The organism is Desulfosporosinus meridiei DSM 13257, from assembly GCF_000231385.2.
Lineage (GTDB): Bacteria > Bacillota > Desulfitobacteriia > Desulfitobacteriales > Desulfitobacteriaceae > Desulfosporosinus > Desulfosporosinus meridiei.
Genome location: NC_018515.1, coordinates 4,168,862 through 4,284,204 on the forward strand (window position 1 = coordinate 4,168,862; position 115,343 = coordinate 4,284,204).

A 115,343-nucleotide genomic window follows, 5' to 3' on the forward strand; every position below is an offset into this window, starting at 1 on the left:
CGTACTCTCCTTTTCTCACATCAGGGAGCCTCCTTCTGCCGGGAACTCGGGCAGCCTCTTCGTATAAGTAGACAGGAATATCCAGCTTACTCGCAATTTCTGAACCCAGCTCATTAGCTAATTGTATGCATTCCTCCATGCTGACCTCTTTGACCGGTATGAAGGGAATTACATCCGTCGCCCCAATCCGGGGATGCCCTCCTTGTTGTTGTTCCATATCAATTAATTCGCAAGCCTTGGCACAAGCATTGAAGGCTGCCAGCTTAACACTTTGGGGCTCTCCCACAAAGGTTACAACTGTACGATTATGACTGGCATCAGGCTTAACATCCAGCAGCTTTACCCCCTTGACCTGCTTGACCTCGGATACAATAGCCTCAATCACCTCTGGACGACGACCTTCACTAAAATTCGGCACACATTCAACGAGTTTTCCCATTAATTTTTTGACCCCTCTCTAATTCGGTAATTTCCTCATTATATAATAGAAAAGCTTCAGCAAGGCAACTCCAATTAAGACAAGTATAACTCCAATAATTTTACGTTTCAAATTCTATGGTTCATTGAGAACAACAATTTCATGATTATTGTAATAACCGGTCTGGGCACTTTCGAAAAAATAGGGTTCAATTGTCCAATTCAACGGTTAAATGACAAAAACCTTCTTTACAAGCTTAGTGCTTAAAAGAAGGTTTTTGTCGCATCTTTTGTTCTATCATGAGCTCAACACAATTCCTAGGATTTCCTCTTCCTCCAGAGGTCTATCTAACTGATCTATTTTATCAAGGGTCTTATTTAGCAGTTGATTCACAGTCTCTTGATCATGGGCCATTCCCCTGGATTTCAGGAGCCATACCACATTCTTAAACTTGGTCTGTTTACCAAAGGAGGTAGAATGCTTTCTGCCTACACTTTCCGGTGGAAAGGTTTGATAATTAGCAAAGTCCTTCTGGATTCCGTCAATATGAATCGATGAAGTATGGGTGAAGACGTCCGCCCCAATAATAGGTTTGGCCCGTGGAACTACACGGCCGGCGGCGGAACTAACCATTAAAGCAATTGCATTTAACCGTTTAAGATCCAGCTTCACCTCTTGCTTGAGACTGTATTTCAGGGCAACCGCCACCTCCTCCAGGGCTGAATTTCCCGCCCTCTCCCCTAAACCTCCTACTGTGACACTGACTGCTTTAAAACCTGCCTGGACTGCGGCCAGAGAATTAGCCGTGGCCATCCCTAAGTCGTTATGAGCGTGGAATTCCAAAGGAATCTTTGAGGATCTGGCTAAATCTTGAAGGTTGAAGAAAACATTCAAGGGTTCCATGACCCCCAAGGTATCTGCAAATCGAATTCGATCAACTCCTAACTTCTCAGCCTCAACAATAATTTCTTGCAAAAAATCTAAATCTGCTCGACTGGCATCTTCCAGTCCCAGCACAATATAACCGACTTCTTTTTTAGCCTCACTTACACATTGACCCATTTGCTCAAGAAGCCAACCTCTGTCCTTTCTTAACTTATGCTTAATTTGCTGTTCTGAGGTGGGAAGGGAAATCGCAACTCCCTCAACTCCCGTTCGATAACTGGCCAGGAGATCGGCTTGAACAACTCGATTCCAAGTAATTAAACGCACCGGCAAGTTCAAAGCCACCAGTTGAGAAATTTTCTTAGCTTCCACGCTGCCCATGGCTGGGACTCCAACTTCCAACTCATCGATACCGGCATCTGCCAAAGCCCGGGCAATCATTTCTTTTTCCGGCCCATTAAATGAAACTCCCGGAGCTTGCTCACCATCTCTTAAGGTTGTATCACATAATAACACCCGCTGCTCCATCTTAAATAACTCCTTTTTAGTTTTTAGACTAAGCCGATGGCATCTGCACGGCATTGTTGACAATGCATCATTTGCGGGAGAATAGAGGACAGAACGCTGCGATAATTTTTGATCAATTCAATCGGGGGGGCTGCTTTGTGAGCAAGTTTCCCTTGCGGTATCAAGGGTAGCAAATTATGGATATGGGCTCCTCTCTTTTTAACATCTAAAGCCAAACTATATAATAAATGCTCATTGATACCCGGCATAACCACCGTATTAACTTTTATAGTCATTCCGGCTTTGGCTGCCAGCTCCAGTCCAAGTAATTGATTATGGATCAGCACCCTGGCCCCACTGGGTCCAATCATAGTTTTCCCTTGCCAACGCACATGGCTGTATATCTTTGACCCCACCTGCTCATCCAGAGTATTAATCGTCACAGTAACATGAGAAACCCCAATATCCACTAATTCAGCTATTTTTTCCGGTAAGAGAAGCCCATTGGAACTCAAACAAAGAATCATATCCGGGAAATTCTCTTTCACCTTCCTCAAAGTTTTAAAGGTTTCCTCATTAGCTAAGGGTTCTCCCGGTCCGGCAATTCCTACAACCGTTAATTGCGATCCAATGGCAGAGGATTTTGCCTTAAGGACTGTTTCAATGGCTTCATCTGAATTAATAACCTTACTGGTTACTCCCGGACGGGACTCATTAGCACAATCAAATTTACGCACACAATAATTGCAGGAAATATTGCACTCCGGAGCTACTGCTAAATGTATTCGACCTGTTTTCCCGTGCCCGGAAGGTGAGAAACAAGGATGTCCTTGATTTAAATTTGGGCCGGCCATGTTTGCATGATTGCATTCTCTATGCATATTAATCTCTCCCATCGTTCATCTATTTTGTAATCCGGTTCCATGCCTCTCACTTTGATATTTATTTGTTGTCATCATGCACACCTGGCTATCTATCGGCGGCGCTTTGCAGGTCACTTTAATTACGCAGATTTTGGTTTAAAAGTATACGCTTTACGAACGCAGACTCTGCCGCAAGCTTGACAACCGATACATTGATCCTTGTTGACAATCTTAGCAACATAGCGCTCTGTCCCTTCATCATCTTCAAAGCTTTCTATCCCCAAGCATTCTTGCCCACAAAGCTTTACACATCGCCCACATCCTAAACACACAGCTTTATTAATTCCTTCGACGTATTGTGGTGTCCAGGGCATTTCCCCAAAAGTTTTGTAGATTACAATGTCACTCAAGCAACGCTCATCCCCTTTAACATAAATCTTTGGCCTTTGCTTCAACTTCCAATAATCAATTCCGAGGAATTCCAAAAATCACATCATAAACTCGGTAATCTGTTCTGCCTACAGTGCTATACAGATGTCTCTCAACTATTAACACTTCCTAATTTCTTTTGCAGCCAAGGTGGCAGTCTCTTGGATTGCAGTAATTTATTGACCTTGATTAATTCCTCTTCAATAGGAGTTCCTTCCGGCACTTTTAACGGATGAATCCCACTTTGAACCAGCCGGGCCGCTGCCGGACCACCAATCTGAGTGCAATACACGATTGAACAGCGGTTAAGCATTTTGATCCGAACGTCAACCTTATCTTCGGATTCTTCCATATCCTCAGCCTTAAGAGATGTATGGATAACTCCTTGCGGGCCGTCTGTGAATTTATACATTTCAAAGGCTGGGGATGAAGCAAAATGCGAGTTAATTGTTTTTCCGTCGCTGCTGGCAAAGGCTATTAACATACCTTGACCCTCCTCGAAAACCATATTGTCTCCTTCTACCTTCTTGATTACTGGCGTCATACCAGCAATTTGTTCTTCATTTAAATTGCTTTTCGTCCTTGTCATCCTATTTATACCTTTAACCTTAGGCCCTTTCTAACTTAATGAATTTAAAGTATCAAAGAGAAATAACTGTGTTCCCTGATATCCAATCCAGCATTTTTGTGGATAACCGGCCCGGTCAAAGACCGGCAGCCCTGCTCTAAGATGAGGAATCTTAAGGACCCCTGCAGCTTGACGACCGTTGGAATTGGCGATTATCAGATTACTCTGCCCAGCCCTTTCCTCAAGGGTTTCCAGATCCCCCACTTCAATGGGGATTGGCAGAGCCGGAGTGTTACCCGCTCCCAATGATGCCGCTAAAGCTACAGAAATTTCCGAACCCACCTCCACTAAACAGGAACCCAGACTATACAAAAGATCCATCTCTAAAGCTATGGCCACCTTTTGCCCTCCCAAGGCGTCATGATAATCTGCCAAGGTATCCAGCAAGCGGCTTCTTTGCCTGAGAAGCTTCTCCGGAATTTCCTTACCCGAGATTTCCGCCAGAGTCAGGATGAATTTATCCGTTGCTGTTAAGCCCGTTAAGGATGGGAAATTAACATGAGGAACTCCAAAGGTGTTCTTCAGAAACTCGCCGGACTTCTCCATACTTAAGCCGAAGGAAAAACAAGCCTTACATTCCGGTAAACGTTGGAACTCTTCCAGCAGCGTTCCTCCTTGAACCACAGGAGCCGCCTCCAGTTCCGCATGCCCGTCCAGAGAAATCGAAAGATCCGGAACTGTAATCGCCTTATAGCCAAAGCTGCTGACAATGTCTTTAAGTTCATCAACATCCCCGGGAGTCAGATGACAACCGGGCAAAAGTACTACTGAAGGGATTTCAGCCCCATCTGCCTTTGGGATACCCTCAAACTTACCTGGCCCATAATTGGACTGTCCCGCCAAGGTCATAAGCAAGGCTTCCACCGTTCGCTGATAACCCTCTTGCATCGAACCGATATAGTCAGGTGTTCCGGCCAAGACCACCGGCAGACTCTGTAGATCCGGTCGTTCCGTTCGCAGACTTGCCAGAGCACTTACCATGTCATCCCCATAGGTTTCAGTGAGCCCGGAACTCATAACTCCTATGATTTGGGGCCTGTATTTATCAGCAGCCACTGCAATGCCCTTTTTCAGATGCTCCCAGCCTCCAAAGATTACCGACTCTTCCAAAAGAGCTGTTGAATTAAGGGGAATGGGTTCTTTATAGTGTCTGGAAAGCTGCAAGCGAATAAAGGAAGAGCACCCTTGAGAACCATGAAGTAGCGCAAGTAGACCGTTGACGCCCAGGTAAGCCAGAGTGGCACCTAAAGCAGGACTGTTTTTTTGTGGGTTTCCATTATAATGTCTGAGCTTTGTCATCTTGCAGTTCACCCTCTCTTGGCGGAAAATCCCCTTTTAAGTGGCCCCAAACCGGACTGAGCACGGTGCGTGTTAATGCTTCCGCAAAGGTAATCATCCCCTGATATCCGGCATAAGGAAGCTTTCTGCCGTGGTTAATATCCAGAAAAGGAGTTCTTGTCTTATGGGCCAAATACTTGGTCTTCCCTCCGGCAACGATGAGATCCGGCTTCTTCTCAGCAATGATTTTGAGAAAGCCCGCCGAACTTGTGTCTTCGATAATCTGAGCCGTGGGATCCATTAATTCTTTCATCCTTTGAAAATCTTCCGGGGTTGAGTTTTGAGTCCCCCCTGCCAAAATATTAATTCCTAATTCGGCTAAGGTAGACACCATGGACCAAGTCTTAACTCCTCCTGTAAATAAAATTGCCCGTTTATTCTCAAGCAGCTTTTTGTATCCGGCAATAACGCCCCGGGTTTCCTCCTCCTTCTTTTGCACATAGACTAAGGTTCTTTCTAATAAATCCCGATCATTGAGGGCCTTGGCAATATTGATCAGAGTTTGGGAGGTATCGTGAATCCCGTAAAACGACCCTTCTATAAAAGGAATACCGTAACGAATTTCCATCTTCCGCACTAAGTTGGTCAAACTTTTGGAACAGATTAAAACATTAAGACTTGCCCTATGGGCAGACCGGATATCATCAAATTTAGCATCCCCGGTAATCGCTGTTTGCAGCTTAATTCCTAAATTCTTTAAGTCAGGCAACACCCCCCAGAGATCTCCGGCGATGTTATACTCACCAATCAGGTTAATGGAGAGGGGGATTTTCTCTTCCGACCTTTCCGCTGTACCGATAACCCGCTCAAATAAAACCTCTCCTGCAATGCGATTGCCAATATTCTTGTCTCCCAAAAAACCCGGACAATTCACCGAAATCACCGGTATGGTCAGTTCAGCTTCCACATCCCGGCATACCTTGTCGACATCATCCCCAATTAAGGAGGAGACACACGTTGCGTAAACAAAGATGGCCTTAGGATGATGCTTAGCTGCCACTTCCAGGATTGACTCTCTAAGCTTGTTCTCACCTCCGTAGATTACATCCTTTTCCATAATATCTGTGGTCAATCCCCGTCTGAACAGTTGGGAACCGGAGGAGCGGGCTCCTCGGTTATCCCAAGAGTTTCCGGCACAAGCAATCGGTCCATGAACTAGATGAGCTACATCCGTGATGGGCATGAGCACAACTCGCGCCCCGTCATAAGCGCAGCTTCTCTCTGCACCTTCGCCAGGTAGGGCCTTCATGCATAGCTTCGGGGAGCCGGCATCTGACATGCATTGCTTATCTTTGAGATCCAATTTTGTAAGATTGGTAAACATGAAGCACCCCTCCTTCAGTTGGGGACATTCCTCTGAGCCACTTATCATTACTTCTCTTTGAAGAGGTGTGTCCCCTGACCTCTTATCGCATTAATTCAAAGTAAGTGTCTGTTGAAGCCCTGTCTTTTTCCTCCAAAAAGGTATTGGCGATCATAGTTATCATATTAATGACTCCGGAATACCCTACGATGGGATAACGATGGAGATTCACTCGATCCGTAATCGGGAAGCCAATTCTGACCAGGGGGATATTCGCATCACGAGCAGCATATTTGCCGTGGGCATCACCGATTAACATGTCAACAGGTTCGGTGACCAGCAGGGAGCGAAGATGCCAGAGGTCTTTGCCGGCGTAAAGGGTGGCTTCTTTACCGTAAGGGCTCGAGGCCAGTAGTTTTTCCATGGCCTTTTTAAATAAAGGAGTAGAATTTGTACAAACGATGTGAACCGGCATTCCTCCCATTTCCAGCAGGAAGCTGACAAGTCCGATCAGGATATCAGGATCACCAAATAAGGCAAACCTTTTACCATGAATATATTGATGAGCGTCCGTCATGGCATCAATTGCCCGGCCCCGTTCATTGGTAATTTCATCAGGCACCTCTTTGCCGGTAAATTTAGCCACGGTTTCGATGAATTTGTCTGTTCCGGCAATTCCCATGGGCATCGCCAGGGTTTCCACTGGCACTCCCAGACCGGCCAGGAATTTACTCGTTGTTGGGATAGTATAAGTCTGTAGGAATAAGAAGCCTGCAGCATTTAGAGCCTCGTTCATTTCTTTAATTGGTGTCCCCCCGGGGTACAATTCATAGGTGCCTAAATTAGGAGTATCCACCACATCACTGGAATCCGGTAAAAGAGTATAAGGTGCATTCATGGTCTTCAGTATCCGTTTGTATTCGCGGAGATTGGCGGGATAAGTGTCAAAACCGGGGACAACATAGAGCCTGTCATTAATGGTTTCATCCTGTCTGGGCTTAGCCAGACATTCAATCAAACCCTTGAGCATTGTGTCATAGCCGGTTATATGGGATCCCTTAAAGCTGGGAGTATTAGCTAACGCCACCGGCAGCTCTTGAGGAATCGCTCCTTGATCCTTAGCGTTACCCAGATAAGACTTGATATCGTCTCCAATAACTTCTGCCATACAACTGGTGAAGACGGCGATGACGTTAGGTTTATAAACCGTATAAGCATTCTTTAAACCTTCGATCATGTTTCCCTGTCCGCCGAAGACCGCAGAATCCTCAGTCATCGAATCAGAGACTGCAGCGACGGGCTCTCGGAAGTGACGGGATAAGGTGCTGCGAAAATAGGCTGTGCAGCCTTGGGAACCATGGGTAAAGGGCAAGCATCCTTCAATTCCTAAGGCACAAAGCAAGGCGCCCAGGGGCTGGCAGGCTTTGGCTGGATTGATAACTAACTTTTCACGGGCAAAGTTCTTTTCTCGGTATTCTACAGAATTCAGCCAACTTTTTGTTGCCTTAGTACAAGCTTCCATTGTCTAACATCCTTTCTGCCCTGTTTTATTTAGCCCAGGGAGCTTTAATAGATTTCCAAGTAGGGCTGTTAATTGCCATATCCATATCCCGAGCAAAAATCGGGAAGCCTTCATAGCCATGATAAGGACCGGAATAATCCCAGGAATGCATTTGACGGAAAGGCAGCCCCATTTTCTCAAAAACATATTTTTCTTTAATTCCTGATCCGACCAAATCAGGCTTTAACTTCATGACAAACTCTTCAAGTTCGAATGCCGTCACATCGTCATAAATTAGAGTGCCCTCTTTTAAAGCAGGCAGGGTTTTTTCGTAATCCTCGCTATGAGCAAACTCGTAGCCCGTTCCCGTAACCTCCATCCCTAAATCTTCGTAGGCCCCCACGATATGTCGCGGGCGGAGCCCTCCTACATAAAGCATTACGCTTTTGCCTTCCAATTGGGGTCGATAGGTCTCAATGACTTTTTGCATCTGAGGTTCATATTTTGCTAAGACTTGCTGAGCTTTTTCCATAATATAATCATCAAACTGAGCGGCAATTTTTAGGATGGATTCCCGGATTTTAGTAGGACCAAAGAAGTTGAATTCCATCCAAGGAGTTCCATAGGTGTCTTCCATATGTCTGGCGATATAATTCATACTTCTGTAGCAGTGAATCAGGTTCAGCTTGACCAGATGTCCGTTTTGCAGCATTTCCAGGGTAGAATCCCCTGTCCAGATATTAACGACATTTAAGCCCATTTCTTCCAAAATCTTTTTACTGGCCCAGGCATCTCCTCCGATATTGTAGTCCCCGATAATCCCAATATCGTATTTCCCAACTTCTCGAGCAGGCCCTTTACCCAAAAGATGATCTCGAATAGCATCATTGGCAATATGATGACCCAGGGATTGACTTATCCCTCTAAATCCTTCACAACGAACAGGAACAACCGGCAATTCAAGTTTTTCACTCATGCGGCGAGCGACACTTTCAATATCGTCCCCGATTAGTCCGACAGGGCACTCAGAAAGAATTGATACTCCATTGGCATTCGGGAAAAGGTCCACAGCCTCTTGAATGATCTTCTCTAATTTTTTGTCCCCGCCATAAATGATATCGCTCTCCTGGAAGTCCGAGGTGAAGAGAAAGGGTACAAAATTATCAACCCCGATTTCCCCATCCGCTAAGTTCCGACGATTACCCCAGGAATAATAACCACACCCCACAGGTCCATGGGAGATATGCACCACATCTTTCACAGGACCCCAAACAACCCCTTTAGCTCCTGCATAGGCACACCCCCGAGCGGTCATCAGTCCCGGCACTGTTTTGGAATTGGATTTGACTGCGCAGCTAGCGCACCCTTCATCCTTAACGGCAATGTGTTGTCTTCGATTCTTTCTTGCTTTCTCCGGATAGACCTCCAGCACATCTTCCACGACTTGCTTTCTAAATTCCGTGGTCTCTTTTATGCTCATTACGCTGTCCTCCCTCGTTCTGAAATCTTTCTCCTGTTTATTAAAGAAAACCCGGGTTCGCCGAGCCTCGGCGAGAGCGAAACCGTTGGTTGCACTTATGCTTCGAAAGTATATAACGCAAGTTTATACTTTCAGATAGTACGAGACGAAAATGATTACATTTCCATGATTCCAAACTCCATCATTAAGGCCTCTAACTCATCCATTGACAGTGGGGTTGGGATGGTCATTTTAGTGTTGTTTTCAATCTTACTGGCTAAGGCTCTGTACTCATCCGCTTGTTTGTGAGTTGAGTTATATTCGATAACCGTCTGTTTACGCACTTCAGCACGTTGTACTTCATTATCCCGAGGCATGAAGTGAATCATTTGGGTGTTTAGGGATTTAGCTAATGCCTCAATCAATTCGCTTTCTCTATCCGTCTGCCGACTGTTGCAGATTAAGCCTCCCAGGCGAACTGTGCCGGTTTGAGCGTATTTCAAGATCCCTCTTGAGATATTGTTGGCTGCATACATAGCCATCATTTCACCCGAAGTTACAATGTAAATCTCCTTAGCTTTATTTTCCCGAATCGGCATTGCAAATCCGCCGCACACAACGTCTCCCAGAACATCATAGAAAACATAGTCTGTATCCGCTGTATAAGCACCGTTTTCTTCTAAAAAGTTAATAGCGGTAATAACTCCCCGGCCTGCGCAGCCTACCCCCGGTTCCGGACCGCCGGATTCCGCACACCGTACGCCCAAATATCCTTCAACCAAAACATCCTCCAACTCTAAGTCCTCTACAGTCCCTCTTTCGCGGGCTAAGTCCATAACCGTTGTTTGGGCTTTGCTATGCAAAATCAAGCGGGTAGAATCAGCTTTCGGATCACAACCCACAATCGTGACTTTTCTGCCCATTTCAGCCAATGCTACGACCGTATTTTGGGTTGTCGTTGATTTTCCAATACCGCCTTTGCCGTAAATTGCAATTTGTCTCATATCAATACATCTCCTTAAAACCTAATCAAAATTTTACGAGCAACTTTTATCTAACCTCAGCTAAATTTGCAGAATCAAACACTTCTAAACCACTGCTTCTTTACCAACCTCACCGGTTCGAACCCGGACTACCTCTTTCAGCGGACAAACGAAGATTTTACCGTCCCCCATATGTCCAGTCTGATTAGCTTTGATAATCACCTCCACAACCTCATCCACTTGATCATCCTGAACTACGATAGTTAACAGCCTTTTGGGAATCCAGTGAAATGCTGACTCATCCCTATACCCGCTGCCCATGACAGCATTTAATTCCGGATCAACCTCAGCAGCCCAACCACCTATCCCCCCCTGCTTGCCTCGACCCTCAACGCTTTGAATCGTCAAAGCCGGAAAGCCGGCATCCTCAAAAGCTTTTTTTGTCGCGGGTACTTGATGACGTCGAATCATCATCATAATTTCTTTCATCGCTTACAACCCCTTTGTTCCTTTACTTACGGTATAAGCTTCTTCCACTTCAGTAACAAAGACTTTACCATCCCCCATGGTTCCTGTTTTGGCACTCTCTAGGATGACATTGATGGCTGAGTCCAGCTTTTCATCTTCAACCACCATCAACAGCATGGTTTTAGGAAATTCATCATAAACAACATCACCGATACGAATACCTTTTGTCCTGCCTCGACCAAAGACATGCATTTTTGTCAGAGAGGGCATTCCGGCATTTGCTAAAGCCTCAGCTACAGCCTCAGTTTTATCGGGTCTCACAATGGCTCTAATCATCTTCATATAAGTTCATCCTCCTCAAATTTAAACTCTTGTCGGTTCTTGGGATTAGATAGATCGAAATTACCAATTCAGAGCATCACCTCCTTTAATAATTTTTCATTTAATTTCTCATCCTCACCGCTAAAGTTGTTCTGTGTCATTTGCGGTTCGGCGCGTACTTTAGAGCAGGCGGGAGTCTTACGGCTGGTAGTCATCGGATAAAAAGACAAAGAGAGCCCTTAATTGTAATAATTAAGGGCTCTCTTAAACACTCTTCCGCTCCAAATCCTCACCTGATTTGGTGCCCGGTTATGAAATTGTGCTACAGGTAATTTTATATCCTAGTCTGTTAAAGACTTCACTCAATCACTTAGTTTAAATCTCACTTAATCGCTAAAATCTGACCTATAATCTATAGTTTGACCAACTTTTCGCTCTCTGGGGTACTCACTAATCTCAAATAATCCAATCTCTAATGATCTCCCAAAGCTGTCTAAGCAATCAAATCTCTTTATTCTCTGAACTCTGTTCTCTGATACTTTCGCTAATCTCTGCGCCCTATTCACTACGTGTCTCTCTACTTTAAAAATACTCTGCGACCTCTAGACTTCAGTTACACTAATCGTCTAAATTTTCCACTATTTGGTTCAGGTCTTTCCCACTTATTAAATACAACTTGTGGCCTTCCCTACATTAAAGATGCATAACCCCTAATCCAACTCTGGCATGTTCCAGAAGAGGGTGCAAGGAAGAGCGGCCATAGATCGCCACCGCAATCCATTCTGTATCTGTTGTTAACCCAATCTTTAAGGCAAAGCTGGCATTACTATTGGTATGAATAAATATGCTGTTGCTGGCTTCTAAGGTGGCATGGATAAGAGCGTGAATCTTACGATCTTCTTTGGGAATAACTCCGGTGTTGAACGCTGTCGCCATCACTGAATTGGTAAGCTTTCCGGTGTGCTGGAGATTGGCAACAGTTCCTCCTAGTTCTGTCACACCACAACGCAGATTAAAGGATTCAAATAGTGACCTCTTTAGTTTCTCCTCTTCTTCCCTCGTCTGAGTCATAGCTAACAGCAAAGCCGATCGCTCTAAAGAAGGTTTAGATTTTTCTGTAGGTACTGTTGCTCTCAAGTCTCTCCCCCCTAAAAAACCAAGTTAAAACAATTTCACTAAATCAATGCGATGCTCAATACCACCGGGGAGTCTGACTTAAAATAGAAAAAGCCGTCAGATATTATTAATATCATGACGGCTTCATTGCCGAATCTCTATAAACTATATTCAATATAGTACTTGAAATAGTCCTTATTGTCACTAAGTAAAAAGAACCATTTCTGTTCTAATACTATCAAATATATTACTTTTTAATACTATATCGGGCTATTACGCCGTTTTGCAAAATAATTTATAGTCTCTTACTGCCAATCTTCCGCTGTACAAGCCCCATGACCTGCGTGAATTCACTCATTTTCAAAAGCTTTGCCATACCTGCAAATACTATCATTCCTACTGCCGTTCCACTGATTAATATTAGCAGAGAGCCAAATGTACTGACTCCCGTCAGGGGAGTAAACCATTCACTCCACCCCCAGATTACCGTAGCCATAATAAGCGAAGCCACTAATGCTTTCACACACGTTCCAAAAATTACCCAACCATCCATTTTCCCTAACCTCTTGCGCAGCAGATAAAACAACAGCAGCATATTCACGAAGGCAGCAATTGTTGTGGCAAAAGCTAAACCTCCATGGGCCAGGGGGCCAATCAATAAATACATGGCTAAAATGTTAACCGCCATAGAAATAATGCCCAGAATAACCGGAGTCCAAGTATCTTGCAGAGCATAAAAAGCCCGCGGCAAAATCTGAATGACCGCCTGAGAAGATATTCCTATGGAAAAATAAAACAGGGGAATTGCCATGGTTAATGTGTCATCTGCAGTGAACTGTCCATGCTGAAACAGAACTCGAATCAACGGAAATCGCAATACAATCATGCCTACAGAAATCGGCAGGGTAATAAAAATAACCATCCGAATTGCATTGGAAAGCGTCATCCGAAAATCATCCCATCGCTTCAACGCAGCTTGCTCTGTCATCGTCGGAAAGGTGGCCACGGCAATCGCTAAAGCAAAAATCCCCACCGGCAGCTGGAACAGTCGGTAAGAATACCAGACTGAGGTAATGCTACCGGGGAACAACATGGACCCGAAGTTGTTGTTAACCACCACCTGAATTTGGTTTAGAGAATAACTAAGAATAATCGGGACCGCTAAAGCTCCAATCAAGCGAACACCTGAATGACTCAAATCAATCACTGGATAATAGCGTACCCCAACCCGACGTAAAGCTGGGATCTGAACTGCAAAGCTAACTAAAGCCCCAACAACTACTCCTAATGCAAAACCCGAAACACTCTCTGGTTTATCCGGATTTGCCAAAACAGTCCCAAAAATTATAACACAGGCATTATAGAGCACCGTCCCCAATGCCGAAGGCCAGAAAATCTTATAAGAATTTAAAACCCCCATCGTCAAACCACTTAAAGCCATAAATAAGGGCTGTATTAACAGAATTCGAGTTAATTTAATGGCCAAAGTCATATTCTCCGGTGCAAACCCCGGAACCACCAAACGAATAAACTGAGGCGTAAAGAACAATCCCAATAGTACAAGTACTCCTAACGTAAGGAAGATTATATTGACTACCGAGCTAACTACCCGCCACCCCTCGTCCTCATTACCCTTGGCAATATACTCTGAAAAGACAGGAATAAAGGCGGCACTCAAAACTCCGCCCACTAAAAGCCAATATAATAAATCCGGAAGAACAAAAGCCGTATTATAAGCATCCGTGACCCCACTCTGACCAAAAAAACCCGCCATCAAGGATTCTCGTAAAAAACCTAAAATACGCGAAACCATTTGAGCAGCCATCAAAAACCCAGCTGCCTTCATAACCGTCCTGTTAGTCGATGACATACAAAATTAACCTCTTCTTCCCATCACTACTCGCCATCCGAATTATAGCATTTTTCTTCCTGCTAAAAAAGGTGGGGAGCAAGAATAGTCCCTTATTAAATTCAAGTAAAAAAACATCTCCACTTGCCCCAAATTACAGCAAAGCCGCAAACATTCCCACTTGATCCACGCCTTTGGATCAACGATGCAAACAGCCTCCCCACCACGTCCTCCCACCTTCTCCTCAAAACCCGAGGAAGGTTCGTATCATCCTTAAGGCAAATGTTTGTTTGTATTCAATAACGTTACGTTTATAACTACGAAACCGTTTGCAAATTAATGCAAACGGAATTTATCAATTACTACATTTCTTTAATTCAGGATAGTTCTTATTTCTAAGATTATCTCTCTAGCTTGTTTTTTAGCTATAGTGCAATCTTCATAGGTAAAAGTTCTGAAGTCATCATAGTCAGCATTAGACCGTAGTCGAAATAAATCGGATAAAGCCTTACTCGCAGATTAGTGGATATTACTCAATCTCATTCCGGGATTAAATAGAAGGAGTACTATAGTGGAATCGCGTCAATGAGCGCAGGCGATAAGGCGTGAAGAAACGCAACGGTTCACACGCAGAAAGCCCAGAGGTTTTGCGTTTCCTTATCGACAAGGGAATAGCACGATAGTGTCCAGTGGACACTATCGCCGAAGCCGCGATCCCCAAAAGATACTTAACGGCGTAGGATGCTAAGACGCTTCCTCCTCCATCCACTGTGCCAAAACCTCAGCAAAGGCCTCGGCCGCCCTATTCGATTCATCTAAAGTATTATATTGATCCCCAAATTCCAGCAACAACCCGCCCTCCGAGAGATGTTGGTTATACCTCGCTTCTGCCGCATAACTAATATTGGAAACAAAAAGCCCAGGATGTTTTTTCTCGGCAATTGCCATTAATTTCTTTGCCAAAGCCTCATTCTTTTGCCAGTGGGGATTTTTCTTTCCGATAACAACCAAAATCTTACTAGCTTCTTTCCCATTGACTTTGACCGTTGATTTTTTGAAACCCGGTGGTAAGCCATCTCGGTGAATATCTAGTAATACTTTTATTGCAGGATGATCCTTAAGTAATTTAGCAGCTGTTTTTACGGACTCACTATAGGCTTTCATAAAGTCCACCGCATCATGAATAGTCGTATCATGAACGGTACCAACTCCCTTTTTCTCAAGGGCATTTTTTAAGGTTTCGCCAACAGTGACAATATCTCCGTTTTTTCCAGGTAAGCGATCAGGACCGCCATTCCCACCATAGCTTTCACTATTATGTGTATTATAAATTCCAACAACAACTTGGGAGGAACCAGGTTTCACGGGCAAAGCAGGAGTAGGAAGTTCATTCCCATTAGGAGTAACGCTTTCTAGCGGTTCTAAGATCGGACCCTCAAACTCTGGGTCATCAGGGTTATAGGCCCAACCAAGCCAGACCGGGCCTTGGGGAGGATGAGAGAAAAATCCTAAAAAAAATGTTCGTGGATCTGAAATATTTACACCAGTTAATAAAAACATACTTACTGCCAAACCCTGCTGTCTCGCTAAATTCACTCGAGCACGTTCGGGTTGAGAATACCCCGGTGCACCTTCTAACAGAATAGCCTCAAAGGGAAAGGACTGTTGAGTGAGAAACTGAACAAATTGATAGGCCCCCCCGCTCCGGAGGGCATAGGCGAGCCCTAAAACAATCACTAAACTAACAACTCCCAAAAAGAACCCGCGCACCCATTCTTTAAAAGACCAAATCTTAAAGTTTTTTTTCTGACGGTGGTAAAAATCTTCCCGTAGCAAAGGACTTGTCCTCCTTCCTCTTATAGAAGAAGTATGAAGAACAAGTCCAATCTAGAACTAAAAACTTATTTTGTTATTTAATGGCCTTCTATGTTTTATCGAAGCGTTGTAGGAACAAAGCTGTCTACAATTCCAATAACTAAAGAAGCAAGTAACGCTCCAATAATTGATACTGAAATATAGCCTGGAACGAGAAACTGGCTGAAGTAAATAACCACAGCGGCTGTAAGGAATCCAATAGAACCCCGCCCAACTCGAGAAATTCTATCACCGAATAACTTTTCAGCAGCATAGCCAAGTATAGCAATAACTGCAGCAGCAATGAGCGCGCCCGTAAATCCATTTACGCGAAGTCCTGGAACAATCCAACTTACCAACATCAGAACCAAAGCCGATACAATAAACCTTACGATCATTCCTATCATTACAGACCCTCCTTAAATTACTAACACTTTTGTGTTGATCTGATACAAGGTTTAGTTTAAACAAAACAAACGTTTTTTATTTATGATCTATTAATTTCCTGTTTTTCCTTGATAAATTCACAACCTAATGTTAGAATATAGTTTGTGCAACAAAACGAAGAATATCATAACCAAAGGGGGTGACTATAAGTGCCAAACATTAAATCCGCAATCAAAAGAGTTGAGTTGGAAAAAGCTCGCACGATTAAAAATGCTGCTGCCAAATCTACATTACGGACAACCATTCGCCGTTTTGAAGAAGCAATCAGCACGGATTCCGAGACTGCAGCACTCGCTTTGAAAAGGGCTGCTCGTGCTTTGGATAAAGCCTCCTCTAAGGGTTTGATTCATAAAAACTTAGCTGCTCGCAAGAAGTCCCGTCTCACGAGAAGATTCAGCAAGCATTTTGCTCAAGTAGGCTAAACAAGCCCATGACTAAGAGGGTATCGCAAACTATTTTTAGAAGTAGTTTGCGATACCCTCTAGTTTGCTTTTTGCGCTTAAAAATAGACCTGCTAACAAACCCTTCCAGCCTAAGCTGAACAGTCAGGCTTCGGCAAGAGATTTTACCCCATCGAAGTAGAATAAAGAACACCTCCTTATTGAATTATACGTAACTGCAAGTTCATATTGACTTGCAGTTCTTTTTGTCACGTCAATTGTCTGATCCTCACGAAGGAACATAACTTTGAGAACTAACTGCATGTAGAAACTCAAATGATTAAATAGCTTGCAGAAAAATTGTCGTTTTAATAAGAAAATAGTAGATATTACGACAAATTAATGCAGGATAAACGATATATGTGTCGAAATAGACAAACATACCCTCTTTTCGACCTTAAAATTAGGCATTAAAAACAATGGAGGCATCACTATGAAACTTTTAGAAAAAGATACAGGTGGCAATTTGGATTTGAGTTCAATAACCATTAAAGATGTTATCGACATCGAATTTCTCCAGCGCTTTCAAGATGATTTTGCCAAGGGAGTCGGATTAGCAAGTGTTACAGTTGATCTTGACGGTACTCCAATAACGGCCCCTAGCAGCTATACTCGTTTTTGCATGGACTTCACCCACTCCACGGAAACCGGAGATAAACGTTGTGCTGAATCTCATCGTAAAGGCGGCGAAGAAGCTGCAAGGACTGGTAAACCTGTAATCTACGAATGTCATGCTGGTTTGATCGACTTTGCCGCACCGATAATGTTGGAAGGACGTCAGATTGGTACTATCTTAGGAGGACAAGTCCTCACAGATGCTCCAAACGATGTTAAGTATCGAAAGATTGCAAACGAAATCGGTGTCAACGAAGATGGCTATGTGGAATCAGTTCATGAAATTCGAACATTAACACGAGAAAGCATAGAATCTGCGGCAAATGTGCTTTATATCGTTGCTAACAATATGTCCAATACCGCTTATCAACAATTAAAACTGAAATCGGTGTCAGACATTCTCACTGATGGGTTGGCACAAATATCGGCAACTATGGAACAATTAGCAGCTTCGGCTAGCGTAGTAAGTGAAAATCAAGCAAATCTTAACAATGAGATCAAAAACGTAAATATTGTTACAGGTAAAATAGATGCAGTAATGGACTTCATCAAGGACATTGCTGACGAAACCCGATTATTGGGCTTAAATGCAGCGATTGAGGCAGCAAGAGCTGGTGAAGCCGGGCTAGGCTTTGGTGTAGTGGCCCAAGAAATCAGGAAACTATCTGCTGATTCTAAAGAAACAGTTGGCAAAATTAAAGATCTAACCACCTCGATAAAAGACTCTGTCGACAAAACCGTGGAGATGGGAAATGCAACAACTTCTACCATTGAGCAGCAAGCTGCAGCTATCGAAGAAGTGACTGCTAGCGTCATGGAGATTGCCGGTCTTACTGAACAATTGGAAAAACTCGCAACCACACTTTAAGTCCTTAGTTAAGTGGAAGGAGGGGACGTTTTGGGTATTCAACTAGTAATTTTCGAGTTAGACGGTAAAGAATATGGGATTGACGTTTCGGCAATTAACGGGATTTTAAGAGCAAGAAAATTTAACATCCAGACACTACCGGGAACTGATAAATCTTTAGAAGGAATGATAAATTTACGTGGGAACATAAGTTACATATTTAACTTGAGGACTAAATTCGAGATAAATGAAAAGGCTATCTCCGAAGAAAGTAAATTCATCATGTTAAATGCTAACAACTCCACCGTAGGTTGTATTGTCGATGAAGTTACAGATATTGTTAAGCTAAATGACGAGCAAGTTCAGGCGACTCCCGATTTCATATGCGGAAATGGTGATAACTACATTATTGGCATAGGAAAAATAGAAGATAGAATGATAATAATTCTGTCTCCTGAAAAATTATTTGCAAAGGAATTAGCAACTCTTCAAGATAGCGTTACAAATTAACCAATGTCAAATTATAAAAAAGAAACTCAAGCAAAATTGCTTTGAGTTTCTTTTTATATTTGAAAGCATAAATCTTAACGATACTCATAAACATTATGATTATCTCATGCCGCAGTAAATATAGGCGCGAAAATGTAGCCCTTCACCCGTTTTGCGAAGAGAAGATTGTATTCAAGCTAATTCTCCCTCACAAAACCTTATGATCATCATTTCCAACAACAACCCCGGATCACCGCCCCCAGTTTTCAGGGCTACATCCGTATTCAAACACTCAACTAAACTTTGGGACAACTGCTTGGTTGATAGTTTTATAGATTGCTGCCATATTTTTTGAGCTTCATAGGGTTTAATCCCTAACAAAGCAGGAACCTCGTTGACGTTCCCTCCTCGCTTACGAAGTGCGTCACAGCCAAGCAGAAGCCTGACCTGTCTAACCATTAAGGTCAGAACTTTTAATGGATGTTCTTCCCGCAACACATCCCGCAAGGTCTTAATAGCCTTTTCGGAGGATCGCGCCGCTATTGCATCCAAAAGACTGAAAATGCTCGCTTCAATCGTTCGAGTAGAGATAGCTTGCACATCTTCCATCGATATTTTGGTACGATCTCCCACGAAAACTACCAGCTTGTCTAACTCTTGACTTAAAACTCCCGTGTGATGCCCTACCCATTCAATGAATCCCGATAAAACTTGAGTATCCATTGCTTTTCCCCGGACCTTTAACTCGGACTGAACCCAGGCCATCCATTCCTGAGGACGTTTTGGCGCACAGAATTCCAAGACTTCACCAACACGATCTAAAGCTTTATAAAATTTTCTTCCTCTATGAACACTTTCAGCAATAAAAAGCAGACAGGTCGAAGGATTAGGATCTGAAAAGTACTCTAAAAACGGGTCTAAATCTGCCGTTTGTCCATCTTGAAAGTAGGTTGCCTCTTCAACCACAACTAACCGCCTGGCAAAAAAAGACATCGTATTGGCACGCTCAACAATTTCCGCCGGAGACAATGCTTTAGGGTCTAAGACTTCAATCCCGCCACCGGAAGGATCCATCGTAAAATAGAACGACTTAAGGACTTGAAACCCTTCCTGAATTAGAAACCGATCCTCACCATACCAAAGATAAATTGACGGAACCCGTCCCGTCTTTATGCTTTCCTTAATTTGTTCTATCTCACGCAATTCAACCACCTCTACTCCTATTATAAGTGGTACGTATCCAAGAGTCCAAGTCAGAATCCTCTCCAGCCATAATTGCGCGTAAGAATTTGTATACGGCGAGTTCAGATTTGGGATAGAACAAAAAAAAAGTCCTCCACGGTAGTGGAGGAGCAAAAGAAAGAGGAGGAGAAAAGAGATGTTCCTTACTATTGTTACCCTGTATTACCTTTTTATACATTAAATAGTAGTATTTAATGAATTAATTTGCGTTAGCTTCCAGATATCGGCCAGGCAGGATTTCAACTCCCCGCTCCCCTATCAATACCCGGATTGTCCCATGCTCATCTGTTCGAAATACCGGAACATGACGCTCCTCCCAATATTTCAATACGTCTTTTGCCGGATGTCCAAAAGTATTTTTGCCAACAGAAATCAAGACAGCTTCGGGATCCATACTTTCTAACCAGGGACTATATAAAGAGAAACGACTTCCATGATGGGGTACTTTAAAAATATCTGTTTCCAAATTTGCGCCTGACTGGAAAATGTCCTGCATTTCCTCTTCTTCCATATCGGCTGTCAGCATAAAGCTTTGCTCTAGGTAATGAAGCTTAAGCACCAACGAGTTATTATTAGGATCTGAATTAGTTCCCTCCAGAATTCGATGCGGGCCCAAAACATCCAGCCATGCTCCCGACCCTAAATTAATTTGATCCCCGGCTTGCAGCATGCGCAGCTTCTCCGCCTGTCGGGTTAGTCCCATGGGAAGACCTGCTTGCCATTCTTGATTTTCCAGGCGCTCACCCACAGCAGGCACCCCAACCCAACCTGTTGGAATATTAGCAAGCACTGCACGTGCTCCGCCAATATGATCTGCGTCTTCATGAGTTATTAAGAAGGCATCTAAAGATCCTATCCCTCTATGCAGTAAATAGGGAAGAACTATACGTTCACCGGCATCGAAGGTCTCACTTCGAGGTCCGGCATCTAGCAAAATGGCATGACCCTCCGGACTAAGTATTAACAGAGCATCTCCTTGCCCAACGTCAATCATGGCCACTTCCAACTCTTGTTGGGCATTCCAAGGGCTCCACATTAATAATAAGATCAAGAGAGTTACGCCCCAACTAACCATCCATCCCTTCACATTCATAGGACTAAAGGACAGATTGACCAGCCTCCGTTGCATCTCTAAGCAAAATTCCCAAGGACATCTCCGGACCAGTTTGCCTGCAATAGATCTCAACCCTCTTCTGTGGTAAACCCATCTAGCCTGGAGAGTAAAAAGCGCACGCTCTTTTCCCCACAACAGAATTCCAATCCCACCATACCAAGCAATCCAAAAAAGGGGGCCCGGGTTCAAAACCCAAACATCAGCATAAGGTAATTCTGCCAGCTTTTCTAAAATTGTATTCGTACCCTTTAACAACCATAAACTGGCCTGAAATAAAGGAGCAGATAACTCTTCAGAAAAAGATAGGATAACGCCAATCAGTCCTAATTCCAAAACACTGCCTAAGATAAAAAGAATAAAGACATTTACAATAAACCCAATTAAGGATAAGCGATGAAAAGCGGCAATCAAGAGTGGCAACGTTGCCACTTGCGCTGCTAAAGTACCGGCCAAAGCAAGTCTAACCAAAGCAGGTATCTTTGCCAAAAACTTAATCTCCAGAATACGTGGAGTTAGCACCACAATTCCCCACGCTGCAGCAAAGGATAATTGAAAACCTAAATCCTGAATAATTAGAGGATTATCTATAAATAGACCAACAGCAGCAAAAAATAACCATCTTAGGGTAGCTACTTTTCCTCGACCCAAGCGGCCAAGGATCAGAGCTATCCCCAAAATAGTTGCCCTAACAATCGGAGCGTTTCCTCCACAAAGGGCGGCATACAGCAAAAGCGCCAAAACCGCTCCAACAATCCTAAATCTCTTGGGCAAGAACCAAAACAACAGCCAAGAAAACCCCAAGACAAAAGCCACATTGGAACCAGAGGCAGCAAAAACATGAAGCACACCCGTTACTTTATACCGTTCTATGATATCATCGGGTATTTGGCTGGAATCTCCAAACAGAATCCCTTCCAAAACTCCCGTCTCTGCTGATTCCCAGGCTAAGAGCCGATCCCGAACCTGCTGACGAATCTGCCAAGTAATACTCGGCTTCCCCGCAGTAAGAAGTGTCGTATCCCCTTGAGCATACATCCTTCCACTCAGGCCTCTGACCCCATAGTAAAGGCGCTGATCAAATCCCCCAGGTGTACCGAGAGACTTGGGTCTTTCCAGGTGAGCCTTAAAGCTAACCAGATCCCCGGGCCGGATCCTTCTCCACTCGCCGGGAACCTGCCCTGAGCCATCTAAATAAACAGCTAACTGATAAGTCTCCCCCTTAACCTTCCCTTCCTCAACTCTAATTAATCCAACAGCTTTGTCCTTAGAAATATTCCAATCCTTTATAAATCCAATAATCTCCACCCGATCTAAAATAAGCGGCTCCGGCAAAGTACGCTCAGCTAAGGATCCATAGAGAAAGCCCAGCATAAGACTCACTGCCAATAAAGGAATCTCAGGACGAAACAATCGTCCAAAAAAGTCACGAGGACGCCACAATATAAAGCGTCCTCCGATCAGAATCAGAATCCCAAAAATCCAAAATCGCCCTTGAACCGGAACATAAGCTCCAAAAATCCCACCAATCAAGAGAGCGACAGCACGAATAATCCAAGGGTCCCTCATGGCCCAACCGTCACTTGAGCAGCCATCTTCTCAAAGGTTTTAGGACCGATGCCAGAAACATTCTGCAAGTCTTCGGCCCTGGCAAAGAGTCCATTCTCCGTCCGATATTGAATAATTCGTTCCGCTAAAGCCGGCCCGATACCGGACAGCTTATCCAAATCCGCCGCTCCGGCAGTGTTAATATTAATTTTGCCGTCCACCGACACAGAAGTCCCAGTAGCTGGAGCAGCAGTGGCAGTAGGCGCCGCAGCGGATGGAGAGCCAACACCTCCGGTTCCACCTGAATTCCCAGTTGCCGGATCAAGTGGAGCAACCACAGCCTTAAAGGGAACCGTAACCTTCTGCCCATCCTTAAGCTTTTCAGCCGGATTCATGTTCTCTAAATTCGCCTCCGGCAACAGTTGAACCTGCTTAAGAGCATCATCTAACCTGGCGTCAGGTGCTAAATGAACAAGACCCGGGCTTTCAACTGCCCCTGCCACATAAACCACAATCTCACGACTGGAATCCGACTTTTGAACATAGGCGTAAGTACCATGAGGAAGAAAGAGCTTCCAAATCGCTATAATAACCAAGGCAACCAGCACAAACCACCATACATAGCGAAGCTTCCGTTCCATAAACCCTTCCCCCTGACACGATTAATTGAATCCATTAGTTTGCTTCAATTCCTCTTTATTCCTTCTTTTTCCTGCCGCGAAGAATTATTAATCCTGTCGAACCCTGGAAACGTGTTGGGCGTGTTGGGGGGACGGTCCTTTTAACACACAATTGTGTGTTAAAAGGACCGTCCCCCCAACACGTTTCCTTCTAATACCCGCTATAGCAACCCTGCCGCCCGTGTCGCCAGTTCACTCCGCTCTCCACGAATCAAGCGAACTTGCCCATAAAAAGATTGTCCCGCTAGCCGAGAGGCTAGATGGGCCAATCCATTACTCTCTTTGTCTAAATAAGGATGATCAATTTGGTCAGGATCACCACAGAGAACAATCTTCGTTCCTTCACCGGCACGAGTTATAATCGTCTTCACCTCATGGGCAGAAAGATTCTGAGCTTCATCAATCACGATAAATTGATTAGGAATACTCCGCCCTCGAATATAAGTGAGAACCTCAATTTCTAACTGCCTCTTCTTAATGAGCAGATCAATCGCACTCTCAACCACGGCTTCGCCGCCCTTTTCGCGCTCCTTTTCCCGTCGAGCCCGCAGTAAGAATTCAAGATTATCATAAATCGGCTGCATATACGGCCGCACTTTCTGATCCTTTTCCCCCGGGAGAAACCCAATATCTTTACCAAAGGGAACAATTGGGCGAGCACAAAGCATTCTAATATAGGTTTCGGAATGAAGCGTTTGCTCCAGACCGCTTGCTAAAGCCAGCAACGTTTTACCGGTACCCGCCGGCCCCATTAAGTTAACCAATCTAATCTCAGGATTGTTCAGCATTTCTAAGGCCCAGGATTGTTCTAAATTTCTTGGTCTAACATCCCAGGGAGCAAAACCTTTCCCCATGTGATAGACCAACCTTTCTCCATCCGGAGTAGATACCAGAGGCAGAATACTGTCATCACTCAGAACCGCCTTTACGCAGCGGTTTGGAGATAACGGTGTCTTTAATGGAATGAACTTATTCTGATAAAGACCTGCAACCTCCTTATCATCAAGGGGCAAGCTTAAAATCTCCTCCGTAAGAGCCGGCAATACTACTTTGTCATTATGATAATCATCCGTTAAAATCCCTAAGGCATCAGCTTTAACCCGCATGGCAATATCTTTAGTAACTAAGATTACCGGGCGTGCTTCTTCGCGAGTTAAACTTAGTGACACAGCTAAGATCCGGTTATCTGCCAATCCTAAATCCGAGTTCAGAGGTAAAATATCATTGGAATAGTGATTCAACTCAATTCGCACCTTACATCCGTTAGGTAAGAGCACACCTTGAGAAAGTTGACCCTTGGCTCTCAAACTGTCTAAAAAACGGATAGCTTCCCGAGCAGAGCGACCGATATTTTCCAAGATTCGTTTCTTGCTTTCTATTTCCTCCAGAACTACATAGGGAATAATCACTTCATTGTCTTGAAATCGGACGATTGCGTTAGGGTCATGCAATAACACACTTGAATCGAGTACATATACTTTTTGCAACCTATACACCCCTTTTTGCATCCTCAACTAGCATCTCTCTGTTATTATATTCCAGTTGTTTCGAAATTCTTTACCTCCTCATTAGGAATCCAAGTCTCTCTACTACTATATTCCCAACCTTACCAAGCATTCGCAATATTCATCAAGTACTCCAATTCCAAGTGAACTCATTCAGCTAAATCTGACTATCAGGTCTCAGACAGGGATTTACCTCACTGAAGTAAAATAAGGAACACTCACTTATAGAGCTCCAATTTGATAAATTCTAACATTGATTTGTAAAGTTCAACTTACCCACCATGTTAACCAAGTGTTAAATATATTTACCCTAACTTCCCAGAGATTTTTTTTTCAATACCAAAATAAGCGGCCTCCTTCACTTCAACAGTGAAAAGAGACCGCTTACCAGTTTAAAATAAACACTTTAAAATTTTTAGAACTAAAACAAAGTCTTACATCCCGTTAAGAACCCTTTCAGCCTGCTTAATCAAACTATCAGGGACAACCACGGCTCCGCCTAAAGCACGAACCGTAGGATGGCTCCCTGACGCAGATAGTTTCTTAAGGTAGGCTTCAGCTGCGGTTGGGAGGGTTCCCAGTTTAGGGTCAATAAGCAGAATAGGATCACCGGTCTTGGCAGCTAGGGCACTTCCGGCAACTGCGTCCACATAATCAAATCCGTTTGCCAAATAAACTGTCTTTGGATTCACTGCAAACTCGTTAACCACAACACCCGTTGTATCAAAACGGTCATTTCCCGCCAGTCGTTTAATAACGGCATTGGGTACCAATTCTCTTATTTGGGCTTCTACCTCCGGAGAGATAATACCCACTCCCCCTACAATATACACTGTAGCAGGCTTATTACCAGCCAAAAATTCTTTAGTTTTAGCCGACAGAGTGCTGTAAGAAGTCAGGAGCGCCGGGTACTGGTTAGCCCCTACAAAGCTGGCAGTGCTCAGTGCATCAGGAAAACTTTCGCCTGAAACAACGACCACCGGAGTTCCCGCTTGAACATTAGCTTTATTCACTACTGCCATACCTGTATCATAGCGGTCGTATCCACTTAATCGTTCAATGTTTCCATGTCCACCCTTAATAAGTTCTGTTTCGATGGATGAACCGATTGCTGCCGTACCACCAATAATCAGTATTTTAGTAGCTGAGTTGGAATGTTTATTAATGTAGTCAAAGGCTTCAGCTGAGTCTTCAACGGTAGAGCCTGCCAATAATATTGGAGCCTCAAACTTTTTGGACAAGAGACTAGCCGATAAGGCATCTGTGAAATTATGACCGGAGACTAAAATTATGCTGCTGCATTCTCCGCTGTTATACTCTTCAGCAATTATGCGGGCGGTTTTGAAACCATCCTGACCCGCCAGGCGTGTTTCTTTAGGGATAAAGGATGTCATCAAATCCATATAGTCAAAGGAGTTACTTGGATTGACCTCCGGAATTTGAATTTCAACCGGTTTATTAATGCCTGAAGTAAGGGTACTAAAGGTCATCTTCAAACTCAACTTGCCCTTTACCTCTTCAGAAGAGGTTTCTTGAGAACTCAAAGTATTCATTAATCGGTTAATCCCAGCCAGATCAACTTTCAGATCAATGATCCCACTCTTCTTGACAACATATCCGTCGGCAATAGCGTATTGCAACTCAATCCCTTGATCACCTAAAATGGGAACCTTTTTCAATTCATCCATAACCTTATTAAATTGAGTTAGGAATTCTGGTTTATTGGCATCAAATTCCTCGAAGGCCTGATTGAACTCACGAATAGTTTTTTCGCCTTCGGGAAGCTGACTAAGTCCCAAAACAGATCCCATAAAATCCTTAACAAAAAGCATAGCCTCTTTGTCTTGAGTAAAGTTATTGACAGTATAGCGAATAAACTCCTTTAATTGGGCATCATTTAGCTTTACCTCATAAAGCTTTGCCGATATACGGCCATCGTTTGTTTGCACATATTGGCTTCCCTTAGCAACGACATTAACATCCGGATTAAAACGTTTAGAATAACTCGTTAGAAATTCTACTTGCTCGGATTGAAAATTCTTGGTAAACTCCGCAAGCTGTGTTAAGTTCATAGTTGGTTGAGCAGCCCCCATGTTATAGGGGTTAAGCACCATATATTCCTTAGCTGCAAATTGAGGAGGCAAGGAGGCGGTGGCCATTTGGGGGAGTTTAACTATCTCCAGGACTTTTGGCTGAGCGCCAGTCAGATCCGAATCTATCCAGACAGGTACAGTTATGTTCATCCCTTGTAAACTTAGGCCCATCGTAGCTTGAGACTTTCCCACAGTCTTCTCTTCATTAGTCATTGTTTTAACATCAACATCCAGCTTGGCATTATTCACAAATGCAGCAGCTGTATTAATTTGTTGTTGAACAGACGGATCAAAATCTGAGCCACTTAAATTAAAGGTCATGGTTGTCTGCTGCTGCAAGGATGTAACATTTTGCATTTTCATGGCAGCGTCAAAAAGAACCTGCTGATTCTGGCTGCACCCCGTTACAATAAGCAGCAGCGTTAGTAATGTTCCTACCCATGTGAATTTTTTCATTAACCTCATTTTCTTCCTCCTTCTCCAGAATCGATCATATACCCATAATACTTTCTACAAAAAAGCACGAATCCCTTCTCACTAACAGCAAATTAATTAGGTCAAGTTAAAGGGCAAGTTCACTCCATGTAAACTTGCCCTTTAAAAACAGTCTATTTTACAACAATATTAACCAGCTTGCCCGGAACCGTAATCACTTTAACAATGGTCTTCCCATCCGTCCATTCGGTAACCTTGGGTTGAGCAAGGACTAGCTTTTCCAATTCAGGAGCTGAAATATCCGCAGCGACTTGAATCCGCTCCCGCACCTTACCATTGACCTGAAGAATAACAGTGACTTCATCTTGAACCAAGGCTGCTTCATCTACTTCAGGCCAGGATTGCAAGTGAATGCTCTCTGTATGGCCCAGCTCCCTCCATAACTCCTCCGTAATATGGGGAGCAATGGGAGCTAAGAGAATAAGAATTCTCTCCAAGGCCTCTCGACCGACTTCAGGATTGGCCGTCGGCTGTTCCTTGTAAATATACAAAGCATTAACCCATTCCATAATAGTACTAATTGCCGTATTGAAATTATACCGCTTCCCAATGTCAGTGGTTACCCTCTGAATAGCCAAATGAGTTTGGCGGCGCATTTCTTTGCCGGCGGCATCTAAATCAGCCCATTTACCCGCTGAATCAGAGGATTCGGATCCCGCACCGGAAGTTTTCCTTAAAAGAGGTTCGTATTGAGCAACCAGCCGCCAAATTCGATTCAGGAATCGATAACAACCTTCAACCCCTTGGTCACTCCACTCCAGATCTCTTTCAGGCGGTGCAGCGAACAGGATAAATAGTCGAGCAGTGTCTGCCCCATATTTCCCGATGATCGCCCCTGGGCTAACCACATTTCCCTTGGACTTAGACATTTTAGAGCCATTCATACAGACCATGCCTTGAGTCAAGAGATTTTGGAAAGGTTCATCCGCTTCCAAATAACCAAAATCCCGTAAGCCCTTTGTAAAGAAGCGTGCATAGAGAAGATGCAGAATCGCATGTTCTACCCCGCCCACATATTGATCCACATTCATCCACTGATTAACAGCATTTTTCGAGAAGACTTCCTGATCATTACGGGGATCAGTATAACGCAGGAAATACCAGGAGGAACAGGCGAAGGTATCCATCGTATCTGTTTCACGCCGAGCAGCACCGCCACACTTAGGGCAAGTAGTCTCTATAAAGGAAGAAGAGGTAGCCAAGGGATTTTCTCCTGATTTAAAGACCACGTCCGGTGGCAGCATGACGGGCAGCTGTTCATCAGGAACCGGTACAATTCCACAAGAGTCACAATAAATCATCGGAATCGGTGCACCCCAGTAACGTTGCCGTGAAATCAGCCAATCCCGCAGCCGGAAATTAACCTTCCGTTGACCAATACCCTGACGCTCAGCTTCATCGGCAATCTTTTCCAAAGCCTCTTCGCTGCCCAGGCCATCGAAAGCATCAGAATTTACCATAACCCCTTCCCCTGAATAAACAGCTTTCGGAGGTTGATCCTTCTCGACCGGCGAACTTCCCAGTGCTGAAATAACCGTTTTAATCTCCAGCTTATACTTGGTGGCAAATTCGAAGTCCCTTTCATCATGGGCCGGTACGCCCATGACTGCACCGGTTCCGTATTCGAGAAGTACATAATTGGCAATCCAAATCGGGACTTTCTTTCCGCTTAGAGGATTTAGGCAATAGGCTCCGGTAAATAGCCCTTCCTTTTCCGCATCCGTTGAGGTTCGGGCAATCTCATTGAGACCTTTCATTTTCTCAATAAAGGCCACAGTCTCAGCTTCATACTCCGTCCCCTTCACCAACTCCAGAACCAGGGGATGTTCAGGGGCTAAGACCACATAGCTAACCCCATATATAGTATCAATGCGGGTGGTATAGACAGAGATCTTTTCCGGTCGCTCTTCTAAAGGAAATTTTAACTCTACGCCTTCAGACCGACCAATCCAATTGCGTTGCATAGTTTTAACCTTTTCAGGCCAACCAGGCAACTTATCTAGATCTTGAAGCAAAACCTCAGCATAATCCGTAATTTTGAAAAACCACTGTTCAAGACTCTTTTTAGTAACCAGACTGTCACACCGCTCACATCCTCCATCCACAACTTGTTCATTAGCAAGCACTGTGGCACAGGAAGGACACCAGTTAACATCGGCCTTTTTCTTATAGACCAAGCCATGTTTATAGAACTCTAAAAACAACCACTGAGTCCATTTATAATAGCCCGGATGGCAAGTGGCCACTTCTCGATCCCAATCGTAGGAAATCCCCATTTCTTGAAGCTGGCGCCGCATATTGGCTATGTTCTTCCAGGTCCAGTCCGCAGGAGGAGTCTGATTCTTAATGGCAGCATTTTCTGCCGGCAAACCAAAGGCATCCCAGCCGATGGGATGAAGAACATTATGCCCAGTCATTCTTTTATAGCGAGCAATTACATCTGCGATAGAATAATTGCGTACATGCCCCATGTGTAAATCTCCCGAAGGATAAGGAAACATAGCCAAAGCATAGTATTTTGGTTTTGTAGAATTTTCCTCAGTTCGATAGGCTTTGCTATCCACCCATTCTTTCTGCCACTTCGATTCAATCTCCGGAAACGAATACCTCTCTTGCATAAAACTTTCCCCCTTAGAAAAATAAGTTCCCATATATTCTCTCTTAATTATGTACTATTAAAACAACGACTCTAAAAATCAACCAAGTCTTCATGAAAACGGTAAAAAATCTCCCGTCCCTCAAGGGACGAGAGATCTACTCCCGTGGTACCACCCAATTTTAAATAGTCCTCGAAAGATTATAACGGCTCACACCGGTGTTCATTGTAACCTGAACACAGCTCCAGGGCGAGTTCCCATAGTCACCAACAACGGCTTGCACCTTCCGCCGCTTCTCTAAAGAGGATCCTAAAGTACTATTCCCTATCCCAGCAATTCTTTGTATCATTTTAACTTAATGCTCCATCGGAGTTCCCGACAAAACTTCCGCATCCTTCCAGAGACGCTCAAGCTTATAAAATTCCCTTTGATCCGGAGTCATAACGTGAATTACTAAATCCCCGCCACAATCCATTAGCACCCAATTAGCCATAGGCAATCCCTCCAGATGGATAACCGGGATTCCTATCTCTGGCAACTTTTCATCCAAATGGTCAGTGATTGCTTTAACCTGAGTAGTCGTATTCCCAGTCACAATCAAGCAATAATCGGTAACCATTGAAATTCCCTTAAGGTTTAAAAGGGTAATATCTCCACCTTTTTTATCTTCAACGATACCGACTACCTTATCAAGCATTGTTTGATCCAGTTCCAATATTTTGCCTCCTTCGTAAATCTTCATATGTTAGTTGGGTTAAGGGATGAATGGGGCGTTTGCCCTCTCTCAAATATATTAACGTGTGCTCAACACAGGCCAACGTACCCTTTTCTAAATCATCATACAAGGATTGGCGCAAAAAGTCCACTTTTGGGAAATCTCGCTCAGGTTCTGTCAAATCTGCACTGTAAATAAGCATTTCCAGCTTACCCATTCCCGGCCTGCCTAAGGTATGATTGGCAACAGCAGCCAGGATTTCCGGATCATCAAGGCCATAATGGTGCTCTAGCCAATAAGCAGCCACGGGTCCATGCAAAACATACGGGCTCTGCTCATCTTCCGGATAGTGCAAAAGGTTCCAGCGTCGGGCATACCTTAACTGATTGTTCAAAGAGACTTCTTTTGCTAAATCATGCACTAACCCTGCACAACGAGCCTTAAGCGGATCTAAGCCATGATGCTGGGCCAGTCTTTCAGCCCAATCTGCTACCCCTAAGGTGTGCTTTAAGCGTTCCTTCGAAAGAACACGGGCCGCTAGATCTCTCAGTACTTCAACCTGCAATTTCACGTACTCCCGCTCCCCTTTTATCTCTCACATTCTCTTTAATAATCTATTTTATCAAGGAAATGCCTGGGATGCAAAAAAAAAGTGAGAGACCCCCTACAAAGCATGTGAGAAGGTCTCTCTCTTGACAGTCCTAGGGGTATTACATTTGTTTTGGTTTGGCTTCGTTAACCGTTAATGGCCTGCCGCCAAAATCTTTGCCATTTAACTCTTCCGCCATACGTGCCGCGTCCATATCCTCGACTTCGATAAATCCAAAGCCTCTGGATCGGCCGGTTTCGCGATCTGTGATGATCCGACTGCTTTCAACTTGGCCATACTCACTGAAGAATTGTCCGAGTTCTTCAGCAGTAGTATTCCACGGAAGATTTCCGACATATAATGTTGTTGCCATGATAACTGTCACCTCTTGTCAAGTATTAATCACTAAGCACTGATCGTTTTTAGTATGAACAAATCTCGACAGAGTATGCGAAATAATCCCGAGGAATAATTGCTAAAATAAAATAGTTTTAATAAAGGTTCCCAAAACATCTATAACATCTGAATCTAAAAATCAGGCTTCAAGATAAAGGCCTTCTTTTTCAAGATAAAGTCGTACAGGCTCAGGTAAAAGGTAACGGATAGGTTCTCCGCGCCGAACCCTAGCCCGGATATCTGTAGAAGAAATTGCTAAGGCCGGAACTTCCAAATAATGAATCTTCCCTTGAGATTCCGGATGCTCATGTTGAACTTTAAGTAAGAAGTCTTTGGCATCGAATCCCGGACGAGCGGCACCAATAAATTCAATCATAGAAAGAATTTCCTCGGACTCTCGCCAGGAAAAAATCTCCAAAAGAGCATCTGAGCCGGTGATAAAATAAAGCTCGTGCTCCGGATAAGTACGGCGCAGAACCCGCAAAGTTTCGACGGTGTAAGACGGTCCCTCCCTCTCAATTTCCAAAGAAGAAACCGCAAAGGCCAAATTATCTTCGATGGCTAGCTTGACCATCTCGTAGCGCAACTTTGCATCGGAGATATCTCTTCGATCTTTATGCGGAGGTTTGCCAGTAGGAATAAACAATACTTCGTCCAACTTAAACTCAGCCCGGGCCATCTCAGCGGCAACCAGATGTCCATAATGAATAGGATCAAAGGTTCCGCCCATAATACCCAACCTATTTACTTTTTTGTTTGCATCACTATTCATTATTTTTCTCCAATTGAATTATACAGCCTTACACGATCTTAGTCGTCCACTCCTCAAGGTTCCAGACATCAGTTACCCAATCTTCGTAGAAATCCGGTTCATGGGATACAACAATAACTGTCCCTTTAAACTCCTTAATAGCTCTTTTCAACTCGGCCTTGGCATCCACATCTAAATGATTGGTAGGCTCGTCAAGGACCAGCCAGTTTATATCTTTGAGCATTAATTTACATAACCGAACTTTAGCGTTCTCGCCCCCGCTTAAGACCATCATCTTGCTGGAGATGTGTTCACTGGTCAAACCGCATCTGGCTAAGGCTCCCCGAACTTCAGAATTTGTCAGCCCCGGGTATTCCCCCCATACTTCCTCCAGGGCAGTCTTTGTATTCTTGCGACTGGATTCTTGCTCGAAATAACCGGGATAGAGATAGTCTCCCAACTCAACTTCACCGGACACGGGTGAAATATATCCTAACAAGGTTTTAAGCAAGGTTGATTTTCCCAAGCCATTGACCCCGCGAATGGCTATCTTCTGACCCCGCTCTAATGCTAAATCCAAAGGACGAGTTAAGGGTTCATCATAGCCCAGCACGATTCCCTTGGCTTCAAAAATCAGCTTTCCGGGAGATCGAGCTTCCTTAAACCTGAACTTGGGCTGAATCTTTTCCCTGGGACGTTCGATTAAATCCATCTTTTCCAGTTGCTTTTGCCGACTTTTAGCCCGTCCGGTGGTTGAAATCCGGGCTTTGTTACGGGCAATAAAATCCTCCAGGCGATCCACTTCTTTTTGCTGTTTATCATAAGCCTTAATCTCTTGAATCTTTTTCGTTTCCAAGAGGGCCATAAACTGCTCGTAGTTTCCCGTATAGCGGGTCAAGCTGGCATTTTCAACATGATAAATAACATTAATAACACTGTTTAAGAATGGCACATCGTGAGAAACCAGGATAAAGGCATTTTCATACTGGATAAGATAACGCTTAAGCCACTCAATGTGTTCAACATCCAAAAAGTTGGTAGGCTCGTCCAGAATCAAAATGCTGGGATTTTGTAGCAAGAGTTTTGTCAGTAATACCTTAGTTCTCTGCCCTCCACTCAAATCCGTAACATCTTTCTCCAGGCCAATTTCTCCCAGACCTAAGCCATTGGCAATTTCCTCGATTTTTGTGTCGATCATATAAAATCCGTTGTGCTCTAGAATACTCTGGATTTCGCCAACTTCTTCTAAGAGCTTATCCATCTCACTTTCGGAGACATTGCCCATCCGGTTATAGATTTCTAATGTTTCTGCTTCTAAATCATACATTCCCTGAAAGGCTTCTTTGAGAACATCTCGGATGGTCTTTCCTTTAGTTAAAACCGTATGCTGATCTAAATATCCTACCGTAACCCGATTTGACCATTCAACTTTGCCTTTATCAGGCATCAGCTTGCCTGTAATAATATCCAGAAAAGTCGATTTACCTTCCCCGTTAGCTCCCACTAAGCCGACATGCTCTCCCTTTAATAAGCGAAAGCTAACCTCTTCAAAAATCTTGCGTCCGCCAAATCCATGGCTGACATTTTCGACATTTAAAACACTCATCTTACCTTAACTTCTCTCCCTTTTTTCTGTCTGTTAACTATTTTAATTAAGCAATAACTCCAACAACATCATTTCCGGTAAAGTTCTAAGATTGGCTACTTATCGAACATCCCGCCAACTTTGCGCCTTTTAATGCCCTTGCGCTTCTCGCCGATTTTCTGGGTTGCTTTAGTTGGGCCGCCTTGTTGAGAACTCTTCAGCTTTTTTTCCTCAACTAATTTCTTCATCTTATCTATTAGATTGTCATCCATTTTTTATCCTCCAATTATCATCCCAAACTACGAGCATAGGCTGATGATCCTTAACAACGCAGGTTAAACTTATTATTTAATACCCAGATTCCCACTTCTGGTACCTGAACAAGATCACCATCTCGTGAGTCTCGATATTATCCCTTGCTCTCAGCAATTCTCTCCGCTAACTCTGTTAAATAGGTCCAGCGTTCCAGCAAATCATCAAGTTTTTGTTCAAGGGTTTGCTGAAGTGCAGCTAACTCCGTTAGCTTTCCAAAATCACTGCCTGCTTCATTCATCTCTTGACTATTTTTCTTCAGGAGCCCTTCAACCTCAGCAATTTGATCATCGATTTGAGCATACTCCTGCTGTTCTTTATAGGTCATTTTCAGCGGACGATCCTTTTTTCGCTCAGGCTTTTCCTCCAAGGCTTTTGTATCTATTTTTCGGAAGGTTTTGGCCAAAGCAGCCAATTTAACTGCTTCTTCAGCTTCCTGCTCAGTTCTGTAGACCTGCTCACGATAGTCGGAATAATTTCCCACAAAGGATTGGATTTCCCCAGCCCCTTTAAAGAGGAAAATCTTATCCGTAACCCGATCCAGAAAATAACGATCATGGGAAACAGCAATAACTGCTCCGGGAAAGTCCTCTAAATAGTTTTCCAAAATTGTCAGAGTCTGGATATCCAAATCATTTGTGGGCTCATCCAATAAGAGAACATTTGGAGCCCCCATCAAAATCCGCAGAAGGTATAACCTGCGTTTCTCTCCCCCGGAAAGCTTCCCTATTTGAGTCCATTGAACAGCCGGGGGAAACAGAAACCGCTCTAACATTTGCGAAGCCGATATTGAACCACCATCCGCAGTGGGGATCACTTCTGCTATAGACTTAATCTCATCAATGACCCGGATATTGGGATCCAATTCCGTGTTTTCTTGCGAAAAGTAACCTATATTAACTGTGGAACCAAGTTCTATACTCCCACTATCCGGCATCAAATTCCCGGTAATCAGATTCAATAAAGTCGATTTACCACTGCCATTAGGCCCGATAATCCCAATCCGGTCATCTCGCAGAAGAACGTAATTAAAATTTTTAATTAATAACCCTCGCTCAGGAAATCCTTTCCGAACTTCCTTGCATTCGAGAATTTTCTTGCCCAGACGGGAAGACCCAGTGGGCATTTCAATTCGCTCAACAGAATCCAGCGGCTTATCTTCCTTCAGCTTTTCAAAGCGCTCAATCCTGGCTTTCTGTTTTGTGGTGCGGGCTTTAGCCCCTCTGCGCATCCAAGCCAGTTCATTGCGATAGAGATTTTGGCGTTTCCGCTCTGTGGCTTCAGCCTGCTCTTCTCGTTCTGCTTTTAATTCCAGGAAGCGACTGTAATTACCGGGATAAGGATAGAGACTGCCTCTGTCTAATTCAAAGATTCGGCCAACCACTCGATCCAGAAAATAGCGATCGTGGGTAATCATCACTAAAGCACCCTTGCGTTTATTCAGGTATTGCTCCAGCCAATCCACTGTATCATTATCAATGTGATTGGTTGGCTCATCAAGCAGCAGAATATCCGTAGGATTAATCAGAGCACTGGCTAAAGCCACTCTTTTTCGCTGCCCGCCTGAAAGGGTTCCTACTATTGTGTCAAACTTAGAAATTCCCAGCTTATTCAAGATGGTCTTAGCCTCATTTTCCAGCTGCCAAGCATCCAGTTCATCCATCTGCTGACCTAAGCCAATTAAAGCTTGCTGAAGCATTGAGTCCTCGGGCTTCTCCGCCAGCTTTTCCAAGACCAATTCATACTCCCGCAAAAGCTTCATAACAGGGGAATTACCTTTGAAAACCTGTTGTAAAACTGTCGCAGTTTCTTCAAAGTCTGGATTCTGAGGCAGATATTCTAAGCGGATACTATTACCCTTCGTAACCTTACCCTGTTCCGGCCATTCTAAACCGGCTAATATTTTAAGCAATGTAGACTTACCCGTCCCATTAACTCCAATAATTCCGATCTTTTCACCTTCGTCAATACCAAAGGAAATTTCCTTAAAAAGAATCTTTTCCCCATAGCCCTTAGTTAAATTCTCAGCAGTTAAGACATTCATAACGATCCTCTTCTCCTTAGCAAAAGCTGTAGAACGCCTTATTATATCACAGTCCGGCCTACAATGCCCAGAGAGTCTGGTTTCGCTGGGGCAAGAATGTAGGTTCCGGCTTCTTAAAAGGGCTAAATAAAAAACCCCTTAACTTTACTTATCTGCGAAGTTAGGGGACTTCTGTTCCGAAAGAAGGGGACGTTCTTTCTTGTCTGGCTTTGGGGCGGAGCGCTATTTATCACGCGTCTGCGAGTTCCGCCGCTGGCTCGTTGGACGGTTCGCGAGCGCGTCCGAACCTCTGGGCATTCTGCATGCGAACCAGCGGCGCGCTACGGGGACGCGAACCGTCAGCACTCGCTTTGACGCGGCTACACTGACGCATCCGCTTTGCTAAAAAGCGCTCCCTCCGGCCAGTTTTTTGGGAGTGTAAGCAAAACTTTTGGGTGCTCAGGTCAGTCTTCGCAGAAATCTTTAGCGTGTTAGGGAGACAGTCCTTTAGTTTTTCCTCCTTAGTAGCTGCATGAATGGCTACTCTGAAAAAACCCAAAAACGTTCTTACAATAATAGACCCACAAGACAGGGCGGCTTCAATTCACAGGAGTTAAACCATTCCAAGGAGAGGCGGTAAAGCCCACAAGTTGACCTGGGGAAGCGTAGCCACGGGTTCACCTCAGGTATTCCCGGTCGGTTTGCCACGAAAGTGTCCGGTACGATAGTCTCCAGCGGAGAGTATCGCCGAAGCCGTGATCCCTTAAGGAATTCCTACCGGCGTAGGATACATTTTCGCTGAAGCGGATATCTCTAAAGAATACTTATCCGCTGAAGATCGCTCCCAGGTCAGCGCGTGGGCCAGCCTCGGAATGCTGAGTTACCGAAGACACTGCTGCAAGAAGGTTTAACCCGTGCGAAGACAGTGTCTTCGTCGCACGAATTAGCTGGTCTTGCAGGATGTGGGAAAAGCTGCCCGCCCCAGCGACCCAAACGACCAATTTAACCAACCTTCTTTTGCACCATGATATCCAGAATAACTCTATCCACCGCCGTACTCCCCTGGTTGGCAAGACGTCCTAAGTTTTCGAGGGTTTGTTCTGCACTTTCCTCAATAATCCCATTTGTCGACTGGATGGTTTTACCCTGAACAGCCATGATTGCCGATTGAACTGCGGCACTGGTACAGGTTGACAACTTCATTGCACACCCGGCCTTAGCCCCATCACAGAACATTCCGGTGGTATTCCCCTGCATATTCTGAATAGCCGACATTACTTCAGCTTTTCCACCTCCCAGCAGATAAGCAATACCACAGCTGGCCCCGGTGGCAGACGCTGTAGCTCCGCATAAGGCGGATAATCGTCCGATCTTTGTCTTAATATAGATGGCAATAAGATTACTTAAGGTTACTGCTCGAATGATCTGCTCCCTTGAAGCCTGAGATTTTTCTCCTACGGCCACTACCGGTAAAGTCGCCGAGATTCCTTGATTGCCGCTTCCCGAGTTGCTCATAACCGGCATAGTACACCCTGACATCCTGGCATCTGAGGCACCTGCTGTAAGAGCCATAGCGTTAGTTATCAAATCATCGGAAAGCATTCCTTGGCTTATACCTTCTTTGATGGTCTTCCCTACTTCTAATCCATAAGCCTTAGATAACCCCTCTAACCCTACACTGGTATTCAGTTCGATAGTCTTATCAATTATTGAAAGGTCGCTGACCTTAACTCGCTCAACAAATTCCCATATACTATCAATTGTCATGAAGGAGTCTGCGCTATTTCCGATTTCCTCAGTTCCATCCGAACCACTTTCATTCTCTAAAGCATCTACTAATACTTTCCCATCCACCTCAATAAAAACAATCTTAGTATGTTCATCGGCAACAATAACCTTGGCAGTGGATTGAGGAGTATGGACAATGACTTCAATGTATAACTTTTTATCAGTCTTTGCTACTTCTACCTTGACCTTTTTCTGATCAATCATTCGTTTAGCATTTTCTACATCCCGAGAAGTTAATCCGCTCAAAACTTCCAGACCTTTAGTAAAATCTCCCGCCAGTACACCTAAAGCAGCCGCTAGATCAACTCCGCTGCCCTGAGCACCCGGAATATTTACCGCCATGGCGTTTTTAAGAACATTAGTGCTGGCCAGAACTCTTAATGAGGTTATCAGTTCTCCTTTTACGTGCTTCTTGGCTAAGGCAGCCGCAAAGGCAATAGCCATTGGTTCGGTACATCCTAACGTTACAACAAGCTCTTTCTCTAAACGTTCTAAAAACTTTTCATAGCTTATTTTATCCATTTCCCCCTGGTTCAAATAATCCGCTAAAAAAGGCAGTACCTGGCGTTCCCTTTTGATTATTGATTATAACCTATTTTAGTTCTTATGGCTCCAATATACAACTCACGTCTCAGGACAAAAAAGGCCACCCTCGGGCATCCATAGTTGGAGCCGAGAACAGCCTGGTCAGTATGTACAAAATTGAGCAGATTGATTGACACATTGAAGATATAAATTAAGATGTTTTGTATTCCGAGTTTGCCTTTAATCTGTCTCTCAAATAAAATTCATTAATTAAAAGATCTAATTTACAGCTTATACTGACAACCCTCTGGTCAGTAAGCTTTTTGTCTGAGGCAACTTCGTGCATTTGTAATCTTAATTCTTCAATTTGTTTATCAATCATATCATTCACTTGCCAATCCTCATTTCAACAAATAATGGAATCCTGGAACATTCTAATATATTTTACTGTTAACATCAACAATATATAAGCTAATCTTTTGTCGTAATATGGTAAATACTTGCAAGCGAACAAAAAATCTCCTTCAAAAGCGTTTCCACGTTGCTAAGGGACGAATTCTACATTGTTAATGTAATATATTTCCAATCAAAGACACGATTCTCCCCGAAATTTTGGTTAATGGGTGACTAACCCCAGACAACCTTTCCCTTTTTAATAACAGTCTCCACTGGGTTATTTCCAAAATGATAGGGCAAATAGTTAAGATTAGGAATATCCAGAATAAGCACATCCCCTTGTTTTCCAATCTCTAAGCTACCTACCTGCTTTGCTCTGCCGATTGCATGGGCAGCATTGATGGTAGCTCCGGCTAAGACCTCTTCCGGAGTAAGTCTCAGGTAAAGACAGGCAATAGTTAATACAAGCGGCATAGATTCAGTCGGAGATGATCCGGGATTTGAATCTGTTGCCAGAGCAACGGGAACTCGGGCACGAATCATATCTCTGGCTCTGGCATAGGAGTTCTTCGCAAGATTAAAGGAAGTTGCCGGCAGCAACACAGCAATCACTCCCTGTTCGGCCAAAGCTTCGATTCCCTGATCTGACGCTTGCAGTAAATGGTCTGCGCTGACAACTCCCAGTCTGGCAGCTAACTCTGCTCCCCCTGCAGAGGCTAATTCATCAGCATGCATTTTTAATTTAAGATTTAATTGTCGTGCTTTCAGTAAAATCCGTTCGCTGGACTCGAGACTGAACACCCCTGGCTCACAAAAAACATCGCAGAATTCCGCCAGATTTTCTGCAGCAATAACCGGCAACATTTCATCAACAACGTAATTTGTAAACTTTCCTTCGCTATACCCGGGCGGTACCGCATGAGCTCCCATGAAAGTTGGTACTAAATCAACAACCTGACTTTCGTCTAATTCCCGAATAAGACGCAAAGCCCTCAACTCATCCTCGACCATTAATCCATAGCCACTCTTCACTTCGGCAGTGGTTGTTCCCAAGCTAAGCATGGTCTGTAGTCGCCGACTGGTTTGAGCCTTTATCTCTTCATCTGAGGCTTCCTTCGTTGAGCGAACGGTTGAAAGAATTCCTCCACCTTGTTTAAGAATCTCTAAATAGGGTACCCCTTTTAATTTCAAAGAAAGTTCATTCTCCCGAGAACCTGCATAAAGAACGTGGGTATGTGGATCGACAAATCCCGGAGTTACAACCTTGCCCTGGGCACTGATTTCCTGGGTGTCAGGTCCTGACCATCCGGCAGCTCGAATTTCTGCCGTTGTCCCCACAGCGACAATCATTCCCCCTCGGATGGCAACAGCGCCATCTTCTACTATACCCACCTCAGACATCTCTTCCCCACAAGCAGGACTGTCAGAAAATCCTTTCATTGTCACCATCATTTGAGCAGAGTGGATCAAAAGATCCGCATAATGCATAGGATCATCTCCCTAAAAATCAATTGGGAAGCACCAGAAGCTTAACTAAGGTTCTAGCGCTTCCCTGTTCTTTTAATAAGATACGCCATAACTCCAGGCACCCTTTTGTTTAACCATCACCCTTAGTTTTCCCTGGGTTCTTTAGACTTGCCAAATTTCAAGCGGCTATGAGCACAGTTTTGTTGTTCCACACACATCTCACAAGTAATAGCGCAGGACAGGTTTGGTTTCTTAAGCTTTTCTCCCACCGGGATAACAAGAGTGTGAGATTTTACCGGAGACATTAATAAGGTTTCGCTTAAGCTTATGCCCAGTTCCCCTCCATCTAAAAGGGTAAATAAAACTTTCTGAGCCTCTAAGGGAATCTGATAACCACCGGGGCATAAGTTATGACCGGTCTGTAACCCTCGATCCGTGACTTCCTTAACCACCATGCCTCTTAATAATTCCAAAGCTTCATCCAGAGCTACAGTTCCACAACCGTCTAAAACCATCCCCTCGAGCATCTCTCCCTGTTCAAATAAACGGGCTGATTCTTCTTCCAGGCGAGGCCCAATAGTTTGAATTGCCAACAACACCTGATGAGCTCCCTCAAAAAATGAAGTAGCAGCTTTAACGGCGTATTTATTGGCCAGTAAAATTTCCTCCGAACCTGAAACCTCCACAGGTACATAAGCATAAATACACCGGGCATCAACAAGACCTAAGGCTTTAAGCCGCATCTCCTCAATGGTCGGTTTAAAATTCCGACTCCGCTTCGAATAGGCATCGGGCATACCAATCCGCCGATAAATTTCTGAAGTATCTAGCTGCAAATTATCCCACTTGATAAAATCCATCTCTATTCCTCCCAAATCGTGCTGCGTAGCTCGTGTGAGATTCTAATCTAAAAAGGCTTTCCCCAAAAAATCTAAAGACCCAAAAGACAGGGCGGCTTCGATCCACAGGAGTGAACCCATTGCATGAAGAGGCGGTAAAGTCTACAAAGCTTGGGCGGGGAAGCGGAGCTAGTGGTCCCCTCTCGCCGTCCTGCAAGAAGAATAATTCGTGCGACGAAGACACTGCTGCAAGAAGGTTTAACCCGTGCGAAGACAGTGTCTTCGTCGCACGAATTACCTGGTCTTACACGGATGTGGACGAAGCCGCCCTACCCCAGCGACCCAATTTCACCTAATCCCATCCACTAACCGATCAATCAACTCATCCTTGGGAATAAACGGCATAGTCATATGCCCCTTTCCTTTATACCGCTCATTAAACTCAATGCCGGTTTCAATTGAATTCTGATTTCGCGCCCAAGCTCGTCTCGCCACTCCACCGACCACATCCCATAACAGGGCAGATTTTATGACGTTATCCACTCGTTCACTTCCGTCAAGCACTAAACCAAACCCGCCATTGATAGCCTTCCCGATGCCTACGCCCCCTCCATTATGAAGAGAGACCATGCTCATCCCCCGGGCGGCATCTCCGGCAAAACTTTGTACAGCCATATCCGCCATAACATTACTTCCATCTTTAATATTCGCTGTCTCTCTAAAAGGAGAATCCGTCCCGCTAACATCATGGTGATCTCTGCCCAGCATAACCGGCCCAATCTCTCCCTGGCGAATCATCTCATTGAATTTTAGCGCAATTCTGATCCGACCTTCCGCATCCTGATAGAGAATTCTGGCTTGTGTCCCCACAACCAGCTTGTTCTTCTCCGCATCCTTAATCCAAATATAGTTGTCCCGATCTTGTCCCCTGCGATTTGGATCAATACAAGCCATGGCCGCTTCATCCGTCTTTCGCAAATCTTCCTTTTTCCCACTTAGACACACCCATCTAAAGGGCCCATACCCATAATCAAACAGCTCCGGCCCCATAATATCCTCTACATAGGACGGGAAAATAAAGCCATCCTTCTCATCTATACCATTTTTAGAAATCTCAGTAGCTCCCGCATCATAAACCGCCTTCATAAAAGAATTACCATAATCAAAGAAATAAGTACCTCGGGCAACCAAGGTTTTAATCAATTCAAATTGCCGCACCAAGCTCTGATCGACAAGCTTTTTGAACTCTGTCCGGTTGGTAGCCAGTAATCTCGTCCGCTCCTCAAAGCTGATCCCTTGGGGGCAATACCCACCCTCATAAGCCACATGACAAGAGGTTTGATCACTGAGCAAATCCACCTTAATCTGGTGATTAACCGCGTACTCTAATAAATCCACCACATTACCCTGATAAGCAATGGACATAGGTTCTTTCTTCTCCACATACTCTGCAGCGATCTTAAAGACTTCCTCTAAATCTGCAGACACTCTGCTGACCCAGCCCTGCTCATATCGAGTCTTAATTCTCGATTCATCCACCTCGGCTATAATCCCCACACCACGGGCAATCTCCACAGATTTTCCTTGAGCCCCGCTCATTCCCCCCAGACCAGAGGTGAGGAACAAACTCCCTCTGAGATCTCCATCATGGGGAATCCCTAACTTCATCCGTCCGGCATTAAGTAACGTATTAAAGGTTCCATGAACAATCCCCTGGGGCCCGATATACATCCAGCCACCCGCCGTCATCTGACCATAATTAGCGACGCCCATCTGTTCCGCAATTTCCCAATCCTTTTGATTGTCAAACATCCCTACCATCAAGGCGTTGGTAATAATCACTCGCGGTGCCTCCGGTCGAGAAGGGAATAATCCCACGGGGTGGCCGGATTCCATGACCAGGGTTTGCTGATCCGTCATGACTTCGAGATATTTTTTGATCAAACGGTATTGCAGCCAATTTTGACAGACACTTCCAGTTTCACCATAAGTAACCAATTCATAAGGATAAAGAGCAACCTCAAAATCCAAGTTATTATCAATCATTACTTGAAAAGCCTTACCCTCAATACAGTTTCCCTTATACTCATCAATCGGTTTTCCCGAGAGCTTTCCGGCTGGACGATAGCGATAGGCATAGACTCTGCCCCTTGTCCGCAGCTCCTCTAAAAACTCAGGTGCCAACTCTTCATGCAATTCTTCCGGAACATAACGCAAGGCATTCTTGAGAGCAATTTTTGTCTGACTGGGATTTAAGCTAAAACCTCGATCGGGAGCCCTTCTTATTCCTTCCACAAATTCCTGCTTTGCCGGTAATTCAGTATCTAATTTAATAGTCATAGCTTGAGAGATATCATAGTTACTAATCATCCAGATCACTCCTCACTAAAATTTAAACACTTGATCCAACAATATTAGGTTACCACGCTGAAAAGTCTACATGGCTCATATTTCAGAAATAGGTACAGTTGTCCCTGAGGACCGCTGTACCTTATCTCAATAACTATTTTGTCTACTCTACCTGAAAAAAGCTCTAAAACATTCCTAAGAATAATAGACCCTTAAGACAGGCGGCTTCGATCCACAGGAGTGAACCCATTGCGTGGAGAGGCGGTAAAGCCTACAAAGCTTGGGTGGGAAGCCTATTCTAAGCAATCAAATTCCGGCACAGTTCAGTCGCTGTTCCGGCATCTGAAGCGTAGCCGTCAGCACCGATCTCGTCTGCGAAGCTTTGGGAAATAGGGGCTCCACCAATAATAACCTTCACCTTATCCCGGAGTCCCTCTTCCTTTAGGGCTTCAATGGTATCTTTCATGGATAACATGGTTGTAGTTAAAAGTGCGGATAAACCTATAACTTGAGGCGAATGCTCCTTAACAGCATTTACAAAAGCATCCGGATCTATGTCTACACCTAAATCAACAACATCAAACCCAGCACTTTCTAACATCATGACTACAAGTTTTTTACCGATATCATGAAGATCACCTTTTACGGTTCCAATCACAACTTTGCCGGCAGAAGGCATATCACTATCAGCAATCAAAGGCTTTAAAAGCTCAATCCCGGTGCTCATAGCTTTAGCGGACATCATTACCTCTGGGACATACATATCCCCGGCTTTGAAACGAACTCCAACCACATCCATACCAGCCATTAAACCCTGATTGATAATTTCCAGAGGATCAGCTCCACTATCAATCAATTTTTGGGTAAGATCCTTCGCACCGTTATAATTCCCGTTAATCACCAGTTCAGCCAAGCTGCTAAAATCACTCATGCTACGACTCCTCCTTAAATTATGAAAAATTATTACGTCTAAACTATTATAGCCTTTAAAGCATTATTTTTCCTGTTTATTTACCACAAAAGTCTTTTTTTCTTTGAAACATTAAACAAGAATAATTCTCCAGTTTATTACACCGAAATATCGCCTAAAACCCACCCACTTAAAGAAGTTGAGTCCTCAGAACTAAATTAAAACTTCCCGCCAAATTTCTCCTGAGCTTTGCTCAGAATTTCTTCGATTTGAGCTTTTACCTCTTCGGAGACAGGCTTAGGCTGATGAGTTTCTAAGATAAGTTTAATTCGATCTCTGGCACGATCAATCATTGTCTTGCTGCCATCCGCCGTCCAATTTTCATAGTTATTAAAATCAGAAAGATCCGTAAACCAATTATCTCTAAAATGCTTGGCAGTATGTTCATCCCCCAAGAAGTTGCCTCCCGGGCCTACCCGCTTGATGGCTTCTACACCTAAGGACTCTTTATCCGTATTGATCCCCTTCAGTAAACGCCGAGTCCGCCCAATCACCTCATTAGAAATAACCAGCAGTTCTAAGGAACCGGTAATTCCAAATTCCATGTAAAAAACATCATGCATAATATTGCACCCTTGAAGAGCTCCCATCAAGGTAAACATTGTCGACTCTGCAATAGCCTGTTCATCGCAGACTTTGGAATTGCTGCATCCGGCATAACCCCAAGATGGAAGTTGATAGTAATGAGCCAGATCCACAGCTCCTCCTTGAAAGAGCACAGCTTCCGGAGTCCCGTAAACCGCCTGCATTGAACGCATATCCAACGGAGAATTTCCATACCCGTAAACAAAGGGTGCCCCCGGAGCCTTCAACTGGTGTATCACTAAACCGCTCAAAGCTTCCGCATTAGCCTGGACTAACGCCCCGGCAACCGTAGTCGGCACAGAGGCCCCGGCTACACCTCCGCAGGCAAAATTCGAAGGCACTCCATTTTCTGCAGCAATCAATAGCTTTTCAATAGACTCCTTCGGATGTTGAAGGGGCGAGGTGGGTTCAGTATAGATCATAAACAAGGGCTTGTGCCGCAATTGCTCTTTGCCACCCACTGCGCAGGCGGCCATCTCAATAATATCTTGCAGAGTTGCTCCATCTTCAGCAATAACCACTTGAGGTTTCTCAGTGTTTTGAACCATAATGGCATATTGCTCTCGATTAATCATCCGGGGGTCAGCATCGGACAGCAGGCCCATGGACATGACAAAATCTATATTTGGCAATTTATCGCAAATTCTAATAGCATTAGCCACATCTGCCTTTGTCCAGTTTCTCCTCTCAAAAGTGAAGGGATCCAGATAATTGAGGGTATCTGATCCTGTACCGAAGTAGACATTGGACCCTTCTAAATGCAGAGCTGCTTCTCCCTGACGATTATATAAGGTCACTCGGGAAGGGGCCGTCTGCAATGCTTTTTTCACTAGGGAGCTGGGAAAATAAACCCTATTCCCTTTTTCCACATGTGCTCCGGCCTGCCTAAGTAATTCCACAGCCTCTTCATGGTGAATCACCATACCAGTATCTTCGAGAATCTGACAACTTGCCAGATGAATCTCTTCAGCTTGTTTTTCAGTAAGTGTCCTGAAGAACAGTCCGTTCCCATGTGAGCTTCCAACTCCCATAACCTGCAACCCCTTTCATTTTGCCGTAAAATGAGTTCTCCTCTTTATCTTTCGTAAGTTAAGCGTTTTTATTTTTTCGTCTTGTAGACGCTTTTTTTTGATCAGTATCAGCAATGATTTCATTTAAGCCTTGACGAATGGTGTCATCTAAGAGTTCGGCATCATGTGTTGCCACAATATGCTTAGTTAATTCCTCAGCCCGAGCTTCCATTGATTTAGACCCCTGCTCTTCCCAGACCTCCCAGAAAGAGGTGTTAAACTGCTTTGATGTCCAAATTTCTTGTCGGAAATTTTTAAAAGTATGTTCATGGCTGACATAATTTCCACCGGGGCCTACTTCATCAATCACATCAACCGCCATTGTTTCTTCATCAATACGAGTGCCTCTTCCCATATAACGGGCATTATCAATATAATCATTGCACATGGTAAGGAAGGTTAAGGAACCGGTTTTGCCGCCTTCTAAATAACCTACATCATGAACTAAATTCGCACCCATTAATTGAGCCATCAAAATCCCATTTCCTGCTTCCATCCCTGCTTGAGCATCCGGGATAGGAGCATTGACACAACCTGCCTCTGTAAAGTTAGGAATTCCATAAAACTGGGATAATTGAGTCATGATAGCGTAATTCATCATTGTTTCCGGGGATCCGTACAAAGTCGCCGTGGTCTTCATATCCATCGGGGTAGCTCCGCCGCCAATAATAATCGGAGCTCCTTTTTGTTTTAATTGAGCCATGACCACACCCGCCAAAGCCTCGGCATTCATTAGAACAATAGTACCTGCTTTAGTAACCGGGGTGGTAGCCCCAGATAAGACCCCCGGAGTATAAACTACCGGCACACCATACTCGAAGCAAGCAAACATCTTGCCAACTCCATCATTAGTATGGGTCAATGGGGAAATCGGCTCAGAGTAAAGAATCATAAAGGGATTTTTGCGAAGTTCCTCTCTCCCGCCGGCTACTAAGGCCGCCATTTCTAATTGGGCGCGCATATTAATCTCATCATGAGCAGTGACAATCATGGGCTTGACAGTGTTGGTAACCATAGCCTCTAATTGATGGAGATCGCTGACTTTAGAACTGGTATCCGAAGCGATAGCATAACTCATTACGAAATCATAATTAGGTAAGTAATCCATAACTCTGCAGGCAAGTTCCACATCCCGCTTAGTTGAGCGTCTCCGCTTGCCGGTTTCTAAATCTACAGTAAAAGGCAGGTCTGAACCGGTTCCAAAATATGTTCGATTCTTTTCCAAAGGCATAACTCGCTGGCCTTTGCGATTGGCAACGACAATTTTGCGCGGTGCTAAACGCAGGCATTCCTCTACTAACCAACTGGGAATCCGAACCCGATGATCATTGACAATACAGCCTGCATCTTTTAATAACTGCAAGGCTTCCGGATGGTCTACAACAACTCCGGTTCGTTCGAGTACTTCCAAAGTTGCAAAATGGATTTCCTCAATTTGGCCTTCACTTACCCAACGCAGAAATGGGGTTGTTTGTTCTATACTATTGGAACGAATCTTTCTCATTTAGGTTACCCGGTTAATAAAACTTGGACAAAACCTAACCTTATCCTTTCGTAATTCTTGATGTATACCTGCCTTACCTCTCCAAGTTTTGAGCACAATTTGTCAATCTTAATGTATCTAGAGAGTTATCTCCAATACCAAATAAAATTATTGCAAGATTTATGCCATCCTTCATACCAGGATGGATCTCTCTTTCAAGCAAGACTTGCCATTAATATATCAGTACACTAAAGGGTTTTCCTAGTTCTTAGAATAAAGGGTTCAGCCCCTCTGTAAAGGGCAAAAATCAAAACGCTAAAATATTTTGCGCTTCAATCTTCTGCTTACTCCCCCTTGACTTACACTCATGCAAACGCATAAAAATTCAGCGGTGCCAATTTTTATTGCAGGTTTTATAGTGATTTAACATTTTATTTTCCACTTATTTTAACTTTATTGGGTCCAAGTTACTGCTTTAGCTTTTCTTTATCGTGCCTGTAATCATATTTCTCATTGGGCATATGAAGTTCAACATTATTTATGATCACAGTGCTATCATCTTGCCAACGTATGGAAGCATTACTTTCTTTATATTGAAAGTAGATAATTTTAGATTTTCTAGTTACCTTATTAGAGGATAACTCTGCAATTACCGAATATGAAGTAGTGGCCCCTGCATCAGAAGTGTAGGCCTTAAGGGTATAGGTTTTATCCGGAGATGTTTCTTCCGCAATTAGAGTCCCCTTGGGAAGACGCTCCATGTCATAAGACGACCAATAAACACCATAACCCAATATACTTGTAAACAGAAACAGGACTGAAATCAAAAGAATTTTGCGTTCATTTCAACTCCTACTCTCTTTAAGTGGTTGATCAGATTAACCGATAGCAATTATCTGGGTCATGGAAATAGCCTTAGTAGGGCAGGCCTCTTTACAAATCCCGCATCCCCAACACTTGTTCAGATCAAGCTCAACCTTTCTCCGATTTTTTCCCTTCACCACTGTTCCTGCCTCCCCTATATAGAAAGCCCTAAAATTGCAACGCTTAGCACAAGCCCCACAATGCGAACACTTAGCATCATCACGCTGAACCATGAATTGAATGATGGGAAAAACACCCTTCGTTCCTTTTTCCTGAGCCAAACGCAAGGGATAACAACAGCAGGAACAACAATTGCATATATAAGTCGGCCCCTTGGTTCGCCAGTCACTGTTTACTTGATGCATTAACCCCTTTTTATGAGCTGCCCGCACCAACTCTCCGGCCTCTTCTTTGGAAAGAGAACGACCAAAGGTTCGGTCGGTTATGGAATCGTTAAAGCTCAAACAAGTTTCCGTAGGCTTAACACAGTGACTTGCTAACTTGCGGCAATTACAGGGAACTAAACGAATATCCTTTACAGATTCCAAAACTTGATCCAAGTCCTCAATCATCAGGAATGTCTCCGGGGCCCTATCCACAGTTTCCCCCTCAAGAAGGGAACCCAGATAAGAATCCATCCGCTCACGATAAACTCGATAACACCATTTGTCTAAAGTTCGCCTCAGATCTTTATCGATTAAATGATAGTTTTCATCAAACTTACAGATATAATCCAAGAGTTCATAGAAATCCGCCCCGTAATAAATGTAATCTCCATCCACCTCTTCCCTATGAACAAGGTGTTTATTATAACAGGCGTCTAATAAGTCCTGTACATCTTCAAAATTACTGTTCATCCTTAAAACAATTTTCGAGACAGAACACTTTTCACCATTTAGCCGAGCTACCAGAATCATCTCTCGTTCAGAGAGAAAAAGAGACAAATGGGGAACTACAAATTCCGGCACAGCAAAGAGTCTAACAAACTTATCAATCTCAGACATCAAAAAATCCGCCCTTCACGTTGTCATAATAGTTTTATAAAGCCACTTTACACCCATGAAATACTCTTGGGCATAAAGTGGCCATTTAATTAATCTCTACCTACCCAGCCTCTCGGTGCAGCACCGAATTAAGGTACTCTTACTCACTCTTACTCTAACCTAACATCAGAGGAAGTGTCTTAGCATAGTGAGCACTTTAGTGGAATCGCGTCAATGAGCGCAGTCGATAAGGCGTGAAGAAACGCAACGGTTTACATGCAGTAAGCCCAGAGGTTTTGCGTTTTAGCCTTATCGACAAGCGAATAGCGATGAAACGTGTGCGAACGGGCTAAGACACTTCCTCTCCCCAGACTGAGCTCAACTCACCTTAACTTCGCTTCAAACCGCTTTACTTCAACAACCCTTTACTCTTTAAGAACGTCGAAGAAACTTCTTCAATAGACTTCTTGTCAACATCGGCCTGCATGTTTAATTCAGTAATTGTCTTAGTGTCCAGCAAAGCGCTTAATTTCTTGAGATCAGCAGCCAAAGTTGGGTACTTATCGACAATCTCTTGACGAACGACAGGGGCAGCATTGTAAACAGGGAAGGCACTTTTATCATCTTCCAGCATTACAAGCTTATCTGTAATAATTCTCGGCTCGGTGGTAAAGGCCAGCGCCAAATCACCCTTTTGAGCTTTAAGAGTATCATAGTTTAAGCCCATAGCAACGTTAACAAAATCCCCTTTAGGCATTTTAAAATCATAGACTTTTTCAAAAGAAGGCAGACCATCCGCTCTTCCTTCCCACTCCGGGAAACCAACAAATTTTAAGCTTTCACCCTTCTTCACTTGGGCTACATAGTCAGAAACAGTTTTAAGCTTATATTTTTCGGCAATCTCCGGACGAACTACGATTCCATAAGTATCATTGAGGGGTGCATATTCCAGCCAAGCAATGCCGTTCTTAGCATCCCATTCTTTAATCAATTTATAGCTTTCAGCAGCATCAAACACCGGCTCATGTTCCATTAAATTCATAACCCCGGTACCGGTGTATTCCCAATAAAGGTCGATTTGTCCTGAGGTTAAAGCAGGCCTGATTACAGCCAATTCACCTAAACCCATTTTGTTTTCAACCGGGTACCCTAATCCTTCCAAATATTGAAGACTCATAGTCCCCAAAAGTGCTGCTTCAGTAAAAGTCTTAGACGAAATCTTAATGGTCGGCCCCTCTTTTTTTGTGTTTTCCGGAGCAGATCCCGTGGCAGGTGCCTTAGCTCCGCAGCCAAATACTCCTCCTAAAGCTAATGTAAGGGACAAAGCTGCAACGAGAAATAATGATCGTTTCTTCATGTACATACCCCTTCCTTTAATAGATTGTTCTAATTATACATCTTTTCACAATATTACCATAGAATTTTTTTAGTCCTTAACCCCTCCTTTTTTATGCCCTTTTAGGGAACCGTCCTTAATTCCCTCAAGCGCCATTGCATGAAGATGATAAACAACCCCCAAAAGCTCCAATATCATTTCCAACTCCCGTCAAAATAGTCCAACAAAATTTCTGGCTCGGAGACGGAGAGGAATTGCCTTAAAATATGCACATCCGACAGCTGAATCTCTCTAATTTATCTACTCAACCCTCATCCCAGGAGGAGTGATTCGATATTCCAGGTAATTAATCATCCTATCTAAAAAGATAGCCATCAAAGCCCCCAGACCCGCTCCAACCAGTAAGTATTCCGGTCGGAAGAGAGAAAGGCCGCCCATAATAAGATTACCCAGGCCACCCGCACCGATCAGAGAAGCTAAGGTACCAATACTAACCACATAAACAGTCGCAGTCCGGATACCACTTAAAATAATCGGGATAGCCAACGGCAGCTCTACTTCCCACAGAATTCTTCGCTGAGACATTCCCATCCCGCTGGCGGCTTCCTTCACATCTGAGCTAACCCCCAACAGACCGGCAATGGTATTCCTAACAATAGGCAAAAGGCTCTGAAATAAAAGGGCCACGATAGCAGGCTTCATGCCCAAACCCAGGATCGGCAGGGCCAAGGCAATAACCGCAATCCCGGGAACAGCTTGCAATAGGTTAAGTATATTAAGGGTAACAAGTCCAAACTTCTTATATTTCGGACGGCTAAGAAAGACTCCGAGGGGTACAGAAATCAGGATTGCAATGGTTATGGTGATAACAACAATCATGGAATGCTCTAACAAAGCCTCGGGAGCCTTCTCAAAAAGAGCAAACCTGAAATTCTCCCAGCGCATTTACTCACCCTCTTTCCTGTACACATGCTTCCTAATTCCTTGGAAAGAGAGCACTCCGCAGAGTTCCTCACCCTTTAGAACTCCCAGATAATCCGCATCATATTCCAGCAGCAGAGAGAGTGCATCCGGGAAGGGAGTGGTGGTTTGAACAAAGGCGTTTGACCTGCGCCGGGCTCGTTTCCGCAATCCTTCGATATCCATCCCAAACTCTTTGACATCCACAGCCGAGATTTGACCACAAGTTTTGCCGGCCTCATTGACGAGGAAAGCCACCTCCGCTCCGGTATCCTTCATCTTCTGAGCGACATTCTGCAACTCATCTTCCCTAAGCAAACATTTAACGGGCTGCATTGCATCCTCAGCCAGATACAAATTCAACTTTTTAACAACCCGGTCCCGCCCAATGAAGTCTTCCACAAACTCATTAATGGGATTAGTTAAGATCTCTTCCGGAGTTCCAAACTGTACTAATTGCCCCGCATTGAAAATAGCGATCCTATCCCCCATTTTAATGGCTTCATTAATGTCGTGGGTCACAAAAACAATCGTCTTTTTAATTTCTTTCTGGAGTCGCAGCAACTCATCCTGCAAATGAGTTCGGGCAATGGGATCAACTGCTCCGAAAGGTTCGTCCATAAGCATAATGGGGGGATCGACAGCCATGGCCCTGGCAACCCCTACTCTCTGCATTTGCCCGCCACTAAGTTGAGATGGATACTTGCCCCTGGTCTTTTCCAAGTCAAGCCCCATCATAACAATCAGTTCATCAACCCGTTGCTTGATTTTCTCCTTCGGCCATTTATAGAGCCGAGGTACAATGGCAATATTCTCGGCTATCGTCCGGTGAGGCAAAAGACCTATTTGTTGGATAACATAGCCAATGCCCATCCGCAGCTGATCCGGATTCGTAGTGGTAACATCCTGTCCATCGATTTTCACAACCCCGGAAGTCGGCTCAATCATCCGGTTAATCATGCGCAAAATCGTACTCTTGCCACAGCCGGATGGTCCAACTAAAACACAAATTTCTCCTTTTGGAATTGACAAATATAGTTTATCCACTGCTGGCATTGCTTGACCTGGGTACTGCTTCGTAATCTGCTCTAGTTGAATCATCAGAATCCTCCTCTGTAAAACTCTACCCCGTCCTCTATTAGACCTACCATCCTGATGAGGGTTAGCGACTCACTCGTAATCCTTTGGGAACAATCCTTTTCTCAATCATTCCAAGAATAGTATCTAAACCGATGGCAATTACAGAAATAATCAGGGCACCGGTGACCATCATCGGTGTATTAGAACGAACAAGGCCTTCCTGAATAAATCGCCCTAAATTCCGCTCTCCAATATAGGTGGCTATTGCAGCGATACCGGTAGTCATGACCACGGTTATTCGAAAACCGGCAAAGATAATCGGCATACCTAAAGGCACAAGAATTTCTACGAGAATTCTCTTGGTACTCATTCCCATTCCCCTGGCCGCTTCTATCACATTGCGATCAACATTTTTCACCCCGTCATAGACACTGCGAATCAAAGGCATCATTGCGTAGAGAACTAAAGCCAGCAAGGCAGACTTTCGGCCGAGACCAAACATTGGGATTGTGACCAAAATCGCAAACATCGACAAACTGGGAATACAAAATATCGTATTAGCTAACGCTAAAACTCGCGCTGCCCACTTATCACTTTTGGTTAACAAAAGACCAACAGGCACCCAGATCAGCAAAGAAATCCCCACAGCCAGCAACACCAGGGTAAAATGATTTTCGGAGTATTCCATAATAGTCTTAGTATTCTTCACCAGAAAACTTACAAAATCCGTTAAGGTCATTCGCCATCACCTCACTTTCTTTCATTAATATACGAGAGAAATTAAGACATGCACTAAGATCCTTTAAAAATCTCTAAACTAAAATAATCATCTACCCCTGAAAAAATGCTCCAAAAAGTTATGTATTAAGGAGATATGTTCTCTAACCTAATCTCTAATGCAAGAATCGTTCCTAATTTCTGATAATTATATGTATACTTTCCTTTTTGCACCTGGGGGACTTCAAAATTCTACTGCGGGCGGGCCTTCTTTATCAATTCTCAAGTTTTGATACTCAGCTTTAGTTTGAAGCAGTTCACTCGGCTATAAGTAATAGTCTATGTAGTATCCGTGACGTAACCAAAGTCCACGTTACGCTTTAGAAACTAGACCCCGGCGCATAGAATATTTGCAAAAGCATCCGTCCTATTGCCGCCGTGAGCCCTCCAAAGGCAAGTGCCAACATTTCTTGCCCGCCTAAAAATTTTGCACATCAAGTTTTCTAATCCGGTATTGAAGATTTTGACGGGCAATTCCTATAGACTCCGCAGCCCTGGTAATATTTCCGTCATGGCTTTTCAAGGCATCTCGAATCACTTGCTTTTCTACTTCTCTCAGTACATGAGCCAAAGTATTAGATCCTTTTTTGTAGTATTCAGGGAAGGTTCCATCCTGACTGACAAATTTTGCTCTCAGATAGTGGGGCAAGTGATCGACGGTAATAACCTTTCGGCCATCTAACATATTCATGGCGCTTTCAATAATATGTTCTAATTCCCGAACATTCCCGGGCCACTGGTAGCGAAGAAAAATATCCTTTAAGACGGCATCAATTTGAACTTGACCAAAGCCGTAGATCTTTTGATAACGATTGAGGAAGGAATGAATCAGGGCCTCTACGTCTTCTTTTCTATCTTTTAAGGGCGGGATAAAGAGAGTCATCACGGCTAAACGATAGAAAAGATCTTTACGCAAACTGCCATTGTTCACTGATTCCCAGGGATCCACATTCGTAGAACTAATCACCCGACAGCGAACCGGAATTTCCATAGTCCCACCGACTCGTCTGACCATTCTTTCCTGCACAACCCGAAGAATCTTGGCTTGTAAATTAATACTCATGCAATTCAGCTCATCCAGAAACAAAGTGCCATTTCCCGCTTGCTGAAACAATCCTTTTGATTCTACGGCACCGGTAAAAGCCCCTTTGGTTGTGCCAAAAAGTATACTCTCTAAAAGGGTTTCCGGAATTGCCGCACAATTAATTGCTACAAAAGGCTCATGCTTGCGAGGGCTGTGATTGTGAATCGCTTGAACCAACAGCTCTTTGCCAGTTCCCGTCTCACCAAACACTAAAATAAATCCATCCGCCAAGGCAGCCTTTTTAGCAGAGGCAACCAGATCCTTCATGGCAGAACTGGCGTAAACAATGGAATCAAAGGTGTAGCGAGTTCCATTATTACCCCGGGGTTCTTGACCTTCAAATCCAATCTGGTCATGCAATTGCATTGTCTTAGTTAAGAGTTCTTTAAATTTACTGATATCCTTACACACGGAATAGACTGCAATTACCTGATCATCTTCCAGCACAGGAAAGGTACTGGCCACAATAGTGACCTCTTTCCCCTTATTCGTAAAATAAGTCTTATGCTTCTCAAGAACCGGCTCCTTAGTTAAAACCACACTTAGGTGTTCACTGCTTTCCACGGTAACAGCATCATAGACTTCATTCAAATACCTTCCGACAACTTGTTCGGACAACAACTCTTCTAACTTTGCCATTTCAGAATTGTAGAAGATTATCTGGCCATCAGGGTCGGTAACAATAACCCCTTCGTCAATTGAATTAAAAAGCTGCCTAAAAACTTGATCCATAACAACACCAGGCATTACTTACCTCCTAGTTATTATCCACCCTTCTTCTCGTTAATTCTCCAACCATCCACAATATCCTCTTTTCATTAAGCCATTATTCAGTATTCATGAGCTGTCAGGGAAGGCCTAAGAGGCGGGAATCTTCTCACCCCAGGATGATCATCAAGTGATCCAGGGACGTAGCAGCCGTCATCTTATCTTTACGGCTGGTAGTCATCGGATAAATCAGCAAGAAGGTCGTAAACTAAGCCCCTAATGGCCTGGCGTTTATATTCCTGAGAAGCCCGGCCGGGAATCGCTTGATCCACGACACCTGTTAAGTAGTCGGCAATCTCTTCCGCACTCAGGGAATCCACCCTCCGGCCTTGCAACTCTCTCTCCAACCCTTCTATCCGAAAGGGAGTTGGCCCTAAAGCCCCCACAGCCCATCGTGAATTGAGAATTCTTTGCTCCTCAACATCACATTCCAGCAGAGCAGCCATATTTAAACGGGCTACAGACACAGCAGTTCGACTACCGATTTTCCCAAAGGCACTCTTAACTCCAGTCCTGCCCGGGGTTTGAACAATCGGAAAATCAATCTCCAGAATCAGCTCCTTCTCTTGAAGACCCTGAACCCCTCCTGACTGCAAGTGGGAAAAGGGAATTCTCCGCGAGCCCTTGGGCCCGGCGATACTAATCCAAGCCTCCAAAACCAGCAAAGCAGGCAAACTATCCGCCGCCGCTGCGGCATTAGCAATATTTCCCCCGATAGTGGCCCGGTTCCGAATTTGAGCAGACCCCACCTGAGAGGCTGCCTGACTTAGACATCTAGCCGCACTCCTAACCAGATCACTCTCACTGATTTGAGCAAAGGTTGTCCCGCTGCCAATCTTAATCCTGCCCTCAACTTCCTTAATGAAATTGAGTTCTGATATTAAAGAAAGATCCATTATCCAAGCAGGTTTAAGCTGACCGTTCTGAAGTTTAATCACCAGATCAGTGCCGCCGTTTAAAAAAAGCACGTTCTCATTAATTCCGGAAATCTTCTCAAGACTTTCGGCAACTGTTGTCGGACAAATAACCTCACATCTCGCCATCTAAAAACTCCTCTCCAGATAAACGCCAAGAGATGGTTTTTTGCATTAATTAGTCGGATACCGCTGCATGTCTTCAATTTATTCGATGGATGTACAATTATCCCCTCTTTTATATTGTAAGAAAGTTTTAACGGCCGGCATGGCTGCTCCGCTGAAAAAACCTGCCTGGGTAGACATTGGGTCTTCTTCTGTCTGGCTCTAAGGCGGAGCGCTTTTAGCTATCTTTGGCTTGGGTAATCGATATTACTAACCTTTAAATGAAAAACGCCAGCAAACTCCCCCTGATTGAAGGAGATTAGTGGATCAATTTAAAGAGGCTGCCCTAAGGCAGCCCCCAATTTTAACTAATCCTAATAAATACACCCTAGTTCATACATTCCCAGCCATAGGAACCAGACGATTGCGATTACGTTTGCCTATCCTTACCTAAAGCCTCAGCCCAGCCAAGCCTGCCTTACTTAGGCAGCTCAATCATCGGCTTATCCTTGGAAGGTCTATATAACAAGAAGTTGCGCCCAATGACTTGCACCAACTCAGACCCAGTCTGTTCAGCAAGTACTGCAGCAACAGCTTTGGGCTCCTCCAGGCAATTTTGCAAGACTCGTCCCTTGATCAACTCCCGAGCCTCAATGGTCTCATTAGTTTGGGTAACAACCGATTCGGTAATTCCGCTCTTTCCTACCTGAAGAATAGGCACCATTTCATTGCCCATAGCTCTTAAAAAACGTTTTTGCTTCCCTTTTAACATTTAAAAATCTTCCCCCTAATTTGTTACTCATATCTTAAGGCCGCCATCGGCTCTAGTTTAGCTGCTTTGAAGGCCGGATAAAATCCAAAAAACAATCCCACTCCAATGGAGAAAGACACTGCAAAGATAATCGCCCAGCCGGACAGCAGCGGTGGCCAGTTTAAAAGGTATGAAGCGATCAAGGCACTCCCTACCCCCAAAGCGATACCCATGATCCCCCCGATTAGAGATAAAACAATGGCTTCTAACAAAAATTGCAGTAAAATATCTTTTTCTTTGGCTCCTACGGCTTTGCGCAATCCGATTTCTCGGGTACGCTCAGTCACAGAAACCAACATAATGTTCATAATTCCAATCCCTCCGACCAAGAGGGATATGCCGGCAACTAAACCAATAAAACTCGTTAGAATCCGCATAATTGTATTGGCTGACTGAACCAGCTGCTGCATGTTAAAGGCCTCATACTGATTTGTGGTTCCATGCCGTACATTCAAGATACGCTTAGCGCTTTCAATAGTACTGGTCAAATCCGTTTCCCGGTATGTAGAACCTTCTAGTTGGTCAACTCGCTGAGACTGGAAGACATCAGACCAAGTCCCCCAGGGGATATAGGCATAGGCATTCTGCGGGCCAACATTAAACTGGGCAAAGGAAGAGGTATCCTTAGCCAGGACGCCAATCACCCGACAAGGAACATTATGGACAATAACCTGTTGCCCCAAGGGATTTCCCGCTCCAAACAAATCCTCAGCTAAGGTCTGATCAATCACCACGACCCGCCGGTCAGCAGAAAACTCCTCTTCTGAGAGAAAACGTCCTCGGGCAATGTCCCGGTTGCGCAAATCCGCAAACTCGGGGGTCGTCCCCACAACCATGGCGGAAGAACGCTTTTGATTCACTTCTAATGACGCATATTCAATACTGGCCGGCAGCAAAACTTTAACTTGGGGCAGAGCCCGTCTCAAGCTTTCTCCATCCTGCAGAGTTAAGATGCTCCCCGCATTCTGTCCGCTGTTACCCACGGATTTACCATACAGCACAAAGAGATTAACTCCGCTTTTCTCCATTTCCTGCATGATGGCGGCTTTGCCTCCCATACCTATGGTAACAACAGCAATCACAGCGGCAATCCCAATAATAATCCCCAGCATGGTAAGTCCCGATCTCAGCTTATTGGTTCGCAGACTAAAAAGAGCTCCCCGCAGTCCTTCTAAAAGGCTCATACCCCTCCACTTCCCACTTCAGGGCTAACCTGGATTCCTTCCGCCAAATCATTGGAGGGATTTAAGACCACCTGATCCCCCTCCTTTAAGCCGGAGGTAACCTCCTGGTGAGTATCGTTCCCTATCCCGATTTTAACTTCAGCTTTTTCCAGGCGTCCGGCTTGAATTCGGTAAACATAATTCTTGTTTCCTTCTTGAAAAAGGGCCTCTTGAGGAACGGCCAAAACCCCTTCCTTAGTTGCCACCACAATTTCAATACTAACAGTAAAGCCGGGCTTCAGTTCAACTGGCGCATTTTCCAAGCGAATTTTTACGCCCACAGTGGGAGATGAGTTGCCCTGAACACTTAAGGCAGAGACGGCAGTGGGGGCAATCTCCACAATTGTTCCTTGAACTGAGGAATCCTTCAACATTTTACTGGAGATCTTCACTTTCCCGCCAACCTGAACCTTTCCCGCATCAACTTCGTTCAATTGAGCTTCGACATTCAGCTGTTTCAGATCAGCTACTACAACTAAGGGAAGCTGTACAGAAGAGATATTGCCCTCTTGAGCATTCACCTCAATGACCGTGCCGGCCATACTTGCTTTAAAAATCAGCTGACCCTGTTGCACCCGAGCAACCTTCAACATTTCTTCGGCCTGTTTTAACGCCGCCTTACTTTGGGCTAAGGCTCCTTCCGCCTGCCTGATAAGAGCAGGACTCACAATAATCTGCTGAGAGCTGCTTTGTTGGCCTCCGAATTGGGGCAGAAGAGAGCTTAAACCACCTGACTGGCCGGAAACACTCTCAGAATCACTGCCCGAAGGAGCAGCACCGCTCCCACTGGTTTGTGCTTTCTTTAACTCTTCTAAATTAGCCTGAGCAGAATTAACAACTGTTTGAGCCGCCTCCACATTCACTTGAGCCTGAGCGACTTGAGCATCCACCAGGGTAGTGTCTAAGGCTACAAGAGTTTGGCCTGCCTGAACAGTCTCCCCCACCTTCACCGCAACTTTGGCTACTCGCCCGGGAGCCAATGCACGTACCTCCTGGCTTGACACCGGAACCACACTCCCCGTCGCAAAGACGTCTTCCTGCATTGAGATCGGAGTAACCACCCCGACTCTAACCTTCAGCGGGCCCTGAGACTTTCCCCAAAACCACCATCCACCTAAGGCTAACGCAAGAATTAAAAGCATTGTTCCTATTATCCACCAAAGACGTTTCGTCACCTTGTCCCCCCCAAACCCGTGAAAGTATTTAGCTCATACTACCGTAAAAAAAATACCTCAAATCATTCTTAAATAATAGACCCGAAAGACAGGGCGGCTTCGATCCACAGAAGTGAACCCATTGCATGGAGAGGCGGTAAAGCCCACAATGCTTTCCTGATAAGCGGAGCCACGGGGCCACATCAGGTATTACCCAAAGGTTTGGCACGAAAGTGTCCGGTACGATAGTCTCCAGCGGAGAGTATCGCCGAAGCCGTGATCCCTTAAGGAATCCCTACCGGCGTAGGATACATTTTCGCTGAAGCGGCTATCTCCAAAGAATACTTATCCGCTGAAGATCGCTCCCGCTCAATCCGGTAGGCGAGCCTTGGAATGCTGAGTTCACGAAGGCACTGCCTTCGCACGGGTTAAGCCTTCTTGCAGCTGTCTTCGCACGAATTAGCAGGTCTTGCACGGATGTGGACGAAGCCGCCTGACCCTAATGATCTATTTTCAGCCGCAGCGGCATCGAGGTCTACTATACCCAATCAAAGGAGACCCCGGCGATCTCCACCTTATCTCCTTCATTAATCCCTGCTGCCTCCAAGGCGGCATCAATCCCCATAGCCTTTAAGATATTTTGGAAGCGATAAACACTATCCTCTTGATCAAAGAAAGTCATCTTAACATGTTTTTCAATTTCGTCACCTTCAACAATAAAGAGGTTGTTTTCTTTGCGAATTTCGAATCGCTTATCCGATTTAACCTTCGTAACCCTGTGTTCATCCGGCAAAGTGACAATTGTCGGTGCCGAGATATCCGGCAGAACCTTAGCAATATGATAAATCAAGTTCTGTAAACCTTCTCCGGTAGCGGCGGATACTGGGAAAATTTCGTAACGGTCCTTAAGTTCCCCCTTCAACCGTTCCAAATTCTCTTCAGCACCGGGAATATCTATTTTGTTAGCCACAACAATCACGGGCCTCTCGGCCAGTGCCGGACTATAAAGTTTCAGCTCATCCTGAATAATCCGCAAATCCTCCAAGGGATCCCTTTCTTCCGACCCTGATATGTCTAAGACATGCAAGATCAACCGGGTCCGCTCAGTATGACGTAAAAACTCGTGACCTAAGCCCGCCCCCGTGTGAGCACCCTCAATAAGTCCGGGAATATCAGCCATGACAAAGCTTTCCCCATCCTCAACATCCACAACCCCTAAGTTAGGCACCAAGGTGGTAAAGTGATAATCCGCAATCTTGGGCTTGGCCGCAGACACTTTAGAAATAATCGTGGATTTACCCACATTGGGAAAACCAACCAACCCCACGTCCGCCAATAGTTTCAATTCTAAACGGAGCCAATGCTCTTCCCCGGGTTCCCCATTTTCCGAAAGAGTCGGAGCTTTGTTGGTATTGCTCATAAACCGAGCATTCCCTCTGCCGCCTCGTCCGCCGGCTGCCACAACCACTCGTTGTCCATGCTCGGTAATATCCGCAATAACTTCCCCTGTCCCGTCGTCCAAGATCACAGTCCCCACAGGAATGCGCAAAACTGTACTCTCGCCGCTTCGGCCGCTCATATTTTTAGCCATCCCGTTATCTCCGCGATCCGCCTTATAATGACGTTTATAACGGAAGTCAACCAGAGTTCTTAAGCCTTCATCCCCGACAAAGACCACATTCCCCCCGCGACCGCCATCTCCGCCGCTGGGACCGCCTTCCGGGACATATTTTTCTCGGCGGAAAGCAACTATACCCGCACCGCCATCTCCGCCTTTAACATAAATTTTCGCACGATCGTAAAACATAGACTAATTCTCCTTAATTCGTATATCATTAAACCTTGGGCTTAGAATTAAACCCATAGTTTAGTTTCATTTAATAGTTTAGTTTCTTCTTCAGTTTCATTTCCGCTTAGTCAGTAGATAATTCTACAGGATAGATTGCCTACTCCAAATGCTTGTATCCAGATGTACTTTACTCTAACTTAAGGTAATCAACTTGTCACAGAGAGTGGTCTCCTCATCAGATAGCATGAACTGACAAGTTAACCCTCTCGGTTCATCAAACAGATATATTTCAGCAGTCAAGCCTTTTACCTCGCTAGACTGAATGACCTCGGCCATGCATTCAGTAGTGTACCCGTATAACCCTCCTGCATATTCTTCCCGCCAATGATCTTTCCAAAAGTCTTTCTCTTTCATCTCGCCGGGAAAATCAATGGTTGTATCAACTTTAGCCTGTTCAAGACGAATTATAAAACCGAGAAGAATCGCCCCTAAGGAAGGTTCGGGGATTTGCGTTATCTTCTGCTCTTCCGGCGATATAGGAACAGCCTGTTGCATGTAGGAAAGGGCTTCCGACGGTCGATTAAGCTGCAGATTCCCCATAATCACCTGCCAGTGATTCAGGAAGTCATGCCTCTGGAGGCGATACCAATATAACATTTCTGACAAAAGAACTTGTTCTACCTCAGACATAGTCATCGTTTTCCTCTCTTCTCTCATATTTAAGGTTCTCTAAACTATAACCAAGATAAATATGTAATCAAGTGATTCTTAGCGGATAAAAAAGTAGAGCTCGAACTAATCCTAACTGTACATACAACGATACTATATAGTCACAATGTTCTCAACATACTGGATCGCCGAGGCATATATTCTAAACTATACACGAAAAACCCCTGGGATTTCCCAGGGGTAACGTTTGAGACAGCTTATTGGGCGACAGCCACCGGCATTTTCGGGCGCTCGGCATAAACGCTTACTTGTTTGTGAGTACGATCTTTATGTTCGAATTTAACATAACCATCGATTAAAGCAAACAAGGTGTCATCTTTACCCAGACCACAGTTTTTAGCGGGATGAAACTTCGTTCCACGTTGACGAACGATAATCGTACCAGCTTTAACGAATTGTCCGTCACCACGTTTTAAGCCCAGACGTTGAGCATTACTATCCCGACCATTTCGCGAACTACCTACCCCTTTTTTATGGGCAAATAATTGCAGGTTCATTTTTAGCATGGAGTCCACCTCCTTCGATCAATTAATATATACTTTTCACTATAATCAGCTTGTATTTGTTCAATACCTAACACCATCGTCTGCAAGATCAGCTGTGCCTTCTCTAAATCCTGCTCAGCCTCTCCTATAAGCTGACAAGAGATATATCCATCCCTCGTCTCTACTTTAGGCGTAACCGTCAAGAAACGTTCCAGCCCGTTGACAGCCGCGATACTCAGTGCAGAAACCCCTGCACAAACTATATCCCGACCTTCTTCTGCATACCCGGCATGTCCGGACAACTCGAATTCACGAATCTGCCCTTGGTCATTCTCCCACACTACTAGGCGAACACCGTCTTGGCCCTTACGCTTGGAGTGCCTCGACGACAACTTTCGTGTAGGGTTGACGATGCCCTTGTTTGCGTCGATAGTTTTTCTTGGATTTGTATTTGAAGACAATAATCTTCTCCCCTTTACCGTGCTCCACAACCTTCAGCACTGCTGTAGCACCGGCTACAACTGGGGTTCCAACACTCACCGAACCGTCTTTTTCTACGAGGAGAACCTGATCAATCGTTACGGCATCTCCAACATTAGCATCCAATTTTTCAACGTAAATAACGTCGCCTTCTTGAACACGGAACTGCTTACCACCTGTTTCAATAACTGCGTACATTCTTGTTACACCTCCCGTTACCCTAGACTCGCCGTTGCAGGTCGATTTCAGAAAAGAAACCCGTTAATACCTGATTAGAGCGGTTGCGGTGAGAAGTCACCACATTTAAATATTTTAGCATTTAAACACGAGAGTTGTCAACTATTTAATAGTTGAGGTTCTGATCCCCTCCACCTCGCGCTTATCTGGCCAATAATTATCAGAACATTTTTACATTAATGTAACAATAGAACGAACTAGGGTAACAGTAGTATTATAACTTTTGTATATATGCACTCTTCTGCCGAAAATATAGGTATTTCAAGGTTAAATTATCCCTTTAAGCGGGTCTCGTCCAATGCCTATTTAAAGGAATAAGATTATTTCTGCAGAATACTACAGTACCATAAATTGTAAGGAGTGGTGTAATATGCCTTGGAAACAATATAAATCCTCTTCGTTCCATTTGCCGACACGTCAAGAACTTATAATTATTGCAGCTTCTAGCGCAATCTGTGTCATCATAATTGCCTTTTTTGTTCTAACAACCTAACCAAATAGAATTTCCCTTAGCTTACCCTATAAGGCAATATGTTTTTGACCTATTCAACTATCTTACTGCTAATAATCACTAATACTCAACCAATACATTATCTTACTACTATACTATAAGCGCTTTTTCAGCTTCTTTAGCCCATACACCCCAACTACGATTACCAGATAAATTCCAAAGGCCACCAAAAAGCCCCATAAACCTTCTACGATATCTTGAAATTCCATATTACCACGCCCGGTAACCTTTTGCCCAATCTCGATGGCAAAAACAAGTACCACCAATACGGTAAAGGTGTAGATGAAGGAAATCGCCGTTAAACTATACTTAACAAGATACTTGAAAAGCTTATGTACAACGAGAAACAGCAGGATCCCAATAATTCCTATCACCAAAAAATGCAGCTGCTTATCATTAACTTTTAAACCCATAAACTTTGTCAGCGAGATTAACGTATCGTGGAAATAATTCATGATGCTGGTAATAAATTTTAAAGCATTACCCATTATTATTGTTCCCCCATGATCTTGACTAACTCAAATTAACTAACTTTCCTTTAGAAATAGCTTACGTTAAAACAGTATATGCAGATGAACAGCCCCAAGCCCCCCTTAAAGGGGCTTATTTTTATGCCCTTAGTCCCTTTTCGCGCTTTAGCCGCAGCTTCGCAGCTTGCACCACTATTTATTATACCATCTTTGGATAATATTAAATTCCTCATCTGTGCTCTCTAATCATTTTCGTAAGTAGCGAGCATAATACTTCAGATGTCTTTTTCCGCCTATCACTTATATGGTACAATAACCTAGCCCAAAGCAAAATCTAATCAGCATAATTAAGGGGGAGAATCAGCTTGGAATCATTAATCGCCATTATTATTTACATGATAGGAATGTTAGGGATTGGTTACTACTCCTACAGAAAAACCACAGATCTATCGGATTACATGCTGGGAGGACGAAATCTTGGCCCAGCGGTAACGGCTTTAAGCGCCGGGGCCTCGGATATGAGCGGCTGGCTGATGTTGGGACTTCCCGGCGCAATGTTTGCTCAAGGAATCAGCGCCTCCTGGATCGTTATTGGCCTCACCCTGGGAGCCTATCTGAATTGGCTTTATGTTGCTCCTCGTCTGCGCACCTATACTGAACTAGCCAATAATTCTATCACAATCCCAGCCTTTATCGGTAATCGATTTGAAGACAATTCCAGAATTCTCAGGCTGGTATCAGGCTTTGTCATTATTGTCTTTTTTACCTTTTATGTATCCTCCGGCCTTGTTTCCGGGGCAGTTCTATTTCAAAACTCCTTTAATGTTGATTACCATCTAGGACTATGGGTTGTCGGAGGAGTCGTTGTAGCTTATACCCTATTCGGCGGTTTCTTAGCTGTCAGCATCACTGACTTTGTCCAAGGCCTCATTATGGTCACCACCTTGGTCATGGTTCCGCTGATTACAATTCAAGCATCCGGAGGATTCCAGACATCCATCAATACCATTCATAGTCTTAATCCAGCCTACCTGGACTTCTTCAAAGGCACAACAGTCCTGGGCATAATCTCCCTCTTCGGATGGGGGTTAGGCTATTTCGGGCAGCCCCATATCATTATCCGCTTCATGGCTATCTCTTCCATCAAGGAATTGGTCAAGGCGCGCCGTATTGGGATGATTTGGATGATCTTCTCAGTTGTTGGCGCTATGTTTACCGGATTAATAGGAATCGCTTATTTTGCTAACCAGGGCATTACTCTGGCAGATCCTGAAACTGTTTTTCTCGAACTAGGCAAGTTACTTTTCCATCCAATCATTACAGGGTTCCTGCTCGCTGCCATCTTAGCAGCCATCATGAGCACGATCTCTTCTCAACTCCTGGTCACCTCAAGCTCTTTGACAGAAGATTTATATGGCCTGTTTAGACGTAATGCTTCGGATAAAGAATTAGTCTTAGTGGGTCGTCTTTGCGTCTTGATGGTTGCTGTTGTCGCCATACTGATAGCCTATCAGCGTAATGAAACAATTCTAAACTTAGTCGGTTATGCCTGGGCAGGCTTCGGTGCATCCTTTGGGCCGGTGATCATATTAAGCCTATATTGGAAACGAATGAACAAATGGGGCGCTTTAGCCGGCATGGTAGCCGGTTCCGGCACAGTCATTCTTTGGACCCGCTTCCCCTTTCTAAAAAGCGCCCTCTATGAATTAGTACCGGGATTTTTCGCTTGTCTGATTGCTATTGTTCTAGTCAGTTTGCTGACGGGAAAACCCTCTGCAAAGATGGAAGCCGAGTTCGAGCTTTGTAAGCAGAATACGGATTTGTCTTAGATTAAGGTAATACATTCTTCTAAACAAACTTAGGACGGTTAATTAGTTCCGATAACGGAGCTGATTAACCGTCCTAAGTTATTACGTAAAAGAAATGCGCCTCATAAAAACTTGTAATCTTGATTTTACACCTTACGTTTGACTAATATAAAAAGCAAATAACCACTTGAATTTTCGGGGCCAAGTTGGCATGGCCCCTCTCAATACCCAGAGTAAATGTACTCTACTTCTTACCAAACACAATCTCCAGCTTATTGAGCTCACCCTTTGGCTGATCCCCAGTGATCACCAAATCGGCTTCAACAACAAAATTCCCATTAGAGTTCTGAAGGGCCCCTTCCAGATTCCACTTCGGCCAGCTCGAATTACCAATCAGAACTGTATCCCCCAGACTCTTGCCATTAACTTTAATATTCTCCAATTTAACCACTGAATCGGATTCACGATTCAAAAGCATCAATTGAATAGCATCAAAGTCAGCATCCTTCAAAGTATTATACTCTGCCAGATACTCATATTCGGCATTCAGTTCAACCCAAACCTTCCCATCATCCGAATCATAGCCAAAACGCACCTTATTTCTCTGTTCCCAGTCTCCAATGGGCTTCTCATCATCTGTCGTCGTACCACGATAGAAATCTATCTGAGTACGGTTGGTTGTACCCAACTTTTCTTGAGCATTGGTCAGATAGACTTCCGCCCCGCTAGCTTGGTTATTAAAATTCAAGAATCTGACTGCACCATAGGTGGTTTCTAGATCCCGAGTTGCAGTATTAAGATGAAGAGACTTAGTTTCGTCAACCTCGTCAACCTCTTCCAGACCCTCAATAGAATAATTTAAACGCTTTACGATATTTCCCCCGCGATTGATTACATTAATGACGACCGTATCTCCATTGGCTAAGTTCCCATTATCTTCCCCGCTTGCCAAGACGTAATCAAAAACGGGGTTATTATCAATAATCTTAATAACCTGACCCTCTTCATTATTTCCTTGCAGCTCAACCTTGAACCGACTCCACTTAGCATTCATTTGAGAACTTTGATAATGTTTATTCCCATGATTCTTCATCTTAGCTAAGTCATCTAACCCTTTGGCCTGTACTACTCCAGGCAACGCTAACAAGGAAACTAATGCTATGGGTACTATTCTGGAAATAACTTTTTTCACTGATTATACCTCCCTTAAAATCTTACGAGGCGCCGATTCAAAATCAGGTTATGGCCTCTTATTAAGTATTTCGATCCTCGCCGACTGTTTTAAGGGGGTATCTTGACTTTATTTCCATTAAAATCCAACACATTACGACTTTAATACCTGTAATTTCTTGAAATAACCTAACCTATTATGAATACCGACTAAATACCACTAATATCTTCAGAGGATATCTCAAAATTTGATTGATCACTTATACTAACATCGACTCTTTCCGCTCTATAAAAATCACTAACTATGCCATTTGAAGAATAGTACCAACTTAAATAGCCCACATTCCATTGGGTACAACTGCCATAGTGGGTGGAGGGTTATCTATCCTTACCTCCTGATTTTTCTCCTTTGGAACTCTCTTTAGAGGCTTTTTGAGTTTTCTCTGCACTTTGCTTCTGAACAGAGTTATTTGAACCGGTGTCTTTTAACCCACTCATTTGCTCTGCCTTGAGCTTTGAGTCTTGCACTTTTTGATCTTCAGTCTGTTTTTGTTCCGGAGCTTTAGTGTCGCTCTTCGCTTTATCCTCGGGCCCACCTTTAAGCTCTTCTTTAGGTAGACTTTTCTTTTCAACTTCATCCTTTAACTGCAGTTCTTGTGCCTGCTGCTTGCTCATCTCTGCTGCTGCCTTAGCCTCAGTTTTAGGCTCTGCTTTTACTTTAATTGCTTTACTGTCTGCATTTTGCAGGATAAATTTTGAACTGTTGTTGCTTTTTGCAGCACTTGTATCCGTTTCGGTCATGACAGTCATGGTATTGAGCTCTGAACCTGAAGCAACTTCAACAGAGTCTTGCTCTTCTTCCACTATCCTATCTTCCTGAAGGTCGAGAGTTTCCTCCAGTCCTTCCAGCGCTGCAGCGTCTTCTTCCGTTAACTCATTTTCCTCTAACCCCTTAATCGCTTTCCTTAATTCTGTAGCGACCTTTAGTTGATCCTTTTTCTCCATCTTGGCAATACTTTTTTCCATAGACCGAACAACATTTAGGGCCACCTTTTGAGCCGCCTGGGGTGGCAGCTTATCTATAAGACCACCAAGGGTTTGAATATTATTGGCATGAGTTTTACTCAGGGCAGTCTCAAGTTTTTCTATTGTCTCAGACTCTGTTTCAGTGAGTGAGGCTAGAAAAGCTTGGGCTTCAGCAACCTTTTCGGAGTAGGCAATAAGGGCAACTTCAGCTTCTTCGGCATTTCCTTCTTCAATCAGCGCCCCTGCTTCGGCAATCCGCTCCAGAGCCTGATCTGCTAAAAGCTCAGTCTTCTTAGCAGGATCAAAAGTCAGGGCAACTTGGAGTTTCTCAACTAATGTGGTTAGCCAATAAAATGGAGAATCCGGAAGAGTTCCCGGTGTTACCTCTTCTCCGTTTTCATCCAGCACCGGAGGGAGATCCTCCTCATTTTCTAAGCTGTCAGGAACCTCACCGGTGTCAGTATCTGTTGAAGTATCAGGCACGGTATCTCCCTCTGTCTCTTCAGTCACTTCAGAATCAGTGGCAGTATCCTCATTAGAACCGGGTTCAATTACTTCTTCAGAAGTCTCCACAGAGTTAGGTTCGAGAATTTCTTCAGAAGTGCTTTGCTCAACTACTGTTTCTGCTAAAGCTAATGGGCCACTAAGGGGCATAACGCAAAGAGCTAAGGTTAAAGCCAATGCAATTTTCTTACTAAGTATTCTCATCCTATTCACTCCCTAAAACAATAAATGATTTTTGATAATTCTATCTTTTTGCATTATACTATTTTCCTAGATACTCCAACAAGCATATTTCTTTATATCGGGACTTATGGACTAGAAGAAAAGTACTTTTAACCCACTATATTAAGATATAAGTTCTTTAATTTTAGTAATTAAGATATAAACTTAAATTAAAACAGAATTTTGAAAAAGCCATATTTGCAGACAACACATAAGTAGTGAACGTTTATAATTAAATAACTACTTATTGTAAATAAACATCATAACTTTGAATATCGATCCAGTAGTATGATGATTTCGAAGACTTTATTTTCACAAAACACCTCAAACTTATGATAGATAATTGATCTGTGTATAACAAGTAAGAATACAGGATTCACACCAAAAACCTATTTCCCATTCACTCCAGAAGTGCTACTATAGAGTCAACACAAAGATTGCTTTTAAAACGCATTGAGGTCAAAGACGCCCTCAGGGAAACCTGAGGGTATTTATGTTTTTAAGGCTATGTTTATATGGTTAAGGATAGGCAAAGGCGCCATGGGTTGAAGTACTGCAACCTTGGCGCCTTTTTGTTTACCATAAAAATTTAGGGATTTGAAAGGAGCAAGAACAATGAAAACAAGATTTAGGAAAAATGGAATCTTTCTCGGGATATTTACAGCATTGCTGCTGGCAATCCCCGGTATCGCCTTAGGAGCTGAACCCAGCGTTGAAAGCAACGCCGTGGCCATTGATACCATCTGGACTTTAATTGCCGGATTTCTCGTCTTCTTTATGCAAGCAGGATTTGCTATGGTTGAAGCAGGCTTTACTCGGGCTAAAAACGCCGGAAATATCATTATGAAGAACCTCATGGACTTTTCCATCGGCTCATTAATTTACTGGCTCTTCGGATTTGCCATTATGTTTGGCGTTGACCAAGCAGGGCTTTTCGGCACAACGGGTTTTGGTATGTCGGACAGCTTTGAACACTTGGGATTATCCATTCCTCTTCCCGCCTTCCTTCTCTTCCAAACTGTTTTTGCTGCAACTGCAGCTACCATCGTTTCCGGAGCCATGGCTGAACGCACTAAATTTATGTCCTATATAGTTTATAGTTTTGTCATCAGTGCCGTGATATACCCTGTGGTCGGCCACTGGATCTGGGGCGGCGGCTGGTTAATGGAACGGGGAATGATCGACTTCGCAGGTTCCACAGTGGTGCACTCCGTCGGCGGATGGGCAGCCTTAATTGGTGCACTTCTCATCGGACCACGGGTAGGCAAATACAGTAAAGACGGTAAATCCCACGCTATTCCCGGACACAACATTACCTTGGGAGCTCTTGGTGTATTTATCCTCTGGTTTGGCTGGTTTGGCTTTAACCCCGGAAGCACTCTCTCCGGAACCAACCCGGACATTGGAAAAATCGCCTTAAACACCAACCTGGCTGCAGCAGCAGGAGCTACAATGACTATGTTCTTCACTTGGATCAAATATAAAAAGCCGGATGTCTCCTTAACTTTAAATGGCGCACTTGCGGGCCTGGTAGCTATTACAGCAGGATGTCTGGCTGTAGACCCGATTGGGGCAGCAATCATTGGAGCTTTCGCCGGAATTCTGATCGTTCTCTCCGTTGAGTTTATTGATCAGTTCCTGAAGATTGATGATCCCGTCGGAGCAATCTCCGTACATGGTGTTTGTGGCAGTTTCGGCACAGTATTGGTAGGTCTCTTTGCCGTAGATGGAGGACTCATATACGGAGGAGGGACGGCTTTACTAATCACCCAAATCATCGGTGTAGCCTCAGTTTTCGCTTGGACCGCCGTTACTTCTCTCATTCTCTTCGGCATCATCAAAGCTACCCTGGGCTTACGGGTTTCTGAAGAAGAAGAAATCCGAGGCCTGGATATCGGGGAACATGGCATGGAGGCTTACTCAGGTTTTGAAATGAAAGCACCCTCTGTAAATATCTAATAAAAGGTATTGTCTCTATGAAAAAAATTGAATGTATTGTTCGTCCCCAGAAACTTGAAGCCATCCAGACTTCCCTCCGTCGATTCGGTATTAGAGGGATGACCCTCACCAACGCACTAGGATGTGGTCTACAAAAAGGACGAACCGAGGTTTACCGTAGCTATACTCTATCGAATAACTTTTTTCTGAGAACAAAGATCGAAATCGTGGTTACTGATGATCTGGTCAATCAGATCGTCGAAGTAATCAGCCAAGAGTCCTACACCGGGGAAATCGGTGATGGTAAAGTTTTTATTTCCAATGTTGAGAACACCTTAAGAATCCTGTCCGGAGATTCCGGAAAATACGCAATTTGATAAGGCTCAAAAGAGAGGGCGTCTGCGGACGCCCCTTTAATTATTTCTCTAAGACATCAGGTATGCGCACTAGGGCATCCTGTTCTGCAAACTGAGTAGAATTGAGACACTACCTTCTGTAAAGAGAGCATCTTTACGATGAACCTCGATCTCTTTACTCATAGATCTGCACACAGACAACTCGCTTTTTCCTCCCTTACGACAATGAATTAATCAAATGCTAAGATTAAAGGGAGGATTTAGTCATTATTTAGAGAAATACTTAAGAAAAGGAGGACGATCATTTAATGATAAGAACACAACGAAAGTTTTGCTTTCTGAATCCTACAAAGAAAAACTTCATACTATCCCTTTTCCTTATGAGCCTATTTCTGTTCACCTGCCCGCTAATAGCCAGCGCATCCGCGTACACTGTACGAATCGCCGGCTATGATAAATATCAGACTGCCGCTGCCATCAGTCAACAAGGTTGGCCCAATGGGGCTGATGCTGCCATTCTGGCCTACGGAGAGGACTACCCGGATGCCTTAAGTGCCGGACCATTAGCACACAAGTACAACGCGCCCATACTATTAACCGATTCTTATACCCTAAACAGTGACACTGCGGCCGAGTTAAAACGTCTGAAAGTAAAGAAAGTCTATATAATCGGAGGCCAAGCAGTTATCTCCAACGAAGTCCAAAAACAGCTTACTGCCATGAAAATTCCTACTGAACGTCTTGCCGGTCAGGATCGTTACGAAACTTCTCTGCTCGTTGCTCAGGCAGTTGGCTTAAGCAAAGGAGCCTTTGTAACAACCGGTATGAATTATCCCGATGCTTTGTCTATCGGCCCCATTGCCGCAGCCAATGAAATGCCCATCCTTCTGGTACCGCCAACTGAACTTACCCCCACTCAAAAGGACTTTTTAGCGAAAACCAAAATTTCTTCCGCTGTAATTGTCGCCGGCTATTATGACCTTAGTGACAATGTACTTAACCAGTTTCCTGAATACGAATTAATTTCCGGTTATGACGCCTATGATCGAAATATTAAGCTGATCAAACGATTTTCCGGCGATCTGAATTTAGATACAGTCTATGTTTCAACAGGCGGAAGCTTTTCTGATGGCCTAGCCGCCTCAGCCTTAGCTCAAAAAGAAAAGAACCCTATTATTCTGCTGCAGGGGAACACAATTCCCTACACCACCCTTCCCTTTATCCAGTCCAAGCTAATCTCCAAATTTTTCATCTTAGGCGGCACAGGTGTTATCAGCAGTTCTACAGAGTCTACCCTGGCTGAACTTCCTGCTGAAATTGAGTCAGTAGCTGACGTTACCGACAGTATTATCGAGCAGCAAAAATACGAACCCCCGAAGACCGTTACGGCGACTAAGTCGGACGGATCCACGGAAGAAGTCCCTGTGACCTGGACCCTTTCCTCTGTTCAAACCTTAAAGTCAGGCACTTACCGATTCGAAGGCCGGGTAAAAAACTACAGTGACAGCGTCTTTTTAAAATTAACAATTTATCCAAAGGCCTCCAAGGCCGAAAACATTACTGCGGAAATAATCTTGGGCGAATCCTATGATTTCCCGGAAACTGTCGAAGTAGCCATGAGCGACGGCAGCTCAGAAACCTATCCGGTGACTTGGAACACTAAGATTGTTCCCTTGAACAAAGCAGGCAGCTACTCCTTTCAAGGAACCATTGAGGGCCTAACTCAGAAAATAACCCTTACTCTTAAGGTCTCTGAAGATGCCAAAATTACTTTTACCGACTCGGAATTGCATTCAGCCGTAAGACGTAAGTTACACAAGAGCAGCTCTGAATCAATCTATAAAAGTGATGTTTTGGATATCACATCCTTAAACTTCCGCAATGATGACATTACGGATCTAACCGGGTTAGAGTATTTTGTTAACTTAAAAACCCTGGATGTGGGCAATAATCAACTGACTAAAATTGCTGCTCTTGGGAAGCTGAAAAACCTTAGAACTTTGAAGCTTAATGATAACGGCCTTAAGGATGTCAGCGCTCTAAAAACCTTAACCTCCCTGACCTATCTGGATATATCTGATAACTATATTACAAACTTCACACCCCTGAAAGGTCTGACCCAATTGACTACTCTTTACTTAGATGATAATGAACCCTTCGATGATGTAGATGGATATACCCCTGATTACAGCCCAATCCGAGCTTATTATGATAATCTGGACAAGAAGGATTTTAGTCTCTAGAGTATATAGAGACTGAATCAACTGGCTAATAAGGCTAAGGCAACCCAACCTGCGCCACAGAGCAAGTTTTGCAAGGGGTGCAAACTTGCTCTAAATTAGAGTACTAAGAGAGAAGCTGCATTAACATGTAGGACTTCTCTCTTAGTTTTTTAATTAATCATTAATTACTTTTTTATCTCCAGAGACTATCACAGCCCCATTATGTACATTCTATGAGTGCAACATAATGGGGCTATTTGCGTTAAATTTACATAATTTTCTAGAGGTCTACATATGCTGAAACAGCTAGGCAAAACCCTAAAGCCGAAAGGAGTGCATAGGTCTGTCTGCTTCAGAATATCCCGCCTCTAAATCCTTGCAAGGCTCTCAATCAAATCTAAAGCCTCTTGAAAGTCGAATCATTACATCAACCCTAATTTTGCTGATTTTAAATATCATTGATGTTGAACTAACTCTATGGGGTATTAAGCTTCACTTAATCACCGAAGGTAACCCCCTTATGCAGCTGCTTATTGAGATGAACCCCAACTACCTTCGAAGCTTTAAACTGTTATTGCCCATTATCTTAGGGGCTGCTTGTTGGTGGACAAAGGAGAAGTCCCGCCGGTTGATCATCTATGGAATGGGCCTAAGCATAACAGTCTATTCCTTCATAATGCTGCTTCATGCTCATTGGATCTACAAATTAATCATTCAATAGTAACCGAACTCTTAACTTGCTTCTCCACATTATTCTGGGTTACGTAATTGATTTCCAGCTCAAACCTTTGCCCCTTTACAAACTTAAAGGTGTCCCGACCACTTTCATTTTCCAGTTCAGAAAGGTATAAGTCAAAATCCGCTACCCCCTCAACGGTAAACCCATTGTCAGCTTGAGGTAAAATTACCTTACCACTGTTATCTAAAACTGCCAATAAATATCCATTGATCGGAAGATTCTTATTGTAAATCCAGCCCCATTTCAAAGACTTACCAAATTCCCCATACCGGATCCAAATAGATTTTACCCCAGCCTGTGTCCCAAAGGGAACGGTTATATGAAAGTGTCCGTCAGGTTTCGTATCAACTTTCACCTCATTAGGGCTTAAGACATCCTGATCTACTCCTATCCACTTAAATGAGACTGCCGTCAATTGTTGCGGATTACTGATCGGAGTTTGAGAGTCTGATGCTTCAGACTCTGCTGGTGGAGTTTCAGAATTAGCAGTTGTTGGATTTTCAGATTTTGAACCACTACATCCGACCAGGGAAAAGGTCATCAGTATTAGGACCAGTATCTTTAAGATTTTCATAACTCACCTCAACTCATAGCCATTAATCCATAAGGCATCGGGATAAACCGATGCCTTTAGTCATCCCTATCTTAAATTGATCACAAGCTCCACCAGCTTTTCGATTTCCGGCTTAGTAATTTGAGCATCTGCACCAACACTCAAACCCTTATGGGCCAACCCATCACTAGCGATTGAGGAGAATAAAACAACCGGGATACTTTTCAATTTAGGATTAGTTTTTATCTGCTTGGTTAGAGTCAGCCCATCCATCACAGGCATTTCAATATCCGTAATTACACAATATATTTCATCGACAGAACTCTGCTCCAGAAAATCAAGGGCGTCCTTGCCATTGCTGAATTTCTCTACAGTTGCCCCGGCTTTGAGCAAGGATTCATTGACCACTTTTAACAAGAAGGTGGAATCCTCAGCCACCACGAGTTTTTTTCCTTCTAGGCCTTTGATGGCCCTTGATTCTTTGAGGGCCAAGGAAGGATCGATATCGGAAAGAATCTTTTCAAAATCCAACATTAAAATAATCTCATCATTTGCTTTGACAATTCCGGTTATCGGAGTTGCATTCTGACTAAGTAGAATTGAGGAGGGGGTCTCTATATCCTTCCAGGAAAGTCGTCTGATTCCACTGACAGAACTTACTTCTACGGCAAAATCACTGTTATTAATATTTATCAGGATTAAGAGTCTCTCCTGGGGTTGCTTGGGACAGTCTTGCTTAAGAGTTTTAATTAAGTCCAAGACAGGGATAACTCGCCCCCTGTAGTTAATGACACCGCTAATATTTCCATTAGAATTTGGCACCTCAGTCAGCGGTTGGTATGTAAGAATACATTCAACCTTAGCCACATTCACCCCTAACGTACTGCTTCCAACTTTAAAAATCACGATCTCTAACTCATTAATACCGCTTTCTAAAAGAATATCCTGCTTCAAATAAATTCCCCCTTAATATCCGCAACGTCCGACAATCTTCGATATATTATGTAACCATTCTACCATATTCAGAATGGAATGAAAGATGTTTTCTGAACATTAATCCTAAAACTCAAAAATCCTAAAGGGCATCTCTAGAATTATTGTTATCGTATATCATTAGCAAACCTTATATTGATTCTCTCAAGCAAATTGTCAAGTTCAATTAGATATTTTTGCTGTATATTGGCGCAAATCTCAATTGCAGTCTGTTCATTGTAGATATGGGCCGTTGAATTCCTGTCATTTAGCATTGCCAGCCACAACTCATCGTCTTTAATCAATTCTGCAGTAAAAGTTTCTCGCAATACGCTTTTCGGAGAATTCAAGCCCCTTAATCCTTCATTTTCAAAAATTGCTTTCAGCGTCTTCCAGGCCAACTCAAAGGTAAACTCAAAGCGTTGGATGACTCCATCTCTTAATAGATCATTGGAATTGTCGTATTTTCCTATTCCCTCTTTCAACCTATTAAGTGCGTTAGTAAAGTTATGGAGTTTTGTCGCCGGCTCGCTCATATAGAGTTACACCTTCTTTCAAAATATTATCTATTATTTTAGGTTCAACGCCTCGATTAATAATTAGGGTATCTATTTTTAACAGCGTGTTAAGCTCGTCAAGGTCACTGATCATATGCCCTCTGCTATTAAGCCCCGGCAACGGAAAAATAGCCAAATCTATATCGCTTGTAGGCCTATGATCCCCTCTGGCTCTCGAACCAAAAAGAACAATTCTTTCAATAGGATATAATTGGCCGATTTCCCTAATACGCAGGACTATCCTTTCATCTAAATTATTAACCACTTGTGGGCCTCCTCTTTAAAGGTGTGATGTCCTAAGCTTTCGACCAGCAATTTTCAGTTACCTCCGAATCAGCTAATTGTTAACCTATTTTATCATGTACTATAAAGTCTATCTAGATAAAGCCTTTTTAAACAATTACAGCATATACCCTTAGCAGAGCGCATCTCAATATCAAGTGAATCTTAGCATCAGATGGAGTTTGCCTAAGAGGAATACTTACTCCATCTGATGCTTAGAATCACTTATCCAGGGGCGTAGCAGCCGTTATCTCATCCTTACCGCTAAAGTTGATCTGTGAATGAATCAGGGGACGGTCCCATTGACACGTAATGTGTCAATAGGACCGTCCCCCTAACACGCTAACACGCTCTAACACGCTCTATCAGGCTAGCGCTCGCTTCTTGAGTCTTCCAGGTGTTTTCTCATTAGACTCCTGGCTTGATCCTCGTCATGCCTGGCAATGGCTTCATAAATAGAGATATGCTCTTGAATCGTATTGACTCCCCCAATATCGTGACTAAAACGCAGGGGGCCGGCCTTTTTAATAAGTTCTAAGATATGAACGACAAAGGTCTGCAATAAACGATTCATCATGGAGTTCTGAGAAGCTTGAGTAACGAGATAGTGAAAGCGCATATCTGCTTTAACGTAGGCATCCAGATCTCTCCAGGAAGACTGCATTTCATGCAAAATACTGGCGATCCTCCCTAGGTCAGCTTCAGAGGCTCGGGCAGCCGCTAAGCCCGCACATTCCACCTCCAGGGTAATTCGGGTTTCCCAAAGTTCATCAATTTGGGTCTGCTCAGCGGAGAGGGCTAAGGCCAAAGGACTAATAACCTCACTTAACTGAGGATTACGGATGAAGGTGCCTTCCCCCGGCTTAATCTCAACCCAGCCTAAGAACTCCATGGTTCTTAAGGCTTCCCGCAAGGTCGTCCGGCTAACCCCCAGCTCAACAGCCATTTCCCTCTCGCCCATCAGCCGATCCCCGGGCTGCAGCCTGCCATCGATAATTAAGTTATTGATTTGCTTTAAAACCTCTTGATAGGTGCGCTGAGGTTTGATAATCTTCTCAAACTGCATTAGAACCTCCCCTAGTGACCCGTTAAACCTTAAACCTTAAACCTTAAACCGTTAAACCTTAATACCCGCAGGACAGTTATTATTGCACAACGAGCAATCTCCACAATCCTCAGTTTTAGTTTCAGTACTGCCGCTTAGGCTTGAACTAGGATCCAAGGGTTTGGCGCCCTTCATAAACGCCGCCAGAACCTTTGCCCTTTTCCCTGTATAATAATAACCCTTCTCTAATCCGTCAACGAGATATTGGGGACAATCTACGAGGCATCCTCCGCAGTGCAAGCATTTAAGGGCATCCAACTGCTTACTTTTCGACGCTTCAAGTCGTCCATTATCCAGTAGAATTACATAGACTTCTTTAGGCCCGTGCATCCCTTGAACCATTCGAAACTCAATATCCGCCGTTCTGCTGGGACCGCTGATAAAGGAAATATATTTTAAAATATCTTTTCCCATCCCATAGACACTGATTCCCCGACAAACTGCCAAAGCATCTTCCAGGGAAGGGACAATCTTATCCATTCCCGCTACCACAATATGATTATAGGGTAGATTCGAGGTGAAGCGCACATTTCCTTCACTTTCTAAGAGGGCTATGGTGCCGTTTTGTTCCACAATAGCTTCGGCACCGGTAATTCCAAACTGGAGATGGGCAGCCTTCTCCTTAATCTCCTCTTTAGTCCGAGCTACCCATTCTTTGTCGGTGATGGGCGTATTGATACTGGCAATCCAAGGGTGAGGGTCGGTCTGGGTTCCGGCAGCTCTCTCCCCCAGATCAGTCTCCAAGACCTCAACACTCTTCGACTTTAAATAATCTCTTAAACCAATTTCACTGAAAACAGGGTTTTTACTCATGGCCACATTCTGATTCCCGGCCAGGATCTTTAGAATGTGCTCCTGAGCTTCTGCCGCGTTCTTAGCAATCATCACATGGCAACCCTTACCTTTGAGTGAAGAGATTGCCAAATTCACATGTTCCTTAAGGTTATTCGCTACCCCACTTTTGATGTCCTGCACCTGGCCTGCCAATTTGGGATATTCCCGGAGCAGGATGTCTCGACGGGAACGAATCTTCGTTAAGATTGTTTGGGCTTTAGTACTCATTTTGCTCATCTCCTCCCATAGGCTCGGCTTAGAATTTGAACCACATGAGAAACCTTTTGCTTCATGTCGTGCTGAGCGACCCCATCTCGGAAATGAACCATACAGCCCGGACAACTCGTCGCCAGGGTAGTGGCCTGAGTGTCTGTGACGTTCTTTAGTTTCCCTTCATTAATCCGCTGGGAGAGTTCATAGAAGCTTAGGCTAAAGGAGCCGCCAAAGCCACAACAGGCATCCGCATCCTGCATTTCTACGTATTTCAGCCCGGGAATCTTCTGGAGAATTTCCCTGGGTTCTTTTTTTACACCCATACTGCGGGCCAAATGACAAGGATCATGATAGGTCACAGTTTCCGTGACTTTTTGTTTAGGAGCCTTCAACTTGATATCCTTACTCAGGAATTCGTTAATATCTTTAGCCTTCTCAGCGAGTTTTTTAATCTTTTCCTGAAGATCAGGGGAAGCATCGGCAAAGAGCTTAGGATACTCTTCTTTGAAAGCCACGGCACAACTGGGGCAGACAAAGACTAAGGCGTCCATCTCCAAGGCACTGTAGGTCTCAATATTTTTGAGGGCCATGGACTTGGCATGTTCTAAATCTCCACTGACAATACTGGGAATCCCACAACAAACATCCTCTTTAGCCAGCTTCACCTCAACCCGGTTTTCTCCCAAGACGTGGAGCAGGGCTTCACCCAGGTCAGTCTCCGTGTAGTTTACAACACACCCGGGGTAGAAACCGACTTTCTTCACCGGCTTCGCCACTGATTTCGGCTCAGCAATCTCGGCAAAGGATTTGCCGGAGAACTTGGGAATCACCCGCTCTTGAGGCAGCCCGAAGGAATTGAAGGTTAAGCGGGATGTGGTCCCCTTCTCTGAATCTTTCAACGCCAATTTTCCAAAGGTCGTGGCCAATTTACTGACCATGGGCAAAGTCTTCGGTTTGGTTAACATGGAGAAGACCAAATCCTTCTTCCAGCCTACCCCTTTCTTAGCTACCGCATTTTGGCGAAGCTTCCAGAGCATTTCCGGGGTTGCCATCTGGACAGGGCAGGCAGTATGACACTTCTGACAGCCAATACAGAGGGATAGTCCATTTTCTTCGGATTTGCCTAAGTCACCGTGAAAAGCGGCAAAGACCAGGCCCCGTCCGCCCAAATACTTATACCCGTACTTGCCGCCCACTTCCTGATAGACGGGACAAAAGTTCAAGCAGCTGCCGCAATTAATACAATAAAGGGATTCTTTAAACCCTACCTTAATAGCGTCCTGACGGCCATTTTTCAATAAAACGATATGGACTTCTCTGGGACCCTGCCCCTGGGAAAACTCCTCCAAATCAGGATCCAAGGATTCACTGACTCCCGAGATCACGGAAACATAGGTGCCAATGTCCTGACCCACGCCGTACACAGCGGCGGCCCGGACAACTTGCAGGGCATCTTCCAAGGTGGGGACGATTTTCTCCACCCCGGCAATGACAATGTGCACTTTAGGCATCATGGAAACCGCCCGAATATTCCCCTCATTCTCAGTGACGAAGACACTCCCCGTATCTGCTGAAATCGCGTTGGCCCCGGAGATCCCCACATCCGCTTTGACCAGAAAATCCCGCAGTCCCTTACGGGCGGAAACCACCAGGGCCTCAGGAGTACATTCCAACTCTTTGCCCTCTTCTTCGGAAAAGAGCTTGGTGATTTTTTCAATGGGAATATGAATAGCCGGAGCCAGGGAGTGACTGGCTTCGCTTTTGGCCAGTTGATTAATTCGATCTCCCAGATCCGTCTCCACGACAGTCACTCCCTGGTCCTCCAGGTAATGAGAAATATTAATTTCCTTTCCGGCATTGGACTTGGACTTAACCACCAAGCCCTCCTTAGGAATCAGACCGGCTATATACCTCTGAGCATCTTCCGAAGTTTCCGCCAGATAGACCTTACACCCTTTAGCCTCTAAGGACTGTTGGGCTTTAGCGATGACTTCATCTAAGTGGTCGATACTGTATTCCTTAATCCGGCGCAAACGATTGGAAAGCTCAGGATAATTAGGAACCATTTTTAACATAGCCGGACGAATAGCATCAAAAGCCCGAAATCTTCCTTTGCGGGACTCCATGTCCCGGAGTCCTTCGGTAACCTTGGTTTTGACAATTTTATGGGTATGATCTCCCACTGGTATACATCTCCCTCTACGGTTTACTGGTCGGACCGATAAGCTTAAGTGAATAACCCTCCCCAGAGAATAATCCCCTCTCCTCGAATAAAAGAGGGGCTTTTTGATTTTTCAACGAAACAGATCCTATCAATTTGACTTGTAGAGGATTAAAAGCTTTCGAGTTTCCATAGAATCTTCTTAAATTGAAAAGCTTTTCGAATTTCCCCGGAACTTCCCTAATAAATAAGATGAACCCTAACATCCTAATTAATAAGACATGAACCTTACCATTAAGTCTAAGCTCCTGCCTTGGCCCCGCCCAAATAAGCTTCCATAACCCGTGGATTCTTGGCAACCTCATCTGCTTTGCCATGGAGCACAATCTTTCCCGTTTCTAAAACATAGGCATAGTTAGCAATCTTCAAGGCCTGACGAACGTTCTGCTCAACGAGAAGAATGGTGGTTCCTTCCTGATTAATCTCTCGAATGACATTAAAGATATCTGCCACCACCAGAGGAGCCAGGCCCATAGAAGGTTCATCCAGCAAGAGGAGCTTAGGTCTGGCCATGAGGGCCCGGCCGATGGCCAGCATTTGCTGTTGCCCTCCGGAAAGAGTTCCTCCCAGCTGTTGTTTGCGTTCCTCCAGAATAGGAAAACGCTTAAAGACCTTCTCAAAATCCTTTTGAACCTCTTTATCTTTCCTCTGATAGGCTCCCATTTCTAGATTCTCCAGGACTGTCATCCCGGCTAAAATATTCCGCCCCTCGGGGACTAAGGAAATTCCCAAATTGACAATTTTATGAGGAGCAAACCCTCGGATTTCCTGACCCAAAAACTTAATCTGACCGGCCTGAGGTTTGAGAAGCCCAACCAGAGATTTCATCGTAGTTGTCTTCCCTGCCCCATTGGCTCCGATCAGGGAAACAATCGAGCCTTCAGGAACATCAATATTTATCCCTTTGATGGCTTGAATACTACCGTAACTTGTGGACAAACCGCTAATGTTCAGCATCTCTAGTCCTCCTCCCGGCCCAAATAGGCTTCAATGACTAATGGGTTCTGCTGAATCTCTGCCGGCGTGCCTTCAGCAATCTTTTGTCCAAAATTGATCACCATCAGGCGATCACAGACGTTCATTACCAGGTTCATATCATGTTCAATCAGGATCACTGTCTTGCCCATGGTTTGGATTTTCTTAATCAGCAGACGCAAGTCTTCCGTTTCACTCTCATTCATCCCTGCCGCCGGCTCATCGAGCAGAATTAACTCCGGTTCAGTGGCCAGAGCCCTGGCAATCTCTAGACGGCGTTGCTGTCCATAGGGCAAGGAGCTGGCGGGAGCGTCGATATCCTCTTCAATTCCCACTAACTTCAGGAGTTCTTGGGCCCGTTCTCTGGTCCTCTTCTCTTCTTTGCGTTGGGCAGGAGTGTGCCATAACCCTCTCCAGACCCCGGACTTGGTCCGGCAATGAGCCCCGACCATGACATTTTCCAAAGGACTTAAATGACCAAAAAGCCGGATATTCTGAAAGGTTCGGGCTAAGCCCAGCTCAGTAACCTTATAGGGGCGCAAGCCTAAGATGTTTTTCTCTTTATAAGTGATACTCCCCTCTGTAGGAGGGAAAATCCCGGTAATCAAGTTAAAGAGGGTAGTCTTGCCTGCCCCGTTGGGGCCGATAATTCCCACGATTTCCCCCTCATTGACTTTAAAGCTGACATTGCTTAAGGCAGCCAAGCCGCCAAAGCTTTTACTCACTTGGTCAAGGACTAATTTCATTGCTTACTCCCCCTTCCAAGCTTACCCTTCCAATAACGAACCGTCTCCTCACTGATCAGACCCTGAGGCCGAAAGGCCATCATCGTAACTAAAAGAGCTCCATAAATCATCAGCCGATAATTGGAGGCCGAACGCAATACTTCTGGGAGCAAGGTCAGGATTAGGGCTCCAACGATAGGGCCAATAACCAGGTCACTCCCCCCTAAGACAGCGTAAAGCAGAATTTCAACCGTACGGTGGTAAGCAAAGTCCTTTGGCCCGATGAAAAAGGTCAGGTGAGCGGATAATCCACCGGCAATCCCGGCAATCAACGCTCCTAAGGCAAAGGCCAGCAGCTTGTAGTAGGTGGTATTAATCCCCATGGCTTCCGCAGCCGACTCATCGGCTTTAATAGCGGCAAAAGCCCGACCGACTCTGGAGCGATTAAGTCTGATACAGAAGAAAATCAGAAAAGCCAGAACCAGGAGTAAAATAACCAAAACCAGCAAGGTACTTACTTGCTGAGCGGAAAATCCTCCGAACTTGGACATACCGAAAGAAGACAAGATTTTACCGATCTTTGTTCCCAGAGTGGGGATGCCGGAGATCCCTAATGCTCCATTGGTTATTTTTAAATTCAAGACAATAACCCGGACAACCTCGCCAAAGCCCAAGGTGGCTATGGCTAGATAAATCCCCGTCAGCCGCAAAGCCGGAAAACCAATAATTATCGAAATGAAACTGGCGGCCAGGCCACCGAGTGGAATAGCCAAATAAACGGGCAGACCTGTTTTAACGGTCAAAATAGCACAAGTATAAGCTCCAATACTCATAAAACCGGCATTACCCAGAGATAACTGGCCGGTGGATAAGGTCAAATAAATACTCACGCCCAGAATCGCATTTACCATAACGAATACAGCAATTTGCAGATAATATTGATTCAGTAAAATAGCCATCTAAAAACGTCCCCCTTGTCGTTTGCCAAAAAGTCCTTGAGGACGAATAAACAGAATGAGAATAATCATACCGAAGGCCACTGCATCTCGATAGGAAGATGCTCCGTATGCCACTGTGAATACCTCCGCGATCCCCAAAATCAGACCGCCGAGCATGGCTCCCGTGATATTACCCATACCACCCAGGATCAGAACCGCCAGACCCTTCAGACCCATAGATAAGCCCATGGTGGGTTCCACCGCATTGAAGGAGAGACCTACCAGTACACCCGCAACTCCTCCTAAGCCTGAAGCCAGAGCAACGGTTAAAAAGATAATCCGGTTAGTGTTAATCCCCAGGAGGTTAGCTGTCTCAATATTCTCAGCTGTGGTGCGAATAGCTTTGCCTACCCGAGTTTTAGCCAGCCAGAAACGGAGAATAAACATCAAACCAAAGGATATGCCCAGAATAATAATTTGCACCAGAGTAATCCGGATGGGACCCAGCTCAAATTGAACTGCGGCTAATTCCGTAGGAAAGGCTTGGGATTGAGGCCCGAAGAGATTCAAGGCCAGACTTTCCAGAAAGATTGATACCCCAATGGTACTAATCAAAGGTGCCAGGTGGGAAACAGCCCTGCGTCTCAAAGGACGCAAGGCCAGCATTTCCATTAAACAACCCAGCAACGCACTGGCCAGCATAGCTCCGGCCATAGCCACGAAAATATTTACTTTTAGATAAGTCACCAGGTACAGCCCGACAAAAGCCCCGATCATAAATATTTCTCCATGAGCCATATTGATGATATTCAGAACTCCCATAATCAGGGTGTATCCTAAAGCGACCAGTGAGTAGGTACTACCCAGAGTTAAGCCATTGACCAATTGTTGCCAGAACAAAAACCTTCACTCCCAATAATTATTTGAGTTCCGTAAACTGTCCATCCTTAATAATCAAAACAGTAGCATTCATGACGGGTTCACGTTTTTCATCAAAGGCGAACTTGCCGGTTACACCTTGGAAGTCTTTGATGTTTGCAATGCTATCCCGCAGCTTTTGACGATCTGTGGTTGAGCCGGCTTTCTCCAAAGCACTGGCAAACATATATAAGGCATCATAGGATTGGGCCGCAAACTGATCAGGGATTTTATTGTTGTATTTAGCTTTGTAGTCAGCAATAAACTTTTGTACCTTGTCATCTTGCTTACCGGGGAACCAAGGGCTGGCCACGATGGCACCATCAGCAGCTGCTCCGGCAATTTTGATCAGCTCAGGGGAGTTAAAACCATTCGTTCCCACAAAAGGAACAGTGATGCCGATTTCTCTGGCTTTCTTCAAGACCAGGGAGGCTTCCTGATAGAGACTGGATACCATAACCGCATCCGGCTTTAAGGCAGCAATCTTCGTCAACTGGGCGGAGTAATCCGTATCTTTATCCGCAAAGGTTTCGGTAGCAACGATTTCTACACCATTCTTCTTAAGAGTGCTCTCAATGGTCTTATATCCGGACACTGCCCAGTCATTATTGTTAGAGTACATGACGGCAACTTTTTTCAAGTTATAAGTAGAGATTGCTTTCTCCACTGCCTGGGGAACCGCTAAAAACTCCGGTAAAGCATTCCGGAAGACGAAATTACCCAGAGCCGGGATCCCTTCCGCTGTGGTTGAAGTTCCCATGATCGGAACTCCTGCTTGGTCAGCAATCGGGCCGGCGGCAAACATCTCTCCGCTGAGGGTAGGTCCGATGATGCCGACAACATTATCTTTATTGATTAATTTATTGGCAGCATTAATCGCTTCTGTCTTTTCTCCCCGGGAATCCTCATAAATCAGTTCAACTTTAAGCTTGCCTTGAGCATTAATCTCTCCCGCAGCCAGATCCAGACCTTCTTTAATGGCTTGGCCATAGGCAGCCCCGCCACCGGTCAGATAAGAGATAACCCCGATTTTAGCGGCCTCTCCGCCTTGTGAGCCAGAATTTGCAGCGGGAGCAGCTCCCCCTCCGCAGCCTGCTGTGGTTAACAGCAGTGCACCAATGGTCATACCACTAAACCATTTTATAAGTCCTTTTTTCATTGTGATCATAACACCTTCCTTAAATAATAATGTGTTTTATAATAGATTTAGTTATTCGGCATATTTTATGGAATACCTGCTTGAAAATAAAAAAAATCCGTGAAAATTGTATACTCTGTACAATTTTCACAGATGTTGCTTCACTGCTTTGCTATATAACCGATCGGTTACTATATATTCCTTAGCTATCGGACAAACCTTTGCGAGGCTGCTTCACACCATTTGCGAGATTCAATGCTTTTTCCCATGTTTTTTCCGTTTCATACTTGAAAAACTCATACAAAGAATCCAGTTCCTCTATTTCATCATACTTCTGAAGGCACTGGTAATACAGACGCTTATCTTCATCATACACGATGAGAGGCGGATGATTATGAATCATGAGATAGTAATTCATCAGTGTTCTGCCAACTCGTCCATTTCCATCGGCGAAAGGATGAATGTACTCAAACCTAGCATGAAGATAAGCCGCAGCTTTTAAAACATCCTTTCCCCTATACTCATTTACTTCTGCAATAAGCTCCAGTAGATCACTTTCCACATTTTCCACAGAAGATCCGACTTCATGAACGCCGGTTACATAATCATGTTTTTTAAATTCTCCCGGACGCTCCTCATTTGTAATATACCTACCCAGGTCATATGTCCCACTAGTAAGAACCTTATGAATCTCCTTAACCAGCTCTAGGCTAGGAGGTTCAAGTTTCGCAATTTTCTCTTTTAAAAATTCATAAGCCAACTTTTGGTTTTGTTGTTCAAATAACCCTCGAGGACTCCCCGTAAAGTTTGTAACACTTCCATTTTCAAAGATTTCTCGAGTATCATGATAAGTAATTTCTTCATTCTCTATTTTACCCGAATGGAAGGCAAACAGGATGCGGAAGCTGTCTAGGTATTTATCTAAATCAGCGGCAGATACAATTCTGTAAGACTGCCATAGTCCAACCACTCTGCTGTAATTGTTCAAGTTGATCCACCCTTCATATAATATCTCGCCTTTATTATACCACATTTTGGTAAGAATCAGTATGATAATCACCTGGAAAATCAGTTCGCCAAATTCGGTGAAGTACCAGTCCGAAGATCGAAAACCTCGTCTAAAGTAAAATACCATTTTACTTTAGACGAGGTACTTATTCTCTCGATTACACTTCACTTGACCGAAAAATTGTTAGAGACTCTTTAAAAACGGACGAGAATAGAATTTCCACAATCATAAAAGGTAAGCCTTGAAAATTCAGGCTTACCTTTTATGATTTTTGTATTAATTTAACATGATTAAATATAATTCAATTTGTGTTGATTACCCTACTTTTGCTTGGAAGCTCTTACAGCATGCCAAATGCTGGCTGCAAGCCCGCCCCAAATTATGATAATTCCAACTAACATCATTACAATAGCACTAGTACTCATATTTATCAGCTCCTTAGTATGGGGGATGGGTCTGGGGTCGCTTGGGTCAGGCAGCTTCTCCCACATCCGTGAACTCAACACTCCGAGGCTCGCCCACATGCTTTCCCGGGAGCTACGCCAAACCTCAGGGTAATACCTGAAGTGAACCGTGGCTTCGCATCCCCGCGAAAGCTTTGTGGGCTTTACCGCCTCTCCGTGTGATTCGTTCACTCCTGTTGGGAGAAGCTGCCTTCCTAACACGCCAAAGATTCCACGAAGCCTTACCCGATTTCCCTAAAGTCGGCTTACACTCGAAGCCGCCCTGTCTTTCGGGTCTTTTATTTCAAGCGTGTTTTTGTGGCTTTATTCTTCAGACTCCTCTGGCATTTCCAGACCATTTTTCCACTTCAGAGAGGCTAGGATAAAGCCGAAAATAATCGCGGCTAGGGCCACTCCCCAACCGGAATAAATTAAAAATGCGGTGGGGTAATCCTCATAATTTTTTTGCAAGTTATCGATAAGGTTTAGAACGAACATGTAGCCTAATACTCCCGGTGTGACTACACCTAAGCAGATTTTCCACCATAAACCGGTGCGTAAGTCTGAGGTAAGATTAGCGTGCTCTTGAAACGGCTTTAAGTTCCTTACAATCCAGGAGATCGTAATAACCGAGACAAGACCTGCTAAGGCAATGCCAAAGGTGTTAATAAAGTAGTCGACAGCATCAAGAAAGAACAATCCTCCTTGAGTTGCAAACAAAATCGAAATTAAAGCAGACAGACCGCCGCCAACCATAACAGCCTTTGTCCGCGACACATCAAATTTATCTTGGATTGCAGAAACAAAGGTCTCTACAATCGAGATTAAGGACGATAGGCCTGCAAATACCAAGGAACCGAAGAATAACACTCCAAACAAACCATTAAAACCGGGGAAGGAGTTTAAGATCTCCGGAAATACCACAAAGGCTAAACCGATACCGGCAGTTGCTACATCTTCAATGGGAAGATTGGCTTGTTTAGCCAAAAATCCTAAGGTAGCAAAAACACCAAAGCCGGCTAAAAGCTCAACGCCGGAATTACTAAAAGCAGCGATAAAGGCATTGTTGTTAATGTCAGCACTTTTCGGCAAATAACTGGAATAAGTTATCATAATTGCAAAGGCAATTGATAAGCTGAAGAAAATTTGCCCGTAGGCAGCGACCCAAACTCTCGGAGAAGCAATCTTACTCCAATCCGGTTTAAAGAAGGCTTCGAGACCTATAGAAGCACCTTCTAAGGTCAGGGCGCGAATAACAATGATTAAAAACATAATAACCAGGGTGGGTATAAAGATGCGATTTGCCTTTTCAATTCCTTGTTTAACACCCTTAAACAAAATTGCTAAACTAATTACCCAGACAAGTACTAACGGAATAAAGACTCCGGGTACAACCGAGCCCACGGACCCGACGGAGGCACCATTAACAAGATCTACTCGCCTTAAGTAATTACTCATTAAGAAGCCACCGGGGTCGTTCCCCCATTGCAGGCTTACAGCAAAATATGTATAAGCCATGGCCCAAGCGATAATAACTGCGTAATAGGTAGAAATCACGAAGGCTATGCTTACTTGCCACCAACCGATCCACTCAGTTTTCTTATTCATTCGCGCGAAGGATAAGGGCGCAGAGCCCCGATATTTGTGACCCATTGTAAATTCCATAATCAGCAGCGGGATACCCGCAGTTAACAGCGCAAATAAGTAGGGTATGAAAAATGCGCCTCCACCATTATCATAAGCTACATAAGGAAAACGCCAAATATTTCCCAGTCCGACAGCGGACCCCACAGCAGCCAAAATAAAACCAGCCCTAGTCCCCCATTGTTCACGGCCTTCCACTATTTTATCACCTTTTCTGTTTTTATTAGTATTTGTCATACCATTGGATTTTAACCACAAAAAATAAGGCCCCTTCTCCTCGAAACAAGCCTCAAAGTTGTTCCTACTTATGATCTACTCATCTTAAAATCTTTATCTCTCCTTCCGACAATTCCTTTAATTTGGGAGATGTTTCTTTATTTAGTTCAAGAGTCAACAAGATAACATTATACCAGTTTAGGGGGATCAAGTCACCTCTATTCTCCACTGTTGTTATTTATTACTTAAAAGCTGTGCAGCATTATCGTCGATTATGACGAGTGTTATTCCTATGTAAGTCACCGTGTTCGGAAATGCACCCTGCAAAAACACTATTTGCAGCGAAAAAAACAGCACTGGGATTAACCAGTGCCTTTCAGAGTGCTCTGTTTCATAAACATCAAGTTACAATGATATAAATTTTTATGCCCTACACAGCGCGTTTAGTGAACTCGTTCAGCTAAAGCTGAACATCGGGTTTCGGTAGGGGATTCTACCCCCACCGAAGCGGAAATCGGAACACCCACTTATAGAAGTGGGACTCTCTGAATTAATCAAAGATAAGAACCGATCCTTCTTCTGCAGATGTGTCTAATAGCATCTTTTCCTAGACAGTAAATTTTGCAGCCAATCTAACCAGATGATCCGAACTCTCCTTTGTTACATCAGCCTGCTTTAAGACTTCATCAGAGTTCTCTAAGACAGTAATACTTTTCTGCGCAATATTCGTCGTACCTTCAGCCCCTTGATTGGCAGCGATAGCAATTTCCTCGATGACTTTGGCCATCTCCTGAATTGAAGCGCTAAGTTCTTCTGAGGTGGCACTAAAGTCATTGACAAGCTCATTTACAAACTCAGCATCCTTGTAATATTGCTCTCCCGTATCCACCATAATCTGGTAATCATTTACAACCTGCTTGTTAATGAACTCTAGGACATTAGCTGAGCTTGCCGATAAATTTTCTACAGAGGAAACTACTTGCTTCGTGACTACTTGTATCTCATTAACAGCTGTCTTCGAGTTCTCGGCTAATTTTCTTATTTCTTCCGCAACAACTGAAAAACCTCTGCCCGCTTCCCCTGCTCTAGCAGCCTCGATGGCAGCATTCAAAGCCAGCAAGTTGGTCTGGGCTGTAATTTGCAATATCGAATCGGATAGAACATTAATCTGCTCGACGGCTTTTGATTCCTCGATTGCTTTGATCAGCTTCTCCTGAGACGAGCGATAGATAGTTTCTGCACTACTCCGGGACAAGATTGCGTTCTGCTTAAGCTCACTGGCTCTTCGGTTGATTTCCCCTGCTGATACTGCTCCCTGTTGTGCTTTTATGGCAATTGAGCTAACGGCATTCTCAATCTCAGCGGCGGTAGCACTCATTTCTTCACTTGAAGCAGCAGTCTCTTGCATGCCGGCGGACAGTTCCTGAGTGGTGGAAGACACTTCTTCAATCTGGTGGGTTAGTTCAGTGATAGCTTGTCGAGACGCAATTACTGCACTTTCAACATTACGGGATTCATTAATTACTTCTTTGACAACTGATCTAACTGATTCCTGCATTGTTTCAATCGCTTTGGCAAGTACCCCTAGCTCATCCTTCCTTGTTATGAGTTCTTTAGGAGACTCATGGGTGAAATCCCCGCTAGCAATCACTCCTAAGTGTTCCGCGGCAACCATAATTGGAGTGGAAATAAGTCTAGCTACAAAGTAGCCCGCTCCCAATCCTACGACTAAAATCAAGACCGATAATATAAAAAGGGAATTACCCATGGTTAGTATTCCGGACATGACTTCTTCCTTAGGAGCAGCCACCGCCAAGGACCAGTCTAGCCCTTCTACCGGCGCAAAACCGAGATATTTAATCTCCCCATTATATTCATATTCACCAACCCCTGTTTTTCCTTCAGTCATCTGTTGTTCCAGGAGGGCCAAAGCCTCTAGCTTCGGATTTTGCTTCACATTTTCCAGATCATTATCCATATTAATAACAAGTTCTTGGTTACTATGGGCAATCTTCGTCCCTTTCTCATTGATCATAAAAGCTCTGCCTGTCTTGCCAAAGGTAACATCATTAGAAAGTTTGCTTAAGTCATTACCATCCTTTAAGGCAGCCAAAACCCCAACGATTGCACCGTCCTGTTTTATAGGAACTGCATAGACAATAATTAAAGATCCGTCATCTTTACTTATAATTGGTTCGGAAATCGCCTTATTTCCGGTTATGGCCTTTTGGAAATAGTCCCTGTCCTTAATACTGAGCTCTTTTCCAGTCGTCATATTTGCCGATCCATTAAGATCAGCAATCAACATCGAAATATAGCCATTTCTTTTGGTCTCCTCGAGGAGAATTTTACTTTTATCCTCCCAAGGGTTACTGACGTCCTTAATCCGGTCTTGATTAGCTAGAACATCAAGACTTCCCAGTAAAGCATTCATCCTTTCGGAGACAACCTTCGCACCTTGACCCGCAACCTGAGGAAGAGTTTCGTTGACTTGAGTTGTAAGAGCCTTAGCCGCGGTTATGTATGAAGCAAGTCCCAAAGTTATACAAACTGCCAATAAAAGAACCCCGATATAAACCATCATTCTTATCTTTATACTTTTCATAGCTTTATTAACTCCCATCATTATGTTCGTGTTCAACACTACTATTTATTAGTAAACAGTGGGCACTTCTTATTTCCGTCTAAATGCTCTTTTGCAGATAACTCCATAACTGCTATAAAAACCTCGACAAGTTGAGGGTCAAATTGAGTTCCGGCACATTTATTTAGCTCTCTGTAAGCCTCGTCTTTACTAAATGCTCTACGATAAGGTCTGTCTGTTGTCATAGCATCATAGGCATCACAGACTGCGATGATTCTTGCGCCCAAGGGTATTTCATCTCCTTGTATAAGTGTCTGTGGATAGCCCCTACCGTCATAATACTTATGATGAAACATAATGTTGTCTCCTAAGCTTTCAAGCTTAAATACTTCTTCAACTATCGCGGCACCTAACTCGGGGTGCTTCATCATCTCCTGCCATTCCTCTTTGTTTAAGTAGGATTTTTTATTTAAAATAGTATCTTTAATTCCTATTTTCCCAATGTCATGCAGAAGCGCAGAATAATAGTATTCATTAACTATCTTCCTAGATAACCCCAAATACTGGGCAACCCTTTTTGTATAGGCCGCGACTTTTAGCGAATGCTCTTCCAGATAATCATCCTTATAACGAATGAACTCCAGTAAGGAGAGGGCCATACTCATATGGATAGTTTCATCCCCTTTAAGAGAATGGGGGATATTCTGCAAAATTTGCCTTAGTTTATAAGAAGATAAAATTTCATTTAACATATCCCAGCTCCTTATTATAATTAATCTAAAATTGTATTTCTACTAATTGTATTGTACTGAAGATTTCAAATTTATTTTATAGACGTATATATCATTTTACACAGTACACATGTATTGATCTTCTCCAGAAAATAAAAAATCAGCGGTCACCCGCTGATTAAGACTATCTTAATTCCTCTAACAATTGCCTATGATTTACCACAAATGCTGCTGCCGCTGTCCTATTAGGTATAGTAAGTTTTTGAAGTATGTTGGAAACATAGGTTCTTACAGTATAGGTACTGAGAAATAACTCTTCGGCTATTTCCTTATTTGTCTTACCTAGACCAATACTAGCTAATATCCTTCTTTCTTGTTCCGTTAACGAATAAAGGGGCAAGTTATCCTCCGTATTTGCAAAAAGATACTTGGCAATTTTGGGCTCAATGTACGTACCGCCTTCCATTGTTTTATTAATACAATAGATTATCTCCTCAGGGGTAGCATGTGTTGACAAAATACTATGACTACCTTCCTTAAGACTTCGTTTAGCATTTCGTCCATCAGCTTTAGAACATATGACAATCACCTTTGTCTCAGCAATCCCTTGTTTTATTACTGAGATAATGCTTAAATCGCCATCTTCCAAGGAATCGATATCTATGATAAAAACATCTGCTTGAATCCTGCCTAAATCCAGATTACCAAATTGGCAGGGTGTTACCTCCCCGATTATCTTCAGATCCTTATTCTTTTCTAGGACATGTTTTAATCCTTGACTCGTTAAAGAATTATCGTGCACGAGGAATACCTTTACTTGCTTTTCCGCTTCTCTAAGCAGATTGCATTGTGCTTCAATTTTTTCAACAAGTTCGGCAAGTACTTTCACTTTTATAGGTTTTAGTAAATAGTCATAAGCTCCACTTCTAATAGCTTCGATGGCAGATTCCAGATCGCCATGCCCGGTAAATAATACAACCTTTAATTTCTGCCCCATTGGTAAGGCAGTGACAGTGCGAAGCAATTCCAGACCGGAAATCTTCGGCATTTTAATATCTGTAAGGAGCAGATCAAAGCTCCTGGCATGTAACTTGGACAAAGCGTCTGCACCATTCTCAGCTTCTTCAACTTTGTGTCCAAGCTTAGACAAGAACTTAATCACACTACTTCGGCTTGATTTGTTGTCATCCACAACTAGTATGTTCATTATTATCCCTCGATTCTATAGCTTCAACTAAAGGCAACCTTACAACAAAGGTTGCTCCTCCCCTTTCGTTACTGGAACACTCAATATTTCCGCCATGGTAAACAACTATAGAATGAACAATCGATAAACCCAAGCCCGTGCCTTCCCCAACGTCTTTCGTTGTGAAAAGTGGCTCAAATAGCTTATCCTTAATCCCCTCATTAATTCCGATGGCATTATCACAAACCTCTAAATAGACATTATTGGAATCCATGTATGTGGTAATAACTATTTTTTTATCATTTCTAGATGTCATACTAAACGCTTGAATGGCATTAAGCAGTAAATTATTGATAACCTCATTAAGTGTAGTAGGATTTCCTATGATAGGTAGAATAAAGCCATAGTTCTTGACAATAGTAACATCCTGGACTAAACCCTTATTCTGAAAGAAGTTTATAACGAGATCGACATTATCATTAAGGTTGTACAAATGGGGCTTCAATTTAGTTTCTTTACGTATTAATGATCTCAAATTAACAATGATTTCATTAATCTCATCGGCTTGATTGGCAATCTCTTTTAGGTTCTCAGTTAACTCCTCTTTACTGATCTCCTGTTTCTTTTCCATCCAATAAAGCATACTCTCTACTAATACTATGACAGAATTTAAAGGTTGATTTATTTCATGGGCTATTCCGGCAGCTAAGGAGCCAATGGAGGCCAGCCTCTGAGATATCTCCTCCTTTTTCTGCATTTGTAAAAGGTGAGCCTCAACTTCCCTCTGTCGAGTGATATCTTCAGCCATAATAATAACAAATTTGGTCTTGGTTTTTGGAGAGCGAACCAATGATCCTGTAATACCTGCTAAAATTATTTCATTATCCTTTCCTACATAGCGATTCTCCAATTTAAAGCCATTTATTTTCTCGGAAATTAAGTCCCTGAACTCTGACATCATCGTATCTTTATCATCGATATGGCAAATTTGGTTTATGTTTAAACCACTAAGCTCTGCACAACTATAGCCTAGCATTTTTCGAAATGCGGGGTTAGTCATCAGGATTTTTCCGTTACAATCTACAAGCTTTATGCCTATTGAGGTGTTCTCAAAAATCGTTCTGAATCGCTCTTCGCTTTCTCTTAAAGCTTCAATCGCATATTTTTTGTCATCGATATCAATGCAGGATCCGATATACCCGATAAAAATACCGCCGGGAAGATAACGAGGTATTCCTGTCTCCAGAACCCAGCGATATTGACCATCATAGCTTTTAAGCTGGTATTCAACTTGAAAGCCATCTCTTTTATGCAAAGCAGTCTGGTATCTTTTCTCCAAGTTAACTAAATCACCGGGATAGACATCTCTAAGCCACCCTTCCCCTGTCTCCTCCTCCATCCTTTTACCGGTAAAATCCAGCCACCCTTTATTAAAATAGATCTTTTGTGAATTCTCATCAGACATCCATAAGAGGACAGGAGCATTATCAGCCATAACCCGAAACCGCTCTTCACTTTCGCGCAAGGCCTCTTCAGTCCTTTTGCTGTGCTTAATTTCCGTCACAAGTCTTTCATACGGTATGTCAATACCTCTAATAAAAATCGATTTATAGATTAAATAAGTCGATATAGCACTAAAAACATGGCCCAATAAGTTCGTAAAGCCATATACATCACGGTACAAGGTAAATGACAGTCCGGAGAGAATGGAAAAAGCCAGCGAACTAATCATCGTCTTAAGCATGGTATCGCTTAGTTCTTTTTTTCGAAAAATATGATGAATAATTGCAGCCACAAGAATAACAATCACCAGGTATTCGCTATATACCTTAAAGGGGGTTAGGCCCGCTCCCTCAATAAAGCAATCCGGAAAAACTGAATACCATAAAATTGACATTAGAAGCAGGGCAGTAATGGCAACATAAATAGTAACCATAGTCTTAAGAGGGGCTTTCTTATTAATAAACCAGGGGGCGGCTAATAACGAGAGAGAGGAAATATATCTGGCAGCAATCCATAGCTGTGTTGGAGTATTTGAAGTGTAATAGGGAAAAATATTCATACCCTTATAAGTTAAAATGTGCAATAACATTATAATCCCTTCAAATAAAAAGGCGTACCCCAGAAATACCGTGTAATAGTTTCTGGAATGCTTGAAGGTTTGTTTAGCTATTAAAAAGGTTACTATTGAGACTGTCACTGTAAACCCGTCAACTAAGATATGAAAGAAAAGATAGTTCCACCTAGATATTACAAATAACAGGGCTAAAAGCAACATTGGCATAAGATAATTTCTTACTGTTACCACGATTTTATTCATGTCTTTAGCTCGCTCCATCTTTCCAATTTCCAACGTTACAAGAAAGCTTACAAACCTATTGATGCTTTTCCTTGACATTACTTAAAAAACTGTGCAGCATCATGCCAATTATAACGAGTGTTATTCCTATAAAAGATACCGTGTTCGGGAAGACCCCCTGCAAAAACACTAATTCTCCGATCAGGGCAAAGATAACCTCTCCGGACTGAGTTGCTTCTACAGCAGCCAGTTTATGGGGATCTCCCTTGGTCATATCTGTCGCGGAAAAAAAGAGCACCGTGGCAATTACACCTGAGGAAAGAGCCACGATGATCGTTTGATATAACTGATTAGTGCTGGGCAGTCCATCAATTTCAAGTCCTAGAACTGCCAAGATAAGCCAAAAGGGCATACTGGCCAGGGTCATTCCCAGGACTCTCTGATAAGTATCAAACTTCTGCCCGCAGGCTGCCATCATTTTACGGTTACCTAAGGGGTAAGCAAAGGCAGCTAAAATCACCGGTACAATTCCCAACATCATTTCCTTGGTGGTTAACTCGCCGGCTTGTTGGATTTCAATTAATCCAATGCCAACTAAAATCAGCAGAGAGATGATCATTCCGCGAATAGGAATTTTTGAACGAACTCTTTGGGTACTGCTGCCTACTTTCAGATCTAAGTAAAACAGCGGAGCAAGTAAGGAACCGGCCACAATGGTAATCTGCCACATACTGGCCACAAGCCAGGCAGGCCCAAAGGCTGCAGCAAAGCACAAGGGGGCATAAAACAGACCGAAGCCAACAGTACTCCAGATCAGCCAGACCCCAGGCCTTTTGCCCAAATCCATTAACAAGGGTTTAAAATTTCCTCGGATAATCACGATCAGCAGCAGCGGAGGCACCATAAAGAGATATCTAAGAACCGCACTCCACACCCAACTCCCGCCGGAAAGATCCATTGCCCGGTTCAAGACAAAGGTAACTGCAAAAAACAATGATGCTAAAATACCCAGCAGAACAGATTTCAAAACTTTTCCTCCCTAACCTAAGTACAGTTGATCTATTTAACACAACAGCGCCTGTTATTCTTTCTTTTTCAGATGATCTTAATCCGATACGAAAGCGGGGCCCTGGATATTCCCAGCACTTCCCTTATTCAGCTGGCCAAATTCTACAAAACCAGTATTGATTATCTATTGGGCCTTACCAATAATAAGAGGCCCAGACGCACTGTTTCTCGCCACAGCTATAGAAGAAAAAGCGGATGCATTTATTACCAATGATGTTCGACTACAAGGGATCGAAAATATTGAAATAGTACTCATAAATGCTTTTGTTGAGTAGCCGAGGGAAGATAACATCTTTCCTCTTATGATTTTATTAGAAATAATCCTAATTACCAAGACTCATTAGATATTTGCACAGACTAATAATACAATCCTTAATTTCAGGTATTGCTATTGCCGTGAAAAAGACACCGCTAACAGCAATTATTGCCGTAACAACACTAAGACGCCTTTGATATTTGATCTGAATAGCATCCTCGGCAAACTCTAGTTTCTCTCTTGCCTTCTTTACAAATCCATTTATGCCGAGTTTATCAAGAATGATATCCGTTAGTTCAGACATGGCATCAATATTAATATTAGTAGCCTTATTAATGATTTCGATTAAATTCTTGCGGTTCTCAATAATATCCTTCATGCTATTGTCGACACTATAAAAGTCTTTTTTCAGGTAGTCTTGGATAATCACCGAAAGTATGCTGGCTCGTTCCATGGCCAGTAAGGCACCATGCTCAAGTCCGGCTATATCCGGATGTGAGCCAAACCTGTCTTCAGCCTCATAATCCTTGAAACAATCGGCAATTCTCAGCTGGTACTTTTCATAGTTTTTATGGAGTTCGGTATTAAGTAAATTCACCAAAAGAACCCCTGTATTGGAAACATAAATCCTGAAATGCTCTCTCGAACCAAAATTATCTTTCAAATGGTTTAAGGCAAATCTTTGAGGAATAAACGGATACCCTTCATCACTTACCAACAGACCATAAAGCTCCCTGGCATACTTGCTTTCAATTTTCTCAAATAATCCTAAAGACTCCTCCACATTATCTATCCCTTGAACCTCCAGAAGCATCAGTTTCTTCTTACATAAATTTTCACTTTCAGCCGGATTTTCTGGATCTCCTGCATATTTTTTAGAAATTGTTTCACTTACGAAGGTTTGGTAGATGGCATTATTTAATTGACTAAAAGACTTATATTTAGGGGGATTGAAAGCTTGGAAAAATCCCTGAAAATTAAAATCAATCTTCTTTTTATCATACTGAATAATTTTCCGCAGAAAAATTAATTCATCAACAGCTAGATCTCCGATAATTATATTCGTAAAAAAAATATTGACAATATCTATTCCGGGATAAACGAAGGCAAAAATTTCAGCTTCATATTCATGATGAAAACAGCTATCTTCTATGCGAAAGGCATAACTTCCTAAACGAAACATGATAATATTTAGCTGCTTTGGTTTATGGCTATATTTCAGGTCATCCTTGAACAAAAAGTCTTGAAACTCTTTGAAATTCTTGACCCATTTCTTTTCCGCTTCTTCTTTTTGTTCTTCCGCAACTTCGACCTTAATGTATTGTTTGTTTAGTAGAGCAATAAGTTTCTCAAGAGGAATATCCTGAAGTTTAAGGATAGCACTTTCCAATAAAATAGCTCTGACATCTCTTAATATCACCCCGAACTCTGCCGACATTGAGTTACCCCCTGCCCTTTAATCCAAAATCGCAAGTAATCATGAAAGAATTCGCTTCATTTGACCGTTTTCCTACTTCTTATCCATAATTTTTCTTTTCATCTGATAGTAAGACTCGATGTACAACTTTAGTTGAACGAGTTCACTAATATACAAAAGTAATCTCGGATATTCTGTCGTCCCTGAAAGGTAAAGCGGTCGCCGAATTTGCAGTGTTTGTGCAATTAATGATAAACTGAACTTACAGAATATTTACATTACTGAAAGGCAGGTTGTGATATGCACGCACATGCTAACAAAAAATCCTTCAGCTTGGTTCGACAAAGAAAACGTTCTCAAGCCGAAGTCAAAAGGGAACTTCGATTAGTCGATGGTAAGGTTTATAAGTTATGTGTTGAGGATGGAAAAATCATCCTAGCCCCTAAAAAACTTATTCCAGACGACCAGCAATACCTCTGGACTGAGGAACGGCAAGTTGCAGAACTGGAAGCTCAAGCTGAAATGCAAACCGAATACGTTAACCATTTTGACTCAATGGAAGATTACCTGAAAAATTTGGAAAAGAAAGATAAGGCTCCTGTCCCCAAGCCTCACTAACTAGTCAAAAACAAGAATCCTCAAGACATTTGTCTTGAGGATTCTTACTTTGACCTAGAGAGAATCAACCCCTACACCTTAGCCAACCATGATTGATACTGCTGAGGCGTAGAAAATGTAACGTCCCAGGAATTCACCAACTAAGACGAGGGCAAAGGCTACATAGACTGTGTTTGCCGGAAGTGGCAAGGAGGTATTCCCTTTTTTGAATAGAGTGTAGGCTAAAAGCCCAGCCCCTATTCCGGAAAGGATCCATCTTATCACCCACATAGGCCCATAGGAGCCCGCTAGGGCTTGGGCAGAGGCCAAGGCGGCGTCTCCCCCGCCAGAGAGAGCGGTGTAATAAACGGGTAGATAAACCAGTTGAATCAGCAAAGCAGCTATTCCGATCAGGCTGATTTTTTTCAGCAGGTTGATTAATTCGGGGGATAGTTTATCCCCCTTTAAACCTTGCATAATCAAGACCACCGAACCTAACACCCCAAAGAGGAGGGTGGTTCCCAAAAAGGCGAGGAAGGTATTCCCACCATTCCAGGCCGGTCGTATAGAAGAAGAATAAATACTTGCCATGCTGAAAATCACCATCAGACCTGTCAGGGAAGTTATCCAGCTTAGGATCTTATTGAACTGTCCTTTTCCGGCAACAAAGTAATTGCCAAGGATTAAGCCAAAGAAGATTCCCACAAAAAGTATCTCGCGGCTCAGCCAAGAACTGCCAAGATTTAAAAGAGCACGGTAGGCTCCGCTTGGCGTACCCAGGTGGAAGAGTGACAAGACCAGAGCAAGGGCCATGATCACTCCAATGGCTGGAAACCCTGTGTTGGTTAGTTGGGATGCGGCTTTATGGTTCTCCTTTGATTCCAGAACCGTTCCTGTGATAGTCAGAAGGATAAAAGTGCCGACCCCCAGCTGAGTTAAAAGGGTAAACATCATTAACGGCCATTCTTCAGCAAACATTGCTTAACCTCCTTTGATTCATTTTATAAAGACAAGAATGCTTTAGCGTTTAGCTTCTCTTTTAGGCTTGATGATGAAGGAAGGATGGGTAATTGAGGAATCCGGCAGACCTTTGATGTCCGAAGTTCCGCCATACTCTTTTTTGAGCTCCTCAATATCCCCATATTTCAAAACCCTCATCAGGCAAGCATCCACACAGGCCGGATTTTGCCCCTTGTCGATTAAGTCAGCACACAGGTCGCACTTTCTCACTTTACCCAGTTCCTCGATATATTGGGGCGCCCCATAGGGGCAAGACCAAGTACACATGCGGCAACCAATGCACTTATCCAGATCATACATGACAATCCCGTCAGCCCGTTTATGGAGAGCACCCGATGGGCAGTTCTCTACACATTTTGGTTTTTCACAGTGGTTACAGGCGATGGATAAATTATAGATCCAAGGGCTGGGGAATTTCCCCCCTTCAAAACTCGTGACTCGACGGAAAAGCGCTCCCAGTTTCAAATCATTTTTGTCCTTGCAAGCAATTTGACAGGTTTTACATTTACTGCAGGCAGTCATATCAAAGTAAAATCCCAGCTGCGCCATTACTTAGCCCCCCCTTGTGCACTAACAATCCTTTGTGGCCAGGTATGATCCGGCTTTAGCTTAATGGAACCATTATATTTTTCAACTTGAACATTACAAGTGTTATACCCTTGCGTCCCTTGCCCGCCACAAAGCCCGCCATTTAACACATTCACGGCTCCGGCTTTACAGACCCCACTCTCCTCATCGATTTCAGCCCAAGCACCTTGACCCAGAGTCAGGGTTCCCGGCATCATTCGTTCAGTGAGATAAAGAGGTCTGATCACGCTTCCGTGCCGGCTGGTGATCTTAACAATATCATCCTTATGGATTCCCCTGGCTTCTGCGTCAGAAGGGTTCATGTAGAGTTCATTGCCGAAAGCCTCTCGCAATCCGGGGATGTTATCCAAGGTGGAATGGCTGCGACGGGCATAGTGGATCGTCGTGAGCTGCAAGGGGTAATCACCCTTAACTTGTTTTTCGTAGTCAGTAAAGGTTTCTTCATAGCCCTCAGTAACATATTGATATTTGGCAATGGGGGCCAAGGTACTCCAGCCAAAGGCTTTAATATTATCTGCCAAAGCTTGACTGTGAATTTGAAACTTACCACTCTCTGTTCCCAAGGGGTTCTTCTCCGGGTCATCGATAAACTTTTTATAATCGATATAACCGTACTTATCCCCCGGAGCGCGGGGAACCTGATAAATCCCTCGTTCTTTAAATTCCTTATACCCAATCCGCCCCTGCTGTGGGGTTCCATCGACACCTAATTCTGCAATATCTTCTGCCGTTATGGTCACTAAGGGCTCATACCCTGAACCATCTTCTTTAATGACAGTGGAACCAGCTAGTTGGTTGAAGACCTTCTGTTTTTCTGACAAGGGATCAAGTTTCTTTGGATCAAAGCCCAGTCTTTTTCCGATCTCGAGATCGATCCAATTGTCATCTTTGGTTTCATAGAGGGGCTCGGTAACTTGGCTGTAATAAATAAGCATTTCCGGGTTACCCGTCAGAAAACCTCCGACCTTCTCCCATTCCGTGGTGGCAGGCAGGACAATATCGGAATATTTGGCGGTTGTCGTTAAGAAGTGAGCCGAACTCACGACAAATTCAACCTTGCGAAAGGCCTCAATTCCGCGCATAAGATTCGTGGCTTGGTTCAGTGGATTACCAACACCAATATTCACCAAGGCCCTAATGTCACAGGGCTGCTTACCCCTTACACCTGCGGTATATTCACCCTTGACAACGGCATCCCAAGCCTCATCCCAAACAATACCATGCCAGTTTGTTTTAAAGGGATCCGGTCCCGGAAAAGTAGGTTCTTTATAGAGAGGATTGGCTACAGTTGAGCCCCCGGCTTTTCCTGGGTTAACCAGTGCCGGTCCTCCATAGCTTTGAGTATTGTGGCGATTATTGGAGCTGATGGAAGCTCCGGGTTTACCCACATTGCCCGTCATCCAGCCAACGGTCAGAAAGGCCTGGCAGAATTGTTCACCCAGCATGGTTCTGGCAGCAGCCGAGGAGCTACTGAAGGTCATGGGTTTAGTGACAGCGATTTGATGAGCAAAGGTTCGAATAAGCTCCGGGTCAGTTCCGCAATGTTCAGAGGCCCATTCCGGAGTTTTTGGCTGGCCATCATAGGTTCCCAGCACATAATCCTTAAAGTTTTCTTGAGGATCGGCCCCTTCAGGCATATGGTCTTGATCAAAACCGACACAGTATTTATCCAAAAAGGCCTGATCATGAAGGTTGTTTGTGATCATATAGTGAGCCATGCCTAATAAAAGAGCTGTATCCGTTCCGGGGCGTACCGGAATCCATTCATCCGCTAAAATCTGGGCCGAATCCGTATAAAAGGGGTCGACCATGATAATCTTAGCTCCGGCATCTTTGGCCTGTTTATAGTTATAGGCGGGATTACCGGCGCTGCTCCAAGCGGGATTTGAACCCCAGAGCACGATAAGCTTGGCATTCTTTAAATCAAGACGATCATTAGAGCCTCTTGATCTGCCGCCATTCATGAACTGCTGGGGCTTAGGCCATGCTCCGTCAGAGGTGGTGCCCCAGTAAGTCATTGAGCCACCAAAAGCGTTGATGGACGGGATCGGGCTTTTGGTCAGAATTGATTTATTGCCGTAAGCTTCCTTAACCCGTTTCAGCTCTGCAGCGATGGAATCTAAGGCTTCATCCCAAGATATTCTGACCCATTCATCCCTGCCTCTGAGTTCCCTTTTCCCACCGGTTCCCGGCTCCCAGTTCTTGCGTTTCATGGGGTACTTTAAGCGATCCGCACCATAAACTTGCTGACGTTGTGACCGTCCTCGCGCACACCCTCTTTGCTGGGGATAATCCGGGCTATCCGGATGCGTATCATCCGTCTTTTGACGCAGAACAACTCCGTCTACAACATAGGCCTTATTAAGACATCGACCTCCACAGTTGTGCCAACAGGCCGCTGTAATCCATTCCCCTTCTTTGCCGGCAAGGGCTGCCGCTTTCTCTGCATCGACTTTGGCTAATCCACAACCCGGTAAAGTTAAGGCTGCCGCAGTCCCTGCAGTGAGAGTCGCTGTCCAGCCGAGAAAGGATCGTCTGTTAATGCTGTATTTCTTTGCATTCTCGATAAAATTTGCCATCCTTTAGTCACCTCCATAAATTCTGACGCCGTCTAGGCATTTGTGAATCTTATAACACTATTAACCTTTCGCTATGGATGATCAGATCTCCTTTGTAAAAGGCTACAAGATTTGACCCTAAACTTTGTCTGTTGTGACAATTGACGGCACCAAAATTACGAGATTCCCTATATATTTAAATCCATTTATTATTGCGGTAGACGAATAGAAAAAAAGTTCTCATGAGTTTCGATACTCCTGAGAACTTTCTAAAGGCAGCTGCTCTTCCCTGCCGTCTGGGATCACCCAATTTAAGCTTACTTGGAGGATTGTCTTCTTTCATCTTAGGCCAAAAACCTTGAAATATTATTTTTCTCAACTATACTTAATAGTATTGTTCTTGGAAGAAGGATTAAACTTTCCCTGAGCAGAGTTAAGGAGGAAACAAATGCATCAGTCACGTCAGCGTTTTATTTTCTACGTTTCAGGTATTATTATCATGACCTTTGGGATAGCGTTAACGATTCGTTCCTTAATGGGAACCTCCCCATTTGACGCACTCCTGGTAGGATTATTTCAGACCTTTGGCTTAACCATTGGCAGTTGGGAAATAGTTGTAGGTCTGGTTCTGGTGTTATTTAACGCCGCTGCTCAGCGCCGAAAGCTTGAATATTTTGCCTTACTTACCTCTTTGATTACCGGTATGGGAATTGACCTTTGGCTTTTTGTGCTAGGGGATTCAATCAGTCCTCTGACCCTCTTCGGTCAAGCTGCATGTTTAATACTCGGGGTAGGAATTGTGGGTTTAGGAGTTGCTGTAAATCTGCAAGCTGACTTTGCCCCCAATCCCATGGATCGCTCTATGCTGGTCATTAATCAATTAACGGGACTTAATGTGGCAATTTCCCGGGCAATAATCAGCCTGGTTCTGGTCATACTTGCTTTCCTATTTGGCGGCCCTATCGGTATCGGCACCTTATTTTCCGCCCTTATCACCGGGGTGTTTATAAAATTCTTCATGCCCTACACAGCTCGTTTAAACAAGGGGAAGGGGACCGATCCGGCCTCTGGAGATGAAACACCCATTATTCATTAGAACAGCAGTTCTCTATTCTCTCAGGAAAATACCCAACTTTGAGATAAAAGAAAGGGTTCGGGGCCCTTCGCAAACTTGATGTCATTACTGTATTAGAGTATAATTAGCTAAGAAATAGTATAGATTAAAACCGGGATGTGCCAACATCCCGGCTGTACAACTGGCCGTAGTGAGCGGCGAATGATGAAAGAGCAAGGTGCCCGGCGGAATGGACTACTTGCTCTTTTGCGTTCCTTTAAGTATTAACACAATAAGTGTTGCAAATGCAATCGCAAACATAAGCGCTTCATACACACTCATAAGCCTCACCCCCTTTCCGGGGATTCAGCCGCCCACCCGCCATCTTCAGTTGTACAATGTCAATTATGGCATACTTTCCCAGTATAGACGCGAGTTGTTTGACAAAAAGTCAAATCTATTTGTATTTTTGTCAAATAATGACCGTTACGTTAAGTATGATTAAAGTAGTTAATTGTCAAACTTGTTTCCCTTTAGCCTAAGGCTAGATATTGAAAGCGACTGAGTCTGATTAAATCAGGCTCTTTTTTATACTGATGTTGACAACGAATCGCAAGCTTTACCAAGTTGCCGAGAAGGGCGGGTTATTATCCAAAAGTTCAGTACGGCTTTCAAAAAAATGATAGGGGAGCCCAATAACTGCCAAATTTGAATTATTCTCAGGCTTATATCCTCTTAGGAGTCCCGGAGGAAGAGCGAGGGCAGTTTATCGCAGAAATTGATGTAGAGGGTCTGTCTGCCCGCGAACTGCAAAAGGCGGTTAAGGAGCGGAGCCAGGCCCTGCAGGAGCGAGACCAGGCTCTGCAGGAAAAAGCGGAACTCCGGCAGGCCCTGAGCGAGCAAGAGAGCCAAATAACTCAGCTGACCACTGAGCGCAACAACCTGAAAACTAAGGCAGAGCAATTAAACAAGTCTCAAGGAGAACAGGAGACCAAAGCGGCAAATCTGGAGAAAAAGTTAGAATCTCTTAAGAAAAGCACATCTTATGAAGGCCTCCAAAAGATAAACAAGAACCTTATTGCCGCGCAGCACAAGACTAACGCCAATCAAATTGCCTTTTTATACGAGAGTCTGGACAAAACCTTCAAGCAACTGGTCTGGGAATTGAGCAGCTTCGCTGACAAGGATAAGGATACCTATGAAGTGTATAAAAGCAAGGTGTTTGATTTTTTAACGAAAGGTTTGAAAGAGAAATTCTGACAGGTTTGCTAACGGACTTGCCAAAGATCTGAGCATATGGAGGCCTATACATTTTTAATGATCTCAATGGGGTTTAATTTAATACACCTGAGAGCGGGAAAAATGGCTGTTGACATTGAAACTACAAAGAAAATAAGGATAGATAAGGTGATAAACCTATAATCCACTGTAACATTAACAACAGGCGATCCTTGAGCAGTCACAATGTATCGATTGAATCCACAAAGAAAGACGACAAGGAAACCAAGACAAAGGGCGATTCCTACAAGACTAAGTAATAACGCTTGATAGAAAAAGACAAGGCTTGCCGAAAAGTCCGTGAGACCCATGGCCTTTAAGATCCCAACTTGTTTTGATTTTTGAAAGACATTAATGGTCAATATATTGACGATACTTATAATGGTCGCCAGCATAATGAAGAATTGAATGACAAGGGTTACTATTTTTTGCCCTATGATTGCACTGACTATTAACTGATTCTGGGCTTTCCAATTAGATACATCTAACTCTTCCCCGGAGAGGGCGCTCCTAATCCGGGCACTGACAACATCAGCCAGATAGGGATCGTGAATCGTTAATTCAATCTCAGTCACCTGATCAGCAAAACCGATAAAGTTTTGCGCCGTGGCCAAATTGGTAATCACCCACGCTTTATTAATATTAAAGACTCCGAAATCATACAAGCCAATAATTTTCATGGTCACCGTTTGTCTGCCAAGGGTTATGATACTAACCTCATCCCCGACTTTGACACCTAAGCGCTCAGCTAACTCTTTGCCGAGTAAAATCTCATTTAGATTAACCGGTGAACTTCCTTCGTAAATTGCCATTGCAATGTTATATAGACCCTCGGTATCTATGATATTAAACCCCCGTATCAGTATCGGGATAGTCATTTTCCCAAGTTTTATCCACGCTTGGCTATTGACATTGGGGGATACAGCGTCAACTTCCGGAAAATTACTTCTAATCCTGTCCCCTTCCTTCTGCCAGTCACTAAATCCTCCACTTTTAGAGTACATTGTAATATGAGGGCTATAAGCCAATATTTTATTCATTAATGTTTTTTCAAGCCCTTGACTGACCAGACCGATAAAAGTCTGTACGGAGACTCCTATGGCTATGCCGAAAATGACTAAGCTTGTTTGTAGTTTTTTATCAAGCAGAAACCGCCAGGCAATTTTTAAAGGTAACATTCCTTAATAGCCCGCAACCTTATCACTGATGTCGGGATACATCCTTTTATAATAATTGGCATAATCACCGGAGTTAATGTTTTCCATCCACTCCGTATTCTCCAAATACCATTCTATAGTCTCTTTTATCCCTTGCTCAAAGGAATAAGCCGGTTCCCACCCCAGCTCCGTTGCTATTTTTGTATTATCTATAGCATATCTTCGATCGTGTCCGGGACGATCTTTAACGTGTTTAATTAAGTCTTTCGACTTGCCAAGAGTATTAATAATCAATTTGACAATTTCTAGATTGGTTTTTTCATTGTTTCCGCCAATATTATAGACCTCTCCGTCCTTTCCTTTGTGCAGAACTGTATCAATAGCGGTGCAGTGATCTGCTACATGCAGCCAGTCTCTTACTTGCCTGCCATCGCCATAAACAGGAAGTTCTTTTTCTTTCAGGCAGTTATTAATCATAAGGGGAATCAGCTTTTCCGGGAACTGATAGGGCCCATAATTATTACTGCACCTTGTTATATTGACGGGTGTACCAAAGGTTTCATGATAAGCTCTTACAAGCATATCGGCGCTTGCTTTGGAGGCCGAATAGGGGCTGTTCGGCAGCAGCGGCATCGTCTCAACAAACCTGCCTGTCTCACCTAAAGCTCCGTAGACTTCATCCGTTGATACTTGAATAAACTTTGCTCCTGGTCTGTATCTCTTGCAATGCTTATCAGCAGGCTTTATTTTCCAATGCTTCTTTGCCACATCCAGCAAAACATGGGTTCCGATAACATTAGTGGTTAAGAAAACTTCCGGTTCTTCGATACTTCTGTCAACATGTGATTCTGCAGCAAAGTTTACAACTGTATCAATATTATAGGTTGAAAATATTTCTTCCATCCTTTGTCTGTCCCTGATATCTGCTTTGATAAATGAATAGTTATAGTTATCAGATATAGCTTGTAAGTTTTCCAGATTCCCCGCATAGGTCAAGGCATCAACATTAATAATTTTATAGTTAGGGTGCTTGTACAACATTGTTTTTACAAAGTTGCTGCCAATAAAGCCAGCACCTCCTGTGACTAGAATAAATTTCATCAAAACCTTCTCCTTTAGCTCTAGCTTTAACTCTTTCTTTAGTTCAAACTTTTACTTTAGATCAACTTCAATTTTAGCTCTAGCCTTGACTTCAGATCTAACTTCAGCTTTAACTCTAACTTAGGTTTCAACTTTAACCTTAAATATAAAACCCAAATTTCTATTCATTTAACAACGATAAAATGTACTGGCCGTAGTCTGTCATCTTCAAGCTTTCGCCAATAACTTTTAATTCCTGATCATTAATGAATTCTCTCCGCCAGGCAATTTCCTCTAAACAGGCTATATAAAATCCTTGCCTGGACTGGACTGCCTCAACATACTCAGCAGCCTTTTGCATGCCATCAGGAGTACCAGTATCCAGCCAAGCCATACCACGGCCCAGCAGAATTACATTAAGCTCCTCTTGTTCAAGATAAGCATTATTGACGGCAGTAATTTCAATTTCGCCCCGTTCTGAAGGCTGAACACTTTTAGCTATCCCTACAACCTGGTTGTCGTAAAAATACAATCCCGGAACAGCATAATTTGATTTTGGTTTGCTTGGTTTTTCTTCAATGGAAATAACTTTTCTATTTTTATCGAATTCAACAACCCCAAAGGATCGCGCATCTTTCACAGGATAGCCAAAGATGTAAGCACCCTTTTTTAATTCACTAGCCTTATTAAGCAGGCGCACAAAGTCTTGTCCATAGAAAATATTGTCGCCCAAAATTAAGCAAACTCTATCGCCGGCAATAAAATCTTTGCCAAGTATAAAGGCATCGGCAAGCCCTCTGGGAGTTTCTTGTACCTTATAGCAAAGATTAAGCCCCAACCTGGAACCATTTTCAAACAGCTTTTCATAGATGGGTGTATCCTCTGGCGTTGATATGATAAGTATCTCTCGAATACCAGCCATCATTAAGACTGAAAGAGGATAATAGATCATGGGTTTATCGTAAATAGGCAATAATTGTTTGGACACTGCCTGCGTCATTGGGTACAACCGAGTTCCTTTGCCTCCCGCAAGAATTATACCTTTCATCCTTTTCCCTCCAATTCTTTCGTTAAACCAACTTTCTCTAGTAAGACAACTAACTACGTTAAAACAACCTGCTCAGCCATGATGCAAGATAATCTTACAAATCCCATCCACGTCTTCTACCGTCAAGTCCGCATACAGCGGCAGGGTCAGTACGTTATCGGCTATCCTCTTAGCCACAGGTGTTTTCTGAAGTTCAAACATTCCCTTGTAGGCCTCAAAATCATTGGTAAGGGGATAAAAATATTTTCTGGCCAATATATTGTTTTTCTCAAGCAGAGCAGCAACCTCATCCCTGTTCAGGCCAAATTCTTTCTTATTAAACAGCACAGGAAAATAGCAATAATTAGGGGTAATATTCTTCTGGGGGTTGCATAACGTCAATCCTTTGACTCCAGACAGCAATTCACGGTATCTGTCCATGGCTCGCCCCCGCTTGGCAATCTCCTCATTGATATGCCTCAGGTTACACAAGCCCATTGCGGCATGGATTTCCGTCATTTTGGCATTGGTTCCGACGGTTGGTACGGATTCCTGTCCAACCATGCCAAACTGACGGAGCCTGGCCAGTACCGGCGAGTACTTCGAATTGCTATAGGTCAAACCACCGCCTTCAACAGTATGGAAGACCTTCGTAGCATGGAAACTAAACATGGACATGTCCCCGAAATTTCCGACAGCCCTATCCTTTATCTTCACACCAAAGGCATGGGCGGCATCGTAGATAACCTTCAGATTATATTTTTGGGCTATCCTAGCAATCCCATCAACATCACAGACATTGCCATACACATGAACCGGCAAGATTGCTGATGTTTTTTCAGTGATAAGCGCCTCAATCTTACTTACATCAATGGTATAGTCATCTTCATTGATGTCGCAGAACACCGGAGTTAAGCGATTACGAAGGATAGCCTGGGTGGTAGATGCGAAAGTAAATGGAGTGGTTATTATTTCGCCGGACAAACCCAGAGCATCAATGGCCAGTTCAAGAGCCAGATGCCCATTAGCAAATAGAGAAATATTATCCACGTCCAGATATTCAGATAGTTTCTCCTCTAAAGCTTGGTGTTTTGGCCCGGAATGAGTGAGCCATCGACTACTCCATATATCTTTGATCTCATGTATATACTCCTCATAAGGCGGCATAGATGGTCTAACAACCGGTGTGGATTTTAGATTCATAGTTACCTCCCTGCTTTTTAGTTACTTTTAAAATGTCATCAATCTGCCTGCTTTGGGATTCTATTTCAGCGTAGGATTCCAGACGGAGAGTCTTATCGGCAATACATTGGTAAAAGTGGTCAATCGATCCCAGGAACTGATCGTTCCCGGCAATCTCATAGACTCTCTCTTCCTGCTTCTTCAGAAGTACTGTAGCAGTTAAGTTTGTAGGGGCCGTAAAAATTCTTGGAGCATAAATACAGCCTTCGCTTCCCCATATTTCCAGCTCACATTTATAGCAATTATCCATCCCAAAGGAAACCTGGGCCGTAATGCCATCCTCATTTTCTAAAGTAGCACTTCCAAATACATCGACATTGTGTTCTTTGGCAGAATGTAGTGAAGCTGTCATGGTTTGTGCTGTTTTACCAAGCAACAAGGTGGATAATTTAATTGGATAACCCCCGCAATCCATCACGGCTCCTCCGCCTAGTTCTTTGTTATATCTAAAATCAGCAGCTCCCCGGTAAGGAAAGCCAAAAGCAGCTCTTATCTGCCTTATTTCTCCAATCTCTCTATCCTCAATCAACTGACGAATTTTGTTAATCTGCTCATGATAACAAAAGGCATAGTTTTCGTGGACTGCCAATCCCTTTTGCTCTGCTAATTTAAGCAACTTCCTGGTATCTGCCAAATTCGTTGTGAAAGGTTTTTCCAGCAACACATGCTTCCCACATTCCAAAGCTTTTTTGGCCCATAGATAGTGTAAAGCCGGAGGCAAGGGAATATATATCCCTTCAACGCTTGAAGACAAGAGCTGTTCATAGCCGTTAAAAATAGCACCTTTATATTTGTTGATAAAATCATCAGCCTTTGCCATGGATTTTCTGAACATGGCTTTTAGTTCATACTCATGATAGGAGCCATTAGACGATTCATTTCGCTCATGGGGTTTGGCAATAGCTACTCCTACATATTCAAAGTGTTTACTCTTTTTAAGTGCCGGTAAAAAACGATTAAAGGCAACATCCGAGGGGCCTAAAATACCCATTAGTAATTTTTTCATTTCACACCTCCAGCAAAGAGAGTAGATTGCGCAGTTGGATATTTAAGCAGTTATTTACCTGGGTAAGAGTATTTAGGGTCTTATAATCACTCCAAAAATAACCTTGCGGCAAATCTGAGGGGATCTCATCGTTCTGAACTTCAATAATGACATTGCGATTTTGTTCGTGATAAAAGCGTCCGCCTTCTTCCGACAACAATACATTGACCCTAACACCCTTTCCGGATGAAAGCTCTTCATAAAATAAACGGGTAATCTCATCCTCATCTCTTGCCTGAGTCGCTTCATGCTGAACAGTAGGTCCTAATTCTATTCCATCCAAGCAGCCAATTTCAGGCTTAGCCTTGACAAGAAATTTCTTTACGCCCTTATCTTCACAACTTAGGAGTCCAAAAGTGGCAATTCCCTGAGCCTCAAAAAGCGGTTGTGTCCAGTTAACCACTTCCCGTCCTTCAATGGATATGTCACAAAAAATCAAGCGAAAGGGAAAAGGATCCTCACACACAAATTGATTCTCCTCCATATGCCATTTCTTTAAAGAATTCAGGCCTACTAATCTTGTCGATATCTCACTGAACATTTTATAATTATTAAAAGCATGGTATATATCTGTTAATATAGGCAGGCTTGCTGTTCCACGAAGGGAGCGCAGCAGGGTCTTATCCTTACATTTATTTTCAATTTCTTCTAGTTGGCTTTTTTCCGGTTCCAGTTCCGGATCCACCAGGGAAAAAGGCAGGCAAGAAAGAACCGTACGGGTATCCATATTAACCAAGTTATCATAACGCATTAATTCTTTAATCTGACCCAACGTCATCCATTGATGAGTAGGCGGTACAATAATGTCTTGGTCCAAATGCAAAAGAACATTTCGATTTCTTTTTTTCAAAAACCGTGAAGATTGTTCAGATTGAATCTGATCGACCAGAGTTTGGTTAGGTTTTGCTTCTATAAAACAGTCCAGAAAAGCAGGTCTCTTTCCTCCATGTTTTTGGGTAAAATTACTCTTGGTTGCTTGGATGGTAGGTGAAATCTGGACTTTATTAATATTGCCCGGCTCTATTTTGGCCTGCATTAAGAAGTGTAGTACTCCGTTTATCTTGCGGAAGATAATTCCTAAGAATCCGATTTCATTCTGGATAATAATGGGCTGCTCTGCCAGCAGCTCATCGTTACGATACTGTTGAATTCCGGATATGGAGAAAAAGCTATGGTTTTTATTCCTGATTAAACCGGAATCCTTATCAAAGAACCAAAAATTGCTATGCTCTAAAGGTATTCTCTCTAAGTTAACTTCCAGATCCCTGTTTTGTGCATTGATCCATTGAAGTAAGGCATCGATTGAATTGACACCTTCCTTTGTGAGCCAGGAGTTTATTAAATCATAAAAAATATTATTCATAATAAACGTCTCCTATAAGTTAAATGCTCTAACATCAGGTATTACCCGGAGGTTTGGCGGAGCTCCCTTTTCATTCTCTGCCGGTGCCGCCTTTAGCAGCGGCATGGAGGGCTACCCTACCGAAATGCCAAGAATAACATACCGAAATAATATATCCGCCTACATATTCCGTACGAATAAACACATTACTCTTATCTAATTTGAGAACATCAAAGGAATTAAAGGGTATCGTCATGCCTTTGCCAGCCCATTTAACATAAGCTTCTTTCCTCGTCCATACTTTAGCAAATCTTAGATCTTGGTTTCTCTTCCGGGCAAAGATGTAATCTTGCTCATTCTGAGTAAAAAACCGCTCGGCAACACGTTTATTAAAATTTTTTACTCCTTCAATATCTACCCCTACCGGTTTGTCTGACACGGCACACACAATAGCCCCTTTTTTGTGAGCTATATTATAGTGTATATTTCCATAGTCTCTTAAATAAGGTTTGCCAAACTCATTAATACCTATGGATAAACTGCTGCCATCCACACCTAACCATTGACCTAAAACTTTCCTGGCAAACAGTTCGGAGTAATAAACAGCATTTTCTATTTTTAAGAAATACAGTTTGGTCATCTGCAGCTATCCTTTATCCTGTTCTCTGGTAACATTTATCTCGTTTCTCTGGCAGGATTACCGAATACTTTCGTATTGCCTGCAACATTCGTTATTACTACGCTGCCCGCACCAATATAGGCATTATCACCAATGGCAATATGCGGAATAATGGTGGAACCTGCGCTGACAAAAACGCCACTGCCAATGGTTACATAACCTAGAATGGCCGCTAAAATGCTTACCGTAGTATAATCCCCAATCCGACAATCATGAGCAATTTTGGTGTTGACATGAACATGATTACCTAGCACAGCATTGGGCCCGATAACTGCGTCCCTGTAAAGAATGACTCCTTCTCCCAGTGAGCAGTAGTCATTTATCTCAACATTCGGGTGAATGATATTGGCAAATTTCGCCCCCTTATCCCCTAATCGTTGAGTTACAATTCTCTTGGCATTAGGATCAGCTATAGCACAGACATATTCTTCTCCCGGTTTGGGAGTCCACTGATCAATGCTACCCATGATATGGAAATCTCCATTTGTGAGTGTGTGAATATCTAAGCCGCTGTCGGCAACAAATCCTTTGATATTCCAGGTCGCCTTAACTTTATTTATTTCTTTCACGACCTGTAATACATCCCTGGCTGCATTGGAAGCTCCTACAATAATCAGGTCTTTCATGTCATATCTCCTTCAGTTTTTTTAGAGGATTCCGGCAAGTATCCTGCTATTTTCAAAACATAACTCAAACATTCAAACTTTAATAATCTGGCCGCTCCAAAATAAAAGACAGCACCCACGAGCACTTGGAGGATAAGGGTTATTCCCACCGGCAATTCAAAAAGCATGATTGAGTAAACAACAACACCCATAGCAAGGGCAAGAAGAAAAGAAGGCAGGATGTCAACTATCTGTTCATGGATCGGGTAACCAAGTAACTTTATGTTTGGATAGGAATTGATCACTAAGCTGATCAAACCAGTGACAACTCCGCCGATAGCTATAGAAAATATTCCCTGGGGTATGGTTATAACAAGTATGATGATCCCTAGGGACTTTTTTAAGATTTCTAATTTCAAATTAATATCACTTCGGCCAATGGCACTAATTGCCTGCAGGTTTGCAGTATGGATCGGGTAAAGGGCAAAGTAAGCGCAATATATCTGAAGGAAGGGCACACTATAAAGCCATTTGTCGGTTAAAATTAACCTCACCATAGGATTCGCTGCGGCAGCGAGTCCTGCCATAATGGGAAAGACAATAAAGGAACTTGTGACTATGGAGCGGCGCATCATATTCTTAAGCTTCAATTTATTATCCTGAACCCGAGAGAAGGCCGGAAACATAACCGCCTGGATCGATCCGTTAAGACTTGTTACGATAACTCCCGGAAATTGTTTCCCCCTGTTGAAATAGCCAAGCATCTGGGTACTAAATAATTTTCCAATGACAATGGTGTAAATATCTACATATATTGTGTCTATCAAAGAAGTAAGCAGCATTTTCCAGCCAAAGGAAAAAAGCCCGGCAGCTTTTTTAGTTGAAAACAGCATTTTCGGCCGCCATTTCACTACCTTGGCCATAAAGAAACAGTTCAAGATGACATAGGCTATCTGTTGGGAAACCAGCGCCCATACTCCGAAATCCCCAAGAGCCATCACAATCCCTACTGTTCCGGAACAAATTATGGCACCCATACTGCTAAAAAATAGTTTTTTAAACTGCATATTTCGCGAGACAAAGGCTATTTGCACAGAATTTGCAGCACTGAAGGGCAGAGAAATCGCCAATACGCGCAAGACAAGGTCAAGCTCCCTGATCTTGTAAA

Annotated in this window: 104 protein-coding genes and 1 other annotated feature (2 of these 105 running past the window's edge); of the genes, 13 read left to right on the forward strand and 91 right to left on the reverse strand. The window is 43.6% G+C overall.

All coding sequences use genetic code 11. The features are described 5' to 3' along the window. The 16 genes from ftcD to DESMER_RS19380 form a co-directional block, all read right to left on the reverse strand. Positions 1-439 carry the 5' portion of a glutamate formimidoyltransferase gene (ftcD, locus tag DESMER_RS19305; RefSeq protein WP_014904749.1) on the reverse strand. Its footprint begins 461 nt before the window's first position, so only the first 439 of its 900 coding nucleotides appear in the window; the start codon lies at positions 437-439; the stop codon falls past the left edge of the window. A gap of 276 nt (positions 440-715) precedes the next feature. After that, the gene (locus DESMER_RS19310; protein ID WP_014904750.1) at positions 716-1,831 is read right to left on the reverse strand and encodes a homocitrate synthase/isopropylmalate synthase family protein; all 1,116 of its coding nucleotides are present in this window, start codon (positions 1,829-1,831) and stop codon (positions 716-718) included. A 23-nt stretch (positions 1,832-1,854) separates the two neighbouring features. Further along, positions 1,855-2,691, reverse strand: coding sequence for a radical SAM protein (locus DESMER_RS19315; protein WP_014904751.1), 837 nt, complete (start codon positions 2,689-2,691; stop codon positions 1,855-1,857). Between the two features lie 122 nt (positions 2,692-2,813). After that, positions 2,814-3,083, reverse strand: a complete 270-nt coding sequence (locus DESMER_RS19320; RefSeq protein WP_014904752.1) for a 4Fe-4S dicluster domain-containing protein — start codon at positions 3,081-3,083, stop codon at positions 2,814-2,816. Between the two features lie 131 nt (positions 3,084-3,214). Continuing rightward, positions 3,215-3,586 (reverse strand): NifB/NifX family molybdenum-iron cluster-binding protein, encoded by a 372-nt coding sequence (locus tag DESMER_RS19325; RefSeq protein ID WP_042334806.1) that lies wholly within the window; start codon positions 3,584-3,586, stop codon positions 3,215-3,217. Between the two features lie 135 nt (positions 3,587-3,721). Then, on the reverse strand, positions 3,722-5,029 hold the full coding sequence (gene nifN, locus DESMER_RS19330; protein ID WP_014904754.1) for a nitrogenase iron-molybdenum cofactor biosynthesis protein NifN: 1,308 nt from the start codon (positions 5,027-5,029) through the stop codon (positions 3,722-3,724). Continuing rightward, the gene (gene nifE, locus DESMER_RS19335) at positions 5,007-6,392 is read right to left on the reverse strand and encodes a nitrogenase iron-molybdenum cofactor biosynthesis protein NifE (RefSeq protein WP_014904755.1); all 1,386 of its coding nucleotides are present in this window, start codon (positions 6,390-6,392) and stop codon (positions 5,007-5,009) included. Before nifE ends, nifN begins: the two co-directional genes overlap by 23 nt. 82 nt (positions 6,393-6,474) lie before the next feature. Next, complete coding sequence (nifK, locus tag DESMER_RS19340) at positions 6,475-7,893, reverse strand: nitrogenase molybdenum-iron protein subunit beta (RefSeq protein ID WP_014904756.1); 1,419 nt, start codon at positions 7,891-7,893, stop codon at positions 6,475-6,477. 25 nt (positions 7,894-7,918) lie between these two features. Beyond that, on the reverse strand, positions 7,919-9,352 hold the full coding sequence (gene nifD, locus DESMER_RS19345) for a nitrogenase molybdenum-iron protein alpha chain (RefSeq protein ID WP_014904757.1): 1,434 nt from the start codon (positions 9,350-9,352) through the stop codon (positions 7,919-7,921). Positions 9,353-9,507: 155 nt separating this feature from the next. Further along, complete coding sequence (gene nifH / locus DESMER_RS19350) at positions 9,508-10,335, reverse strand: nitrogenase iron protein (RefSeq protein ID WP_014904758.1); 828 nt, start codon at positions 10,333-10,335, stop codon at positions 9,508-9,510. 84 nt (positions 10,336-10,419) lie between these two features. After that, positions 10,420-10,803 (reverse strand): P-II family nitrogen regulator, encoded by a 384-nt coding sequence (locus DESMER_RS19355; RefSeq protein WP_014904759.1) that lies wholly within the window; start codon positions 10,801-10,803, stop codon positions 10,420-10,422. A 3-nt stretch (positions 10,804-10,806) separates the two neighbouring features. Further along, positions 10,807-11,124 (reverse strand): P-II family nitrogen regulator, encoded by a 318-nt coding sequence (locus DESMER_RS19360; RefSeq protein ID WP_014904760.1) that lies wholly within the window; start codon positions 11,122-11,124, stop codon positions 10,807-10,809. A 672-nt stretch (positions 11,125-11,796) separates the two neighbouring features. Beyond that, positions 11,797-12,240, reverse strand: a complete 444-nt coding sequence (locus tag DESMER_RS19365) for a HutP family protein (RefSeq protein ID WP_014904761.1) — start codon at positions 12,238-12,240, stop codon at positions 11,797-11,799. 274 nt (positions 12,241-12,514) lie between these two features. Continuing rightward, positions 12,515-14,089 (reverse strand): murein biosynthesis integral membrane protein MurJ, encoded by a 1,575-nt coding sequence (murJ, locus tag DESMER_RS19370; protein ID WP_014904762.1) that lies wholly within the window; start codon positions 14,087-14,089, stop codon positions 12,515-12,517. Between the two features lie 723 nt (positions 14,090-14,812). Further along, entirely contained in the window at positions 14,813-15,904 is a 1,092-nt protein-coding gene (spoIIP, locus tag DESMER_RS19375; protein ID WP_014904763.1) for a stage II sporulation protein P, read from the reverse strand. A 95-nt stretch (positions 15,905-15,999) separates the two neighbouring features. Continuing rightward, complete coding sequence (locus DESMER_RS19380; RefSeq protein ID WP_014904764.1) at positions 16,000-16,329, reverse strand: phage holin family protein; 330 nt, start codon at positions 16,327-16,329, stop codon at positions 16,000-16,002. A 189-nt stretch (positions 16,330-16,518) separates the two neighbouring features. Between DESMER_RS19380 and rpsT the strand changes: the two genes are divergently transcribed. The 3 genes from rpsT (at position 16,519) to DESMER_RS19395 (ending at position 18,781) form a co-directional block, all read left to right on the forward strand. Further along, positions 16,519-16,791 (forward strand): 30S ribosomal protein S20, encoded by a 273-nt coding sequence (rpsT, locus tag DESMER_RS19385; protein ID WP_014904765.1) that lies wholly within the window; start codon positions 16,519-16,521, stop codon positions 16,789-16,791. A gap of 451 nt (positions 16,792-17,242) precedes the next feature. Further along, positions 17,243-18,292 carry a PocR ligand-binding domain-containing protein gene (locus DESMER_RS19390; RefSeq protein WP_014904766.1) on the forward strand — a complete coding sequence of 350 codons (1,050 nt, stop codon included), beginning with the start codon at positions 17,243-17,245 and terminating at the stop codon, positions 18,290-18,292. A gap of 30 nt (positions 18,293-18,322) precedes the next feature. Further along, positions 18,323-18,781, forward strand: coding sequence for a chemotaxis protein CheW (locus DESMER_RS19395; protein WP_014904767.1), 459 nt, complete (start codon positions 18,323-18,325; stop codon positions 18,779-18,781). 171 nt (positions 18,782-18,952) lie between these two features. Here DESMER_RS19395 and holA read toward each other — a convergent pair whose 3' ends face one another. The 38 genes from holA to rplU all read right to left on the reverse strand — a co-directional run bounded on the left by holA (position 18,953) and on the right by rplU (position 63,614). After that, positions 18,953-19,963 carry a DNA polymerase III subunit delta gene (holA, locus tag DESMER_RS19400; protein ID WP_042334809.1) on the reverse strand — a complete coding sequence of 337 codons (1,011 nt, stop codon included), beginning with the start codon at positions 19,961-19,963 and terminating at the stop codon, positions 18,953-18,955. A 238-nt stretch (positions 19,964-20,201) separates the two neighbouring features. Next, a complete protein-coding gene (locus DESMER_RS19405) occupies positions 20,202-22,682 on the reverse strand; it encodes a DNA internalization-related competence protein ComEC/Rec2 (protein WP_014904769.1) in 2,481 nt (826 codons plus the stop codon). Next, on the reverse strand, positions 22,679-23,302 hold the full coding sequence (locus tag DESMER_RS19410; protein WP_014904770.1) for a helix-hairpin-helix domain-containing protein: 624 nt from the start codon (positions 23,300-23,302) through the stop codon (positions 22,679-22,681). Before DESMER_RS19410 ends, DESMER_RS19405 begins: the two co-directional genes overlap by 4 nt. A gap of 200 nt (positions 23,303-23,502) precedes the next feature. Further along, a complete protein-coding gene (locus tag DESMER_RS19415; protein WP_042334010.1) occupies positions 23,503-24,828 on the reverse strand; it encodes a PhoH family protein in 1,326 nt (441 codons plus the stop codon). 452 nt (positions 24,829-25,280) lie between these two features. Then, complete coding sequence (locus tag DESMER_RS19420; RefSeq protein ID WP_014904772.1) at positions 25,281-27,404, reverse strand: cell wall-binding repeat-containing protein; 2,124 nt, start codon at positions 27,402-27,404, stop codon at positions 25,281-25,283. A 143-nt stretch (positions 27,405-27,547) separates the two neighbouring features. Beyond that, entirely contained in the window at positions 27,548-30,052 is a 2,505-nt protein-coding gene (gene leuS / locus DESMER_RS19425; protein ID WP_014904773.1) for a leucine--tRNA ligase, read from the reverse strand. A gap of 120 nt (positions 30,053-30,172) precedes the next feature. Beyond that, positions 30,173-30,371 (reverse strand) — a binding site (T-box leader). 15 nt (positions 30,372-30,386) lie between these two features. Next, the gene (gene rsfS, locus DESMER_RS19430) at positions 30,387-30,746 is read right to left on the reverse strand and encodes a ribosome silencing factor (protein WP_014904774.1); all 360 of its coding nucleotides are present in this window, start codon (positions 30,744-30,746) and stop codon (positions 30,387-30,389) included. Then, complete coding sequence (gene yqeK, locus DESMER_RS19435) at positions 30,721-31,317, reverse strand: bis(5'-nucleosyl)-tetraphosphatase (symmetrical) YqeK (protein WP_014904775.1); 597 nt, start codon at positions 31,315-31,317, stop codon at positions 30,721-30,723. The genes rsfS and yqeK overlap by 26 nt, the downstream gene beginning before the upstream one ends. Before the next feature lie 139 nt (positions 31,318-31,456). After that, positions 31,457-31,708: an RNA-binding regulator gene (locus tag DESMER_RS19440; protein WP_014904776.1), complete on the reverse strand. Its 252-nt coding sequence runs from the start codon at positions 31,706-31,708 to the stop codon at positions 31,457-31,459. Between the two features lie 162 nt (positions 31,709-31,870). Then, a complete protein-coding gene (nadD, locus tag DESMER_RS19445) occupies positions 31,871-32,503 on the reverse strand; it encodes a nicotinate-nucleotide adenylyltransferase (protein WP_014904777.1) in 633 nt (210 codons plus the stop codon). A 28-nt stretch (positions 32,504-32,531) separates the two neighbouring features. Then, positions 32,532-34,088 carry an ABC-F family ATP-binding cassette domain-containing protein gene (locus DESMER_RS19450; RefSeq protein ID WP_014904778.1) on the reverse strand — a complete coding sequence of 519 codons (1,557 nt, stop codon included), beginning with the start codon at positions 34,086-34,088 and terminating at the stop codon, positions 32,532-32,534. A gap of 95 nt (positions 34,089-34,183) precedes the next feature. Then, complete coding sequence (locus tag DESMER_RS24075) at positions 34,184-34,339, reverse strand: hypothetical protein (protein WP_014904779.1); 156 nt, start codon at positions 34,337-34,339, stop codon at positions 34,184-34,186. 137 nt (positions 34,340-34,476) lie between these two features. Continuing rightward, positions 34,477-36,423 carry an ABC-F family ATP-binding cassette domain-containing protein gene (locus DESMER_RS19455; RefSeq protein WP_014904780.1) on the reverse strand — a complete coding sequence of 649 codons (1,947 nt, stop codon included), beginning with the start codon at positions 36,421-36,423 and terminating at the stop codon, positions 34,477-34,479. 981 nt (positions 36,424-37,404) lie between these two features. Next, entirely contained in the window at positions 37,405-38,712 is a 1,308-nt protein-coding gene (locus tag DESMER_RS19460; RefSeq protein WP_014904781.1) for an L-cysteine desulfidase family protein, read from the reverse strand. A 214-nt stretch (positions 38,713-38,926) separates the two neighbouring features. Continuing rightward, complete coding sequence (locus DESMER_RS19465) at positions 38,927-39,097, reverse strand: aspartyl-phosphate phosphatase Spo0E family protein (RefSeq protein WP_042334816.1); 171 nt, start codon at positions 39,095-39,097, stop codon at positions 38,927-38,929. Between the two features lie 245 nt (positions 39,098-39,342). Then, positions 39,343-40,599 carry an imidazolonepropionase gene (gene hutI, locus DESMER_RS19470; protein ID WP_014904783.1) on the reverse strand — a complete coding sequence of 419 codons (1,257 nt, stop codon included), beginning with the start codon at positions 40,597-40,599 and terminating at the stop codon, positions 39,343-39,345. A 122-nt stretch (positions 40,600-40,721) separates the two neighbouring features. Then, on the reverse strand, positions 40,722-41,438 hold the full coding sequence (locus tag DESMER_RS19475; protein ID WP_014904784.1) for a vitamin B12 dependent methionine synthase: 717 nt from the start codon (positions 41,436-41,438) through the stop codon (positions 40,722-40,724). A 327-nt stretch (positions 41,439-41,765) separates the two neighbouring features. Next, positions 41,766-43,787: a urocanate hydratase gene (gene hutU, locus DESMER_RS19485; protein WP_014904785.1), complete on the reverse strand. Its 2,022-nt coding sequence runs from the start codon at positions 43,785-43,787 to the stop codon at positions 41,766-41,768. A gap of 277 nt (positions 43,788-44,064) precedes the next feature. Then, complete coding sequence (locus DESMER_RS19490) at positions 44,065-44,697, reverse strand: cobalamin B12-binding domain-containing protein (protein ID WP_014904786.1); 633 nt, start codon at positions 44,695-44,697, stop codon at positions 44,065-44,067. A 197-nt stretch (positions 44,698-44,894) separates the two neighbouring features. Then, positions 44,895-46,352 (reverse strand): trimethylamine methyltransferase family protein, encoded by a 1,458-nt coding sequence (locus DESMER_RS19495; RefSeq protein ID WP_014904787.1) that lies wholly within the window; start codon positions 46,350-46,352, stop codon positions 44,895-44,897. A 58-nt stretch (positions 46,353-46,410) separates the two neighbouring features. Further along, the gene (locus DESMER_RS19500; protein WP_014904788.1) at positions 46,411-47,895 is read right to left on the reverse strand and encodes a trimethylamine methyltransferase family protein; all 1,485 of its coding nucleotides are present in this window, start codon (positions 47,893-47,895) and stop codon (positions 46,411-46,413) included. Between the two features lie 446 nt (positions 47,896-48,341). Beyond that, the gene (locus tag DESMER_RS19505; RefSeq protein ID WP_014904789.1) at positions 48,342-48,701 is read right to left on the reverse strand and encodes a DUF5412 family protein; all 360 of its coding nucleotides are present in this window, start codon (positions 48,699-48,701) and stop codon (positions 48,342-48,344) included. A gap of 51 nt (positions 48,702-48,752) precedes the next feature. Beyond that, positions 48,753-49,742: an ATP-binding protein gene (locus DESMER_RS19510; protein ID WP_014904790.1), complete on the reverse strand. Its 990-nt coding sequence runs from the start codon at positions 49,740-49,742 to the stop codon at positions 48,753-48,755. Between the two features lie 388 nt (positions 49,743-50,130). Beyond that, complete coding sequence (locus DESMER_RS19515) at positions 50,131-51,078, reverse strand: glycine betaine ABC transporter substrate-binding protein (protein ID WP_242831010.1); 948 nt, start codon at positions 51,076-51,078, stop codon at positions 50,131-50,133. Positions 51,079-51,357: 279 nt separating this feature from the next. Continuing rightward, positions 51,358-52,002, reverse strand: a complete 645-nt coding sequence (locus tag DESMER_RS19520) for an ABC transporter permease (protein ID WP_014904793.1) — start codon at positions 52,000-52,002, stop codon at positions 51,358-51,360. Next, on the reverse strand, positions 52,003-53,118 hold the full coding sequence (locus tag DESMER_RS19525) for an ABC transporter ATP-binding protein (RefSeq protein WP_014904794.1): 1,116 nt from the start codon (positions 53,116-53,118) through the stop codon (positions 52,003-52,005). 61 nt (positions 53,119-53,179) lie between these two features. Then, positions 53,180-53,836, reverse strand: a complete 657-nt coding sequence (locus DESMER_RS19530) for an ABC transporter permease (protein ID WP_014904795.1) — start codon at positions 53,834-53,836, stop codon at positions 53,180-53,182. Between the two features lie 456 nt (positions 53,837-54,292). Then, complete coding sequence (locus DESMER_RS19535) at positions 54,293-55,705, reverse strand: sigma-54 interaction domain-containing protein (protein WP_014904796.1); 1,413 nt, start codon at positions 55,703-55,705, stop codon at positions 54,293-54,295. A gap of 185 nt (positions 55,706-55,890) precedes the next feature. Next, entirely contained in the window at positions 55,891-56,769 is an 879-nt protein-coding gene (locus tag DESMER_RS19540) for an FAD binding domain-containing protein (protein ID WP_014904797.1), read from the reverse strand. A 454-nt stretch (positions 56,770-57,223) separates the two neighbouring features. Next, the gene (yhbY, locus tag DESMER_RS19545; protein ID WP_014904798.1) at positions 57,224-57,517 is read right to left on the reverse strand and encodes a ribosome assembly RNA-binding protein YhbY; all 294 of its coding nucleotides are present in this window, start codon (positions 57,515-57,517) and stop codon (positions 57,224-57,226) included. Between the two features lie 23 nt (positions 57,518-57,540). After that, positions 57,541-58,740, reverse strand: coding sequence for an ABC transporter permease (locus tag DESMER_RS19550; protein ID WP_014904799.1), 1,200 nt, complete (start codon positions 58,738-58,740; stop codon positions 57,541-57,543). Continuing rightward, positions 58,737-59,954 (reverse strand): efflux RND transporter periplasmic adaptor subunit, encoded by a 1,218-nt coding sequence (locus DESMER_RS19555; RefSeq protein WP_014904800.1) that lies wholly within the window; start codon positions 59,952-59,954, stop codon positions 58,737-58,739. The genes DESMER_RS19550 and DESMER_RS19555 overlap by 4 nt, the downstream gene beginning before the upstream one ends. Before the next feature lie 263 nt (positions 59,955-60,217). Next, positions 60,218-60,358 (reverse strand): hypothetical protein, encoded by a 141-nt coding sequence (locus DESMER_RS23835; protein WP_158405974.1) that lies wholly within the window; start codon positions 60,356-60,358, stop codon positions 60,218-60,220. 113 nt (positions 60,359-60,471) lie between these two features. Further along, a complete protein-coding gene (obgE, locus tag DESMER_RS19560) occupies positions 60,472-61,740 on the reverse strand; it encodes a GTPase ObgE (RefSeq protein WP_014904801.1) in 1,269 nt (422 codons plus the stop codon). 174 nt (positions 61,741-61,914) lie between these two features. After that, a complete protein-coding gene (locus tag DESMER_RS19565) occupies positions 61,915-62,418 on the reverse strand; it encodes a Spo0B domain-containing protein (protein WP_014904802.1) in 504 nt (167 codons plus the stop codon). Between the two features lie 230 nt (positions 62,419-62,648). Further along, positions 62,649-62,957, reverse strand: coding sequence for a 50S ribosomal protein L27 (gene rpmA / locus DESMER_RS19570; protein WP_014904803.1), 309 nt, complete (start codon positions 62,955-62,957; stop codon positions 62,649-62,651). Beyond that, positions 62,951-63,277: a ribosomal-processing cysteine protease Prp gene (locus DESMER_RS19575; RefSeq protein ID WP_014904804.1), complete on the reverse strand. Its 327-nt coding sequence runs from the start codon at positions 63,275-63,277 to the stop codon at positions 62,951-62,953. Before DESMER_RS19575 ends, rpmA begins: the two co-directional genes overlap by 7 nt. Positions 63,278-63,302: 25 nt before the next feature. Next, positions 63,303-63,614 carry a 50S ribosomal protein L21 gene (gene rplU, locus DESMER_RS19580; protein WP_014904805.1) on the reverse strand — a complete coding sequence of 104 codons (312 nt, stop codon included), beginning with the start codon at positions 63,612-63,614 and terminating at the stop codon, positions 63,303-63,305. Positions 63,615-64,023: 409 nt separating this feature from the next. Between rplU and DESMER_RS24795 the strand changes: the two genes are divergently transcribed. After that, entirely contained in the window at positions 64,024-64,146 is a 123-nt protein-coding gene (locus DESMER_RS24795) for a hypothetical protein (protein WP_014904806.1), read from the forward strand. Positions 64,147-64,259: 113 nt separating this feature from the next. Here DESMER_RS24795 and DESMER_RS19585 read toward each other — a convergent pair whose 3' ends face one another. Beyond that, positions 64,260-64,652 (reverse strand): hypothetical protein, encoded by a 393-nt coding sequence (locus DESMER_RS19585; RefSeq protein WP_014904807.1) that lies wholly within the window; start codon positions 64,650-64,652, stop codon positions 64,260-64,262. 341 nt (positions 64,653-64,993) lie between these two features. Here DESMER_RS19585 and putP point away from each other — a divergent pair, with 341 nt between their 5' ends. Beyond that, the gene (putP, locus tag DESMER_RS19590; RefSeq protein ID WP_148275306.1) at positions 64,994-66,463 is read left to right on the forward strand and encodes a sodium/proline symporter PutP; all 1,470 of its coding nucleotides are present in this window, start codon (positions 64,994-64,996) and stop codon (positions 66,461-66,463) included. Between the two features lie 223 nt (positions 66,464-66,686). On the opposite strand, the gene DESMER_RS19595 is transcribed toward putP, so the two are convergent. Both DESMER_RS19595 and DESMER_RS22675 read right to left on the reverse strand, forming a co-directional pair. Then, positions 66,687-67,634: a hypothetical protein gene (locus tag DESMER_RS19595; RefSeq protein ID WP_014904809.1), complete on the reverse strand. Its 948-nt coding sequence runs from the start codon at positions 67,632-67,634 to the stop codon at positions 66,687-66,689. A 356-nt stretch (positions 67,635-67,990) separates the two neighbouring features. Beyond that, the gene (locus tag DESMER_RS22675; RefSeq protein ID WP_014904810.1) at positions 67,991-69,346 is read right to left on the reverse strand and encodes a DUF5667 domain-containing protein; all 1,356 of its coding nucleotides are present in this window, start codon (positions 69,344-69,346) and stop codon (positions 67,991-67,993) included. A 633-nt stretch (positions 69,347-69,979) separates the two neighbouring features. Here DESMER_RS22675 and DESMER_RS19605 point away from each other — a divergent pair. The 4 genes from DESMER_RS19605 (at position 69,980) to DESMER_RS24975 (ending at position 74,601) form a co-directional block, all read left to right on the forward strand. Next, positions 69,980-71,323, forward strand: coding sequence for an ammonium transporter (locus tag DESMER_RS19605; RefSeq protein ID WP_014904811.1), 1,344 nt, complete (start codon positions 69,980-69,982; stop codon positions 71,321-71,323). 17 nt (positions 71,324-71,340) lie between these two features. Next, the gene (locus DESMER_RS19610) at positions 71,341-71,679 is read left to right on the forward strand and encodes a P-II family nitrogen regulator (RefSeq protein ID WP_014904812.1); all 339 of its coding nucleotides are present in this window, start codon (positions 71,341-71,343) and stop codon (positions 71,677-71,679) included. A gap of 287 nt (positions 71,680-71,966) precedes the next feature. Then, positions 71,967-73,901: a cell wall-binding repeat-containing protein gene (locus DESMER_RS19615; protein ID WP_014904813.1), complete on the forward strand. Its 1,935-nt coding sequence runs from the start codon at positions 71,967-71,969 to the stop codon at positions 73,899-73,901. 418 nt (positions 73,902-74,319) lie between these two features. Then, on the forward strand, positions 74,320-74,601 hold the full coding sequence (locus tag DESMER_RS24975; protein WP_427854265.1) for a DUF5658 family protein: 282 nt from the start codon (positions 74,320-74,322) through the stop codon (positions 74,599-74,601). Here the strand turns inward: DESMER_RS24975 and DESMER_RS19625 are convergent. From DESMER_RS19625 to DESMER_RS19715, 20 genes are all read right to left on the reverse strand, one after another. Then, positions 74,591-75,193 carry a hypothetical protein gene (locus DESMER_RS19625; protein ID WP_014904814.1) on the reverse strand — a complete coding sequence of 201 codons (603 nt, stop codon included), beginning with the start codon at positions 75,191-75,193 and terminating at the stop codon, positions 74,591-74,593. The two genes, DESMER_RS24975 and DESMER_RS19625, sit on opposite strands and share 11 nt — an antisense overlap. Before the next feature lie 66 nt (positions 75,194-75,259). Continuing rightward, positions 75,260-76,126 (reverse strand): chemotaxis protein CheV, encoded by an 867-nt coding sequence (locus DESMER_RS19630; RefSeq protein WP_014904815.1) that lies wholly within the window; start codon positions 76,124-76,126, stop codon positions 75,260-75,262. Between the two features lie 146 nt (positions 76,127-76,272). Then, positions 76,273-76,680 carry a nucleotidyltransferase substrate binding protein gene (locus DESMER_RS19635; protein WP_014904816.1) on the reverse strand — a complete coding sequence of 136 codons (408 nt, stop codon included), beginning with the start codon at positions 76,678-76,680 and terminating at the stop codon, positions 76,273-76,275. Further along, positions 76,652-76,966 (reverse strand): nucleotidyltransferase family protein, encoded by a 315-nt coding sequence (locus DESMER_RS19640; protein WP_014904817.1) that lies wholly within the window; start codon positions 76,964-76,966, stop codon positions 76,652-76,654. Before DESMER_RS19640 ends, DESMER_RS19635 begins: the two co-directional genes overlap by 29 nt. Before the next feature lie 387 nt (positions 76,967-77,353). Next, on the reverse strand, positions 77,354-78,049 hold the full coding sequence (locus DESMER_RS19645) for a FadR/GntR family transcriptional regulator (protein ID WP_014904818.1): 696 nt from the start codon (positions 78,047-78,049) through the stop codon (positions 77,354-77,356). A gap of 51 nt (positions 78,050-78,100) precedes the next feature. Further along, positions 78,101-79,150, reverse strand: a complete 1,050-nt coding sequence (locus tag DESMER_RS19650; protein WP_014904819.1) for an LUD domain-containing protein — start codon at positions 79,148-79,150, stop codon at positions 78,101-78,103. Between the two features lie 5 nt (positions 79,151-79,155). Next, the gene (locus DESMER_RS19655) at positions 79,156-81,318 is read right to left on the reverse strand and encodes an LUD domain-containing protein (RefSeq protein ID WP_014904820.1); all 2,163 of its coding nucleotides are present in this window, start codon (positions 81,316-81,318) and stop codon (positions 79,156-79,158) included. Between the two features lie 278 nt (positions 81,319-81,596). After that, positions 81,597-82,313 carry an ABC transporter ATP-binding protein gene (locus DESMER_RS19660; RefSeq protein WP_014904821.1) on the reverse strand — a complete coding sequence of 239 codons (717 nt, stop codon included), beginning with the start codon at positions 82,311-82,313 and terminating at the stop codon, positions 81,597-81,599. Positions 82,314-82,315: 2 nt separating this feature from the next. Next, a complete protein-coding gene (locus DESMER_RS19665) occupies positions 82,316-83,077 on the reverse strand; it encodes an ABC transporter ATP-binding protein (RefSeq protein WP_014904822.1) in 762 nt (253 codons plus the stop codon). Next, positions 83,074-84,015: a branched-chain amino acid ABC transporter permease gene (locus DESMER_RS19670; RefSeq protein ID WP_014904823.1), complete on the reverse strand. Its 942-nt coding sequence runs from the start codon at positions 84,013-84,015 to the stop codon at positions 83,074-83,076. The genes DESMER_RS19665 and DESMER_RS19670 overlap by 4 nt, the downstream gene beginning before the upstream one ends. Further along, positions 84,016-84,894: a branched-chain amino acid ABC transporter permease gene (locus DESMER_RS19675; protein ID WP_014904824.1), complete on the reverse strand. Its 879-nt coding sequence runs from the start codon at positions 84,892-84,894 to the stop codon at positions 84,016-84,018. A 19-nt stretch (positions 84,895-84,913) separates the two neighbouring features. Then, positions 84,914-86,071, reverse strand: a complete 1,158-nt coding sequence (locus DESMER_RS19680) for an ABC transporter substrate-binding protein (protein ID WP_242831011.1) — start codon at positions 86,069-86,071, stop codon at positions 84,914-84,916. Positions 86,072-86,252: 181 nt separating this feature from the next. Further along, the gene (locus DESMER_RS19685) at positions 86,253-87,038 is read right to left on the reverse strand and encodes a Fic family protein (protein WP_085931669.1); all 786 of its coding nucleotides are present in this window, start codon (positions 87,036-87,038) and stop codon (positions 86,253-86,255) included. A gap of 341 nt (positions 87,039-87,379) precedes the next feature. Beyond that, positions 87,380-87,484 carry a methionine/alanine import family NSS transporter small subunit gene (locus DESMER_RS23275; RefSeq protein WP_014904827.1) on the reverse strand — a complete coding sequence of 35 codons (105 nt, stop codon included), beginning with the start codon at positions 87,482-87,484 and terminating at the stop codon, positions 87,380-87,382. A 342-nt stretch (positions 87,485-87,826) separates the two neighbouring features. Next, positions 87,827-89,383 carry a sodium-dependent transporter gene (locus tag DESMER_RS19690; RefSeq protein WP_427854288.1) on the reverse strand — a complete coding sequence of 519 codons (1,557 nt, stop codon included), beginning with the start codon at positions 89,381-89,383 and terminating at the stop codon, positions 87,827-87,829. A 586-nt stretch (positions 89,384-89,969) separates the two neighbouring features. Continuing rightward, entirely contained in the window at positions 89,970-91,967 is a 1,998-nt protein-coding gene (locus tag DESMER_RS19695) for a methyl-accepting chemotaxis protein (protein ID WP_014904829.1), read from the reverse strand. Positions 91,968-92,008: 41 nt separating this feature from the next. Next, a complete protein-coding gene (locus tag DESMER_RS19700) occupies positions 92,009-92,698 on the reverse strand; it encodes an HD-GYP domain-containing protein (RefSeq protein WP_014904830.1) in 690 nt (229 codons plus the stop codon). 163 nt (positions 92,699-92,861) lie between these two features. Next, on the reverse strand, positions 92,862-93,884 hold the full coding sequence (locus DESMER_RS19705) for a response regulator (RefSeq protein ID WP_014904831.1): 1,023 nt from the start codon (positions 93,882-93,884) through the stop codon (positions 92,862-92,864). Then, positions 93,862-96,183 carry an MASE3 domain-containing protein gene (locus tag DESMER_RS19710; RefSeq protein ID WP_158405975.1) on the reverse strand — a complete coding sequence of 774 codons (2,322 nt, stop codon included), beginning with the start codon at positions 96,181-96,183 and terminating at the stop codon, positions 93,862-93,864. Before DESMER_RS19710 ends, DESMER_RS19705 begins: the two co-directional genes overlap by 23 nt. 55 nt (positions 96,184-96,238) lie before the next feature. Then, a complete protein-coding gene (locus DESMER_RS19715; RefSeq protein ID WP_014904833.1) occupies positions 96,239-97,189 on the reverse strand; it encodes a DMT family transporter in 951 nt (316 codons plus the stop codon). Positions 97,190-97,216: 27 nt separating this feature from the next. On the opposite strand from DESMER_RS19715, the gene DESMER_RS24580 reads away from it, so the two are divergent. Beyond that, positions 97,217-97,444, forward strand: a complete 228-nt coding sequence (locus tag DESMER_RS24580; RefSeq protein WP_083856518.1) for a hypothetical protein — start codon at positions 97,217-97,219, stop codon at positions 97,442-97,444. Between the two features lie 109 nt (positions 97,445-97,553). Here the strand turns inward: DESMER_RS24580 and DESMER_RS19720 are convergent, their stop codons facing one another. Continuing rightward, positions 97,554-98,924 carry a hypothetical protein gene (locus DESMER_RS19720; RefSeq protein WP_014904834.1) on the reverse strand — a complete coding sequence of 457 codons (1,371 nt, stop codon included), beginning with the start codon at positions 98,922-98,924 and terminating at the stop codon, positions 97,554-97,556. A gap of 279 nt (positions 98,925-99,203) precedes the next feature. Between DESMER_RS19720 and DESMER_RS19725 the strand changes: the two genes are divergently transcribed. Continuing rightward, positions 99,204-99,521: a hypothetical protein gene (locus tag DESMER_RS19725; RefSeq protein ID WP_014904835.1), complete on the forward strand. Its 318-nt coding sequence runs from the start codon at positions 99,204-99,206 to the stop codon at positions 99,519-99,521. A 78-nt stretch (positions 99,522-99,599) separates the two neighbouring features. On the opposite strand, the gene DESMER_RS19730 is transcribed toward DESMER_RS19725, so the two are convergent. Genes DESMER_RS19730 through DESMER_RS19740 form a run of 3 tightly spaced genes read right to left on the reverse strand, consistent with a single transcriptional unit; the run spans position 99,600 to position 103,687 of the window. Continuing rightward, positions 99,600-100,478, reverse strand: a complete 879-nt coding sequence (locus tag DESMER_RS19730) for a dimethyl sulfoxide reductase anchor subunit family protein (RefSeq protein ID WP_014904836.1) — start codon at positions 100,476-100,478, stop codon at positions 99,600-99,602. Positions 100,479-100,520: 42 nt separating this feature from the next. Further along, on the reverse strand, positions 100,521-101,069 hold the full coding sequence (locus tag DESMER_RS19735; RefSeq protein ID WP_014904837.1) for a DMSO/selenate family reductase complex B subunit: 549 nt from the start codon (positions 101,067-101,069) through the stop codon (positions 100,521-100,523). Beyond that, entirely contained in the window at positions 101,069-103,687 is a 2,619-nt protein-coding gene (locus tag DESMER_RS19740; RefSeq protein ID WP_014904838.1) for a molybdopterin-dependent oxidoreductase, read from the reverse strand. Before DESMER_RS19740 ends, DESMER_RS19735 begins: the two co-directional genes overlap by 1 nt. A gap of 427 nt (positions 103,688-104,114) precedes the next feature. On the opposite strand from DESMER_RS19740, the gene DESMER_RS19745 reads away from it, so the two are divergent. Then, complete coding sequence (locus DESMER_RS19745; RefSeq protein ID WP_014904839.1) at positions 104,115-104,762, forward strand: YczE/YyaS/YitT family protein; 648 nt, start codon at positions 104,115-104,117, stop codon at positions 104,760-104,762. 213 nt (positions 104,763-104,975) lie between these two features. Here DESMER_RS19745 and DESMER_RS24980 read toward each other — a convergent pair whose 3' ends face one another. Continuing rightward, positions 104,976-105,062: a putative holin-like toxin gene (locus DESMER_RS24980; RefSeq protein ID WP_427854289.1), complete on the reverse strand. Its 87-nt coding sequence runs from the start codon at positions 105,060-105,062 to the stop codon at positions 104,976-104,978. Between the two features lie 366 nt (positions 105,063-105,428). Here DESMER_RS24980 and DESMER_RS19750 point away from each other — a divergent pair, with 366 nt between their 5' ends. Then, entirely contained in the window at positions 105,429-105,980 is a 552-nt protein-coding gene (locus tag DESMER_RS19750) for a DUF3102 domain-containing protein (RefSeq protein ID WP_052314858.1), read from the forward strand. Positions 105,981-106,024: 44 nt separating this feature from the next. On the opposite strand, the gene DESMER_RS19755 is transcribed toward DESMER_RS19750, so the two are convergent. The 9 genes from DESMER_RS19755 to DESMER_RS19795 form a co-directional block, all read right to left on the reverse strand. After that, entirely contained in the window at positions 106,025-107,176 is a 1,152-nt protein-coding gene (locus DESMER_RS19755) for an ABC transporter permease (RefSeq protein ID WP_014904840.1), read from the reverse strand. Positions 107,177-107,179: 3 nt separating this feature from the next. Next, positions 107,180-108,256, reverse strand: coding sequence for a dTDP-glucose 4,6-dehydratase (gene rfbB / locus DESMER_RS19760; RefSeq protein WP_014904841.1), 1,077 nt, complete (start codon positions 108,254-108,256; stop codon positions 107,180-107,182). 160 nt (positions 108,257-108,416) lie between these two features. After that, a complete protein-coding gene (gene rfbA / locus DESMER_RS19765; protein ID WP_014904842.1) occupies positions 108,417-109,283 on the reverse strand; it encodes a glucose-1-phosphate thymidylyltransferase RfbA in 867 nt (288 codons plus the stop codon). 72 nt (positions 109,284-109,355) lie between these two features. Then, positions 109,356-110,465, reverse strand: a complete 1,110-nt coding sequence (locus tag DESMER_RS19770) for a DegT/DnrJ/EryC1/StrS family aminotransferase (RefSeq protein WP_014904843.1) — start codon at positions 110,463-110,465, stop codon at positions 109,356-109,358. After that, complete coding sequence (locus DESMER_RS19775) at positions 110,437-111,510, reverse strand: Gfo/Idh/MocA family protein (protein ID WP_014904844.1); 1,074 nt, start codon at positions 111,508-111,510, stop codon at positions 110,437-110,439. Before DESMER_RS19775 ends, DESMER_RS19770 begins: the two co-directional genes overlap by 29 nt. Position 111,511: 1 nt before the next feature. Beyond that, positions 111,512-112,912: an NDP-hexose 2,3-dehydratase family protein gene (locus DESMER_RS19780; protein WP_014904845.1), complete on the reverse strand. Its 1,401-nt coding sequence runs from the start codon at positions 112,910-112,912 to the stop codon at positions 111,512-111,514. A gap of 70 nt (positions 112,913-112,982) precedes the next feature. Then, positions 112,983-113,531, reverse strand: coding sequence for a 4'-phosphopantetheinyl transferase family protein (locus DESMER_RS19785; protein WP_014904846.1), 549 nt, complete (start codon positions 113,529-113,531; stop codon positions 112,983-112,985). 35 nt (positions 113,532-113,566) lie between these two features. After that, the gene (locus tag DESMER_RS19790; RefSeq protein ID WP_014904847.1) at positions 113,567-114,196 is read right to left on the reverse strand and encodes a NeuD/PglB/VioB family sugar acetyltransferase; all 630 of its coding nucleotides are present in this window, start codon (positions 114,194-114,196) and stop codon (positions 113,567-113,569) included. Further along, positions 114,193-115,343, reverse strand: the 3' portion of a protein-coding gene (locus tag DESMER_RS19795) for a lipopolysaccharide biosynthesis protein (protein WP_014904848.1). Its footprint extends 346 nt past the window's final position; 1,151 of the gene's 1,497 nt are visible here — the last part of the coding sequence; its start codon lies off the right edge, out of view; its stop codon occupies positions 114,193-114,195. The genes DESMER_RS19790 and DESMER_RS19795 overlap by 4 nt, the downstream gene beginning before the upstream one ends.

Coding starts and splice junctions, on each gene's coding strand:
- DESMER_RS19355 (WP_014904759.1), bottom strand. CDS start 10,803: ATGAAAGAAATTATGATGATGATTCGACGTCATCAAGTACCCGCGACA.
- DESMER_RS19695 (WP_014904829.1), bottom strand. CDS start 91,967: ATGAAAAGTATAAAGATAAGAATGATGGTTTATATCGGGGTTCTTTTA.
- hutI (WP_014904783.1), bottom strand. CDS start 40,599: ATGCATTATGCGGATCTTTTGATCCACTCTGCTCAAATGATGGTGACA.
- murJ (WP_014904762.1), bottom strand. CDS start 14,089: ATGTCATCGACTAACAGGACGGTTATGAAGGCAGCTGGGTTTTTGATG.
- DESMER_RS19565 (WP_014904802.1), bottom strand. CDS start 62,418: ATGACTATGTCTGAGGTAGAACAAGTTCTTTTGTCAGAAATGTTATAT.
- DESMER_RS19680 (WP_242831011.1), bottom strand. CDS start 86,071: ATGAAAAAAGGACTTATAAAATGGTTTAGTGGTATGACCATTGGTGCA.
- DESMER_RS23275 (WP_014904827.1), bottom strand. CDS start 87,484: ATGAGTACTAGTGCTATTGTAATGATGTTAGTTGGAATTATCATAATT.
- DESMER_RS19700 (WP_014904830.1), bottom strand. CDS start 92,698: ATGTTAAATGAAATTTTATCTTCTTATAAACTAAGGCAAATTTTGCAG.
- DESMER_RS19690 (WP_427854288.1), bottom strand. CDS start 89,383: ATGACAAATACTAATAAAAACAGAAAAGGTGATAAAATAGTGGAAGGC.
- DESMER_RS19585 (WP_014904807.1), bottom strand. CDS start 64,652: ATGGGTAATGCTTTAAAATTTATTACCAGCATCATGAATTATTTCCAC.
- DESMER_RS19705 (WP_014904831.1), bottom strand. CDS start 93,884: ATGAACATACTAGTTGTGGATGACAACAAATCAAGCCGAAGTAGTGTG.
- DESMER_RS19490 (WP_014904786.1), bottom strand. CDS start 44,697: ATGAGTGATTTTAGCAGCTTGGCTGAACTGGTGATTAACGGGAATTAT.
- DESMER_RS19650 (WP_014904819.1), bottom strand. CDS start 79,150: ATGAGTACTAAAGCCCAAACAATCTTAACGAAGATTCGTTCCCGTCGA.
- DESMER_RS19670 (WP_014904823.1), bottom strand. CDS start 84,015: ATGGCTATTTTACTGAATCAATATTATCTGCAAATTGCTGTATTCGTT.
- DESMER_RS19780 (WP_014904845.1), bottom strand. CDS start 112,912: ATGAATAATATTTTTTATGATTTAATAAACTCCTGGCTCACAAAGGAA.
- DESMER_RS19720 (WP_014904834.1), bottom strand. CDS start 98,924: ATGTCGGCAGAGTTCGGGGTGATATTAAGAGATGTCAGAGCTATTTTA.
- DESMER_RS19635 (WP_014904816.1), bottom strand. CDS start 76,680: ATGAGCGAGCCGGCGACAAAACTCCATAACTTTACTAACGCACTTAAT.
- DESMER_RS19410 (WP_014904770.1), bottom strand. CDS start 23,302: ATGGAACGGAAGCTTCGCTATGTATGGTGGTTTGTGCTGGTTGCCTTG.
- DESMER_RS19755 (WP_014904840.1), bottom strand. CDS start 107,176: ATGTTACCTTTAAAAATTGCCTGGCGGTTTCTGCTTGATAAAAAACTA.
- DESMER_RS19660 (WP_014904821.1), bottom strand. CDS start 82,313: ATGCTGAACATTAGCGGTTTGTCCACAAGTTACGGTAGTATTCAAGCC.
- DESMER_RS19380 (WP_014904764.1), bottom strand. CDS start 16,329: ATGATAGGAATGATCGTAAGGTTTATTGTATCGGCTTTGGTTCTGATG.
- rpmA (WP_014904803.1), bottom strand. CDS start 62,957: ATGCTAAAAATGAACCTGCAATTATTTGCCCATAAAAAAGGGGTAGGT.
- DESMER_RS19420 (WP_014904772.1), bottom strand. CDS start 27,404: ATGAGGTTAATGAAAAAATTCACATGGGTAGGAACATTACTAACGCTG.
- DESMER_RS19360 (WP_014904760.1), bottom strand. CDS start 11,124: ATGAAGATGATTAGAGCCATTGTGAGACCCGATAAAACTGAGGCTGTA.
- DESMER_RS19315 (WP_014904751.1), bottom strand. CDS start 2,691: ATGCATAGAGAATGCAATCATGCAAACATGGCCGGCCCAAATTTAAAT.
- DESMER_RS19500 (WP_014904788.1), bottom strand. CDS start 47,895: ATGAGAAAGATTCGTTCCAATAGTATAGAACAAACAACCCCATTTCTG.
- DESMER_RS19405 (WP_014904769.1), bottom strand. CDS start 22,682: ATGAGGGACCCTTGGATTATTCGTGCTGTCGCTCTCTTGATTGGTGGG.
- nifH (WP_014904758.1), bottom strand. CDS start 10,335: ATGAGACAAATTGCAATTTACGGCAAAGGCGGTATTGGAAAATCAACG.
- DESMER_RS19610 (WP_014904812.1), top strand. CDS start 71,341: ATGAAAAAAATTGAATGTATTGTTCGTCCCCAGAAACTTGAAGCCATC.
- DESMER_RS19460 (WP_014904781.1), bottom strand. CDS start 38,712: ATGGATAAAATAAGCTATGAAAAGTTTTTAGAACGTTTAGAGAAAGAG.
- nifE (WP_014904755.1), bottom strand. CDS start 6,392: ATGTTTACCAATCTTACAAAATTGGATCTCAAAGATAAGCAATGCATG.
- DESMER_RS24075 (WP_014904779.1), bottom strand. CDS start 34,339: ATGGATGACAATCTAATAGATAAGATGAAGAAATTAGTTGAGGAAAAA.
- DESMER_RS19790 (WP_014904847.1), bottom strand. CDS start 114,196: ATGAAAGACCTGATTATTGTAGGAGCTTCCAATGCAGCCAGGGATGTA.
- DESMER_RS19530 (WP_014904795.1), bottom strand. CDS start 53,836: ATGACCTTAACGGATTTTGTAAGTTTTCTGGTGAAGAATACTAAGACT.
- rfbA (WP_014904842.1), bottom strand. CDS start 109,283: ATGAAAGGTATAATTCTTGCGGGAGGCAAAGGAACTCGGTTGTACCCA.
- DESMER_RS19785 (WP_014904846.1), bottom strand. CDS start 113,531: ATGACCAAACTGTATTTCTTAAAAATAGAAAATGCTGTTTATTACTCC.
- DESMER_RS19550 (WP_014904799.1), bottom strand. CDS start 58,740: ATGAGCCTTTTAGAAGGACTGCGGGGAGCTCTTTTTAGTCTGCGAACC.
- DESMER_RS19735 (WP_014904837.1), bottom strand. CDS start 101,069: ATGGCGCAGCTGGGATTTTACTTTGATATGACTGCCTGCAGTAAATGT.
- DESMER_RS19625 (WP_014904814.1), bottom strand. CDS start 75,193: ATGAAAATCTTAAAGATACTGGTCCTAATACTGATGACCTTTTCCCTG.
- DESMER_RS19730 (WP_014904836.1), bottom strand. CDS start 100,478: ATGTTTGCTGAAGAATGGCCGTTAATGATGTTTACCCTTTTAACTCAG.
- DESMER_RS19450 (WP_014904778.1), bottom strand. CDS start 34,088: ATGAGTGTTTTAAATGTCGAAAATGTCAGCCATGGATTTGGCGGACGC.
- DESMER_RS19475 (WP_014904784.1), bottom strand. CDS start 41,438: ATGGATTTTATCAAGTGGGATAATTTGCAGCTAGATACTTCAGAAATT.
- leuS (WP_014904773.1), bottom strand. CDS start 30,052: ATGCAAGAGAGGTATTCGTTTCCGGAGATTGAATCGAAGTGGCAGAAA.
- nifK (WP_014904756.1), bottom strand. CDS start 7,893: ATGGAAGCTTGTACTAAGGCAACAAAAAGTTGGCTGAATTCTGTAGAA.
- DESMER_RS19325 (WP_042334806.1), bottom strand. CDS start 3,586: ATGTTAATAGCCTTTGCCAGCAGCGACGGAAAAACAATTAACTCGCAT.
- nifD (WP_014904757.1), bottom strand. CDS start 9,352: ATGAGCATAAAAGAGACCACGGAATTTAGAAAGCAAGTCGTGGAAGAT.
- DESMER_RS19710 (WP_158405975.1), bottom strand. CDS start 96,183: ATGAATAAAATCGTGGTAACAGTAAGAAATTATCTTATGCCAATGTTG.
- DESMER_RS19525 (WP_014904794.1), bottom strand. CDS start 53,118: ATGATTCAACTAGAGCAGATTACGAAGCAGTACCCAGGTCAAGCAATG.
- rplU (WP_014904805.1), bottom strand. CDS start 63,614: ATGTACGCAGTTATTGAAACAGGTGGTAAGCAGTTCCGTGTTCAAGAA.
- DESMER_RS19725 (WP_014904835.1), top strand. CDS start 99,204: ATGCACGCACATGCTAACAAAAAATCCTTCAGCTTGGTTCGACAAAGA.
- hutU (WP_014904785.1), bottom strand. CDS start 43,787: ATGATTAGTAACTATGATATCTCTCAAGCTATGACTATTAAATTAGAT.
- DESMER_RS19495 (WP_014904787.1), bottom strand. CDS start 46,352: ATGGGAGTTGGAAGCTCACATGGGAACGGACTGTTCTTCAGGACACTT.
- DESMER_RS19310 (WP_014904750.1), bottom strand. CDS start 1,831: ATGGAGCAGCGGGTGTTATTATGTGATACAACCTTAAGAGATGGTGAG.
- DESMER_RS19440 (WP_014904776.1), bottom strand. CDS start 31,708: ATGGCAACAACATTATATGTCGGAAATCTTCCGTGGAATACTACTGCT.
- DESMER_RS22675 (WP_014904810.1), bottom strand. CDS start 69,346: ATGAGAATACTTAGTAAGAAAATTGCATTGGCTTTAACCTTAGCTCTT.
- DESMER_RS19770 (WP_014904843.1), bottom strand. CDS start 110,465: ATGAATCTAAAATCCACACCGGTTGTTAGACCATCTATGCCGCCTTAT.
- DESMER_RS19535 (WP_014904796.1), bottom strand. CDS start 55,705: ATGCCTGGTGTTGTTATGGATCAAGTTTTTAGGCAGCTTTTTAATTCA.
- DESMER_RS19455 (WP_014904780.1), bottom strand. CDS start 36,423: ATGAATGTCTTAACTGCTGAGAATTTAACTAAGGGCTATGGGGAAAAG.
- DESMER_RS19605 (WP_014904811.1), top strand. CDS start 69,980: ATGAAAACAAGATTTAGGAAAAATGGAATCTTTCTCGGGATATTTACA.
- DESMER_RS19665 (WP_014904822.1), bottom strand. CDS start 83,077: ATGAAATTAGTCCTTGACCAAGTGAGTAAAAGCTTTGGCGGCTTGGCT.
- DESMER_RS19520 (WP_014904793.1), bottom strand. CDS start 52,002: ATGCGCTGGGAGAATTTCAGGTTTGCTCTTTTTGAGAAGGCTCCCGAG.
- rfbB (WP_014904841.1), bottom strand. CDS start 108,256: ATGAAATTTATTCTAGTCACAGGAGGTGCTGGCTTTATTGGCAGCAAC.
- DESMER_RS24980 (WP_427854289.1), bottom strand. CDS start 105,062: ATGAGTGTGTATGAAGCGCTTATGTTTGCGATTGCATTTGCAACACTT.
- DESMER_RS19745 (WP_014904839.1), top strand. CDS start 104,115: ATGCATCAGTCACGTCAGCGTTTTATTTTCTACGTTTCAGGTATTATT.
- DESMER_RS19515 (WP_242831010.1), bottom strand. CDS start 51,078: ATGAAGAAACGATCATTATTTCTCGTTGCAGCTTTGTCCCTTACATTA.
- yhbY (WP_014904798.1), bottom strand. CDS start 57,517: ATGTTAAAAGGGAAGCAAAAACGTTTTTTAAGAGCTATGGGCAATGAA.
- nadD (WP_014904777.1), bottom strand. CDS start 32,503: ATGAATAGTGATGCAAACAAAAAAGTAAATAGGTTGGGTATTATGGGC.
- DESMER_RS19390 (WP_014904766.1), top strand. CDS start 17,243: ATGAAACTTTTAGAAAAAGATACAGGTGGCAATTTGGATTTGAGTTCA.
- DESMER_RS19510 (WP_014904790.1), bottom strand. CDS start 49,742: ATGTCTGAGATTGATAAGTTTGTTAGACTCTTTGCTGTGCCGGAATTT.
- DESMER_RS19540 (WP_014904797.1), bottom strand. CDS start 56,769: ATGGCGAGATGTGAGGTTATTTGTCCGACAACAGTTGCCGAAAGTCTT.
- DESMER_RS19645 (WP_014904818.1), bottom strand. CDS start 78,049: ATGCAGTTTGAGAAGATTATCAAACCTCAGCGCACCTATCAAGAGGTT.
- nifN (WP_014904754.1), bottom strand. CDS start 5,029: ATGACAAAGCTCAGACATTATAATGGAAACCCACAAAAAAACAGTCCT.
- DESMER_RS19740 (WP_014904838.1), bottom strand. CDS start 103,687: ATGGCAAATTTTATCGAGAATGCAAAGAAATACAGCATTAACAGACGA.
- DESMER_RS19465 (WP_042334816.1), bottom strand. CDS start 39,097: ATGATTGATAAACAAATTGAAGAATTAAGATTACAAATGCACGAAGTT.
- DESMER_RS19775 (WP_014904844.1), bottom strand. CDS start 111,510: ATGAAAAAATTACTAATGGGTATTTTAGGCCCCTCGGATGTTGCCTTT.
- DESMER_RS24795 (WP_014904806.1), top strand. CDS start 64,024: ATGCCTTGGAAACAATATAAATCCTCTTCGTTCCATTTGCCGACACGT.
- DESMER_RS19615 (WP_014904813.1), top strand. CDS start 71,967: ATGATAAGAACACAACGAAAGTTTTGCTTTCTGAATCCTACAAAGAAA.
- obgE (WP_014904801.1), bottom strand. CDS start 61,740: ATGTTTTACGATCGTGCGAAAATTTATGTTAAAGGCGGAGATGGCGGT.